The following is a 115,343-nucleotide window of genomic DNA, read 5'->3' on the forward strand; positions in this document are numbered from 1 at the left end:
ACCCGCACTTCCGGGCCGACGCCCAGTTCGATCAGCCTGTGCGCCAGGCGGTTGGCCCGGGCGTCCAGTTCGGCGTAGCTCAGTTGCCGTTCAGCGAAGGTCACGGCCAGCGCATCCGGGGTGGCGGCCACCTGACGGGCGATGGCCTGGTGGATGCACCGGTCGGTGACGAAGCGGTTGTCCACAGGCACAACGTCGCACAGCGTCAGTTCGCTCAACGAACGCTCGCCGGCATCGGTCATCTGGCTCAGCAGACGCTGCAAATGCGCGCCCAACTGCGCCACGCCGGCACTGGCGAAGCGGTCGTTCTGGTAGCTGAAGTGCACCGACAGCTCGCGGCCCAGGTGCACCAGCAGGGTCAACGGGTAGTTGGTCTGCTCATGGTTGACCACCGGGCCGAACCGCAGGCCCTGCGGCGCGCCCTGCTCCAGCGCCTCGGCGATCGGGTAGTTCTCGAACACCATCAGGCTGTCGAACAGGGCCTCGCCGCCCTGCCCGGCCCAGCGCTGGATCTGCGCCAGCGGCGTGTGCTCGAACTCGCGCAGCGCCAGGTTCTGCGCCTGCACGGCGGCCAGCCAATCGGTCAGGCTCTGCTGCGCACGCGCAGCGGCGATCACCGGCAGGCTGTTGATGAACAGGCCGATCTGCTGCTCGGCCCCCGGCAGATCCGCCGGACGCCCGGCGACCGTGGCGCCGAACGCCACGCAGTCCTTGCCGGTGTAGCGCTGCAACAGCAGCAGCCATGCCGCCTGCACCACGGTGTTGACGGTGACTTTCGAGGCGCGGGCGAACTCGCCCAGACGCTGGGTCAGCCCGGCGTCCAGCACCTGGTAGTGATCGCCGTAACCGGTGGCCGGCAACCCCGCCGCCGGACGCGCCATGGCATCGGCCAGGCGGGTCGGCTCTTGCAGGTTGTCCAGCGCGGCCCGCCACCAGGCCTCGGCCGCTGCGGCGTCCTGGCGTTGCAGCCAGGCGATGTAGTCGCGGTAGCGGCCCACCGGACGCGGCACCGCTTCGCCGCGGTAATGCTGCAGCACTTCGCCGAGCAACTGCGCGCTGCTCCAGCCGTCCATCAGGATGTGATGGTTGGTGTAGATCAGGTGATGACGCCCGGCCCCGGTGCGCACCAGCACCAGACGCAGCAGCGGTGCGCGGGTCAGGTCCAGGCCCTGCGCCCGTTCCTCATCGGCGAGCGATTGCAGGGCCGTGCCGAGGTCGTCCCGGCCGCTCCAGTCGAGCACGCGGAACGGCACCGCGACCTGGCGTTGCACCACCTGCACCGGCTGCGCCAGGTCGCCCTGCCAGACGAACCCGGTGCGCAGGATGTCGTGGGCGTCCATCGCCGCCTGCCAGGCGGCGCGGAAACGTTCGGGATCGACGCCGTCCACGTCCAGGCGCATCTGGTTGATGTAGTCGCCGTTGCCATGTTCAAGCAGGGTGTGGAACAGCATGCCCTGCTGCATCGGCGACAGCGGATAGAGGTCGTCGATGGCCTGCGGCTGCGGCGCCAGCCCGTCGAGCTGGGCCTGGGTCAGCGTGGCCAGCGGGAAGTCCGACGGCGTCACGCCGCGGTTGGCGCTGTCGCAGCAATGGGCGATGAGCGCGGTCAGCTCTTGCAGGTAGTCGTCGGCCAGGCGCTGGATGGTCGCCGGGGCGAACATCTCGCGGCTGAACGTCCAGCTCAGATCCAGCTCGCCGCCGAACACTTTGCCGTCCAGGGCCAGCGGGCTGCCCAGCGGGCCTTGCAGGTTCACTTCTTCGCCGCCGGATTCGGCGGTCGGCGCGAACAGCGCATCGCCTTCGGCCTCGAAGCCGCCGTCGAACTGGCCCAGGTAGTTGAAGGTCAGGCGCGGCGTCGGCAAGGCTTGCAGGGTCTGGCGCGCGTGGTCGTCGCCCAGGTGCGCGAGGGCGCCGAAGCCGATGCCCTTGTTCGGGATCGCCCGCAGTTGTTCCTTGATCTGCTTGAGCGAAGCCCCCAGATCCGCGGCCGGCGTCAGGCGCGCCGGGAACAGGCTGGTGAACCAGCCGACGGTGCGGGTCAGATCGACCGTGTCGAACAGGTCTTCGCGGCCATGCCCTTCCAGTTGCACCAGCACGCTGTCGTCGCCGGTCCAGCGCACCATCACCCGCGCCAACGCGGTCAGCAGCAGGTCGTTGACCTGGGTGCGGTAGGCCGCCGGGGCCTCCTGCAACAGTTGGCGGGTCAGCTCTTTGTCCAGCGGCGTACGGATCGCCTGCGCCTGGCAGTGCCGCTGGCCGCCCTCGGGGTTGTCGCACGGCAGCGCCACCGAAGCGCCTTGCAGTTGCTGCTGCCAGAAGCCCAGCTCAGCCTGCAACGGCTCGCTGGCGGCATAGCCCTGCAACGCTTCGGCCCAGGCCTTGACCGAACTGGTCCTGGCCGGCAACTGCACGGCGGCGCCGGCCAGGATCTGCCGGTAAGCGCTTTGCAGGTCTTCGAACAGGATCCGCCATGACACACCGTCGACCACCAAGTGATGGACGATCAGCAACAGGCGCTGGCTGCCGTCGGCCAGATCCGCCAGCACAGCGCGGATCAGCGAACCGCCGTTCAGCTTCAGGCTGCGCTGGGCCTGGTTGCCCAAGACCTCCAGCGCCGCCAGGTCGGCGACCTCGGCCTGGATGAGCACGGCTTCCCCCGCCAGCGCCTCCGCGCTGCGGTACTGCGCCGACCAGGCGTCGGCCTGCCCGGTGAATGCCAGGCGCAGGCTGTCGTGGTGCGCCACCAAGGCCTGCAACGCTTGCTCCAGCACCTGCCCGTCCAGCGGCTGGCGGGCCTTGAGCATCACCGACTGGTTCCAGTGGTGACGGTCCGGGACCGGCTGGGCGAAGAACCACTGATGGATCGGCAGCAGCGCGGTCTCACCGCTGGCCGGCCGCTGGTCGATCGCCTGCAGCGGCTCGCCGGTCTGCACCACGGTCGCCAGCGCCTGGACGGTCTGGTGCTGGAACAGGTCTTTGGGCGTGAAGCGCAGCCCGGCCTGGCGGGCGCGGCTGACCACCTGGATCGAGATGATCGAGTCGCCGCCCAGTTCGAAGAAGTTGTCGCTCAGGCCGACCCGCTCAAGCTTGAGCACGTCCTGCCAGATCGTCGCCAGTTGCTGCTCCAGCACGGTCTGCGGCGCCACGTAGGCCTGCTGCAATTGGCTGACGTCGGGCTTGGGCAGGTTCTTGCGGTCGAGCTTGCCGTTGGGCGTCAGCGGCATGCGTTCGAGCGTCAGCACGTAGGCCGGCACCATGTGCGCCGGCATCGTCGCCTTCAGTTGCTCGCGCAGGCCCTCGGCGAAGTCCGCCCGCTGCGCGTCGCCGACCACGTAGGCCACCAGGCGCTTGCTGCCGCCGCTTTCCTGGGCCACCACCACCGCTTCGCGCACGCCCTCCAGGGCTTGCAGGCGCGCCTCGATTTCCCCCAGTTCGATGCGGAAACCGCGGATCTTCACCTGGTTGTCGATGCGTTGCAGGTAGTCGAAGGTGCCGTCGGCGCGCTGGCGCACCAGGTCACCGGTGCGGTACAGCACGCCACCGGCCTGGCCGAACGGGTCGGCGACGAAACGCTCGGCGGTCATCGCCGCCCGGTTCAGGTAGCCGCGGGCCACGCCGCTGCCGCCCAGGTACAGCTCGCCGGCCATGCCTTGGGGCAACAGGTTCAGGTCGGCGTCGAGCACGTAGGCGCTGCGGTCGCCGATGCGGCTGCCGATCGGCGCATAGGCGGCGCCGCACGGTTCGTCGCGCCCGGCCTTCCAGATCAGCGGGGTGACCACGGTCTCGGTCGGGCCGTAGCCGTTGATGATGTACTCCGGGTCCAGCGCACGCTTGACCCGTTCGAAACTGGCGTTCGGCACCGCGTCGCCGCCGAAGCAGTAGATGCGCACCTTCGGCGGGTTGCCCACGCGCTCGGCGTGTTCGGCCAGCTGTTGCAGGTACACCGGCGGGAACGCGACCACGGTCACGCCGTGTTCGAGCATGGCGTTGTAGGTCTGCTCCGGCGTCCACAGGCTGTCGTCGCGGATCAGCAGCGAGCCGCCGTGGGTCAGGCTGGTCAGCCAGCGTTCGTGGGCGCCGTCGAAGGCGAACGACATGAAGTGGAATTCGCAGTCGGTGTCGCGCATCTCGTAGCGCTCGCCGATGGCCAGGCAATGCATCGCCAGCGGGCCGTGGGTGACGCTCACGCCTTTGGGATTGCCGGTGGAGCCAGAGGTGTAGATCACGTAGGCGAGGTTGTCCGGGGCCAGCGCCACGTCCGGCGCCCGGGCCGGACGGCCGCTGAGGTCGAGGCGATCCAGTTCCAGCACGCTCAGCGCCTCGCCGACCGGCAACTGCGCCGACACCCGCGAATCGGTCAGCAGCAGCGCCAGGCCGGCGTCCTGCATCAGGTACGCCAGGCGCTCGCGCGGGTAGCTGGTGTCCAGCGGCACATAGGCGCCGCCGGCCTTGAGCACCGCCAGCAGCGCGACGATCAGGCCTTCGCTGCGCGGCATGGCCACGCCGACCCGCACTTCGGCGCCCACGCCACGGGCCACCAGCTCATGGGCCAGGCGGTTGGCCCGGGCATCGAGTTCGCCATAGCTGTAGTGCTTGCCGTCGAAGATCACGGCGGTGCGCTCAGGCTGTTGCGCCGCCAGCCGGGCGTAGCGCTGATGCACGGCGATGTCCGTCGGGTAGGCCTGCGGCCGGTTTTCGGCCTGTTGCCGTGTGTGTTCCTCGGCGGTGGCCAGGGCGATCTCGCCGAGGCGGCGCTCGCCGGATTCGGCGAACCGCTCCAGCAGGTGCAGCAATTGCGCGCTGAGGCGCTCGACCGTGGCGGCGCTGAAATGCGCCCGGTCGACGCTCATGTGCAGCGCCAGGGTGTCGCCCAGGGTGACGCCCAAGGTCAGCGGGTAGTGGGTCTGATCCTGGTTGGCCACCGGGCCGAATACCACGCCTTCGGCGGTGCCGTGCTGCAGCGCTTCGGAGATCGGGAAGTTCTCGAACACCAGCAAGGTGTCGAACAGCGACTCGCCGCCCTGCCCGGCCCAGCGCTGGATGTTCGCCAGCGGCGTGTGCTCGAACTCGCGCAGCGCCAGGTTTTGCGCCTGCACGGCGGCCAGCCACGCGGCCACGGTCTGGTCCGGGCGGCTGGCGGCGATCACCGGCAAGGTGTTGATGAACAGGCCCACCTGCTGCTCGATGCCCGCCAGCTCCGCCGGACGCCCGGCCACGGTGGTGCCGAACGCCACGCAGGCGCTGCCGGTGTAGCGCTGCAACAGCAGCAGCCAGGCGGCCTGCACCAGCGTGTTGACGGTGACTTTCTGTTCGCGGGCAAACGCGTTCAGGCGCCGGGTGCGCGCCGCGTCGAGGTCGTGATGCGTGAGGGCATGACCGCTTTCCGTGCGCACCTCGCCGCCGGCCGCCGCAGCCTGCGCCAGTACGGTCGGCTCCTGGAAGTCCGCCAGTTGCGCCAGCCAGAACGCTTCGCTGACGGCGGCGTCCTGACGTTGCAGCCACTGGATGTAATCGGCGTAGCGGCTCACCGGACGCGGCGGCTCAAGCCCCGCGTAACGCTGCAGCACCTCACCGAGCATCTGCGCGCTGCTCCAGCCGTCCATCAGGATGTGGTGGTTGGTGAAGATCAGGTGATGGCGGTGCTCGGCGACGCGGATCAGGGTCACGCGCAGCAGTCCGGCCCCGGCCAGGTCGAAGCCCTGGGCCAGGTCGGCGGCGGTGAAGTCCTTGAGCGCCCGGGCGATGTCGTCGCGTTCGCGCCAGTCGAGCAGCGTGTACGGCAATTCGAGGCGGCGATGGATGATCTGCAGTTGCTCCTGCAGTTCGCCCTGCCAGATGAAGCCGCTGCGCAGGATGTCATGGGCGTCCATGGTCGCCTGCCACGCGGCGCGGAAGCGCTCGGGGTCGAGGCCGTCGACGTCCACGCACAGCTGGTTGATGTAGGTGCCGGTGCCTTGCTCGTACAGGGTGTGGAACAGCATGCCCTGCTGCATCGGCGACAGCGGATAGAGGTCTTCGATGGCGGCGGCCGGCACCGGGATCGCGTCCAGCTGCGCCTGGGCGATGTGCGCCAGCGGGAAGTCCGACGGCGTCACGCCCATCGACTCCGGCAGGCAGCAATGGCGGATCAGGGCCTGAAGCTCGGTTTCGTACTCGGCGGCCAGACGGGCGATGGTCGCCTCGTTGAACTGCTCGCGGCTGAAGGTCCAGCGCAGGTCGAGTTCGCCGTCGTAGACCTGGCCTTCGACGCCCAGCCAGTTGTCCAGCGGCGCGTCCGGGCTCTGCTCGCCGCCGGCGCCCTCGCCGGCCGGGCTGAACAGCGCGCCCTCTTCGGCATCGAAACTGCCGTCGAACTGGCCGAGGTAGTTGAAGGTGATGCGCGGCGTCGGCAGCGCTTTCAGGCTGGCCTGCACGGAGGCGTCGCCCAGGTGGCGCAGCACGCCGAAGCCGATGCCTTTGTTGGGGATCGCGCGCAGCTGTTCCTTGACCTGCTTGATCGCCGCCGCGACGGATTCCGCCGGGGTCAGGCGCACCGGGAACAGGCTGGTGAACCAGCCGACGGTGCGGGTCAGGTCGATGTCGTCGAACAGGTCTTCGCGGCCGTGGCCTTCCAGCTGGATCAGGGTGTCGGTGTGGCCGGTCCAGCGGCAGATCACCCGCGCCAGCGCAGTCAGCAGCAGGTCGTTGACCTGGGTGCGGTAGGCCGCCGGGGCCTGTTGCAGCAGCTGTTGGGTGAGGCTCTTGTCGAGACGGCTGTGGACAACCTTGGCGTGGCGGCTCTGGCGGCTGCCCTGCGGGTTGTCGCACGGCAGCGTCAGTTCGGCGCCGTCGAGCTGGCGTTGCCAGAAGCCCAGTTCGGCCTGCACCGCGTCGGTCGCGGCGTAGGCTTGCAGGCGTTCGCCCCAGGCCTTGTACGGGCTGGTCTTGGCCGGCAGTCGAATGCCCGTGCCTTGCGCCGCTTGCTGATAGGCCTGTTGCAGATCCTCCAGCAAAATCCGCCACGACACGCCGTCCACCGCCAGGTGATGCACCGCCAGCAACAGGCGCTGGCTGCCGTCGGCGACGGTGGCCAGCACCGCACGCAGCAGCGGGCCGCGCTGCAGGCTCAGGCTCTGCTGGGCCTTGCCGTACAGCGCTTGCAGGTCGGCATCGGCCAGACCGTCCGCCGCCCACAGCAGTTCAGGGTCGGCCGCCACCGGCGCCACGTCGGCGCGCCAGCCGTCGGCGCCCTCGACGAAGCGCGAGCGCAGGCCGTCGTGGTGCGCCGCCAGCCCGTTGAGCGCTTGCAGCAGCGCGTCGGCATTCAGGGCCTGATGGCTGCGCAGCAGCACCGCCTGGTTCCAGTGGTGACGCTGGGGAATGGCGTCTTCGAAGAAGGTCTGCTGGATCGGCAGCAACGGCAGTTCGCCGGTCACCGGCCCCTGATCGATGCTCACCCCGCTGCGGCCCTGCTGCGCCACGGCGGCCAGGGCCTGGACAGTCTGGTGCTGGAACAGGTCGCGGGGGCTGAAGTGGATGCCGGCCTGGCGCGAACGGCTGACCACCTGAATGGAAATGATCGAGTCGCCGCCCAGCTCGAAGAAGTTGTCGGTCAGGCCGACCTGGTCGAGCTTGAGCACGTCCTGCCAGATCGCCGCGATCTTCTGTTCCAGCTCGCTGCGCGGCGCGACGAACGCCTGCTGCATCTGGCTGGCGTCCGGCGCCGGCAGGGCCTTGCGGTCGAGCTTGCCGTTGGGGCTCAGGGGCAGCGCGGCCAGGAACACCATCTGGGTCGGCACCATGTAGTCCGGCAGGCTGTCCTTGAGCTGCGCCTTGATCGCCTCGCGGGCCGCGCCCTGGCCGTCCGCCGAGGCATCGACCACGGCAGCGTCCGTCGGCACCACATAGGCGACCAGTTGCAGGCTGCTGCCGCCCTGCACCGCGAGCACCACGGTCTCGCTGACCGCGTCCAGCGCCAGCAGGCGCGCTTCTACCTCGCCCAACTCGATCCGGAAACCGCGGATCTTCACTTGATGGTCGACCCGGCCGACGTACTCGATCTGGCCGAGGGCGTTGTAGCGCGCCAGGTCGCCGGTGCGGTACAGGCGCGCACCGTCGGCGCAGAACGGATCAGGGATGAAGCGCTCGGCGGTCAGGTCGGCGCGCTGGAAGTAACCTCGTGCCAGCAACTCGCCGCCGAGCATCAGCTCGCCGACCACGCCGACCGGGGTCGGCTGACCCTCGGCGTCCAGCAGGTAGGCATGGCGGCCCGGCAGCGGACGGCCGATGGGCATCGTCAGCGGCAGCGCCTGCTGCCCGCTGACGTAGTCGCTGCAATCGAGGGTGGTGGCGGTGACGGTGGCCTCGGTCGGGCCGTAGGTGTTGAGCAGCCTCACGTGCCCCAGCCCCGCCTCGCGCCAGGCCTGCACGCCTTCCGGCGGCATCGCCTCGCCGCCGCTGTGCACCTGGCGCAGCGCAGCATAGTCGCGCGGGCCTGCGGCGGCGAATTCCTTGGCGATCATGTTCCAATAGGCGGTGGTCAGGTCCATCACCGTGATGCCCTGCCCGACGATCTGGCGATACAGGGTCTCGCTGTCCCACACCTCGTTGCCGCGCAGCACCACGCGGGCGCCGCAGGTCAGCGGGCCGAACAGTTGCTCGCCGAACGCATCGAAGTTGAACGTGGCGAACTGCAGCGCGCAATCGGCGGCGCTCAGGCCGTAGTAGTGCTGCGAAGCGAAGGCGTGCTTGCTCAGGGCGCCATGGCTGATGCCGACGCCTTTCGGGCGGCCGGTGGAGCCGGAGGTGAACATCACGTAGGCCAGGTTGTCGGCCCACACGGTGCGCTGCGGGTTGCTGTCATCGTCGTGCGCCCAGACATCGGCCTGGTCCAGGCACAGGCTCTGAACGCTCCCGGGCACCGGCAGGCGTTCGAGCAGATGGCTTTGGGTCAGCAGCAGACGGCTGCCGCTGTCTTCGATCATGCACAGCAGGCGGTCGCGCGGGTATTGCGGATCCAGCGGCACATAGGCGCCGCCGGCCTTGAGCACGGCGAGGATCGCGACGATCAGCTCCAGCCCCCGGTCGACCGCGATGCCCACCAGCACCTCCGGCCCGACGCCTTCGGCCAGCAGCGTGCGGGCCAGACGGTTGGCCCGGGCGTTGAGCTGGGCATAGGTCAGTTGCTCGCCGTCAAAGATCAGGGCGAGCGCGTCCGGGGTCTTCGCTGCCTCGGCCTCGAACAGCTCATGCACGGGGCGCTCGCTCGGCCATGCGGCGTCATGGCGGCCCCACTGGCGGATCAACTGCTCGTGTTCCTGCGCCTGCATCAGACCGATGTCGCCGACCCGCTGCTGCGGATCGGCGGCGACGCTGCGCAGCAGTTCGTTCCAGTGCCGCGCCATGCGCTCGATGGTTTGCCCATCGAACAGGTCGCTGGCGTAGGTGAACGCCGCGTGCAGCTGGCCGCCCTTTTCGTAGGTGTCCAGGCTCAGGTCGAACTGGGTGCTGCGGCTTTCCCACTCGATGACGCCCAGCTCCAGGCCGCTGCCGACCTTGAGCGCGGTGACGTCGGCGACTTCCGGCTGGTGGTTGTACATCACCTGGAACAGCGGGTTGTAGCTCAGGCTGCGCTCCAGCTTCAGCGCCTCGACCAGGCGCTCGAACGGCAGGTCCTGGTGGGCCTGGGCGCCGAGGGCGGTTTCCTTGAGGTCGCGCAGCAGGTCGGCGAAACGGGTCTGGCCGTCCAGTTGCGCACGCAGCACCTGGGTATTGACGAAGAAGCCGATCAGCCCTTCGATCTCGCGGCGGTTGCGGTTGGCGATGGGCACGCCGACGCGCAGGTCGGTCTGCCCGGTGTAGCGGTGCAGCAGCACATTGAAGGTGCCCAGCAACAGCATGAACAGGGTGACGCCGTGCTGGCGGGCCACGCCGCGCAACTGCTCGACCAGCCCGGCCTCGACGACGTGCTCCAGGCGCCGGCCCAGGTTGCTCGGCAGCACCGGCCGCGGACGGTCCAGCGGCAGTTCCAGCACCGGATGTTCGTCGCCCATCTGCGCCAGCCAGTAGTCGAGCTGGCGCTGCTGTTCGCCGGCCTCCAGCCAGCGGCGCTGCCACAGCGCATAGTCGCTGTACTGCACCGGCAGCGGCGGCAGTTCGGCGGCGATGCCTTGGTCGTGGGCGTCGTAGAAGCGGCAGAACTCGTCGATCAGCACGTTCATCGACCAACCGTCGGACACGATGTGGTGCAGGGTCAGCAGCAGCACGTGTTCCTGCTCACCCAGTTGCAGCAGCACCACCCGCAGCAGCGGGCCGTTGGCCAGGTCGAACGGCTCCAGCGATTGTGCCTGGGCGGCGGTCGCCACCTGCGCCTCACGCTCGTGCGCCGGGAGGGCCGACAGGTCGATGCGGCGGATCTCCAACGGCTGTTGCAGCGGCACTTGCAGCAGGCTGTCGTCGGCCTGCTGGCGGAACACGGTGCGCAGGGTCTCGTGACGTTCGATGAGGCTGGCGAAGGCCTGCTCCAGCGCTGGCCGGTTCAGGCGCCCGGTCAGGCGCACCGCCGCCGGCAGGTTGTAGGCGCCGCTCTGCGGATCCAGGTGCCAGAGAAACCACATGCGCTGCTGGGCGTAGGACAGCGCCTGGCGATCCTCGGCCTCGACCCCGGCCGGAATCGGAAACCTTGAAAAGTCCACGCCTTCGCGTTGCAGGGCGGCGAGGAACATCTGGCGCTTTTCCAGCGGCAACCCGATAAACCGGCGAGCGAGTTTCAAGGAGTCATCAGCATTCATTTCTTGGGATCCGGATTCAGTAGGCAAGAAGCACAAAGGCACGTCGTCCCTATAAAACGAATCCAGACCTGAAAAATTAGCGATTGAGAACAACTATCAGAAGGGAGGCAAAGCGAGGATGGGCAAGTGAATTCCGCAAGGCGGGAGCCGCTGTCTTGATTGTGTCCTGCGGTGACCGGGCCGGCCTCTTCGCGGGCAAGCCCGCTCCCACAGGGTGCCGGGTGAATGCAGAAACTGCGGTCACCGCACAGCCAGATGAGAGCCAGCCTGCTGGCGAGGGTGCCGCCTGCAGGACAGGAGGGAAATGTCAGGCGCTCACGGCCAGCGCATGCCGCCGGTGATGGATCTCCAACTGGTCCTTGATCACCTTCAGCACCTTGGCCTCGTGCTCATGGATGAAGAAGTGCCCGCCGGCCAGCATGTCCACCGAGAAGCTGCCCCGGGTCTCCTTGCTCCAGCCGATCAGCTGTTCGGTGGTGGCGCGGTCGGCCTTGCCGCCGAGCACGTGCACCGGGCAGTTGAGCAAGGGGCGCTGCAACGGCTCGAAGGTGCCGCAGAGCAGGAAGTCCGCGCGCAGGATCGGCAGGGTCAGGCTCATCAGTTCCTGGTTGGCCAACACCTCTTCGCTGGTGCCGTTGAGCGTGCGCAGCTGCTCGATCAGCTCGGCATCGGTCTTGGGGTCGGCAAAGCCACGGTCGTAGTCGGCCCGCAGGGTCGGCGCCGCCGTGCCGGAGGCGAACAGCGCCACCGGCTCCGGGCAACCCAAGGCGCGCAAGGCATGGGCCAGCTCGCAGGCCAGCAACGCGCCCAGGCTGTGACCGAACAGCGCGTACGGGGTCTTGAGCGTCGGGCGCAATTCTTTGGCCAACTGCATCGCCAGCCCCCGCATGTCGGTGTGCAGCGGCTCGTCGAACCGGGCCCCGCGCCCCGGCAGTTCCACCGGCTGCAATTGCAGCCATTGCGGCAGCTTGGGCCGCCAGCGGCTGTAGACCATGGCACTGGCGCCGGAGTACGGCAGGCACAGCAGGGTCAACTTGGTCACCACGCTTCCCTCTCATGAACGTCTCTATAGAGGGGGGACGGATGGCCCGCCCGGCAAATTAGTCGGCGCCCGGTAAATTCCCCCGACAAGCGCTCGTTAACCGTTCAGACCAAAACAACAACGTCACAGCGGGGAATCACCGTGGATCTGCACAGCATTCTGGGCAAACTGTTCGCCAATGCCGGCGCCGTCGGCATCGAAGGCGTGTTCCAATTCGTGTTCGGCCCGCAGGCGGCGTACTGGGCCGAGGTCGGCGCCGCCAGCCGCACCGGGCCCGGGCGCCACGCCAGCCCCGATGTGACCATCGAAGTGGCGCAGCAGGATTTCCTCGGGATCATGGGCGGCACGGCCAACGTCGAGGAACTGTTCGCCAGCGGTCGCCTGAAGATCGGCGGCAACATGGGCCTGGCCACGCTGCTGCCGCAGATCATCGACCAGGCCATGCACGGCGGCGCCGTGACCGAAAAGGTCGACATGAACAAACGCTACCCGACGCCGGCGCGCTTCAGCGAGCGACTCACCGCAGGGCTGCCGGTGCAGACCCAGGTCGAACGGCGCCCGCGCAGCGAGTTGCCGGTGGACGAATTCAGGCGCCGCTACCTGCCCCAGGGCATTCCCGTGGTGATCAGCAACGCGCTGCACGACTGGCCGCTGTTCAACCTCAGCCGTGAAGAATCGCTGGCGCATTTCGCCGAGCTGCAAGGCATCACCCGCCACGGCGACTACGTGAAGAAGACCTTCTCCACCGAACGGGACTTCCGCTCCACGTCCATGGCCGAGTTCATCGCCTCCCTCGACAGCCCGGCGGTCAAGGGCGAAAACGGCGAGCCGCCGGCCTACATGGGCAACAACATCCTGCCGGCCAAGCTGATGGAGCAGATCCGCCTGCCGGCCTACTTCGACGCCGGGCTGTTCATCCCGCCCCGGATCTGGATCGGCCCCAAAGGCACGCTCACGCCGCTGCACCGCGACGACACCGACAACCTGTTCGCCCAGGTCTGGGGCCAGAAGCGGTTCACCCTCGCCGCCCCCCATCACCGCGAAGCGCTGGGCACCTGGTCCACCGCGCCGGAGGGCGGCCTCGATGGCTGCGACTTCAACCCGGACGCGCCGGACTACGGGCGTTTCCCCGCGGCCCGCGACGTGACGTTCCTGCGGGTGGTGCTGGAGGCCGGGGACCTGCTGTTCCTGCCTGAGGGCTGGTTCCATCAGGTGGAGTCGGTCTCGACGTCGCTGTCAGTGAACTTCTGGGTGAATTCCGGCCGGGGCTGGTGAAACAGCAGCCTTGACCCTGCCCGGCGGTGCCCTTGCTGACGCAATCGCCAGCAAGCTGGCTCCTACAGGTTCATGTGCACGGCGGATCCCCTGTAGGAGCGAGCCTGCTCGCGATGACGGCAGCCCATTCAGCCTCGATGTATCAGATACACCGCCATCGCCAGCAGGCTGGCTCCCACTGGGGCCTGTGCAAGGCACAGATCCCATGTAGGGGCGGGCTTCATTTGAGGTGACGGTAACTCTGGATCGCCGAGCCCAGCACCACCGCCCCCGCCGCGATCGCCAGCCAGAACCCGCTGCGGGCGCCGAAGGCATCCACCAGCGCGCCGGAACCGGCGGCGCCGACCGCCACGCCGATGCTCAGGCCGGTGACCAGCCAGGTCAGCCCTTCGGTGAGCTTGGCCGGCGGCACGATGCGCTCGACCAGCGCCATGGCGACGATCAGGGTCGGCGAGAAGAACAGCCCGGCGATGAACACCGCCACCGACAGCCCGAGAATATTGCCCGACAGCAACAGCGGCAGCGTGGTCACCGCTGTCGCCGTCCCGCCGTACATGAACAGTTGCGGCAGCGGCAGCCGCGAACGCATCGCCCCGAACGCGATGCCGGCCAGGCACGAACCGATGGCGTACACCGACAGCACGATGCTCGCCGCCGCCGGCTGGCCCTGCTGCTGGGCGAAGGCGACGCTGACCACGTCCACCACGCCGACGATGACGCCCATGGCGACCATCAGCAGCAACAGCAGGCGGATGTCCGGCGAGCGGATGATCGAGCCCTGGTGGTGTTCTTCGTGAGGATGCACCGGCGGTTCGGTGCTGCGCTGGGCCACGAACGCGGTGACGCCCACCGCCAGCATCAGCAGCGCCGCCAGCGGCCCGGCCTCGGGGAACACCGCCACGCACAACCCCACCGACAGCGGCGGGCCGACGATGAAGCAGACCTCGTCGAGCACCGACTCCAGCGCATAGGCGGTCTGCAATTGCGGCTGGCCGCGGTAGATCCGGGTCCAGCGCGCCCGCACCATCGCTGACATGCTCGGCATGCAGCCGGCCAACGCGGCGCAGACGAACAGCGTCCAGTACGGCGCCTGCAAGCGGGTGCACAGCAGCAACATCAGCAGCGCCCCGCCGCCGATCAGCGCCGACACCGGCAGCACCCGGCCCTGGCCGAACCGGTCCACCAGCCGCGATACCTGCGGCGCGCAGAACGCCGTGGCCAGCGCGAACGTCGCCGCCACCCCGCCGGCCAGGCTGTAGCCGCCCTTGAGCTGGGACAGCATGGTGATCACGCCGATGCCGGTCATGGAAATCGGCATGCGCGCGATCATCCCGGCGATCACAAAGTTGCGGGCGCCGGGGGCGTTGAACAGTTCGCGGTAAGGATTGGCCATCGGTTGCGGTCTCGTCAGGGGCCTGCAACTTGCCACAAAGGCCCGTGGACGCAAAAGCGCCGAATTGTTGGTGGAGTGTGAAGCCCGCGTCCGTCGGGCCGTTTGGCGAAACCCGCCGCGCCGGACTATTTTTCAACGGTACCGATCACCCACGCCTGTTGTTCACCAGCCAGTCGGGTCAGCCGTCACGCCCTGCCGCGAAGGCCTTCATACGAGCCAAAGCCATGGAAGAGATGCTGATCCTGGTCTCCCCCAGAGACCGCCCCACCGGCACCGCCCCCAAGATGCAGGTGCACCGCCAGGGCCTGCGCCACCGCGCCTTCTCGATCTTCATCTTCGACCCGCACGGGCGGTTGCTGCTGCAGCGGCGCGCCGCCGGCAAATACCACTCCGCCGGCCTGTGGACCAACACCTGCTGCGGGCATCCCCGGCCGGGCGAGCGCACCCCGGCGGCCGCCCGACGTCGCCTCCAGGAAGAGATGGGCCTCACCTGCGACCTGCTCGAAGTCACCGCGATGCTTTACCGCGAACAGGTGACCGACCAACTCATCGAACATGAATACGACCACCTCCTCATCGGGCTCAGTACGGCCGACCCGCAGGCCAATCCCGAAGAGGCCCAGGACTGGCAATGGCTGACGCTGGAGGCGCTGACGCAGCAACTGCTCATGAGCCCGGAGCGGTTCACCGTGTGGCTGCGGCGCATCTTCGAGACGTTCGGCAGCGACACCGTCGGGCGCTGGGCCGAAACCGCACGCCAGCACTTGGGCGATGCAGAGCCTGCTCCGGCCTCGGCCTGGCACGTGCCGCCCCTGCATTGCCCCGCCCCGTTTCGCATCGACGACGCGTTGGCGGACACCGTCGATGACCTGCTGTTGCCGTGGGTCGCCCGGATCGGCATCTTCGACGGCCAGCTCGACAAGATCCGCGCATCGGGCTTCGGCCGTTTCGCCACGCTGTGCCACACCGACACCGACGACCCCGACCGCCTGCTGCTCTCGGCGCAATGCATCGCCGCCCTGTTCGCCGTGGACGATCACTACTGCGACGACGAGCGCACCGGCTCGCAGCCCCGGCGGGTCGGCCCGCGCCTGTCGGTGGCCCTCGCCGCGCTGGAGCCGGTGCACCTGACCGCGCCGTTCCACGCCGACCTCGTCCGCGCGCTGGAGCGCGACCCGGTGCTGGTGGCGCTGCAGGCCTACATGAAGCGGGTCGAAGCCTTCGCCACGCCTTCCCAGGTGGCCCGCGTGCGTCATGAAGTCATCGCCATGTTCGTCACCATGACGGCCGAGGCCGCCTGGCGCACCGAAGGCATCGCCCCGGCGTTGTGGGAGTACCTGGCCCAGCGTCAGACCAACAGCTTCCTGCCGTGCATGTCGCTGATCGACGTGATCGGCGGCTATGAACTGCCGGCCAACGTCTACAGCCATCCGGCGGTGCGGCGGGTCACGACCCTGGCCGCCAGCGCCACGATCATCGCCAACGACCTGTTCTCGGCCCCCAAGGAAAGCCTCGCGGCCATCGGCGACTTCAATCTGCCGGGGTTGATGATCCGGGCCCTGAACGGCTCCCCGCAGGACGCCATGGCCCGCAGCGCGGCCATCCACGATCAGGTGATGCGCCAGTACGAAGACGCCGAACGGACATTGCTGGCCGACGCCGACCCGCTGCTCGCCCGCTACCTCAAAGGCGTGAAGAGCTGGGTGGCGGGCAGCCTGGAGTGGCATCGCCACAGCGGCCGCTACCGGGTCTGAGGCGGCGGGACTTTTCATGTCCGGGGATGAACTCTGGCCGTCACCCTCCGGTCAGCTAAATAAGTCCCCTGCCCCGGAGCCCCCAGGCCATGGCCGAGCATCACCCGGAACGCCAGAGCGCCATCGATGCCCACGGCATCATCGGCGACATGCGCAGCGCCGCGCTGGTCAACGATCAGGGCAGCGTGGATTTTTTCTGCTGGCCCGAGTTCGACAGCCCGTCGATCTTCTGCTCGCTGCTGGACACCCCCGACGCGGGCATCTTCCAGCTGGCGCCGGACCTGCCCGAGGCGCGCCGGGAACAGATCTACCTGCCGGACACCAACGTCCTGCAGACCCGCTGGCTCAGCGAGCGCGCCGTGGTCGAGATCACCGACCTGCTGCCGGTCGGCGACCGCAGCGACACCTTGCCGCTGCTGATGCGCCGGGTGCGGGTGGTCAGCGGCCAGGCGACGTTCCGGCTGCGCTGCGCGGTGCGCCACGACTACGGCCGCGCCGCCACCCGCGCCCGGGCGGACAAGCAGGACGTGACCTTCAGCGCCGACGGCCAGCCGACCCTGCGCCTGACCGCGGACCGGCCGATGCGCATCGAGGCGCAGGCCGCCGTCGCCGAGTTCACCCTCAAGCAGGATCAGCGCGCGGCCTTCATGCTCGGCGCCGGCGACGACCCGCGGCTAGGCGAAGACCACGGCGACCTGTACCTGGAGCGCACCCTGAAGTTCTGGCGCGACTGGCTCCGCCAGTCCACCTACCGCGGGCGTTGGCGGGAAATGGTCAACCGTTCCGCCCTGGCGATGAAGCTGCTGACCTCCCGCGAACACGGCGCGATCCTCGCCGCCGCCACGTTCGGCCTGCCGGAAACGCCCGCCGGCACACGCAACTGGGACTACCGCTACACCTGGATCCGCGACGCATCCTTCACCGTGTACGCCTTCATGCGCCTGGGCTTCGTCGACGAGGCCAACGACTACATGCGCTGGCTGCGCGGCCGGGTCAGCGATTGCCGGGGCCAGCCGATGAAGCTCAACATCCTGTACGCCATCGACGGGCGCCAGGAACTGCCGGAGACCGAACTCACCCATTTGTCCGGCCACGGCGGGGCCCGGCCGGTGCGCATCGGCAACCAGGCGTACGAACAGATCCAGCTCGATATCTACGGCGAACTGATGGACGCGGTGTACCTGGTCAACAAGTACGGCGACGCCATTTCCCACGAGGGCTGGAAGCACGTGCAGGAAGTGGTCGATCAGGTCTGTGAGACCTGGCAGAACGAAGACGTGGGCATCTGGGAAATGCGCGGTGAGCAGCATCACTTCCTGCACTCGCGGCTGATGGGCTGGGTGGCGCTGGACCGGGCCATCCGCCTGGCCTCCAAGCGTTCGCTGCCGGCGCCGTTCGCCCGCTGGGACCAAACGCGCCAGGCGATCCACAGCGACATCTGGGACAACTTCTGGAACGAGGAGCGCGGCCATTTCGTGCAGTACCTGGGCGGCACCGCCCTCGACGGTTCGATGCTGCTGATGCCGCTGGTGCGCTTCGTCAGCGCCAAAGATCCGCGCTGGCTCGCGACCCTGGACGCCATCGAAAAGCACTTGGTGCGCGACGGCATGGTCTACCGCTACCGCAACGACGACACCGGCATCGACGGCCTGCCCGGCACCGAAGGCGCGTTCGCCGCCTGCTCGTTCTGGTACGTCGAATGCCTGGCCCGCGCAGGCCGGGTAGACAAGGCCCACCTGGAGTTCGAACAACTGCTGCGCTACGCCAATCCGCTGGGCCTGTACGCCGAAGAGTTCGACAGCCGCGGCCGCCACCTGGGCAACACGCCCCAGGCCCTGACGCACCTGGCGCTGATCAGTGCGGCGTGCTTCCTCGACCGCAAACTGAGCGGGACGAAGAACTGTTGGCAGCCGTAGGGCGTCATCGTTTTTCGCCAGAGCCTGTCAGACATCTCCCGCACCAATCCCGGTTCGCGGAATGAATTCCTACAACAATTAAACGTTTCGCCCCCTCTATGGCGTGGGCAATGGCTCCCGCGGGTGGGCGAAGCGGCCCCCTTCTTTGTGCCACCGGATTTTTACTGACACAGCGCAGGGCCAGGAATTACGGCTATTTCGCGGTCGAGCGGGAGCCAGCGCCCTCGCCACAAGCGCACAAGTGAAGGCCTACAAATGTTCAACAAAAGCCGCGCAATGCCTCCCCCCGTAACTTGCACTTACACCCTGAAATACCTTGTTGCCAGCCGTGTCGCCCGCCCCTACCATCCACCGCAACGGGCACAGCGGAGCTGTCCAATAAAACCCGATTTCAAGGAACCAGAATGAGCCAGCGCATCCACCGTCAGATCGACGTTCCCCTTCGCACGGGCCTGACCCGCAGCCAGTTGTGGGAAGCCCACGACAAAGGCCTGATCAAATGCTGGGAGATCGGCCGCCAGCGCGCCGTGCGCTTTCCCGATCTGGCCAAGCGCTGCCTGGCCGACGAACTGCCGGTGCTGGGCTGGAAAGGCGGGGTCAGCCGCAGCCTGAAAAAGAACGAAAAGTACGGTTCCCTCAAATACCTGGCCGAATGGCAGGGCCTGCGCGGCGAGCATCTGGACATCGACCTGAGCGAAGAACGGGCGCTGACCTGCTCACGCACCGGCATGGTGGTGACGTTCACGCCGGACCGGAGCAAGTATTTCAATCAGGTGGCGGAAGAGGCCTGACAACGAGGAGTGCCGCATGAGCCATGACGCGATCCTGTTCAGCACAACACCCACCCTGACCATCGCCTATGAGCAGCACGGCCCGAGCGACGGTGCTGCGGTGATTCTCCTCCATGGCTTCCCCTACTCCCCCCGCGCCTACGACGAAGTCGCCCCGGCCCTCGCCGCCGAGGGCTGCCGGGTGATCGTGCCGTACCTGCGCGGCTACGGCCCGACCCGGTTCAACCGTGCGGACACGTTGCGCTCCGGCCAACAGGCGGCGCTGGCCCAGGATCTGCTGGACCTGATGGATGCGCTGGGCATCGCCCAGGCCACGCTGTGCGGCTACGACTGGGGCGGCCGGGCGGCGTGCATCGTGGCGGCGCTGTTTCCCGAGCGGGTGCACGGGCTGGTCACCGGCGACGGCTACAACCTGCAGAACATCCCGGCCTCCGTCCGGCCGCTGGATCCGGCCACCGAGCACCTGTACTGGTATCAGTACTATTTCCACACGCCCCGCGGCGTCGAGGGCCTGACGCAGAACCGGCGGGCGCTGTGCGAACTGCTCTGGCGCCTGTGGTCGCCCACCTGGACCGGCAATGCCGAGCGCTATCCCCTGACCGCCCCGGCCTTCGACAACCCGGACTTCGTCGAGGTAGTGATCCACTCTTACCGTCACCGCTTCATGTACGCCGCAGGCGATCCGGCGCTGGAGTGGATGGAGAAGGCCCTGGAGCAACAGCCTACGATCGGCGTGCCGACCGTTTCCCTGTGCGGCGCCGACGACGGCGTCGGCCCCGCGCCGGAAGAAGACGAAGACGCCGACCGCTTCACCGGCCCCTACGAGCGCCGGGTGCTGGCCGGTGTCGGGCACAACATTCCCGAAGAGGCGCCGCAGGAGACGCTCAGGGCGTTGCGGGAGCTGTTGCGCGCCTGAGGGTTAGCCCCTGATCATCACGCGTCCGCCAACCCCACCGAAAACCGCTCCCGATAAGCCTGCGGCGTCACCCCCATGGCCCGCAGGAAACTGCGGCGCAGGGTCTCTTCGCTGCCGAAGCCGCAATTCGCCGCGATCCGCTTGACCGCAAGCCCCGTGTCGCTCAGCAGCCGCCGGGCGGTCTCGACGCGCAGTTGCTCGATGGCCCGGGCCGGGGTCTGGCCGGTGTCGGCGCGGTAGTGGCGCACGAAGCTGCGCTCGCTCATGCCGGCCTGCTCGGCCAGGGCCGCGATGCCCAGGTCACGGGTGAGGTTTTCGGTGATCCAGGCATGCAGGTCGTCGAACCGGTTGCCTTGCCGGTGCAGCGACTGGTTCTGCAGCGACAGCATCACGCTGAACTGCGATTGCCCGCCCGGCCGCTTGAGGAACACCACCAGATGGCGGGCGACCTCCAGGGCGATGTCGCGGCCCAGATCCTCCTCCACCATGGCCAGCGCCAGGTCGATGCCGGCGGTGACGCCCGCCGAGGTCCAGACCGGGCCGTCATTGATGAAGATCGGATTGGCTTCGACCCGAAGTTTGGGGTGCTGGCGGGCCAGTTGCTCGCAGCGCGTCCAGTGGGTGACCACCCGGCGCCCGTCCAGCCAGCCGCTGGCCGCCAGCAGGAACGCACCGGTGCACACCGAGGCCACGCGCCGGCACGTGGCGGCATGCGTGCGTACCCAGTCCACCAGCGGCGCATGGTCGGCGGCGGCGTAGATGCCCCAGCCGCCGGCGATGATCAACGTGTCGCTGGGGGCCTGCGGCAACGGTTCGGCCAGCAGCGCCAGCCCGGCCGACGAGCGCACCGCCCCGCCGACGCTGGCGACCACCGACGGCGCATAAGGCACCGGCAGGCCGCGGTGGCGGGCGACGTCGTTGGCCGAGGCGAACACCTGCAAAGGACCGGTGACATCGAGCACCTGGACATCGGCGAACGCGAGGACATGGATGGATTTAGGCATTTGGCGAGATTCGTGGGTTGATTGGCGAATACGCCAAACGCTACGCGCCTACAGTGAAGCCGTCCACCCCCACTACAGGAGTAAAACGCCATGACCGTGCAGATCGGCTTTCTGTTGTTTCCCCAGGTGCAGCAACTGGACCTGACCGGCCCCTACGATGTGCTGGCTTCGCTGCCGGGCGTGCAAGTGCACCTGGTCTGGAAGGATCTGATTCCGGTCACCGCCAGCACAGGCCTGGTGCTCAAGCCGACCGTGACCTTCGACGACTGCCCGGCGCTCGATGTGCTGTGCGTGCCCGGCGGCGCAGGCGTCGGGCCGCTGATGGAGGACGACCAGACGCTGGACTTCCTCAGGCGGCAGGCCGCTCAGGCCCGGTACGTGACCTCGGTGTGCACCGGCTCCCTGGTGCTCGGGGCGGCCGGCCTGCTCAAGGGCAAACGGGCGACCACCCACTGGGCCTATCACGACCTGCTGGAAACGCTGGGGGCGATTGCCGTGAAGGATCGGGTGGTGCGCGACGGCCACCTGTTCACCGGTGGCGGCATCACCGCCGGGATCGACTTTGCGCTGGTGCTCGCGGCCGAACTGGTGGACGCCGACACGGCGCAGCGTGTGCAGCTGCAACTGGAATACGCGCCGGCGCCGCCGTTCGATTCGGGCAGCCCGGAGCGCGCGCCCGCCCACATCGTCGAAGAGGCCGTGCGGCTCGCGGCGCCGTCGCTGAGCAAGCGCCGGCAGATCACCGAACGCGCGGCGGCGAAGCTTGGATTGCGCTGAACCATCAGGCTCCATTGTCTGCCCCAGCCCTGCGGCGCCTTGGCGGACGCCATCGCCAGCAGGCTGGCTCCTACAGGGATCCGGGTTGACCGAAAAATCGGCGGTCACCACAAAACCCTGTGGGAGCAACTGTCTTGCTTCTGTCCTGCGGCGTCTGGACTGCCGCCATCGCTGGCAAGCCAGCTCCCACAAAGTTCTCGGTTGAATGCAAAGTGAGGAGGCACCGCAAGACCCTGTGGGAGCGGGCTTGCCCGCGATGGCAGTCTGTCAGCCTCCAACGCAGGTGGCTGATATGCCGCCATCGCGGGCAATCCCTCTCCCACAGGTACTGCGTGTGTCCCGGACTTTCGCTGCATCTTCACTTGTCCCCCCGTGCCTTGCCGTGTAGAAAGCAACCCCACATTCTGCGCACAAGGACCTCCCATGCCTGCCTTGCCATGGCTCTATCTCGGCCTTCTCGGCCTCGGTTACGGATGGGCGCTGAGCGTCGGCAGCCTCGGTTGGCTGGCGCTGGTTTCCGTGGGCCTGTTGCTGGTCGCCGGTTTCGCCGTCCGCCAGCAGAGCCTGCCGGTGGCCCGCTATCTCGGCCACGGCCTGTTTGTCGTGCTGGCGCTGGCGTTGGCCCTGCACTGGTTGCCGGGCTTTCACAACGGCCGGGCCATCGAGCCGCAACGCTTCACCGACGACGCCGTGCCGTTCTCGATGTACCTGAACCTGGACAAGCCCCTGATCGGCTTCTGGCTGCTGCTGGCCTGCCCGTGGATCGTCGCCCGCCGGCCGTTGCGCCTTCAGGTCTACGCCGCCGCGCTGGCCCTGGTGCTGACCGTAGTGCTGGCCCTGGGCGGCGCGCTGGCGCTCGGCATCATCGCCTGGGCGCCGAAGTGGCCGGATCAGGCCTGGCTGTGGGTGCTGAACAACCTGCTGCTGGTGACGCTGGTGGAGGAATCGCTGTTTCGCGGCTATATACAGGGCGGCCTGAGCCAGCGCTTCAAGTCCCTGCCCTACGGCGACAACCTGGCGCTGCTGCTGGCGTCGCTGCTGTTCGGCCTGGTGCACATCGGCGCCGGCTGGACGTGGGTGCTGCTGGCGAGCCTGGCGGGGGTCGGCTATGGTCTGGCCTACCGTTTCGGCGGCCTGGGCGCGGCGATCTCCACGCACTTTGCGCTGAACCTGCTGCACTTCGGGCTGTTCACCTACCCGATGCTCGCCGGCTGAGGCAAGCCCCGTTTTGCGACGCCGTACTTATTAATGAAAAAAAACTTCAATAAACGGCCAAGCCCGCCGACAACCTTTCAAAGCCTTGCGGATTGAAAAACCATGCGTAATAACCAGCCCATTACACAGCGCGAACGGACTTTCCCGGCTCAGCAACGGTTGATCTCCACAACCGACGCCAAGGGCGTGATCACCTACTGCAACGACGCTTTCGTCGAAATCAGCGGGTTCTCGCGCGAGGAACTGATCCGTGCGCCGCACAACCTGGTCCGTCACCCCGACGTCCCGGCTGCGGTGTTTTCGCACATGTGGGGCACACTGAAACAAGGCTTGCCATGGATGGGCATTGTCAAGAACCGCTGCAAGACCGGTGACCACTATTGGGTCAACGCCTATGTGACACCGGTGTTCGAAGGCAGTCAGGTGGTCGGCTACGAGTCGGTGCGGGTCAAACCCACCGCCGAGCAGGTCCGCCGTGCCGAAGCGCTCTACCAACGCATCAACCAGGGCAAGTCGGCGATTCCCAAAGCGGACAAATGGCTGCCGGTGCTCCAGGACTGGCTGCCGTTCATCCTGGTCAGCCAGCTGAGCTTCATGATCGGCGCCACGCTCAACTCCCAGTGGGGCTTCGCCCTCGCCGCCGGCCTCTCGGTGCCGCTGGGCCTGATGGGCCTGCAATGGCAGCAGCGCGGCCTCAAGCGCCTGCTGCGCCTGGCCGAGCAGACCACCTCTGACCCGTTGATCGCGCAGATGTACACCGACAGCCGCGGCGCCCAGGCGCGCCTGGAGATGTCGATCCTCAGTCAGGAAGCGCGCCTGAAGACCTGCCTGACCCGCCTGCAGGACACCGCCGAGCACCTGACCGATCAGGCCAAGCAGTCCGACGCCCTGGCGCACAACAGCTCCAGCGGCCTGGAACGCCAGCGCGTGGAGACCGAACAGGTCGCCACCGCCGTCAACCAGATGGCCGCCACCACCCAGGAAGTGGCCAGCCACGTGCAGCGCACCGCCGACGCCACCCAGGAAGCCAACCGCCTGACCGGCCGCGGCCGCGACATCGCAGGCGAAACCCGCGAAGCCATCCAGCGCCTGTCGGTGGTGGTGGGCGAAACCGGCCTGACCGTGACGCAACTGGCCCGGGACAGCGACGAGATCGGCGGCGTGGTGGACGTGATCAAAGGCATCGCCGACCAGACCAACCTGCTGGCGCTCAACGCCGCCATCGAAGCGGCCCGCGCCGGCGAGATGGGCCGCGGCTTCGCCGTGGTGGCCGACGAGGTCCGCCAACTGGCGCAGCGCACCAGCGAATCCACCGGGCAGATCCACGCCCTGATCGCCAAGCTGCAACAGACCGCCACCAGCGCCGTACAGACCATGGAAGCCGGGCACCGCCAGGCCGAAGAAGGCGTGGCGCGGGTGCTCGAAGCGGACCAGGCCCTGGTGGGCATCAGCGAAGCGGTGGCCAACATCACCGACATGACCACCCAGATCGCCGCCGCCACCGAAGAGCAAAGCGCGGTGGCCGAAGAGATCAGCCGCAACATCAGCAACATCTCGGAACTGGCGGACCAGACCTCGGAACAGGCGCACAACTCGGCGCTGCTGAGCGAAGAGCTGACCAAAACGGCCAACACGCAGTATTCGTTGGTGGAGCGGTTTAACCGCTGATTGGACTGGCAACAAAGAAAACCCGGATAGCGAACGCTTCCGGGTTTTTTATTGCCAATCTGGAATCAAGGCTGACGGGTGAATCGCCATCGCGAGCAGGCTCGCTCCTACAGTGGATGTGTACACGACGAATATCCCCTGTAGGAGCGAGCCTGCTCGCGATAAGGCCAAAACAGCCGGCGAAATTATCGTGGCAACTTCAGCTTATCCAGCAGTCGATTGACCAACAGTTCGTTGAGCATGATCAGCTGTTGCAGCGCCAGCAGCGGCTTACGCTCCGGACCTCTCGCCGAGTTAGCGATATTGCCGGCCATGGCGTTGGCCGTCGACAGCGATTCGCAGGCTTCGACCAGCAGCGTTTCGTCATCCAGCGTGGGGTCGACGAGGTAGATCGGACGGGCCTTCGGAGGGAAGTACTCCGGGATTTCGGGGCCCAGGTAATAGTCGAGTGCGCGGTCGACGGCTTCTTTTGTCTTTCGAGACTCAAGTTCGGGGTCGTGGGAGGTTGGATCGGTTTCTGGCGGGTTGGGTGTGGCTTTGAACATAGATAAGACTCCAATTCGAAAAACGGGAGCCATCACCCTCGCTACCAAACGGCGGGCGGTGGCCATGCGCGGGTTGGTAGACCGGTCGAATTGGAAAACCCGGCGCTCACGAATGAGCCCCACGCACGCCCACCATAGAATGCTGAACCCAGATAAGAGGCAGCATTGACGGTGTCGCTGTCATCACAACTCGAAGCGGGCTACCAAACCCGATCACTGTTTCTCAGTGACAGGGACACGATAGAGCCCTCTCCAAGCCGCGTAAGCCGGCGGATTCTGGCGTAGGCGTAGGCAACGACGCAAGGCATTGTGGCCCTTATGACGTAACGCCTCGTGTACTTTAAACACGCTCACGAAATCATGTTTAGGCGCATAAAGCTCCGGACACTCTTATCTTGTGACGTCGCCTGGCTTTCCGCTTTCGTGAACAAGTCCGGCTCCGCAGTTTGGCCATATTCACCCAGGCAAGACTGGTCGGTTGTCAGGCCAGCTTCGTGATCCGTAAATCTCCAGCCCCCTCGTAATGTACAAATGATGTTTAGGGCCAATCCAATCCAGTTTAAAAAATCATTAAATACCCATCCTATGCCTACAGACCTTCTCTCCATTGCCTACAACAACCAAAGACTCCCCCGACTTGTTAGTTCGGTACGCGAAAACTAACATGGCACGGCCACTGAGAACTGCAAAAGATGAATCGGGCGCCCCAGATACATCGAACGGTGCCAGAGGTCTTTATCAATTCGACTGAACATTGGCCTCATAGAAAGGCTTTTGGACAGTCCTGTACTACCTCACCCACAACCTATTCAGACACAAAACAAAGGACTGGATCATGCATAAAAGGAAAACGGATTTAGCTCTTGTCAAAACAAGCCACCTGCTAACGCTCAAAGCGAGTTCGACAATCAATGGCTATGGTGGCGGCTGCATTATGGAGGGAAAATACTTCATCGAGCGACCAGATTGCGGGCTTAGAATCCGAAAACCCAGGTAAGTATTAAGTGTAATTATTGGGCGCCCCTTACCGGGCGCCCAATAACAAATAGAGATCACACAAAGCCAAGGAATGGTTGTGAACAAAGAAGACAAGTCTTACCTGGCATACAACAAACAATCAGAACACCCGGCCACCGTTAAAAACAAGATAGTTCATATAAATCCGTTATCATCCTACAAGATGATGGTGATCAATAGTAACGATGGCAGCGTAGCAGGCGATGATTTTGAACAGAGCATCTCCAGCAAAGAGCCAGACACATATCAAATACTTCGACAAATCATCCAAAACGAACCCATTTCGACCTCCACCTATTGGCAAGGATACCTATTACTCCCCCCTGCCCACACTTACACCTACGACACTCAGTTAAAAACCAGTATCATCAAGACAGACTTGACCAGCCTTAAGGCTCAACGACCTCATGCAAATGAAGACCCGTTCGAACTGATAACCGCACACATTTCCGAAGTACATAAAAACAATAACAACGGTAAGATTGTAGTGCGTTTTTCTGGCGGCGTCGACTCTACCTGCTTATTACTCGCGGCGATTGAGGTCGCGGGGAAAGACCATGTAATCGCAATCACTTGGCTTGACGACAAATGCAGCGCAAATGAAGACAAAAACACCTCCATTGCTTTATGCAACTCAATGAATGTAAAGCACTTATTATTCAAGCTTGAGCCACAAGACTTTTTCCAAAATATAAACCCTACTGATCATTTTTGCATCAACCCCAGCATGGCTTCTGATCAGGTTTTCAAGAATGAACGCGACTTCATTTCCTCTCGACTAGGTGACGAATACATTATATTGGATGGCCACGGTGGTGATCACCTGTTTCTAGACCCCATCCCCACTATTGCGTTTCAACATCCAATCAGAGAAAAAAGATTACTCAAGGGAATTGAAGTTGCCACAACGATCTCCAGGCTAACCGGATCAAGCATCTACGAAACCCTTACTCACAACAGAAACCAACGAGCCAATGAAACCGACAGGCTAAACTATTTTTTCAATATACAGATTTCTTCGCAACCGAAACAAGAACCCCCCAAGACTTTAGTCGATGAACATGTACAAGCTATCGCACAGGCTATTTCCCAGAACTCAACGGACTCAACCCTGAAAAAGCCTGGTAACATTTTTTATCCATTCACAAGCAAAATAATGATTGAGTATGCATTAACGCAGGATCCCTACACCATGTTCAATGAGCGTGACACACGAGCCCCACTAAAGCTGGCCATCCGTAAAAAATACCCTTGGATACAGCTTCGAAGCGATAAAGGCCATATAACAGGTGCCTATCAAAAAGCATTAAAACTCCATCAAACAGCCATCTTAAACAAGATTCGCAACAGCTGGCTAGCTCAACAAAACATAATCAACATGCCCAACATTGAACGTTCCATCACCCATTCAACAATGGGACTGGGAGGCATCGAAAAAAACCTGCTGAAAATAATATGCGCCTGCCTAATTAAAGCCAATTAAAAAATGGAAAGAAAATGGATTTTACTTTTCAGCCTCATGCCCACCCTATCTTGATGCACAGCCAACTTATCATACTTGACGAGAAACTTGACACCTACATAATCCTTAACGAACCACAAACCACTTCACTCACCACAGGTAGAAAAGGGTGCATTCAACACAATACAATCAGACAAGAACTAATTTCTCTAAACATCATAACCGATTCGGCCGACCACTCTAGACCTCTAACGAATGCGAGTAATGACTATGAGGGAATCGACAACTATGTATGGAGAATGAATAACCGACATCCCCGTCAACGCTTCAAATTGCTGCCGACGTTAAGAGCCTGCTTTGACCTTATTTCGTTGAAGGTAGTACTCACACTCGGCGGGTTGGAATACTGCCTGAATAGAATGAGAGCTTCGAAAAAATCCTTTACTGTCCCTCCCGCACCAGCGTGGCACAAAAGCATTGAAGACTACGCACACGGAATTCGCATCGCCTCACTTATCCTGCCATTTAAAGTCAAGTGCCTGGAATCCTCCATATGCATCTTTAAGCATGCCATCAGAAACGACAAAAACTGTGATTTTTTTATTGGCGTCCAGCTATTCGACTTTCTTTCGCATGCATGGGTAGAAGTAGATGGAAAAGTCGTGGCCGATGATCCGCACCTATCACGAAAGCTTCCAAAAATACTAACGATATAAGGTCGCACTTCAAATGAAATGGACTCACCAGTACTTAACAATATTCAAGATAATCTCCAGGCACTATCGAAACTTTACCCTCAGCTTTGCAGGCGTCTCGATTATTTTCCTTTTTTGCAGTGTGTTGAACTCGCTTCTTCCCGTACTGTTGAGGAATACCGCAAACTCCATTCAAGACGCGAACAACCTACAAACACAGTTCCTTTTCTTTGCAGTTTCTTACTCGACCATATGGACACTTTCGCAAGTTCTGTCGAACATACGCGGCATTTTCTCAGCCTGGATACTCGCAAAATGTGACACCACCATCTACGAGACAATCATTAACAAAGTTTTTCGATACCCGTACAGAAAACAACAAAATCTTGATCCTGGCTATGTTGTATCCGACATAAACAGATCCGCAAGCAGCTTCAGCATGGTGACGGTAGGCGTATTCTGGACGATTATTCCCATCGCAGCAGAAATCATTATTGCCATCAGCGTACTTTATTCGCTCATGGGGTTCACCTATGCACTTTTCTTCCTCCTCTCTTCCTTGATATTGATTGGCATATCGACGTACGTGGCCAAATCCAGCTCAAACATTCACCGTGAATTGTTCGAGGCTGATGACAACTTATCCAGCTACACAGTTGAACGGCTTGGTCGAACTTACGATATAAAGCTCAACAACACACAACACAAGGAATGTCACGCAGGAAAGGTTTTTTTCGACAGCTACGTCAAGACAATCAGAAAAGCCAATCTTCATATGGGCATACGAGTCGGTGCCCAAGGGTTAGCGATTGGGGTCGTGCTGGGTTTTTTTGTTATTTTTTCAGGCACCCATTATGGTTCGACACTGACAACAGGTGATTTCGTCATGATCATTGGCTACATCACAATGTTCACGATGCAATTACATTTACTGGCAGGGACGCTTATAAACCTTCAGGCGAATATCGTCTCCCTGAATGACGGCGTCAAATACATTGAGGAAAAGATAAACCCTCCGCACAAACCAAAGACCTCTCAGACCGCACAGGGCTTTGTCCTGAACAACCTGTCACTCAGCAAAGACAACAACATCATACTTTCCAACATCACCCATCAGTTCAACCCAGGTGTAAATATCATCTCAGGTACCTCCGGCGCAGGAAAAACAACACTTATCAATACACTTTTGGGTTTCGAAGAAAGCTATACCGGAACCGCACACTATAAAGGACATCCGATAAACGAGAGCATGAGCGAATTCATACTCTCTGAAGTTTCCGTGGCGCCACAAAAGCCCATCCTGATCGGTGGAACCTTTAAGGACAACCTCCTTTATGGCGCTGATAAAGTCTGCTCGCAGAAGCTGAGAGAGGTCGTTGAGCTTCTGAGGTTTTCGCGGAAGGACTCCGATACTGATGCTTTGCTAGACACCGTAATAGGCGCAGCAAATAGCGAACTCAGCGGAGGAGAAAAGCAACGAGTTGCTATTGGCCGAGCCATTTTAAGAGACAAGCCTACCGTGATATTAGATGAACCGACCTCGGCACTCGACGAGAAAACGGCGCACACCATCATAGAGTGGCTCGCCGCCAACATACCTTGCTTAATAATTGTCACTCATGATGAGAACTTAAAGAAAAGATACGGAGTGGCTATAGAGCTGAGCGAAAAACAACTTCAGACCACCTAGTCGCTCAGCCCCCTCGAACACCGGTGTGCGTGACCACACATAGAGGCCTGTTCCCGAAAGGTTTCCGACAAGAAAGAAAGCTGAGGCATGATGGACGACTTTACTTTGCCGCTATCCGGAACGCCTTGATCCGACACGGCGGCGCCTGGGCTGACACCATCGCCAGCAGGCTGGCCCCCACAGGGATAGGCGCACGACGCAGATCCAATGTGGGAGGCCCTCACGCTCACCGAAGAAACGCAGCGACCTTCCCCGCCGCAGCCGCCAAATGCTGCTCATGCGTAAACCCGGAAACCTTCAGCGGCTTCAGGTCATGATCCCCCGCCGCCAGCCAGCACACCTCGACACTCGGCGATAACGCATACCCCTCAACCGCCTCGCGGTTGCCCAGGGCATCCCGCTCGCCCTGCACGATCAACGTCCGCACCTTCAACGCCGCCAGATGCTCGACCCGCGGCTTCTCCGGCTTGCCCGCCGCATAGAACGGATACCCCAGGCACACCAGCGCATCCGCGCCCAGCTCATCGGCCAGCAGGCTGGCCATGCGCCCGCCCATGGACTTGCCGCCGATGGCCAACCCCCCAGCGACATGAAGTCGCACAAGGCCATACACCTCGCGCCAGCATTCCAGCAACTTCGGCGCAGGATTCGGCGGGCGTTTACTGCCGTCGATTCGGCGCTGGGCCATGTAGGGGAATTCGAAACGCAGCACGTTGACGCCTAGCGCGGCAAGGCGCCGGGCCATGTCGGTCATCCAGTCGCTGTCCATCGGCGCGCCGGCGCCGTGCGCGAGGATCAACGTCGCGTGAGCCTCGCCCGCAGCCGCGTCCCACCGCCATCCATGATCCCGCACGCACTGCGCCCATTGATCCCCGTCAATACTGGCCTTGTGCTGTTTGTCCATGCTTGCCTCGCTTTTAGTCTGCCTATAACTCCAGGCGAAGGGCGCGCGGCTTTTCTGCACGCGCGCGCTCTTCGGCTGAACCGTGGATGGGGAACCATGAACACTTCTATCAGTACCGCCTACAACTACAAGGTGGTCCGCCAATTCGCCATTATGACGGTGGTGTGGGGCATCGTCGGCATGGGCCTCGGGGTTTTTCTCGCGGCCCAATTGGTCTGGCCCGAACTCAACTTCAACCTGCCGTGGACCAGCTTCGGCCGCCTGCGCCCGCTGCACACCAACGCGGTGATCTTCGCGTTCGGCGGCTGTGCCTTGTTCGCCAGTTCGTTCTACTCGGTCCAGCGCACCTGCCAGACGCAACTGTTCGCGCCGAAGATCGCCGCGTTCTGCTTCTGGGGCTGGCAACTGGTGATCCTGCTGGCGGCCATCAGCCTGCCGCTGGGCTACACCAGCTCCAAGGAATACGCCGAGCTGGAATGGCCGATCGACATCCTGATCACCATCGTCTGGGTCGCCTACGCCATCGTGTTCTTCGGCACGGTGATGAAGCGCAACACCAAGCACATCTATGTGGGCAACTGGTTCTTCGGCGGCTTCATCATCACCGTGGCGATCCTGCACATCGTCAACAACCTTGAGTTGCCGGTGAGCCTGACCAAGTCCTATTCGGTGTACGCCGGCGCCACCGACGCCATGGTGCAGTGGTGGTACGGCCACAACGCCGTGGGCTTCTTCCTCACCGCAGGCTTCCTGGGGATGATGTACTACTTCGTGCCCAAGCAGGCCGAACGTCCGGTGTACTCGTATCGCCTGTCGATCGTGCACTTCTGGGCGCTGATCACCCTGTACATCTGGGCAGGTCCCCACCACCTGCACTACACCGCGCTGCCGGACTGGGCGCAGTCGCTGGGCATGGTGATGTCGCTGGTGCTGCTGGCCCCGAGCTGGGGCGGCATGATCAACGGCATGATGACCCTCTCGGGCGCCTGGCATAAGCTGCGCAGCGACCCGATCCTACGCTTCCTCGTGGTCTCCCTGGCGTTCTACGGCATGTCGACCTTCGAAGGCCCGATGATGGCCATCAAGACCGTCAACGCCCTCTCCCACTACACCGACTGGACCATCGGCCACGTGCACGCCGGCGCCCTCGGTTGGGTGGCGATGATCTCCATCGGCGCGCTGTACCACATGATCCCGAAAGTCTTCGGCAAAGAGCAGATGCACAGCATCGGCCTGATCAACGCGCACTTCTGGCTCGCCACCATCGGCACCGTGCTCTACATCGCCTCGATGTGGGTCAACGGCATCGCCCAGGGCCTGATGTGGCGTGCGGTGAACGAGGACGGCACCCTGACCTACTCCTTCGTCGAGACCCTGGTGGCCAGCCACCCAGGCTTCGTCGTGCGGCTGATCGGCGGCGCGATCTTCCTCAGCGGCATGCTGCTGATGGCTTACAACACCTGGCGCACCGTGCGGGCCTCGCAGCCTGCAGACGTCGTTGCCGCCGCGCAGATGGCCTGAGGAGTCCGCCATGAAACACGAAACGATTGAAAAGAACGTCGGCCTCCTGATGCTGCTCATGGTGTTCGCCGTGAGCATCGGCGGCCTGACCCAGATCGTCCCGCTGTTCTTCCAGGACGTGACCAACAAGCCGGTGGAAGGCATGAAGCCCTACACCGCGCTGCAACTGGAAGGCCGCGACATCTATATCCGCGAAGGCTGCGTCGGCTGCCATTCGCAGATGGTGCGGCCGTTCCGCGCCGAGACCGAACGCTACGGCCACTACTCCGTCGCCGGCGAAAGCGTGTGGGACCACCCGTTCCTGTGGGGCTCCAAGCGCACCGGCCCGGACCTGGCCCGCGTCGGCGGCCGCTACTCGGACGACTGGCACCGCGCGCACCTGTACAACCCGCGCAACGTGGTGCCGGAGTCGAAGATGCCGGCCTACCCGTGGCTGGTGACCCAGGCGGTCGACAGCAGCCACACCGAAACCAAGCTCAAGGCCATGCGCACCCTCGGCGTGCCGTACACCGACGACGACATCGGCGGCGCGGTGGCCAGCCTCAAGGGCAAGACCGAAATGGACGCCCTCGTCTCCTACCTGCAAGTGCTCGGCACTGCGATCAAGAGCAAGAGGTGAGCCATGGTCATTGAAATGAGCACAGGGCTGATCCGCGGCCTGGGCACCGTTGTCGTGTTCGTGGCCTTCGTCGGCCTGACCCTGTGGGTGTTCAACGGCAAGCGCCAACCGGAATTCGCCGAAGCGCGCCTGCTGCCGTTCGCCGACGAACCGCAACCCGACACCCCCCAAGAATCTGCACCAACAAGGAGTACCCGGCCATGACCACCTTCTGGAGTACGTGGATCTGCGTACTGACCATCGGCAGCCTGATCGGCCTGACCTGGCTGCTGGTCGGCACCCGCCGGGGCGAGACCAAGGGCAGCGTCGACCAGACCATGGGCCACAGCTTCGACGGCATCGAGGAGTACGACAACCCGCTGCCGCAGTGGTGGTTCATGCTGTTCGCCGGCACGCTGGTGTTTTCCGTCGGCTACCTGATCCTTTATCCGGGCCTGGGCAACTGGAAAGGCATCCTGCCCGGCTACGAGAACGGCTGGACCGGCGAGCACGAGTGGGAAAAGGAAATGGCCAAGGCCGACGCCAAGTTCGGGCCGATCTTCGCCAAGTTCGCGGCGATGCCGGTGGAAGAAGTGGCGAAAGATCCCCAGGCGCTGAAGATGGGCGGCCGCCTGTTCGCCTCCAACTGCTCGGTGTGCCACGGCTCCGACGCCAAGGGCGCCTTCGGCTTCCCCAACCTGACCGACAGCGACTGGCGCTGGGGCGGCAGCGCCGACACCATCAAGGCCACCATCATGGGCGGGCGGATGGCGGCGATGCCGGCCTGGGGCGAAGTGCTGGGCGAGGCCGGCGTGAAGAACGTCGCCGCGTATGTGCGCCACGGCCTGGCCGGCCTGCCGCTGCCGGCGGACAGCAAGGCCGACCTGCAGGCCGGTCAGCAAGCGTTCAGCACCACCTGCGTCGCCTGCCACGGGGCCAACGGCCAGGGCACCGAAGCCATGGGCGCGCCGAACCTGACGCACCCGGCCGGCTTCATCTACGGCACCGGCCTGACCCAACTGGAGCAGACCATCCGCCATGGCCGCCAGGGCCACATGCCGGCGCAGAGCGAATTGCTCGGCAACGATAAAGTGCAATTGGTGGCTGCTTATGTGTACAGCCTGTCGCACAAACTGAATACAGAGAACCTGCAAGCCGAAGGCAAAAAAGAGTAGTCCCTGCCCCTCCACTGCCGCATCCGTCCGGATGCGGCAGTTCCCTTCCCCTTTGCGACCCATTGTCGCACCCTGTCTGGCGCCTGCCTTTCGAATCCCCGGATTCACGACTACGCTTGCTCGATGCGGACCGGTCCGTGCCGGTTCCAGGTCGACCCCAACGGATGTGTTCGACGAATCGGCTGACGGGATGGCCGCAAGCGCCGGTGAATACCGGCTGTCGTGCCGAATGCCATCCGTCGCCCGAACCGGGCTTTTGAACACACCCCGTTACAGGTGATCTGGACCGATCACTTTTCCGCTCCGCCGGGACATTTTTCCCGAGGGTGATTTTGTCCCTACGCGGAACATGGAAAGGCCGCAGAATCAGCGTTGGAAAGCATTGACCCAGGTCATGGCGCGTTGCATTGACCCCCTGCTTTCTCCATACTTGCGGCCGATTTCAATCCTAATAAAACACCCAAACCGTGGAACCTTAGAATGAGCACAGCAATCAGTCCGACTGCTTATAACTATAAGGTAGTCCGCCAGTTCGCCATCATGACGGTGGTCTGGGGGATCCTTGGCATGGGGCTCGGTGTCTTCATCGCCTCGCAACTGGTCTGGCCGGAACTGAACTTCGGTCTGCCGTGGACGAGCTTTGGACGCCTTCGCCCGTTGCACACAAACCTGGTGATTTTTGCCTTCGGCGGATGTGCACTGTTTGCCACTTCCTACTATGTCGTGCAGCGAACCTGCCAGACGCGACTGATTTCCGACAGCCTCGCGGCCTTCACCTTCTGGGGCTGGCAAGCGGTGATCGTCGGCGCGATCATTACCTTGCCGATGGGTTTCACCACCACCAAGGAATACGCTGAACTGGAGTGGCCGCTGGCCATTCTGCTGGCCATTGTCTGGGTCACCTACGGTCTGGTGTTCTTCGGCACCATCACCAAGCGCAAGACCAAGCACATCTACGTGGGCAACTGGTTCTACGGCGCCTTCATCGTCGTGACCGCGATGCTGCACATCGTCAACCACATGTCGCTGCCGGTCAGCCTGTTCAAGTCCTACTCCGCCTACTCCGGCGCGACCGACGCGATGATCCAGTGGTGGTACGGCCACAACGCCGTGGGCTTCTTCCTGACCACCGGCTTCCTGGGGATGATGTACTACTTCGTGCCGAAGCAGGCCGAGCGTCCGATCTACTCCTATCGCCTGTCCATCGTGCACTTCTGGGCCCTGATCACTCTGTACATCTGGGCAGGTCCCCACCACCTGCACTACACCGCGCTGCCGGATTGGGCACAATCGCTGGGCATGGCGATGTCGATCATCCTGCTGGCCCCGAGCTGGGGCGGCATGATCAACGGCATGATGACCCTGTCGGGCGCCTGGCATAAGTTGCGCACCGACCCGATCCTGCGCTTCCTCGTGGTCTCCCTGGCGTTCTACGGCATGTCGACCTTCGAAGGCCCGATGATGGCCATCAAGACCGTCAACTCGCTCTCCCACTACACCGACTGGACCATCGGCCACGTGCACGCCGGCGCCCTCGGCTGGGTGGCGATGATCTCCATCGGCGCGATCTACCACATGATCCCGAAACTGTTCGGCCGTGCGCAGATGCACAGCACCGGCCTGATCAACGCGCACTTCTGGCTCGCCACCATCGGCACCGTGCTGTACATCGCCTCGATGTGGGTCAACGGCATCACCCAGGGCCTGATGTGGCGTGCGATCAACGACGACGGCACCCTCACCTACTCGTTCGTCGAAGCGCTGCAGGCCAGCCATCCGGGCTTCATCGTCCGCGCCCTGGGCGGTGCGTTCTTCGCCAGCGGCATGCTGCTGATGGCGTACAACGTATGGCGCACCGTGCGCGCCTCGAACCCGGCCGAAGCCGAAGCCGCCGCCAAGATCGCTGTCGTTGGAGCTCACTGATGAAGCATGAAGCCGTTGAGAAGAACATTGGCCTGCTGGCCTTCTTCATGGTCATCGCCGTCAGCGTCGGCGGCCTGACCCAGATCGTCCCGCTGTTTTTCCAGGATGTCACCAACAAGCCGGTCGAAGGCATGAAGCCGCGCACCGCCCTTGAACTGGAAGGCCGCGACGTCTACATCGCCAACGGATGCGTCGGCTGCCACTCGCAGATGATCCGTCCGTTCCGCGCCGAAACCGAACGTTACGGCCACTACTCCGTCGCCGGCGAAAGCGTCTGGGACCACCCGTTCCTGTGGGGCTCCAAGCGCACCGGCCCGGACCTGGCCCGCGTCGGCGGCCGCTACTCCGACGACTGGCAGCGTGCGCACCTGTACAACCCGCGCAACGTCGTCCCCGAGTCGAAAATGCCGGCTTACCCGTTCCTCGTGGAAAACAAGCTCGACGGCAAAGACACTGCCAAGAAAATGGAGGTCCTGCGCTCGCTCGGCGTCCCTTACACCGACGAAGACATCGCCGGTGCGAAGGATGCCGTCAAAGGCAAGACCGAAATGGACGCGCTGGTGGCCTATCTGCAAGGCCTGGGCACCATCATCAAAAGCAAACGGTGATTCTTCATGGATATCGGGATGATTCGCGGCCTGGGCACCGTTGTCGTGATGGTGGCTTTCATCGGTCTGGCACTGTGGGTGTTCAGCCCCAAGCGCAAGTCAGAGTTCGAAGACGCGACCTTGCTGCCTTTTGCGGATGATCCCGAAGCCATCAAGCACGTCGAGCAAGCTTCTAGGAGTAACAAAGAATGACTACATTCTGGAGTCTGTACGTCACAGTCCTCAGTCTCGGTACGATCTTTTCCCTGACCTGGCTGTTGCTGTCGACCCGCAAGGGCCAGCGCGCCGAGCAGACCGACGAGACCGTCGGCCACTCTTTCGACGGGATCGAAGAGTACGACAACCCCCTGCCCAAATGGTGGTTCATGCTGTTCGTGGGCACCATCGTCTTCGCCCTGGGCTACCTGGTGCTGTACCCGGGCCTGGGCAACTGGAAAGGCCTGCTGCCCGGCTACAACTACCTCGACAACGAGAAGCAGACCGCGTTCGCCAACGGCCAGACCGGCTGGACCGGCGTGCACGAGTGGGAAAAGGAAATGGCCCGTTCGGACGCCAAGTTCGGTCCGATCTTCGCCAAGTTCGCCGCCATGCCGATCGAAGACGTGGCCAAGGATCCCCAGGCCCTGAAGATGGGCGGCCGTTTGTTCGCCTCCAACTGCTCGGTCTGCCACGGCTCCGACGCCAAAGGCGCCTACGGCTTCCCGAACCTGACCGACGCCGACTGGCGCTGGGGCGGCGAGCCGGAAACCATCAAGACCACCATCATGGGCGGTCGCCACGCGGTGATGCCGGCCTGGGCCGACGTGATCGGTGAGCAAGGCGTGGCCGACGTGGCCGCGTTCGTGCTGACCAACCTCGACGGGCGCAAGCTGCCTGAAGGCACCAAGGCCGATCCGGCCAACGGCCAGAAGCTGTTCGCCGCCAACTGCGTGGCCTGCCACGGTCCGGAAGGCAAAGGCACCCCTGCCATGGGCGCACCCAACCTGACCCACCCGGCGGCGTTCATCTACGGCTCGAGCTTCGCCCAGCTGCAGCAGACCATCCGTTACGGCCGCCAGGGCCAGATGCCTGCCCAGGAGCAGCTGCAAGGCAACGACAAGGTGCACCTGCTGGCCGCCTACGTCTACAGCCTGTCCCACGGTGAAAAAGCGCCGGAAACCCAAGCCGAGTAATCCGGACGCATGCTGCAACCAAAAGCCCCGCCAGATCCCTGGCGGGGCTTTTTCGTTTTCGGCGACCGACACCGCTGGACAAGACCTTCACCCGCCTGCCCTGCCCTTACATTTCGCAACCCAAATTGATTGGGCCAAAACCGGCGAAGACGATAGCGTTCGTGCTCGGATGGCGGGCCGGCGCCCACTTTCCACTCCCGATAATCAAGCTGCAAGGAAGCATCTGGATGAACCACTGCGAATCACCCGCAACAGAAGACACCGAGACCCCGAACGCCGAGCAGGAAAATGAACATGAACATGAACATGAGACCGAAGCGACGGCAGGGCTCGACGTCCTTTCCTTCCGGGCACACGACGGCGAAACCAGGAAGGAACCCCTGAAGAAGCCCCACAACAGCGGGCTCGACAGCCTGGGAGGCGGTCGCCTTCCGTGACCCCTCCAGGGCATAACGGAGCGCGGCGCCTGCGCTGCGCTCCACCGTCAACCGCCAGGTCGGCAGACGTAATCGTCTATAGTCAATTGACCTGCATCATGCTTTGCTGCATTCGCTACACCATTCAAGATTTTTCCCCAACGCGACCAAAGGTCGCACCCTTGAGCCAGAGCGACAGGCGTATCATTGCGCCACTGCAACACCCCTTTCTGACCCCGGTCGGCACGCATCGACCGAGGCATTTTTCCACTGCCGTGGGATGCAATGATGAGCAACCAGATTCCGGTACACGACGTCACGCCCCCCAACAAGAACGCAAGCACCAGCGTCGACCTTTACGCCTCACGAGAAAAGATCTACACCCGCGCCTTCACCGGCCTGTTCCGCAACCTGCGGATGATGGGCGGCACCGTGCTGTTCCTGCTGTACTTCGGCACGGTCTGGCTCGACTGGGGCGGCCACCAGGCCGTGTGGTGGAACCTGCCGGAGCGCAAGTTCTTCATCTTCGGCGCGACCTTCTGGCCCCAGGACTTCATCCTGCTGTCGGGCATGCTGATCATCGCCGCGTTCGGCCTGTTCTTCATCACCGTGTACGCCGGCCGCGTCTGGTGCGGCTACACCTGCCCGCAAAGCGTGTGGACATGGATCTTCATGTGGTGCGAGAAGGTCACCGAAGGCGACCGCAACCAGCGCATCAAACTGGACAAGGCGCCCATGAGCGCCAACAAGTTCCTGCGCAAGTTCGCCAAGCATTCGCTGTGGCTGCTGATCGGCTTCGTCACCGGCATGACCTTCGTCGGCTACTTCTCGCCGATCCGCGAACTGGTGTTCGAGTTCTTCACCGGCCAGGCCGACGGCTGGTCGTACTTCTGGGTCGGGTTCTTCACCCTCGCCACCTACGGCAACGCCGGCTGGCTGCGCGAGCAGGTGTGCATCTACATGTGCCCGTACGCCCGCTTCCAGAGCGTGATGTTCGACAAGGACACCCTGATCGTCTCCTACGACCCGCGCCGGGGCGAAGGCCGCGGCCCGCGCAAGAAAGGCGCGGACTACAAGGCCCAGGGCCTGGGCGACTGCATCGACTGCACCATGTGCGTCCAGGTCTGCCCGACCGGCATCGACATCCGCGACGGCCTGCAGATCGAATGCATCGGCTGCGCCGCGTGCATCGACGCCTGCGACAGCATCATGGACAAGATGGACTATCCGCGCGGCCTCATCAGCTACACCACCGAACACAACCTGTCCGGGCAGAAGACCCACAAGCTGCGGCCGCGCCTGATCGGCTACGCCGTGGTGCTGCTGGCCATGATCAGCCTGCTGGTGACCGCGTTCTTCATGCGCTCGCTGGTCGGCTTCGACGTCAGCAAGGACCGCGTGCTGTACCGCGAGAACGCCGAAGGCCGGATCGAGAACGTCTACAGCCTGAAGATCATGAACAAGGACCAGCGCGACCACACCTACGTGCTGGAGGCCGCCGGCCTGCCGGACCTGCGCCTGCAAGGCAAGCGCGAGATCAAGGTGCCGGCCGGGGAAATCTTCAGCATGCCGGTCGAGCTGTCGAGCGCCCCCGAGCAACTGCCGTCGAGCACCAACGAGGTGAAATTCATCCTCAAGGACGCCGATGACGACAGCGTCCACGTTGAAGCCAAGAGCCGATTCATCGGCCCACAAAACCGTTGAGAGAAGTGAACATGCCCGCAGCCACTGCCGCAAGCCCATGGTACAAGCACCTCTGGCCCTGGATCATCATCGGGATCCTGGCCTGCTCGGTGACCCTGACCCTGTCCATGGTGACCATTGCGGTGAACCACCCGGACAACCTGGTCAACGACAACTACTACGAGGCCGGCAAAGGCATCAACCGCTCGCTGGACCGCGAGCTGCTGGCCCAGACCCTGAACCTGCGCGCCAGCGTGCACCTGGACGGCGTCACCGGCGAAGTCGACCTGCGCCTGAGCGGCAACAGCCAACCCAAGACCCTGGAGCTGAACCTGATTTCGCCGACCCAGCCGGAGAAAGACCGCAAGATCGTCCTGACCCGCAGCGAGGCCGAGAACGGCCGCTACATCGGCCAACTGGCGGACAAGATCGAAGGACGCCGGTTCGTCGAGCTGCTCGGCAGCCAGGACGACCACGTCTGGCGCATGTTCGAAGAGGAGCTGGTCAGCCACGACAAGGATCTGCTGCTGGGCGACGAGCCGCTGCAAGGCGCGGAAGACCTGGACAAGTAAAAGGCTGCGCGAAGTACATTCGCGGGCGGCCCCGCTCCCACACCGTATCTGCGGCGTTCACAGAACCTGTGGGAGCGGGCCTGCTCGCGATGAGGCCCTCCCGGACATAAAAGACTCCACCTGATGACCACCCCACTCCCCTGCTACCACTGCGCCCTGCCCGTCCCGCCCGGCAGCCGCTTCACCGCCGTCGTGCTCGGGGAGCCCCGCGAGTTCTGCTGCCCCGGCTGCCAGGCCGTGGCCGAAGCCATCGTCGCCGGCGGGCTGGACAGCTACTACCGGCACCGCAGCGAAGCCTCGGCCAACCCCGAAGCGCTGCCGGTGCAACTGGTGGACGAGCTGGCGCTGTACGACCGCGCCGACGTGCAGCAACCGTTCGTGCGCCACGAAGGCGAGCTGGCCGAAACCACGCTGCTGATGGAAGGCATCAGTTGCGCCGCCTGCGGCTGGCTGATCGAGAAACACCTGCGCACGCTGCCGGCCGTGGCCGAAGCGCGCCTGAATCTGTCCAACCATCGCTTGCACGTGCGCTGGGCCGACGCGCAACTGCCGCTGAGCCGGATCCTCGCCGAACTGCGCCAGATCGGCTACGCCGCGCACCCGTACCAACCCGACCGCGCCAGCGAGCAACTGGCCGGCGAAAACCGCCGGGCCCTGCGCCAGCTCGGCGTCGCCGGCCTGCTGTGGTTCCAGGCGATGATGGCGACGATGGCCACCTGGCCGGAGTTCAACATCGACCTGAGCCCCGAACTGCACACCATCCTGCGCTGGGTCGCGCTGTTCCTCACCACGCCCATCGTGTTCTACAGCTGCGCGCCGTTCTTCAAGGGCGCCATGCGCGACCTGCGCACCCGCCACCTGACCATGGACGTCTCGGTGTCGCTGGCCATCGGCGCGGCCTACGTCGCCGGGATCTGGACCTCGATCACCGGGGTCGGCGAGCTGTACTTCGATGCGGTGGGCATGTTCGCCCTGTTCCTGCTCGCCGGACGCTACCTGGAGCGCCGCGCCCGGGAACGCACCGCCGCCGCCACCGCGCAACTGGTGAACCTGCTGCCGGCCTCGTGCCTGCGGCTCGACGCCGTCGGGCAGAGCGAGCGCATCCTGCTCAGCGAACTGTGCCTGGGCGACCATGTGCTGGTGCCGCCCGGCGCGGTCCTGCCGGCGGACGGCAGGATCCTGGACGGGCGCTCCAGCGTCGACGAGTCGCTGCTGACCGGCGAGTACCTGCCGCAGGCGCGCGGCGTGGGCGATGCGGTCACCGCCGGCACCCTCAATGTCGAGGGCGCGCTGACCGTGCAGGTGCAGGCCCTGGGCCAGGACACCCGACTGTCGGCCATCGTCCGCCTGCTCGACCGCGCCCAGGCCGAAAAGCCCCGGCTGGCGGAAATCGCCGACCGCGCCGCCCAATGGTTCCTGCTGCTGTCGCTGATCGCCGCAGCGGCCATCGGCTTGCTGTGGTGGGAGCTGGACGCGTCGCGGGCCTTCTGGATCGTGCTGGCGATGCTCGTCGCGACCTGCCCCTGCGCGCTGTCCCTGGCCACACCGACCGCGCTCACCGCCGCCACCGGCACCCTGCACAAGCTCGGCCTGCTGTTGACCCGCGGCCATGTGCTCGAAGGCCTCAACCAGATCGACACGGTGATCTTCGACAAGACCGGCACCCTCACCGAGGGACGCCTGATGCTGCGCGCGGTGCGCCCTCTCGGCACGCTGGACGCCGACCGCTGCCTGAGCCTCGCCGCCGCCCTGGAGAACCGCTCGGAGCACCCGATCGCCCGGGCCTTCGGCCGCGCCCCGCAGGCCGCCGAGGAAGTCCACAGCCTGCCGGGGCTGGGCCTTGAAGGCCGGGTCGGCGAACAGCGGCTGCGGATCGGCCAGGCCGGTTTCGTCTGCGGCCTGAGCGGCGCCGGCGTGCCGCCGATGCCGGACGAGCCCGGCCAATGGTTGCTGCTGGGCGACACCCAGGGGCCGCTGGCCTGGTTTGTCCTCGACGACCGCCTGCGCGCCGATGCGCCGGCCTTGCTGGCCGCGTGCAAGGCGCGGGGCTGGCGCACGCTGCTGCTGTCCGGCGACAGTTCGCCGATGGTCGCCGGCGTGGCCGCCGAACTGGGCATCGACGAGGCCCGCGGCGGCCTGCGCCCGGACGACAAGCTGCAGGTGCTGCAGCAGTTGCACAAGGAAGGCCGCAAGGTGCTGATGCTCGGCGACGGGGTCAACGACGTGCCGGTGCTGGCCGCCGCCGACATCAGCGTGGCCATGGGCTCGGCCACGGACCTGGCCAAGACCAGCGCCGACGCGGTGCTGCTGTCCAACCGTCTGGACGCCTTGGTGCAGGCCTTCACCCTGGCCCGCCGCACGCGCCGGGTGATCATCGAGAACCTGCTGTGGGCCGCCCTGTACAATGGCCTCATGTTGCCGTTCGCCGCCCTCGGCTGGATCACCCCGGTGTGGGCGGCGGTCGGCATGTCGATCAGTTCGCTGACCGTGGTGCTCAACGCCCTGCGCCTGACTCGCCTGCCCGGCGCGCCGGCCGTGCACGCCACGCCAGAAACCCGCCCGCTGCCGGCCTGAGCCGCGCGGGCATGGAGTACAGATGCCAGCTCTTTACGTAATGATCCCGGCCGCGCTGCTGATCGTGGCCATCGCCGTGTACATCTTCTTCTGGGCGGTGGACAGCGGCCAGTACGACGACCTCGACGGCCCGGCCCACAGCATCCTGTTCGACGACCAGGACCCGAACCACACCGCCGCGGTGGATGAAGCCAAGGCGACCCCGCCGGACGACAAGGCGCCGCCCCATGCTTGAGCTTGCGCCGCTGCTGGTGTCTGCGCTGATCCTCGGCCTGTTGGGCGGCGGGCATTGCCTGGGGATGTGCGGCGGACTGATGGGCGCCCTGACCCTGGCGATCCCCAAGGAACAGCGCAGCCGGCGCTTTCGCCTGCTGCTGGCCTACAACCTGGGGCGCATCCTGAGCTACGCCGCCGCCGGCCTGCTGATCGGCCTCGCCGGCTGGGCCGTGGCCAACAGCCCTGCCGCGCTGTTCATGCGGGTGCTGGCCGGGCTGCTGCTGATCGCCATGGGGCTGTACCTGGCCGGGTGGTGGAGCGGCCTGACCCGCATCGAAAGCCTCGGCCGCGGGCTGTGGCGCCATATCCAGCCTGTGGCCAACCGGTTGCTGCCGGTATCGAGCCTGCCCCGCGCCCTGCTGCTCGGGGCGCTGTGGGGCTGGCTGCCCTGCGGGCTGGTCTACAGCACCCTGCTGTGGTCGGCCAGCCAAGGCAACGCGCTGGACAGCGCACTGCTGATGCTCGCGTTCGGGCTCGGCACCTGGCCGGTGCTGCTGGCCACCGGGCTGGCCGCCGAACGGATCACGGCGCTGCTGCGCCGACGCAGCGTGCGCATGGCGGGCGGCGTGCTGGTGCTGCTGTTCGGCCTCTGGACCCTGCCCGGACCGCACCAGCACTGGCTGATGGGCCACTAGGGTCTGTGTGAAAAGTCTTGAGACGAAGGTCAGGCGAGGCTGTTTTCAACGCAGCATCACCGAGTATCAAGGCTTTTCGCACAGAGTCTAAGTTCCCTCGCCACAGGTTCCGACCGGCTTTGATGCAAATCAAGATGCCCCCTCGCCGTCTCCCCTAGACTCGCCGACACTGCCAGCCTATCCGGGGGAATGCCCGCATGCTCGACGCCATTCGTTGGGACACCGATTTGATCCGCCGCTACGACCTGGCGGGGCCGCGCTACACCTCGTACCCGACGGCCGTGCAATTCAACAGTCAGGTCGGCACCTTCGACCTGTTCCACGCCCTGCGCGACAGCCGCAAGGCCCTGCGCCCGTTGTCGCTGTATGTGCACGTGCCGTTCTGCGCGAACATCTGCTACTACTGCGCCTGCAACAAAGTCATCACCAAGGACCGCGGCCGCGCGCTGCCCTACCTGCAACGCCTGGAGCAGGAAATCCAGCTGATCGCCTGCCACCTCGACCCTGCGCAGAAGGTCGAGCAGTTGCACTTCGGCGGCGGCACCCCGACTTTCCTCAGCCATGACGAGCTGCGCCAACTGATGGCGCACCTGCGCAAGCACTTCAACCTGCTGGACGACGATTCCGGCGACTACGGCATCGAGATCGACCCCCGCGAAGCCGACTGGTCGACCATGGGCCTTTTGCGCGAACTGGGCTTCAACCGGGTCAGCATCGGCCTGCAGGACCTCGACCCGGCCGTGCAGCGGGCGGTCAACCGCCTGCAGAGCCTGGAGGAAACCCGTGCGGTGATCGATGCGGCGCGCACCCTGCAATTCCGCTCGATCAACATCGACCTGATCTACGGCCTGCCGAAGCAGACGCCGGACAACTTCGCCCGCACCGTCGAGGAAGTCATCCACCTGCAACCGGATCGGCTCTCGGTGTTCAACTACGCGCACCTGCCGGAACGCTTCATGCCCCAGCGACGAATCAACGGCAACGAACTGCCGAGCCCGGCGCAGAAACTGGAGATGCTGCAACGCAGCATCGAGCAACTGACCGCCGCCGGTTACCGCTACATCGGCATGGACCACTTCGCCCTGCCCGACGACGAACTGGCGGTGGCCCAGGAAGAATCGACCCTGCAGCGCAACTTTCAGGGCTACACCACCCACGGCCATTGCGACCTGATCGGCCTGGGCGTCTCGGCGATCAGCCAGGTGGGCGATCTGTACTGCCAGAACAGCAGCGACCTGAACCAGTACCAGAACACCCTGGCCGGCGCCCAGCTGGCCACCAGCCGCGGCCTGGTCTGCAACGCCGACGACCGCCTGCGCCGGGCGGTGATCCAGCAGTTGATCTGCAATTTCAGCCTGGACTTCGCCGACATCGAACGTGCCTTCAACATCGACTTCCAAGGCTACTTCGGCGCGCTCTGGCCGCAATTGCAGGACATGGCCCGGGACGGCCTGATCGAGCTGGACAGCGAGCGGATCAACGTGCTGCCCGCTGGCCGCCTGCTGGTGCGTTCGGTGTGCATGGTGTTCGACGCGTACCTGGAGCAGCAGAACCGCCAGCGCTTTTCCCGGGTGATCTAGTCCTTCGTCAGCAGCGAGGCGGTCTTCATGTTCTGCTCCGGGGTCAGGCCCGACTGGTTCACGACCTTGGCCAGGGACAGATTGGCAGTGATCAGGCCATTGTTGAGGGCGGCGATGGCGCCCTTGAGCGCGGCGATCCTGGCGGTCCGCTCTTCGTTGGAGAGGGTCCTGTCGGCCATCACGGCGTTGATGCGTGCATTCTTTTCGGCGATCTGCTGCCGAAACTTGCGGATCATCTTCAGCAACTGCTGGACGTCCTCCGGCAAGCCGCTGCTTTCGATGTCACGGTTGTCGCCGCCGGCGCCGGCGGATTTCTCGATCGCCGCGCCGGACAGCGACACTTTGACGCTCTCGACCAAAGTCGGGGTTGCCGACTGCGCCGATCCGGTTTCCGGCTCGGCGCCGGCGGAGTCTCTGACACCTTCCGGCAACGGCGCCACGCCGCTGCTGCCGGGGTTCAACGTGCCAATGGCGGCCATCGGAACGGTTCCTTGCATGCCTTCTGATGGCAGGTTATCGGCCACCGTCCCAAGGGCTTTACATCCTTGGGGCAGTCTCGCCACAGGCTGGCCTGAAGGTCCTGTGCTGAGTTACCCTTACGCCTTATGTGTGTTTTCCCACAAGGATCAAAGAAATGTCCGAGCCAGTTAAACTGCGCGCTCACAACCAGGCCCATTGCAAGGACTGCAGCCTGGCCCCTCTCTGCCTGCCACTTTCTCTGAATCTGGAAGACATGGATGCGCTGGACGAAATCGTCAAACGCGGCCGTCCGCTGAAAAAGGGCGAGTTCCTGTTCCGCCAGGGCGACGTGTTCGATTCCGTCTTTGCAGTACGCTCCGGCGCCCTGAAGACCTTCAGCCTGAGCGACACCGGCGAAGAGCAACTGACCGGCTTCCACCTGCCCAGCGAACTGGTCGGCCTGTCCGGCATGGACACCGAGAAGCACCCGGTGTCCGCCCAGGCCCTGGAAACCACGTCGGTCTGTGAGATCCCGTTCGAGCGCCTCGACGAACTGGCCCTGCAACTGCCGCAACTGCGCCGCCAACTGATGCGGGTGATGAGCCGCGAGATCCGCGACGACCAGCAGATGATGCTGCTCCTGTCGAAGAAGACCGCCGACGAGCGCATCGCCACGTTCCTGGTCAACCTGTCGGCCCGTTTCCGCGCCCGCGGCTTCTCGGCCAACCAGTTCCGCCTGAGCATGTCGCGCAACGAGATCGGCAACTACCTGGGCCTGGCGGTGGAAACCGTGTCCCGGGTCTTCACCCGCTTCCAGCAGAACGAACTGATCGCCGCCGAAGGCAAGGAAATCCACATCCTCGACCCGATCCAGCTGTGTGCGCTGGCCGGCGGTTCCATCGAAGGCTGATCTCGACCCGCGGCCGAGCGAACCGTTTCAGCCGCGGGTATACTGCGCCGTTTGCAACCCTGCCAGGACACCTCGACGATGCCCTTCGATTCCTTCGACATCAAATCCCTGATCCGCCCCGTGATCGACTTTCCGAAACCGGGCGTGATCTTTCGCGACATCACCCCGCTGTTCCAGTCCCCTACCGCCCTGCGCCAGGTGATGGACAGCTTCGCCCACCGCTATGTGGAAGCCGACTTCACCCACATCGGGGCGATGGACGCGCGCGGGTTCCTGATCGGTTCGGTGCTGGCCTACCAGCTGAACAAGCCGCTGGTGCTGTTCCGCAAGCAAGGCAAGCTGCCGGCCGACGTGCTGGCCGAAGGCTACGCGACCGAGTACGGCGAGGCGTTCCTGGAAGTGCACGCCGACAGCCTGTGCGAAGGCGATTCGGTGGTGATGTTCGATGACCTGATCGCCACCGGCGGCACCCTGATCGCGGCGGCCAACCTGATCCGCCGCATGGGCGCCCGGGTGCACGAGGCGGCGGCGATCATCGACCTGCCGGAGCTGGGCGGCTCCCAGCGCTTGCAGGACATGGGGATTCCTACGTTCTGCCTGACCCGGTTTGCCCTGACCGACAAGTAAGCGGCGCCCGTTCGGCCGCCATCGCCGGCAGGCTGGCTCCTGCAGGGGGGATTGTGTTCCCCCTTGTTGCAGCACCGCGGCCTCAAAGCCCCATCTGCTTGCCGATGATCTCGTTCATCACTTCCCGCGTCCCGCCGCCGATGGACAGGATCCGGTTGTCCCGGTACAGCCGCTCCACCCGGCTCTCGCGCATGTAGCCCAGGCCGCCGAGGATCTGCACGGCTTCGGTGGTGATGCGGTCCGAGGTGTCCGTGGCGAAGTTCTTGGCCATGGAGATCTCCTTGATCACGCTTTGCCCCGCCGCCATCTTCGCCGCCTGCCGGTAAGTGAACTCCCGCGACACCTCCAGCGCCGTGGCCATTTCGGCCAGTTTGTGCCGGATCACCTGGAACTTGCCGATGGGCTTGCCGAACGCCTCACGCTCCCGGGCCCAGGCCAGGCTGTCCTCCAGGGCCATTTGCGAGGTCATGTTGGCCATCAGCGCCAAGGCCAGGCGTTCGCTCTGGAAGTTGCCCATGATGCAGGCGAAACCCATGTTCTCGGCCCCGATCAGGTTGCCCACCGGCACGGGGCAATCGTCAAAGAACAGTTCAGCGGTGTCCGACGCCCACCAGCCCATCTTCTTCAGTTGCCGGCCCACGGTGAAACCCGGTGTGCCCTTCTCGATCATCAGCAGGCTGATGCCGCCGAAGCCCGGCGCGCCGGTGCGCACCGCGACGGTGTAGACATCGGCGCGCACGCCGCTGGTGATGAAGGTCTTGCTGCCGCTGACCCGGTAGACGTCCCCGTCGCGCACGGCGCGGGTCTGCAGGTTGGCGACGTCGGATCCGCCGCCGGGTTCGGTGACGGCCAGCGCGCTGATCCTCTCGCCGCTGAGCACCGCCGGCACCACGCGGTCACGCACTTGGGGCCTAGCCCACTTGAGGATCGGCGGCAAACCGATGTCCAGCGAGCCGAGGCCCGCCACCAGGCCGCCGGAACCGCAGCGCATCAACTCTTCGCTGGCGGCGATCTTGGCGAACAGATCGCCTTCGTGGCTGCCGCCCAGCGCCTGCGGGTAGCCGATGCCGAGGATGCCGGCGGCGCCGGCCTTCAGGTAAAGCTCACGGGGGAAGGTTTCGGCTTCTTCCCACGCATCGATGTCGGGCAGGATCTCGCGCTCGACGAAACGTCTGACGCTGTCGCGGATCATCTGGTGGCTGGGGTCGAAGTATTCCTGGAAGGCGGGCATCGGCGAACTCCATGGAAAGGTTCGCCGACGTTAACCGAGCGCTTGCTTGGTTTTCAACAGGATTGTGTATGGGTCAGGTCGATCGAGGGGGGGCCGAAACCGACAGCGGCCCCTCAGAGGGAAATCGGCTTGCGTCCGGCGAACGAGTGGGCCAGCGTCCCGCCGTCCACCAGCTCCAGTTCGCCGCCCAGCGGCACGCCATGGGCGATGCGCGAGGCGACCAGGCCCTTGTTGTGCAGCAGCTGGGCGATGTAGTGCGCCGTGGCCTCGCCTTCCACCGTCGGGTTGGTGGCGAGAATGACTTCGGTGAAGGTGCCGGCCTCTTCGATGCGTGCCATCAGTTGGGGGATGCCGATGGCCTCAGGGCCCAGGCCGTCCAGCGGCGACAGGTGCCCCTTGAGCACGAAGTAGCGTCCGCGGAACCCGGTCTGCTCGACCGCGTAGACATCCATCGGCCCCTCCACCACGCACAGCAGCGTGTCGTCGCGGCGCGGATCGGCGCATTGCGGGCACAGATCGTCCTCGGTCAGCGTGCGGCACTGGCGGCAATGTCCGACCCCTTCCATGGCCTGGCTCAGCGCCTGGGCCAGACGCGTACCGCCGCTGCGGTCGCGTTCGAGCAACTGCAGCGCCATGCGCTGGGCAGTTTTCTGACCCACTCCCGGCAAGGTTCGCAGGGCGTCGATCAGTTGGCGAATCAAAGGGCTGAAGCTCATGGGGAAAAAGTCCGACAAAACAACGAGACGCGGTTTATACCCGCGCCTCCGGACAGCGTCAATTGTCCGGCCCTGCCGGCCCGGGACGCCTCTTGAAGGCGGCACCTGCAAAAATGCCAGGCAAGCGCCTGGCATTTTCGTGTTCCGTCCGATGCGCGAAGCCGATCAGAACGGCAGTTTCATGCCCGGCGGCAGTTGCATGCCGGCCGTCATGCTGCCCATCTTTTCCTGGCTGTTGGCTTCGATCTTGCGCACGGCGTCGTTGACGGCGGCGGCCACCAGGTCTTCGATCACTTCGCGGTCGTCATCGTCCAGGCCCGGCAGCAGGCTCGGGTCGATGCTGACGCGCTTGAGGTCGTGACGGCCGGTCATGACCACGCTCACCATGTCGCCGCCCGCCTTGCCGGTGACTTCGGCGTTGGCCAGCTCTTCCTGCATCTTGGCCATTTTTTCCTGCATCTGCTGCGCCTGCTTCATCAGGCCGGCCATGCCACCTTTCATCATGGGAATCACCTCAAAAAGTACTTGGATCAAAACGGCGCCCGGCGTTCGCGGCCCGGCGCCTTCAGTGGTTAGCCCTGGGCGACCAGGGCATCGACAGGTTCAATAGTATCGTGCCGCACGACCGCGCCGAACTGCTGCACCATCTGCTGGATGAACGGATCGCCGTGAATCGACTCCTCCGCCTCGCGCTGGCGGTCGGCGCGGCGCCGGGACGCGGCCTGGGCCGGCGTTTCCTGCTCAGGCTTGATCAGCTCGATGGACAGGCTCAGCGTGCGCCCGTGGTACTGGTTCAGCGCATCGTTGAGCCGGCGCTGCTGGGTGGCGTTGAACAGTGCGCTGTGGGCCGGGTCCAGGTGCAGCAGCCAATGGTCGCCGTCGACCGCGATCAGCGTGCAGTTGGCGGCGATGCTGCCGGTCATGCCGGAGACCGGCAATTTCGGGAACAGCTCCAGCCATTGCAGGGCCAGGCCGGTGGCCGGCGCCGCAGCGGGTTCAGGCTCGGGCTCCGGCGCAGGTTCAGCGGCGTGTTCGCTGGCCAGGTCGTCGAGGTAACTGTAGGCCGAATCCATGTCCGGCTCGATGTAGTCCTCGTCCAGCGGCGGTTCGTCGTCGGCGTCCATGCCGGGGGTCGCGGCATCGACATCGGCCATGGACGGCTCGGGAATCGCCGCCGAGGCCCACTCCGGCGCGTCCGGCACCACGCTATCCGGGGGCGGCGACAGCACCGGCGGCAGGTCCGGCTGCTCGGCGACGGTGTCCAGCATCGGCTCGACGGCCGGCTGCTGCACCGGGATCGCGTCCACCGGGTCGTTCCACGGCAGGTCGACGACCGGCTCGGGTTCGGCGACGGGTTCCGGTGCGGGTTCCGCTGCTGGAGCGGCCTGGACAGGCTCCGGTTCCGGCACAGGCGCAGGTGCGGGCTCAGGCGCAACGGCCGCAGGCTCCGGGGCCGGCTCCGGGGCTGGCTCAGGAGCGGGGGCAACCGCCGCCACCGGAGCGATCTTCGGCGCGGCAGCCACTGCGTTCGCGGAATCAACTGTGGCCTGGCTGATCCCCACCGGCTTTAGCGTTTGCCTCGGGGCGTCCGTCGCGTCGGCGGGCCGGAAGGCCAGCATCCGCAACAGCACCATCTCGAAACCGCCGCGCGGATCCGGCGCCAGCGGCAGGTCGCGGCGGCCGATCAGGCCCATCTGGTAATAGAACTGCACGTCTTCGGCAGGCAGCGCCCGGGCCAGCGCCAGCACCCGGTCACGGTCGCCATGGCCGTTGTCGACGCCCTCCGGCAGCGCCTGGGCGATGGCCACGCGGTGCAGCACGTTGAGCATCTCCGAGAGCACGCCGTTCCAGTCAGGCCCTTGCTCGGCCAGATGGCGCACGGCTTCGAGCAAGGCCTTGGCATCGCCCTCGATCAACGCATGCAGCACGTCGTAGACCTGGCCGTGATCCAGCGTGCCGAGCATTGCCCGCACATCGGCGGCCAGCACCTTGCCTTCACCGAAGGCGATGGCCTGGTCGGTCAGGCTCATGGCGTCGCGCATCGAGCCGTCCGCCGCGCGGCCCAGCAGCCACAGGGCGTCGTCCTCGAACGGCACGTTTTCGGCGCCGAGCACGTGGGTCAGGTGCTCGACAACCCGCTCCGGGGTCATGTTCTTCAGGGAGAACTGCAGGCAGCGCGACAGAATCGTTGCCGGAAGTTTCTGCGGATCGGTGGTCGCCAGGATGAACTTGACGTAGGGCGGCGGCTCTTCGAGCGTCTTCAGCAACGCGTTGAACGAGTGGCTGGAGAGCATGTGCACTTCGTCGATCAGGTAGACCTTGAAGCGCCCGCGGCTCGGGGCGTACTGCACGTTGTCGAGCAGCTCGCGGGTGTCTTCGACCTTGGTGCGGCTTGCGGCGTCGATCTCGATCAGGTCGACGAAACGGCCTTCGTCGATCTCGCGGCACACCGAACACTCGCCGCAGGGGCTGGATGTGATGCCTGTCTCACAGTTCAGGCATTTGGCGATGATCCGCGCAATGGTGGTCTTGCCCACCCCGCGGGTGCCGGTGAACAGGTAGGCGTGGTGCAGCCGCTGGCTGTCCAAGGCATTGATCAGAGCCTTGAGCACATGGGTCTGGCCGACCATTTCGCGGAACGAGCGCGGACGCCATTTACGTGCAAGAACCTGATAACTCATCGAAAACCGTCGCGGCAAAGGAAGCAGAAGCGGCTAATGCTAGCGGAGCAAGGGCAAAATTGCATCCGGTGTCCTCGCCTAATCTGGCTAAGCTGCATGGTCAGAGGCGTTTATCGGTTCGGGATCGGGAATGACCGGAGCGTTTATGCGGTGGGCCGTGGGGGCAATGCTGGGGATCAGCCTTAACGCGATGGCGTCGGATGCGCCGCTGCGCTTCGTCGTCGCCGACAGCTGGGCGATGCCGATGGTGCAGCTCGAACGCGGCCGGCCGACCCAGGGCATCCTGTACGACATGATGCTCAGCCTGGCGACCCAGGTCGGCGTGCCGGCGCAATTTCACGTGCTGCCCCGCACCCGGGTGCAGAACGCCATGGAGCACGGTGAGGTCGACGTGCGTTGCTATGCCGCGCAGTCCTGGCTGCCCAACCAGTCCGGCGACTACCTCTGGAGCGTACCGCTGCTGTTCCAGCGCGACCTGCTGATCAGCCTCCAGGGCCTGCCCGCCAGCATCGACCCCGCTGGCCTTGCGCACCAACCCGTCGGCACGGTGCTGGGCTACACCTACCCCACCCTGCAACCGCTGTTCGACAGCGGCCGCCTGCAACGCGAAGACGCACGCAACCAGGAGCAGGTGCTGGAGAAGCTCATCGCCGGGCGCTACCGCTACGCCGTGAGCAACCAATGGACCCTGGACTGGTTCAACCAGCGCCTGCTGCCGGGTCAGCAACTGCAAGGGGTGGCGGTGCTGCAGGAGCAGAATGTCGGCTGCTACGTGAGGAACGATCCGCAGGTGCCGGCGCAACGGATCCTGCGCACGCTGTTGAAGATGAAAATGTCGGGGGAGATCGATGACATCATCCGGCTCTACACCGGCACGCCTGAAAGCCCCAAATGATCCCGTAGAAGCACCGGCAGGAGCTTGCCTGCAAGCGATCAGGCCGGCACTGCCAACATCTGTGGTGACTGAACTGCCGCCATCGCCGGCAAGCCGGCTCCCACAGGTGTCCCTAGTGTCCGCAGGCCCCCTGCGCAAGGCAAAAAACCGAGGGAGCTGGATGGCCTGCGATGAGGCCGGCACAACCGGCATCACGGCGCCTGCGCCATCGCCATCGCCATCGCCATCGCCATCGCCAGCAAGCTCCCCCACAGGGGCCCTTTGGCGATCCCGGTCAGTAACCCTGCCGCTCCCGGAACGGCCGGCCCTTGTGGTATTCGACCCATTCGACGGCATCGAACGGCAGGTAGAGCTGCTGCCTGGCGCGGGACACGGCGATGTACACGGCGCAGATCCGGTGGTCGAATTCGTCGGCGTCCCTGAACGTCTCGGTGGTGAGCAGTTCGGGCGTCAACAGAACCCGGTCGAACTCCATGCCACCCGCCTCCTCCGCCCGCATCAGCAGGCAACGCTTGCCCGCAATGCCGGCCATCAGGTGGATGCGGTTCAGGTCGGCCACCGTCAGGCCCTTTTCCAGTCTGGCCTCGACCCACAGGAACGCCCCGTCGAACCGGTTGGCCTCACGCACCTGCCGCCAGTCGGACAGGTCGCTGAACTCCGGATGCAGCGCGCCTTCGCGCAATCCGCCGCCGTAGCGTTCGGACCTGAACAGTTCGATGGCCGACGTCATGAACCCCGTCTGCGCCGCCGCGTCCGCAAAACTGAACGGGCAGTTGGTGTCGAGCAGTTCCAGGGCCCACTTCATGGTGTCCCAGCGGGACGCCGTCAGCACCACGCAGCCTTCAGGCGGCACAAAGCCTTGCGGGTAATGTTCGATGCCGACATCGGCGTCGCGGGCGCCTTCAAAGGGCACCTTGCTCTTTTGCGAGTGCAGCGAGATCAACGGGTTGACCAGGCGCTCGACGTTACGGCCCGAACGCACGGAGCAGTTGATGTCGCTGTGGCGCACTTCACGTTTTCTTTTGACCCTGTCGCGGCTGGCGTGCTGGTACTCATCCCCCAGCGTGATCAGCACCTGCCGGCCCCGCTCGAGCATCTGCAGCAGCGAGGCGGGCAGATCCTGGCTTTCGTCGATCAGCACATGCGTATAACGGTCGGGCACCCGGCAGCCCGCGAGGCTCGCCCGCTTGATCAGCAGCAGCGCCTCGAAGCCGGTCTGGCCGGCCCACGCCGGATCGGCCTGCAGATAGCCCCACAGCCGACTCGAATACTCGAGCAGCACGTTGGCCTCCAGGCCGGTCAACGGCGTCCTGAACACGGGGAAATGCCTGCTCGACAGGCTGCGATCCTGTGAGCCGCAGTAGGTTTCAACCACCTTGAGGCAAAGGTCCAGGGTCGCCTGAGCATCACGGGCCCTGAAACCGAGGATGTTCAACGCCTCGCACAGCGCTTGCCGGCCCGGCGCTGCCGAACGCTTGCCCGCCGGCCGGGAAACCGGCTCATGCAACAGGTTGCGCGCAAACCCCTCAAAGGTGGCGCAGGCGCTGCCCATCCGCCCCTGGCCTGCCCGCTCGCGCAGGGTCGCCAGCTTCTCGGCGGTACGCGCCAGCACCAGCGTGCCGCCCGGCCGCAGGCACTCCATCAGGGCGCCCAGCACGTGGCTCTTGCCGATGCCGGCGTAGCCCTGCACGTGCAGGTCTTCATCCAGGTTGGCGCGGAAGGTCCGGACCAGCTTGTCTTGCGCGGGGCTCAGCCAGCGCTCGCGGTGCCGGGGCGTCACTATCTGCTGGCTGAACGGGTTGTTGGCGGTGAAATGGCGGATCCTGAACCCGGTATCCCATTGCCCGTCGGGCAGCAGGTAACGCTTCGCCGCCACGTCGTCGGCCGGCAGGAGGCGCAGCCCCAAGCCTTTTATGACGTTCAGGCCGAAGTACAGCTTGCGCGGGTCGAACAGCCGTTGCGCCTCCGCCAGCAAGCCCGCACCGCCGCCGGACCGCGCCTCGACGGACCAGGCGATCAGCCTGGCCAGCACCGCTTGCGCCGCACCGGCGGTCAGCTCCTGCTGCGCCGCTTGCGCCAGGTTCTGGATGACCAGCACCGCCGCCAGCTCCGGATCCGTCAGGTTGCCGAGCAGCGTGGCGCCGTCCGCCTGCAGCAGCCCTGTGCAGGTGTCATCGGTGACCGGCAAGTACACGGGGCTGGACAGATCAACGTGTTCCGGGTGCATACGCTCTCGTCGCCGGCAGAAGACAGGTCACGGGATCACTCATCGGCGACCCCGTCGTTGAGGTGAAGCTCGAAACGATAGTCGCCGAGGGTGCCCGACATGCTGCCGGGGCGCACTCCCGGTGCCTGCACGGGTGCCACGGCGTTGGCCTGAATCTGCTTCTGCAGCTCGTGGACGGCCAGGTCGAGCAGGCGGCTCAAGTCCTCGCCGCTGTGCGCAGCGACATGGAGTTGCAGGCTGAACCCACCGTCTGCCGGCTGCGGCGAACCGGCCCGGGACGCCTCGTCGGCAGCAGCGCCGGCCTCCGGTTCATGGCCGGCCGCGCCGCTGAGGATCGCGGCATGCTCTTCATCCATCAAATCCAGCACCTGCGCCAGCTCCAGCGTCTCCTCGGGGTGCGACTGCATCCGCTCCTTGATCTCCAGGCGACGGAACTGCCAGTCGCGGATCCGTTCTCGGATCAAGTCATCCATTTCGTCCGCTCCACTTTCTCGATGACAGGTGCTGGAGTATGCCACCCCCGTCCTCGACGCAGGCACGGGAACCTGATTGGAAATGTTTACGCCAGGATGACGCCTTTGCGGGCAGGCCCGTTGCCGCACAGGATCGGGGCCAGGCAGGCAAATCGCAGACACAAAAAAACCGCAGTGGGCGAAACCCATGCAGTTCGGTGTTGACTCGTTCGATGTTCGTTAAGGTGGCAACCCTACCAGCCACACCCCGGCACACAATGTTCCCGCTGTGGCTGCTGCCTTCCGGCTCTGACCAGGTTCACGGGTAATCGTTGCGGGGGGACCGATAGGGTCACCATAACGACGCTCACCTGTCGGCGAGCCGCGCCATTGTACCTATCTGAGGCGAAGTTACAACCGCTGGTTGCAGATTAAAAACATGAAGGGGTTCAAGCACTTGCTATTGCGCCTGAAGCACTTCGTCCGCCCTGCCGCCCGCCTGCTGGATCACCAGGTGGATGAAATGCAGCTTGGCGATGACCGCCGCCGGCAGCGCGAAGGGATAGAAGTCCGGTTGGCCCATGCTGCGCGACAGTTCGTTGAGCATCCCCGCCAGCTCGATCCAGGCGTTGACGAACGAGAGGAACGCCGGCCCTTCGGGATGCTCCGGGTCATACAGCACGCTGGCCGGGAACGGCGGATAGTCCAGTTCCACCTCCCGCGCACTCATGCCGAAGCCCAGCGCGGTGTCGACGGCGTCCATCATGTGCAGGTAGTGCGCCCAGGTTTCCGCCCAGTCTTCCCACGGGTGCATGGTGGCGTAGGCGCTGACGTGGCTCTGCTGCCAGTCCGCCGGGGCGCCTTCCCGATAGTGCCGCTCCAGCGCTTCGGCGTAAGGGGCCCGCTCGTCGCCGAACAGGCTGCGGAACGCCCCGAGCCAGGGCCCGTTGAAGACCAGGCGATCCCAGTAGTAGTGCCCGACTTCGTGGCGCAAGTGCCCGAGCAGCGTGCGGTAGGGCTCGTGCATCGCCGCCCGCACCTGTTCGCGGTGGGCGTCGTCGGCTTCCTTGATGTCGAGAGTGATCAGACCGTTGGCGTGGCCGGTGACGGGCGCGTTGCCCTCGCGGTCGACGCCGATGAAGTCGAAGGCCAGGCCGGCGTCTTCATCCACGGTCTTGGGGATCACCGGCAGGCCGAGGCTGATCAATTGCGCCACCAGCCGCCGTTTGGCGATCTCCACCTTGCGCCAGCGTTCGGGGTTCTGCGCATCGGACAAGTCCGGAACGGTGCGGTTGAGCCGGCACGCCGCGCACAGGGCGTCGTCGCCGATGGCCGGCAGCAGCCAGTTGCAGGCGGCGGGCGTGTCGAGGTTGGCGCAGCGGCGGAACAGGCCGGCGTCAGGGGCCGCGTCCAGCGTCCAGGTGCCCTGCTCCGGCCCCGGCTGCAGCGAGGTCAGCAGCGCCCGGTCCGGCTGGTAGCCGAGCACCGCGCCGCACGTCAGGCACTGGCTGTTGCGGAAAAACAGCGACTGGCCGCAACGGCACGGCCAGACTTTGCTGCTGCGCGAAGGTTCGCCCGCAAACGGCGCAATGAGACGGGAACCGAGCTGCTCGAAGAAGCGGTACATGGCGATCTCTCCCTGGGGTTAGCCAAGACTAGATCATTGCGGCGCCTTGACCGTTCCCGCAGGACACTCGATCAAACAGCGATGCCGTGCCCCTTCAGGAACCCCACGAACGCCTCTTCGTCCAGCACCTTGAGCCCCAGTTCGTTGGCCTTGGCCAGCTTCGAGCCAGCGCCGGGGCCGGCGACCACGCAGTGGGTCTTGGCCGACACGGAGCCGGCGACCTTGGCGCCGAGGCTTTCGAGCTTTTCCTTGGCGATGTCGCGGCTCATCAGCTCCAGCGTGCCGGTCAGCACCCAGGTCTGGCCGGCCAGCGGCAGGCCTTCGACGACTTTCTTTTCGCTCTGCCAGTGCATGCCGAAATCGCGCAATTGCCGCTCGGCGGACTCGGCCAACTGACGGTGCTCCGACAGCGCGAAGAACTCGCGGACCGAATTGGCCTGCTTTTCCGGCAAGGCCTGGCGCATGTCCAGCCAGTCGGCGTTCATCACCCCTTCGAGCGAACCGAACTTGTCCGCCAGCTTCTGCGCCCCGCCAGGGCCGACCGACGGAATGTGCAGTTTGTCGAGCAAGCCGCCCAGCGTGGTGCTGGCGGCGAGTTCCGCCCCCAACTCGCCCTGATCCTGAATCTGCAGGCCATGGCCCAGCAGTTCGCCGATCACCTGACGGTTGTGGTCGTCCTCGAAGAAACTGTGGATTTCGTGCGCCACTTCCAGGCCGATGTCCGGCAGGTAGGTCAGCACCTGCGGCAAGGCCTGCTGCACGCGCTCAAGGGAACCCAGCGAACGCGCCAGCACCTTGGCCGTTTCCTCGCCGACGTCCGGGATGCCGAGCGCATAGATGAAGCGCGCCAGCCCCGGTTTCTTGCTGTCCTCGATGGCGGCCAGCAGCTTGTTGCTCGACACCTCGGCGAAGCCTTCCAGATCGACGATGTCGTCGAACTTGAGCGCGTAGAGATCGGCCGGCGAACTCACCAGCCCTTCGTCCACCAACTGTTCGACGCTCTTGTCGCCCAGCCCTTCGATGTCCATGGCGCGACGGGACACGAAGTGGATGATCGCCTGCTTGAGCTGCGCCCCGCAGGCCAGCCGCCCGACGCAACGGTACACCGCGCCTTCGCTGACGGTTTCGCGGCCCTTGCTGCGCTTGACCAGTTGCGTACGCTCGACATGGGAACCGCAGACCGGGCAGCTTTCGGGGATCTGCACCGGCCGCGCATCGTCGGGACGGCGCTCGGCGACGACCTGCACCACCTGCGGGATCACGTCGCCGGCGCGGCGGATGATCACGGTGTCGCCGATCATCAGGCCCAGGCGGGCCACTTCGTCCATGTTGTGCAGCGTGGCGTTGGCCACGGTGACGCCAGCCACCTTGACCGGCTTGAGGCGCGCCACCGGCGTGACGGCGCCGGTGCGGCCGACCTGGAATTCCACGTCGAGCAGTTCGGTGAGCTCTTCCATGGCCGGAAACTTGTGGGCGATCGCCCAGCGCGGCTCCCGTGCGCGGAAACCCAGCTCGCGCTGGTCGGCGATGCTGTTGACCTTGAACACCACGCCGTCGATCTCGTAGGCCAGCCCGTTGCGCCGCTCGCCGATGTCACGGTAGTAGTCCAGGCACTGATCGATGCCCTTGGCCAGTTTCAACTCGTGGCTGATCGGCATGCCCCAGGCCTGGAGCTGCTTGAGGTTGCCGATGTGGGTGTCGGCGATATCGTGGGACACCTGGCCGATGCCATAGCAGCAGAACTCCAGCGGACGGTTGGCGGTGATCTTCGAATCGAGCTGGCGCAGGCTGCCGGCGGCGGCGTTGCGCGGGTTGGCGAAAGTCTTGCCGCCGCTCTCCAGCTGAGATTCGTTGAGGCGCTCGAAACCGGCCTTGGACATGAACACTTCGCCGCGCACTTCCAGGGTCGCCGGCCAGCCGCTGCCGTGCAGCTTCAGCGGGATGTTGCGCACGGTGCGCACATTGACGCTGATGTCTTCGCCGGTGGTGCCGTCGCCACGGGTCGCGCCGCGCACCAGCAAACCGTCCTGGTACAGCAGGCTGACGGCCAGACCGTCGAGCTTCGGCTCGCAGCTGTATTCCACCGCCGCCCCGCCGCCGAACAGGTCGCCGGCCGGCAAGTCCAGGCCTTCGGTCACCCGCCGGTCGAACTCGCGCATGTCGGTCTCTTCGAAGGCGTTGCCGAGGCTGAGCATCGGCACTTCATGGCGCACCTGGGTGAATGCCGTCAGCGCCACGCTGCCGACGCGCTGGGTCGGCGAGTCGCTGGTGACCAGTTCCGGATGGGCCGCTTCCAGGGCCTTGAGCTCGTGGAACAGCCGGTCGTATTCGGCGTCCGGAATGCTCGGCTCGTCGAGGACGTGGTAACGGTAGTTGTGCTGATCTAGCTCGGCGCGCAGCTCTAGAATGCGGGTTTCGACGGCAGTCATGGGTGTTCTCTCATAAAGCAAAAGAGCAGCCGAAGCTGCTCAATCTGTTTTGCCGATTGCCCGGCGCATCGCAGGGCAACCTTTTGGATCAACGTTTCTGGGTCAGGGCGCGGCGTTCGAACTCGACGATGCGCTGACGGTAGTGCTCGATGGTCTGCGCGGTCAGGACGCTGCGCTGGTCGTCTTTGAGCTCGCCGTTCAGTTCCTGGGACAGCTTGCGGGCGGCGGCCACCATCACGTCGAAGGCCTGCTTCGGATGACGCGGGCCCGGCAGGCCGAGGAAGAAGCTCACGGCCGGGGTGCTGAAATGGTCGATGTCGTCCAGATCGAAGATGCCCGGCTTGACCGCGTTGGCCATGGAGAACAGCACCTCACCGTTGCCGGCCATGCTTTCGTGGCGGTGGAAGATGTCCATCTCGCCGAAACGCAGGCCGCTTTCCAGGATGTTCTGCAACAGCGCCGGGCCCTTGAAGCCGGCCGGGTCGCGGCAGATCACGCTGATCACCAGCACTTCCTCGGCCTGCGGCTGATCCTTGTCGCCCATCGCCGGCGACGGCTTGGTGTCGGCGATGAAGTCGTCGTCACGGCTGCTGAAGCTCGGGCCGGCGTCCACGTCCAGGTCGAGGTCACCCTGGGCCGGGCTGTTGCTGCCGCGCTTGCTGCGCTTGGAGCCGGACTCACGCGGTTCGCGCGGTTCACGGGCCGGCATGCTCACCGACGGCAGGTCGTGTTCGTCCAGCTGCGGTTCCTTGTGGGTTTCCAGCACGCGGGCCGGGCCCAGCAACTCGGCGTTGCTGTCCTCGTCCGGCAGGTTGGACAGATTGCGGTCAAGACGGAATTTCAGTTTTCCCTTGCCGCCGCGCATGCGGCGCCAGCCATCGAAAAGAATACCGGCTATCACAATGATGCCGATGACGATCAGCCACTCGCGCAGACCGATTTCCATGTAATCCCGTGCCTCTATGAAAAATGCTGAAAAATAAGGGGTTTACATTGTGCAAACCGCTTTAAAACGTGGCGCCAACTCTATGTTCTGACAGGCGTTTTGCCCACGTATACGAAAAATTGACATTAAACTAGCACGACCAAAGGCAACTTTACACCGTCTGTCACATTGGCTTGCGCGTTTATGTCGATTGGCCAGCAAGTCGGAACCGGTTATGAAGTCCTACAGACCGAAAACACCCCTCCGACAACCCGCCGGCTCAGGCATCCACCATCGCCATCGCCTCCTCGACATCCACCGCCACCAACCGCGAGCAACCGGGCTCGTGCATCGTCACCCCCATCAACTGATCGGCCATTTCCATGGCGATCTTGTTGTGGGTGATATAGATGAACTGCACCGTCTGCGACATCTCTTTGACCAATCGTGCGTAGCGTCCAACGTTAGCGTCATCCAGTGGCGCGTCAACTTCATCGAGCATGCAGAACGGCGCCGGATTCAACTTGAAGATCGCAAAGACCAGTGCCAACGCGGTCAGGGCCTTTTCCCCGCCGGAGAGCAAATGGATGGTGCTGTTCTTCTTTCCTGGCGGCCGCGCCATGATCGTCACCCCTGTATCGAGTAGATCTTCGCCCGTCAGTTCCAAATACGCGCTGCCGCCACCGAAAACTTTCGGGAAAAGGGCCTGCAAACCGCCGTTGATCTGATCAAAGGTATCCTTGAAGCGGTTGCGGGTCTCCTTGTCGATCTTGCGGATGACGTTCTCCAGGGTCTCCAGCGCTTCCACCAGATCGGCGTCCTGGGCATCCAGATAACGTTTACGCTCGGATTGTTGCTGATATTCGTCGATCGCCGCGAGGTTGATCGCGCCCAGGCGCTGAATGCGCGCGGCGATGCGCTCCAGCTCCTCTTCGGCCTCCTTCTCGTTGGCTTCGGCGCCCAGGGTGTCGAGCACGCCGTGCAGGTCGTAGCCGTCGGCCAGCAGTTGGTCCTGCAGGGCCGTGCGGCGCACGGTCAGGGCTTGCCATTCCATGCGCTGCTGTTCGAGCTGGCCGCGGATCAGGTGCGATTGCTGCTCGGCCTGGGTGCGGCGCTTTTCCGCGTCGCGCAGTTCGCGGTCGGCGTCTTCCAGGGCGATCTGGGCGGTCTTGAGCTCTTCGTCGACGCTCATGCGCTTTTCGAGCAGCTCTTCCAGCTTCAGGCGCAGTTCCTCCAGCGGCGCCTCGCCCTCCTCCAGGTTCAGGTTCAGTTGCTCACGCTTTTCCGTGAGGCGCTCGGCCTGCATCTCCAGACGCTCCAGCGCCTGCCGGGTGGAATCATGCTGGGCGCGCAACGACCCCAGGCGCACCGCCAGTTGATGGGCGTGATCCTTGTGCTGGCGAGCCTCCTGGCGCACCCGGTCGAGCCGCTCGCGCAGGCTGTCGCGCTGGGCCAGCAGCAGCTCGCGCTGCTCGGTGTCCAGGGCCATGGCGTCGAGGGCGTCCTGCAACTGCATCCGCGATTCGCCGATGTGTTCGTGCTCCAGCGCCCGCTGCTCGTCGAGCTCGATCAGCTCTTCGTCCAGACGGGTGCGGCGCAGGGTCAACTGCTCGATCTTGGCCTTGCCGGCGGACAGCTGGGCCTTGAGCTCGCCTTGCTGGCGGGCCTCGTCCTGCAGCAGCCTGCGCAGGTGTTCGCGGCCGTTCTCCTGCTGGCGCTGTTGCGCACGCAGGTTCTGCAGGCGGGTTTCCATGGCCTCGACCGTGGCTTCGCGCTCTTCGCGTTCGAGCTGCAGGTTGTCGATTTCCTGCCCCCGCGCCAGCACGCCGCTTTCTGCCTCGCTGGCACGGCGCACCCGCAGGAAGTGCCGGCCGACCCAATAGCCATCGCGGCTGATCACGCTCTGCCCGGCGCCCAACTGGGCGCGCAGGGCCAGGGCCTGTTCCAGGCTGTCCACCGGTTTGACCTGGCCCAGCCACGGCGACAAATCGATCTGCGCCTCGACCTTGTCCAGCAGGCTGCCGGCCACCCGCACGCCATCGCCGGCGGGGCTGAGCAAGCGCAGGTCGCCCTGCTCGAACCCGGACAGGTCCAAACCGGCGAAATCATCCACCAGCACCGCTTGCAGGTCGGCGCCGAGCACGGTTTCCACCGCCAGCTCCCAACCGGCTTCGACCTTCAGGCCCTCGGCCAGGCGCGGGCGCTCGGCCAGATGGTGTTCGCGCAGCCATTCGGCGGTGCCGGTGCCTGGATCCAGAGCGGCCTGCTGCAAGGCTTCCAGTGACGCCAGACGCCCATTGAGCCGCTGCAGATCGCCCTGGGCCTGCTGCTGCGCCGTCAAAGCCTGCTGCAACTCCTGACGCAGTTGTTCGAGCTTTTCGACCTGGGCTTCTTCGCTGGTCTGCAAATCTTCCAGCGTGGCTTCGGATTCGGCGAGCTGCTCGCTCAGTTCCATGATCGCCGCGTCTTCCGGATCGGCCGACAGCAGCGCCCGCTCCTCGCCCAGGCGCTTCTGGCGGTCGGCCAGGCGCTCCAGGCTGGTTTCGAGCTGCTGGATCCGCGCCTGCTGCACTTCGGCCTGACGCCGGGGCTCGGCGGAAGCCAGGTTGAAGGTGTCCCACTGCTCCTGCCAGCCGTGCATGGTCAGCTCGGCCTCTTCCAGGGCCGCGGCGGATTCCTCGGCGGCGGCACTGGTGACTTCCTGCTCGGGGGTGAGCATGTCCAGCTCTTCGCCCAGGGTCAGCAGCAGCGTGCGGTCGTGGCCCAGGTGCGATTCGGTTTCCAGCCGGGCGCGCTCGGCCTCTTTCAGGTCGTCCTGCAACTGGCGCAGGCGCTGCTGGCCGTGCTGGATGCTCTGCTCGACCCGGGCGATGTCGCCGCCCACCGAATAGAAGCGGCCCTGCACCAGATTGAAGCGCTCGGACAGGTCATGGTGACCGTCGCGCAGGCGTTCGATGGCCGCATCGGCGTTGCGCTGCTCGGCGACCAGCGCCTCGAAGCTGACCTCCTGGCTGCCGATCACCGACTCGCGCTGGCCGACCTGATCGTTCAGGTCCTGCCAGCGCAGGGCCGACAGTTGCGCCTTGAGCTGACGCTCTTCGGCCTTGTATTCCTGATACTTCTCGGCGGACTGGGCCTGACGGTGCAGGCGTTCGAGCTGGCGCTCGAGCTCTTCGCGCAGGTCGGTCAGGCGGGCGAGGTTCTCGTGGGTGCGGCGGATGCGGTTTTCCGTCTCGCGCCGGCGCTCCTTGTATTTGGAGATCCCTGCCGCCTCTTCGATGAAGTTGCGCAGGTCTTCCGGCTTGGCCTCGATCAGCTTGGAGATCATCCCCTGCTCGATGATCGAGTAGCTGCGCGGGCCGAGGCCGGTGCCGAGGAAAATGTCGGTGATGTCCTTGCGGCGGCACTTGGCGCCGTTGAGGTAGTAGCTGTTCTGGCTGTCGCGGGTGACTTTGCGGCGAATGGAGATTTCGGCGTAGGCCGCATACTCGCCGACCAGCGTGCCGTCGGCGTTGTCGAACACCAGTTCGATGCTGGCCTGGCTCACCGGCTTGCGGCTGGTCGAGCCGTTGAAGATGACGTCGGTCATCGACTCGCCGCGCAGGTTCTTGGCCGAGCTCTCGCCCATGACCCAGCGCACGGCGTCGATGATGTTGGATTTGCCGCAGCCGTTGGGCCCGACCACCGCCGCCATGTTGCTGGGGAAGTTGACCGTGGTCGGATCGACGAAGGACTTGAACCCCGCCAGTTTGATGCACTTGAGCCGCAAGGTCAGGCCGCCGTCAGGGCAGACACCACCAGATCGCAACTGCGCTGGGCGTACGCCGTCAGCACGATGCGGATCTGCGGCAGGTCACGGGCGAGCACCGCGGCCAGCAGGCGTTCGAACAGTTCGAGGAACTCGCTCATTTCGGCCTTGCGCTGCTCCAGCGCCAGGAAGTAGGCGCGGCTCATGGCCGGCTGCAGGTTCTCGACGGTTTCCTGCAGGTACGGGTTGTCGGCGAACGGGTAGGCGGCGCGCATCACGCTGAAGCTGTCGTCGACGAAGGCGCGGATGTCCTGACGCGCGTAGCTGGCGGCCAGTCGCTGCTGGATCTGCACGAACGGCGCCATGTCGGCCTGCACCTGCCAGCCGTTGGCCACCGAGTTGCCGAGCAGGATGTACAGCTCGCTCATCAGCGTGCACAGGCTGCGCACCTTGTGCGCGGTCAGTTCCGTCACGTGGGCGCCGCGGCGCGGCAGGATCGCGATCAGGTGGCGGCGTTCGAGGATCAGCAAGGCTTCGCGGACCGAGCCGCGGCTGACGTTGAGCGCCTGCGTGACCTTCTGTTCCTGGATGCGCTCTCCCGGCTTCATTTCGCCGCGGATGATCCGTTCGGCGAGGTGGTGAGCGATTTGCTCGGCGAGGCTGTCCGGCGCCTTGAACGTCATGGTTGTCCTTCAAACTCTTCGATCTGCACAAGCGGCGCAGTGTAGCGCAATTGAGGGGGTGTGGCGGAGTGCCCAGCGGGCGGTTTTTGGCACGGATCCCGCAAAAAAGCGGGTATCCCGGCGAGGGTCAATACTGAAGAGACACGTTGTCGATCGACAAAAGCGGTTTTCCTGACCTTTAAGTCAGAAAACCATTGACCGAAAAGTCAGACCTGCTAAATTCGGTTCCCATCGGTCAACAACAATAATGAGTCTGCGAGGCCATCCGTGATCCAGTTTTTACTCAACCAGGAACTCCGAAGCGAGCACGCCCTGGACCCGAACCTGACGGTGCTCAATTACCTGCGCGAACACGTGGGCAAGACCGGCACCAAAGAAGGCTGCGCCAGCGGCGACTGCGGCGCGTGCACCGTGGTGGTCGGCGAACTGCAGACGGATGACGATGGCCGCGAACGCATCCGCTACCGCAGCCTCAACTCGTGCCTGACGTTTGTTTCGTCCCTGCACGGCAAGCAGTTGATCAGCGTCGAGGACCTCAAGCACAAGGGCGAACTGCACAGCGTGCAGAAAGCCATGGTCGAGTGCCACGGTTCGCAATGCGGCTTCTGCACCCCCGGTTTCGTGATGTCGCTGTTCGCCCTGCAAAAGAACAGCGACGCGCCGGACACCCACAAGGCCCACGAAGCGCTGGCCGGCAACCTCTGCCGCTGCACCGGCTACCGGCCGATCCTGGCCGCCGCCGAGCAATCGTGCTGCGCCAGGCAGGCGGATCAGTTCGACGCCCGCGAAGCCGAGACCATCGCCCGCCTCAAGGCCATAGCCCCCACCGACATCGGCGAACTCAACAGCGGCGACAAGCGTTGCCTGGTGCCGCTGACCGTGGCCGACCTGGCCGACCTCTACGACGCTTATCCACAGGCCCGCCTGCTGGCCGGCGGCACTGACCTGGCGCTGGAGGTCACCCAGTTCCACCGGCCGCTGCCGGTGATGATCTACGTCGGCAACGTCGCCGAAATGAAGCGCATCGAGCGCTTCGACGACCGCCTGGAGATCGGCGCGGCCGCCGCCCTCTCCGACTGTTACGACGCCCTGAACGCCGAATACCCGGACTTCGGCGAACTGCTGCACCGCTTCGCCTCCCTGCAGATCCGCAATCAGGGCACCCTGGGCGGCAACATCGGCAACGCCTCGCCGATCGGCGACTCCCCGCCCCTGCTCATCGCCCTCGGCGCGCAGATCGTGCTCTGCAAGGGCGACACCCGGCGCACCCTGGCCCTGGAGGATTACTTCATCGATTACCGGGTGACCGCACGCCAGGAAAGCGAATTCATCGAGAAGATCATCGTGCCCCGCGCCAGCGCCGGGCAGCTGTTCCGTGCGTACAAGGTGTCCAAGCGCCTGGACGATGACATCTCCGCGGTCTGCGCCGCCTTCAACCTGCGCATCGACAACGGCGTGATCACCGACGCCCGCATCGCCTTCGGCGGCATGGCCGCGATCCCCAAACGCGCCGCCCACTGCGAAGCCGTCCTTTTGGGCCAGCCGTTGGGCAACGCCGTGGTCGAACGCGCCTGCGCCGCCCTGGCCGATGACTTCACGCCGCTCTCGGACTTCCGCGCCAGCAAGGAATACCGCCTGCTCAGCGCGCAGAACCTGCTGCGCAAGTACTTCATCGAACTGCAAACACCGCACATCGAGACCCGGGTGACCGCTTATGTCTAACCATCACGCCGCAGAGAAGTCCCAGGCCGAGCTGGCGCAACTGTTCGCCCAGGACCTGACCACCGGTGTCGGCCGCAGCGTCAAGCACGACAGCGCCGCCAAGCATGTGTCCGGTGAAGCGCAGTACATCGACGACCGCCTGGAATTCCCCAACCAGCTGCACGTCTACGCACGGCTGTCGGACCGCGCCCACGCGAAGATCCTGCGCATCGACACCAGCCCCTGCTACGCCTTCGAAGGCGTGCGCATCGCCATCACCCACGCCGACGTGCCGGGCCTGAAGGACATCGGCCCGCTGCTGCCCGGCGACCCGCTGCTGGCCATCGATGACGTGCAGTTCGTCGGTCAGCCGGTGCTGGCCGTGGCCGCCCGGGACCTTGAGACCGCACGCAAGGCCGCCATGGCCGCGATCGTCGAATACGAAGACCTGGAACCGGTGCTGGACGTGGTCGAAGCCCTGCGCAAACGCCATTTCGTCCTGGACAGCCACACCCACCAGCGCGGCGACTCGGCCAATGCGCTGGCCACCGCCGAGCACCGCATCCAGGGCACCCTGCACATCGGCGGCCAGGAGCACTTCTACCTGGAGACGCAAATTTCCTCGGTGATGCCCACCGAGGACGGCGGCATGATCGTCTACTGCTCCACGCAGAACCCCACTGAAGTGCAGAAGCTGGTGGCCGAAGTGCTGGACGTGTCGATGAACAAGGTGGTGGTCGACATGCGCCGCATGGGCGGCGGCTTCGGCGGCAAGGAAACCCAGGCGGCCAGCCCCGCGTGCCTGTGCGCGGTGGTCGCGCACCTCACCGGCCAGCCGACCAAGATGCGCCTGCCGCGGGTCGAGGACATGATGATGACCGGCAAGCGTCACCCCTTCTACGTCGAGTACGACGTCGGTTTCGACAGCACCGGGCGCCTGTACGGCATCGCCATGGAACTGGCCGGCAACTGCGGCTGCTCGCCGGACCTGTCGGCGTCCATCGTCGACCGGGCGATGTTCCATTCCGACAACTCGTACTACCTGGGCGACGCGACCATCAACGGTCACCGCTGCAAGACCAACACCGCCTCCAACACCGCCTACCGCGGCTTCGGCGGCCCGCAGGGGATGGTCGCCATCGAAGAGGTGATGGACGCCATCGCCCGCCACCTGAACCTCGACCCGCTGGCGGTGCGCAAGGCCAACTACTACGGCAAGACCGAGCGCAACGTCACCCACTACTACCAGACCGTCGAGCACAACATGCTCGAGGAAATGACCGCCGAGCTGGAAGAAAGCAGCCAGTACGCCGAGCGCCGCGAAGCGATCCGCCGCTACAACGCCAACAGCCCGATCCTGAAGAAAGGCCTGGCGCTGACCCCGGTGAAGTTCGGCATTTCCTTCACCGCCAGCTTCCTCAACCAGGCCGGGGCCTTGGTGCACGTCTACACCGACGGCAGCATCCACCTGAACCACGGCGGCACAGAAATGGGCCAGGGCCTGAACACCAAGGTCGCCCAGGTGGTGGCCGAAGTGTTCCAGGTCGAGATCGATCGGGTGCAGATCACCGCGACCAACACCGACAAGGTGCCGAACACCTCGCCGACCGCCGCCTCCAGCGGCGCCGACCTCAACGGCAAGGCTGCGCAGAACGCCGCCGAGACCATCAAGAATCGCCTGGTCGAATTCGCCGCCCGCCAGTACAAGGTCAGCGAAGAGGACGTGGTGTTCCACAACGGCCACGTGCGTATCCGCGATCACATCCTGACCTTCGAGGCGCTGATCCAGCAGGCGTATTTCAATCAGGTGTCGCTGTCGAGCACCGGGTTCTACAAGACGCCGAAGATCTACTACGACCGCAGCCAGGCCCGCGGCCGGCCGTTCTACTACTTCGCCTTCGGCGCGGCGTGCTGCGAGGTGATCGTCGACACCCTGACCGGCGAATACAAGATGCTGCGCACCGACATCCTCCACGACGTCGGCGCCTCGCTGAACCCGGCCATCGACATCGGCCAGGTCGAGGGCGGCTTCGTCCAGGGCATGGGCTGGCTGACCACCGAGGAGCTGGTGTGGAACAACAAGGGCAAGCTGATGACCAACGGCCCGGCCAGCTACAAGATCCCGGCCGTGGCGGACATGCCGGTGGACCTGCGGGTGAAGCTGGTGGAGAACCGCAAGAACCCGGAAGACACCGTGTTCCACTCCAAGGCCGTGGGCGAGCCGCCGTTCATGCTCGGCATCGCCGCGTGGTGCGCGATCAAGGATGCCGTGGCGAGCCTCGGCGACTACAGGCACCAGCCCAAGATCGACGCCCCGGCGACGCCGGAGCGGGTGCTGTGGGGCTGCGAGCAGATGCGTCAGCTCAAAGCGGTGAAGGCCGTCGAAGCTGAAGCCGAGTTGGCTCCGCTCTAGACCGAGGCGCGGCCTTCGCCGGCAAGCCAGCTCCCACAGGAGACGGATGGACTCCGGATTCTGTGGGCACCGCAAAACACGGTGGGAGCTGGCTTGCCAGCGATAAGGCCCGAACAGACAACGACGATGTCGAGGTGAACATGTACAACTGGATCGACGCCCTCGCCGACCTGCAGAACCAGGGCGAGCCCTGCGTGCTGGTGACCATCATCGAAGAGCTCGGCTCGACGCCGCGCAACGCCGGCTCGAAAATGGTCGTCAGCGCCCGTCAGGCGTTCGACACCATCGGCGGCGGACACCTGGAATACAAAGCCATGCAGATCGCCCGCGACATGCTCGCCAGCGGCCGGCAAGACACCCACCTGGAACGCTTCAGCCTCGGCGCCAGCCTCGGCCAGTGCTGCGGCGGCGCCACCGTGCTGCTGTTCGAGCCGATGGGCCAGGTGCAGGCGCAGGTCGCCGTGTTCGGCGCCGGCCACGTCGGCCGGGCGCTGGTGCCGCTGCTCGCCGGCCTGCCGTGCCGGGTGCGCTGGATCGATTCCCGGGAAGAGGAATTCCCCGGACAGATCCCCCACGGCGTGCGCAAGATCGTCGCCGAGGAGCCTGTGGATGAAATCGACGACCTGCCCGCCGGCAGCTACTGCATCGTCATGACCCACAACCACCAGTTGGACCTGGAGCTCACCGCCGCGATCCTCAGGCGCAACGACTTCGCCTACTTCGGCTTGATCGGCTCCAGGACCAAGCGCACCAAGTTCGAACACCGCCTGCGTGACCGCGGCTTCGACGCCGGCGTCGTGCAACGCATGCGCTGCCCGATGGGCATCGGCGAAGTCAAAGGCAAGCTGCCTGCGGAAATCGCCATCTCCATCGCCGGCGAGATCATCGCCACCTACAACGCCAACTTCGGCCAGCACACCGCCGGCGCCGAACCGATCGCCAAGCTGCTGCCGGTCTCGCGCCGCAGCCAGGCCGCCCACCTTAAAGCCTCAAACTGAGAACCGTCATGCCTTTGACCCGCAAAGCCTACCGCGCCGCCATCCTGCACAGCATCGCCGACCCCGCCGAGGTCGGCATCGAAGCCTCCTACGAATACTTCGAGGACGGCCTGCTGGTGGTCGACGACGGCAAGATCAGCGCCCTGGGCCACGCCAGCGAACTGCTGCCGACCCTGGCGGCGGACATCGAGATCACCCATCACCAGGACGCGCTGATCACCCCAGGCTTCATCGACACCCACATCCACCTGCCGCAGACCGGCATGGTCGGCGCCTACGGCGAGCAGTTGCTGGACTGGCTGAACACCTACACCTTCCCGTGCGAAAGCCAGTTCGGCGACAAGGCCCACGCCGACGAGGTGGCCGACATCTTCATCAAGGAACTGCTGCGCAACGGCACCACCACCGCGCTGGTATTCGGCAGCGTGCACCCGCAGTCGGTGAACGCCTTCTTCGAGGCCGCCGAGAAGCTCGACCTGCGCATGATCGCCGGCAAGGTGATGATGGACCGCAACGCGCCGGACTACCTGACCGACACCGCCGAATCCAGCTACCTGGACAGCAAGGCGCTGATCGAGCGCTGGCACGGCAAGGGCCGCCTGCACTACGCGGTCACCCCGCGCTTCGCCCCCACCAGCACCCCGGAGCAGCTCACCCTCGCCGGCCAGTTGCTCACCGAATACCCGGATCTGTACATGCAGACCCACATCAGCGAGAACCTCAAGGAAATCGAGTGGGTCAAGGCACTGTTCCCGGAGCGCAAGGGCTACCTGGACGTCTACGACCACTACCGGCTGCTCGGCGAGCGCTCGGTGTTCGCCCACGGCGTGCACCTGTGCGACGAGGAATGCGCGCGGCTGGCCGAGACCGGTTCGGCGATCTCGTTCTGCCCGACCTCGAACTTCTTCCTCGGCAGCGGCCTGTTCAACCTGCCGATGGCCGAGAAGCACAAGCTCAACGTCGGCCTCGGCACTGACGTGGGCGGCGGCACCAGCTTCTCGCTGCTGCAGACCCTGAACGAAGCCTACAAGGTGATGCAGCTGCAAGGCGCCCGCCTGAGCCCGTTCAAGTCGCTGTACCTGGCCACCCTCGGCGGCGCCCGGGCGCTGCGCCTGGAAGACAAGATCGGCAACCTGCAGCCGGGCACCGACGCCGACTTCCTGGTGCTGGACTACAACGCCACGCCGCTGCTGGGCTATCGCCTGAAGCAGGCCAACAACATCGCCGAGACGCTGTTCGTGCTGATGACCCTGGGGGATGACCGCACCGTGGCGCAGACCTACGCCGCCGGTGCGCTGGTGCATCAGCGCTGATTCTTCGAGGCATAAAAAATCCCCCGGATCTTTCGGTCCGGGGGATTTTTGTCGTCTGTCAGAGCCTCATCGCTGGCAAGCCAGCTCCCACAGGGTTTTATGGTGTTCACCAGAATTGCGCCACGCCGCGAATCCTGTGGGAGCTGGCTTGCCAGCGATTGGGGCCAACTCGGTCTGACTTAGAGCTTGGCCGCCGGACGCCCCGGCTTCTTGGTCTGCAACAGATGCGAGAACACTGCATGCAGATCGTCCGACGCGCTTTCCTCATCGAGGTTGAGCTTGCTGTCGATGTGATCCATGTGGTGCATCATCAGGTTCACCGCCAGCTCGCCGTCGCGCTTTTCGATGGCGTCGATCAGCTGGGTGTGTTCGTCGTAGGAGCAGTGGGAACGGTTGCCGCTTTCGTACTGGGCGATGATCAGCGAGGTCTGCGAGACCAGGCTGCGCTGGAAGCTGATCAACGGCGCGTTCTTCGCCGCTTCGGCCAGTTTCAGGTGGAACTCGCCCGACAGCCGGATGCCGGCGCCGCGGTCGCCGCGGGAGAAGCTGTCGCGTTCGTCGTTGACCATCTGGCGCAGTTCGGCGATCTGCTCGGCGGTCGCGTGCTGCACCGCCAGTTCAGTGATCGCGCGCTCGACCAGGCGACGGGCCAGGAACACCTGCCGCGCTTCCTCGACGCTCGGGCTCGCCACCACCGCGCCACGGTTGGGCCGCAACAGCACCACGCCTTCATGGGCCAGGCGCGACAGCGCGCGGCGGATGATGGTGCGGCTGACCCCGAAGATTTCCCCCAGCGCTTCTTCGCTCAACTTGGTGCCGGGCGCCAGGCGCTGTTCGAGGATGGCCTCGAAGATATGCGCATAGACGATGTCGTCCTGGGTTCCGCTGCGGCCGGCTTTGCCTGCTCGCGGTTGTTTCTTGAGGGGTTGCAACTGATCGTTCATGGGCACTCGGGTCGGGAGAACGGCGGCGGATTAGCGGAAACTGTAATACGGCGCAGTGGGTCGCTGGCAAGTATCGCGTAAAAAACAGCGCGATTGTACACAATGGAAGGTGGCAACACGACTGTACGGCTGTTTGCGGCTTCGGCTGTATAGCAACGCTTCGTTACGTTTGAGTTTAGGCTTGTTCGCAGAATCCGCGATCCCTCTGGGTTTCGCGTAGCTGCGCATATCTCATTGGTACAAGGAACACGCCGTCATGAACGACGTCACCCACGCCCGGCTGCGCCCGCTGGCCGACACCTCCCCTTCGGCCATCGTCGCCGGGTTCATCGCGATGATGACCGGCTACACCAGTTCGCTGGTGCTGATGTTCCAGGCCGGGCAAGCGGCGGGCCTGACCAGCGGGCAGATTTCCTCATGGATCTGGGCGATTTCCATCGGCATGGCGGTGTGCTCCATCGGCTTGTCCCTGCGCTACCGCACACCGATCACCATCGCCTGGTCCACGCCGGGCGCGGCGCTGCTGATCACCAGCCTGGGCGGCGTCAGCTACGGCGAGGCCATCGGTGCCTACATCACCTGCGCCGTGCTGGTGACGGTCTGCGGCCTGACCGGCAGTTTCGAACGGCTGGTGAAAAAGATCCCGGCGTCGCTGGCGGCGGCGCTGCTGGCGGGGATCCTGTTCAAGATCGGCAGCGAAATCTTCGTCGCCGCGCAGCACCGCACCGGGCTGGTGCTGGGGATGTTCTTCACCTATCTGGCGGTCAAGCGCCTGTCGCCGCGCTATGCGGTGCTGGCCGCGCTGCTGGTGGGCACCGCGCTGTCGGGAGTCCTGGGCCTGCTCGATTTCAGCGGTTTCCGCCTGGAAGTGGCGACGCCGGTCTGGACCACGCCGCACTTCTCCCTCGCCGCCACCATCAGCATCGGCATCCCGCTGTTCGTGGTGGCCATGACCTCGCAGAACATGCCCGGCGTCGCCGTGCTGCGCGCCGACGGCTACAACGTGCCGGCCTCGCCGCTGATCACCGCCACCGGGGTGGCGTCGCTGCTGCTGGCGCCGTTCGGCTCCCACGGCATCAACCTGGCGGCCATCAGCGCGGCGATCTGCACCGGCCCCCACGCCCATGAAGACCGCAGCAAGCGCTACACCGCCGCCGTGTGGTGCGGGGTGTTCTACGGCATCGCCGGGGTGTTCGGCGCCACGCTCGCAGCGCTGTTCGCCGCGCTGCCCAAGGAACTGGTGCTGTCGATCGCCGCGCTGGCGCTGTTCGGCTCGATCATCAATGGCCTGAGCATCGCCATGAGCGAGGTCAAAGAACGGGAAGCGGCGCTGATCACCTTCATGGTCACCGCCTCGGGGCTGACACTGTTCTCCATCGGCTCGGCCTTCTGGGGCATCGTCGCCGGGGTGCTGACCCTGCTGATCCTCAACGGGCGCAAGGCGTGAGCGCAAAAGACCGGGCATAAAAAAACGGCGACCCTCAGGTCGCCGTTTTTCATGGAATCAAGCCTGATTGATCGGCTTTTCCGGGTACCACACGTCCAGCAGCGGGCTGACTTCGACGCTGGTCAGTTCCGAGCGGGCCTTCAGCCAGGCTTCAACCTTGGCGCGCTGCTCTTCGCTGACCGAACCGCGCTTGATCGAGCAGATCAGACCGTAGTCGTCGCCGCCGACATAGCCCAGACCGTTGGCTTCCATGCCTTCCTTGAGGAAAGCGTCGAGGAACGCGTCAATGGCCTCTTCGGACAGGTCTTCTTTGAACTCCAGGTTCAGCTCGCATCCCAGCTCTTGAAATTCATCGACGCACAGTTTTTTGCGCAGACGCCGGGAACGGTTAGTCGCCATTGGAACAATCCTCTTGAGTAAATACGGGCGGCACTTTAGCAGTTTAAGGCGCCGATTGCCCGACTCTCTGGCGCGAGCAGGCCGCCACCTGTAAAAAAAATCATGAAATGGCCCGCCTGCGAAAGGCACAAGCTGTTACACCTTGGGGCATAATGCCGACACTTTCATGACCATCGGGGGCCTTTTCATCCATGCCTCCTACTTTTTCCCCTCGGCTGTAGGGTTTTATTTCACATGATCAAATCGTTGCGTCCCCTGCTGTTGGCCAGCCTTCTCTTGCCCCTGGCCCTGCCCGTTTCCGCCGCCGCCATCAACACCACCCTGACCCCCAACGTCGAAAAGGCCCTGAAGGCCAGCAAGCTGCAGCCCAGCGCGCTGTCGCTGGTGATGGTGCCGCTGGAAGGCCCCGGCACCCCGACCGTGTACAACGCCGACGTGTCGGTCAACCCGGCCTCGACCATGAAACTGGTCACCACCTACGCGGCCCTGGAAATGCTCGGCCCCAACCACCAGTGGAAAACCGAGTTCTACACCGACGGCGACCTGAGCGGCGGCATCCTCAACGGCAACCTCTACCTCAAGGGCGGCGGCGACCCGAAGCTGAACATGGAGAAGCTCTGGCTGCTGATGCGCGACCTGCGCGCCAACGGCGTGACCCAGGTCACCGGCGACCTGGTGCTGGACCGCAACTTCTTCGTCCAGCCGCAGCTGCCGGAATTCAACGACGACGGCAACGACGAGAACAAACCGTTCCTGGTCAAGCCGGACGCCCTGCTGGTCAACCTCAAGGCCCTGCGCTTCGTGGCCCGCAATGACGACGGCCGGGTGCTGGTGTCCGTGGAGCCGCCGATCGCCAGCATCCGCATCGACAACCAGGTCAAGGCGCTCAATTCCAAGCAATGCACCGGCGGCGTGCGCTACAACCCGGTGCCCCAGGCCGACGGCAGCGTGACCGTGACCGTCGGCGGCCAGTTGGGCGAAGGCTGCAGCTCGCAGACCTACCTGTCGCTGCTCGACCACGCCACCTACACCGCCGGCGCCGTGCGGGCGATCTGGAAGGAACTGGGCGGCAGCATCCAGGGCAAGGACCGCCAGGGCGCGACCCCGGGCAATGCCAAGGTGCTGGCCCGCGCCTTCTCGCCGGATCTGGCGGAAGTCATCCGCGACATCAACAAGTACAGCAACAACACCATGGCCCAGCAGCTGTTCCTGAGCCTGGGTCAGCGCTTTCGCAACGAGGCCGACGGCGACGACGCCAAGGCGGCCCAGCGCGTGGTGCGCCAGTGGCTGGCGAAGAAAGGCATCACCGCGCCGCACCTGGTGATGGAGAACGGCTCCGGCCTGTCCCGCGCAGAGCGCGTCAGCGCCCGTGAGATGGCCAGCATGCTGCAGGCCGCGTGGCACAGCCCGTACGCCGCCGAGTACATCAGCTCGATGCCGATCGTCGGCACCGACGGCACCATGCGCAAGCGCCTGAAGAACACCGCGATGCGCGGCGAAGCCCACATCAAGACCGGTACCCTGAACACCGTTCGGGCGATCGCCGGCTTCAGCCGCGACAACAACGGCAACACCTGGGCGGTGGTGGCGATCCTCAACGACAAGGCTCCGTTCGGCGCCTCGTCGGTGCTGGACCAGGTGCTGCTGGACCTGTACCGCCAGCCGAAGGCGCCGCAGACCGCGTCGGTTCTTTAAGCGTTTTCTCTGTGGGGCGCCTGTCCGGCGGCGACTGGGCTGACGCCATCGCCAGCAGGCTGGCCCCCGCAGGGGATCTGGGCGACTCGCTGCAAAGCCATGTGACATCAGTGGATGGCAGGACTGACGCCATCGCGAGCAGGCTCGCTCCTACAAAGGATCGGTGCTCAGTTCATCTGCCGCTCGACCCGATCCCGCCCGCCCTGCTTCGCCGCATACACCCCGGAGTCCGCCCGCAGCAGCAAGGCATCGGCGCCCTCTCCCGGGTGCCAGCTGGCGATGCCGAAACTGGCGGTCACCGTGCCCACCACGTCCACCGGCGCGCTGCGCAGGCCCTGCCACAGCTCCACCGCCAGCATGTAGGCGTGGTCGCCGTCGATGTCCGGGCACAGCACCATGAACTCCTCGCCGCCCAGACGGCAGAACACGTCGGTGCGCCGCAGGCGATGGCCGATGCGGTCGCACACGGCCTGCAGGACCCTGTCGCCCACCGCATGCCCGTATTGGTCGTTGATCCGCTTGAAATGGTCGATGTCGAGCATGATCACCGACAGCTCCCCGCCGCCGCGCTCGACCCGCGCCATTTCGGTGGTCAGCCGCTCCTGGAAATAGCGCCGGTTGTGGATGCCGGTCAGGGCGTCGGTCACCGACAGGGCGCGCAGTTCCTCTTCCACCCGCTTGAGGTCGGAAATGTCGGAAATGTAGCCATGCCACAGCACCCCACCGCCCGGCAGTTCCTCCGGCGTCGCTTCGCCGCGCACCCAGCGCAGGCCGCGCTCGGGCAACAGCACGCGGTATTCCTCACGCCACGGGCTGAGGTGGTCGGCCGAAGCGCGGATCGATGAGCGCACCCGCGTGGTGTCCTGGGGGTGGATGCGGGTGAAGATCGCCTCGGCGTTGAGCAGCAGCACATCCGGCTCCAGCTCGTAGATCTCGCGGATCCCGTCGCTGGCGTAGATCACGCTGAAGCGGCCGTCGAACTCCATCTTGAACTGATAGATGCCGCCGGGAACGTGGGCGCTGAGCTTTTTGAGCAGCACATCCCGCGCCGCCAAGGCTTCGTGCACGCGCTTGCGTTCGGTGATGTCGATGCAGATCGCCAGATGCCCCACCCACAGCCCCTGCTCGTCGAGCACCGGCGTGGCCAGCATGTTCACCGGGATATGGCTGCCGTCCTTGCGCACCAGCGTCCACTCCCGGGCCTCGTGGCCGCCGACTTCGCCGCCCTCCACCAGCATCGCCTGGCAAGCCGGGATGGTCTTGCCGTAGCGGGCGCTCAGCTCCGCCGCCCGCGCACTCAGCTCCCGGGGAAAGTGCAGGTTTTCCAGGGTCATGTGGCCGACGACTTCGCTGCTGCGGTAGCCGAGCATCTGTTCGGCGCCGGGGTTGAAGGTGTTGATCACCCCGCGCAGGTCGGTGGCGATGATCGCCACTTGGGTCGCCGCGTTGAGCACGCCGCGCAACTGGCCGTGGGTGCCGCGCAGCTCCCGCTCGCTGGCGTGCAGCTCCTGGGTGCGCTGCTCGACCATGCGCAGGGCGCGCTGGCGCTGGCTGACCAGCACGTACAGCAAGGCGCTCAACAGCACGCTGAGCAAGATCCCCAGGACGATCTGGCTGCTCACCGAGGAATGGTTGGCCTGCATGAAGGCTGCGCTGGGCTGGATGTCCACCTGGTAGTCGTGGTCGGCCAGGCGCAGCAACTGGGTGGACGACAGATCGCTGTCCCCCGGCTTGTTGGAGGATTCGTACAGCACCTCATGCTGATCGTCGGTGGACAGGTCGAGGATGCGCACCGTGAGGAAGTCATGGTCTTCGGCCGGCAAGCCGTCCGCCAGCAACTGACGCATGCTGATCACCGCCATCACGTAACCCTGCGGCTGGCGATCCGCCGCCCCCGTGCGGATGACCGGCGCCAGCAGCAACACGCCCCGGGCATAGGCCGGCTCGATGCCCACCAGGTGCAGCGGCTGCGACACCGCCATGCGCCCGCTGCGGTCGGCGCGCTCCAGGGTGGACCTGCGCAGCGGCTGGGCCAGCAGGTCGTAGCCCAGCGGCGTGGGCAGGCGGCTTTGGGTCTGGGTGTAGAGCACCGGCACGTAGACGTCGCGGTCCCCGGCCACCTGCAACTGGCCGTCGGCGTTCAGCTCACGGAACATGAACGTGGACAGGCCCTCGTCGCGCACCGCCTGCTCAAGCGCCGGACGTTGCGCACGGCTCACCCGGGGCGCGTAGGAATAGGCTTGGGTGCGCAGCAGAAGCGGCTTGGCGTAGCCGTCGAACTCGGCGCGGGACACGGAATCGGAATTGGTGAAGAACCGGCGCAGGCCGTCCAGGCGCTGCTCCTGGTCCTGAAAGCGTTCTTCGATGCGGCTGTAGCGTTCGCTGGCCAGCAACTGAAAGCGCTGGCGCAACTGGTTGTGGAACTGATTGACGGTGGCCCAGGCCAGCAACCCCGTGAGAATCGCACCGGCGAGCAGAACCAGCAGCGCGACCAGCCAGGCCGAGACTTCTTCGCTGATGAAACCCAGGATCTTTGGGCGCACGGGGTGCAACGACATAGAGGCCACTCACTACGCCAGTGTTTCCTTGGAAACCCTCATTGGCCGTGAGTTGAGTTATAGCTATTAGCCACTAATTTGGCTAGCACTGATCGGATCCAGGAGCCTTTAAAAATCAAGGCTCTGTGGATCCAATCAGGTCAGGCGTCAACGGGCCGTGATTTTCCAGGCGCGGTGGATTTTGCCGTTGCGGGCGAAATCCGGATCGATGGTGCTGGCGGTGATCTCCTCGACCGCATAACGCTCGGCCAGGTTGTCCTCCAGCTGGAACTTGCGGAAGTTGTTGGAGAAGTACAGCACCCCGCCGGCGGCCAGACGGGCCATGGCCAGGTCGATCAGTTGCACCTGGTCGCGCTGCACGTCGAACACCCCTTCCATGCGCTTGGAGTTGGAGAAGGTCGGCGGGTCGATGAAGATCAGGTCGTATTCGTCGCGGCTGTTCTCCAGCCACGCCATCACGTCACCCTGCTCCAGGCGGTTCTTGTCGGAGAAGCCGTTGAGCGACAGGTTGCGCCGGGCCCAGTCGAGGTAGGTCTTGGACAGGTCGACGCTGGTGGTGCTGCGCGCCCCGCCCTTGGCCGCGTGCACGCTGGCGGTCGCGGTGTAGCAGAACAGGTTGAGGAAACGCTTGCCGGCGGCCTCTTTCTGAATGCGCATGCGGATCGGACGGTGGTCGAGGAACAGCCCGGTGTCGAGGTAGTCGGTGAGGTTGACCAGCAGCTTCACGCCGCCCTCGGTCACTTCATTGAACTTGCCCTGGGCGCTCTGGCGCTCGTACTGCTTGGTGCCGCTCTGACGCTCGCGGCGCTTGACCACCACACGGCTCTTGTCGATGTTCAGCGCCTGTGGAATGGCCGCCAGGGCGTCGAACATGCGCACCGAGGCCTTCTCCGGATCGACCGACTTCGGCGCGGCGTATTCCTGGACGTGCACCCAGTCCTGGTACAGGTCGATGGCCATGGCGTATTCCGGCATGTCCGCATCGTAGACCCGGTAGCAATCGATGCCCTCGCGCTTGACCCACTTGCCCAGCGCCTTGAGGTTCTTCTGCAGGCGGTTGGCGAACATCTGCCCGCCTTCGCTCAGGCGTGGCTGTTCGACCGCCGGGGCCGGCGCCGGCTTGATCGGGTTGCCGTTCTTGTTGAACTTGCGTTCCTGCGGCGCGTCCGGCAGTTGGTCGTAGGCCGCCTGCTCGCGCTCGGCCTGGCGCTGCTCCGGGGTACGGCGCTCGCCGGTGACGAACTGGTCCGGCCGCACCTTGATCAGCAGCAGCTTGCACGGCAACGCGCCGTTCCAGAAGGAATACTGCTTGTGGCTGCGGATGCCCATGCGCTTGCCCAGGTCCGGCGCGCCGGTGAACACCGCCGCCTCCCAGTTCAGGCAGGCCTGGCGCAGGCGCTCGCCGAGGTTCTGGTAGAGGTACAGCAGGCTGGCTTCGTCGCCCAGACGCTCGCCGTACGGCGGGTTGCAGATCACCAGGCCTTTCTGGTTCTGGTCCGGGCGCGGCTCGAAGGTCGCCACTTCGCCCTGGTAGATCTTGATCCACTCGCTCAGGCCGGCGCGCTCGACGTTGTTGCGGCCCGGCTGGATCAGCCGCGGGTCGGCCTCATAGCCGCGGATCCACAGCGGCGGCTTGGCCAGGCCGGCGGCGGCGCGTTCCTGGGCTTCGTCATGGAGCTTGCGCCACAGCGCCGGCACATGGCCCAGCCAGTGGGTGAAGCCCCAGTGTTCGCGGCGCAGGTTGGGCGCCATGTCGGCGGCGATCATCCCCGCCTCGACCAGGAACGTGCCGACGCCGCACATCGGGTCGGCCAGCGCGCCGCCCTCGGCGGCGATGCGCGGCCAGCCGGCGCGGATCAGCACCGCGGCCGCCAGGTTTTCCTTGAGCGGCGCCGCGCCCTGCTGCAGACGGTAGCCGCGCTGGTGCAGGCTGTGGCCGGAAAGGTCGAGGGACAGGATCGCTTCGCCGCGGTCCAGGCGCAGGTGGATGCGCAGGTCCGGGTTCAGCTTGTCGATGGAAGGACGGTCGCCCTGCGGCGTGCGCAGCTTGTCGACGATGGCGTCCTTGACCTTAAGGGCGCCGAAATGGGTGTTGTCGATGCCCGAGCCGTGGCCGCTGAACTCGACGGCCAGGGTGCCGTCGCTGAGCATGTGGTCCTGCCAGTCGATGTCGTGCACGCCGTCGTACAGGTCGTCGGCGTTCTTCATCGAAAAGCGTTTGAGCACCAGCAGCACCCGGTTGGCCAGGCGCGACCAGAGGCACAGGCGGTAGGCGGTTTCCATGGTGGCCATGCCACGCACGGCGGAGGTGTGTTCGCGGGCCTCTTCAAGGCCAAGCCCGACGGCTTCCTCGATGAGCAGGCCTTCAAGGCCTTTTGGGCAGGTGAGGAAGAGTTCGAAACGATCGGACATGGTATTTCCAGAGCCTTTGGCTGTGTGGGCCGGCAACGCATCGCCGACCCGGTTTTCAATCAGGCGCTTTTCTGCAAGAGCGCCCGCGTGGCACGAAGGTGTGCCGTTCCATCCCCCGCTGCTCGGGTCAAAAGAGCTTAGATGCCGGGACAGATAAAAAAGTTGATGCAACAAAATGACTCAAAGCAACCCTTCGTCGAATAGTACCTGACTGCAAGCGTGGGTCATTCTCACTAAAGGATTAACCCCATCATTCGACGCAGCGCCGATCATACCGGGGTTTGACCAATAAACATTGGAAAAATACGCTGTTACTTATCGCCATAGCACGCTTTTCGTTACGTCCTTATGACAAAACGGTCATTCCCTCGATGTGACTCATTGGTTAGAACTGACTCCAGGTTGACGTCGCAACGGCGTCAACACCTTGGCTCGCCACGCCGGCAGCGAGCCGCCAACGGCAGAGTTTTTCTGCCTGACCCCGTTGGGGGTCGACGCGACACAAACAGTCAACAAGTGAGGGAAACACCCTATGAGAAGACTTAAGCGTGATCCGTTGGAAAGAGCATTTTTGCGCGGATATCAATATGGCGTTGGTGGCAAATCCCGTGAGCTTTGCCCATTTACTCTACCGTCGGTGCGCCAAGCCTGGATCAACGGCTGGCGGGAAGGACGCGGCGACAACTGGGACGGTATGACCGGCACTGCGGGAATCCACAGACTCAACGAACTTCACGCCGTCGGCTGACACAGGGCACTTATTCCGACACGACAATCTGAATTCGCAACGATTTAACCACGCACGTCCTTCCCGGACGGCGGGCTACGGCCCAGGGGCTCCTTCGAGGAGCCCTTTTTTATGCCTGACCGTATCCCGGCAGCGCTCCCGCCGACGTTATCGCCAGCAGGCTGGCTCCTACAGAGCCCGGCGGTCGCCACAAATCCCTGTGGGAGCCAGCCTGCTGGCGATGGCGTCATAGGCTTCAGCGCAGGGCGGCGATCGCGTCCACGGATTCGCGGATCAGCGCCGGGCCCTTGTAGATGAAGCCGGAATAGATCTGCACCAGACTCGCACCTGCGGTGATCTTCTCGGCCGCGTGCTTGCCTTCGGTGATGCCGCCGGCCGCGATGATCGGCAGACGCCCGCCCAGTTCGGCGGCCAGCACTTTCACGGTGTGGGTGCTCTTGTCGCGGACCGGCGCGCCGGACAGGCCGCCCGCCTCGTCGCCGTGCTCCATGCCTTCAACGCCTGCGCGGCCCAGGGTGGTGTTGGTGGCGATCACCGCGTCCATCCCGGTCTCGATCAGCGCCTGCGCCACCTGGGCGGTTTCCTCATCGGTCATGTCCGGCGCGATCTTGATCGCCAGCGGCACGTGCTTGCCATGCTGCAGGGCCAGTTCGGCGCGGCGCGCCGCCAGATCCGCCAGCAGTTGCTTGAGCGAATCGCCGAACTGCAGGCTGCGCAGGCCCGGGGTGTTCGGCGAGCTGACGTTGACCGTGACGTAACTGGCGTGGGCGTAGACCTTGTCCAGGCAGATCAGGTAGTCGTCCACCGCGCGCTCGACCGGGGTGTCGAAGTTCTTGCCGATGTTGATCCCCAGCACGCCCTTGTACTTGGCCGCCGCGACCCGCGCCAGCAGGTTGTCCACGCCGAGGTTGTTGAAGCCCATGCGGTTGATGATCGCCTCGGCCTCCGGCAGGCGGAACAGCCGCGGCTTGGGGTTGCCCGGCTGCGCGCGCGGGGTGACGGTGCCGATCTCGACGAAGCCGAAGCCCAACTGCGAGAAGCCGTCGATGGCCGCGCCGTTCTTGTCCAGGCCGGCCGCCAGGCCCACCGGGTTCGGGAAATCGAGGCCCATTACGGTCACCGGCACCTGCGCCGGCGCCTTGCACAGCAAGCCGTTGAGGCCCAAACGCCCGCCCGCGCCGATCAGGTCCAACGACAGATCGTGGGAGGTTTCCGGGGAAAGTTTGAACAACAGCTGACGGGCCAGGGTGTACATGGTCGGCGATGACTCGGGCGGCGAAAAGAGGCGGCGATTATAGCCGGGCATCACCCTGGCGCGCGAGGCGCACGCGCAAATCGGCCCGCGCTGGCATATGCCTTGCACCCGCCGTTCCATCAGCCCGCGAGCCAACGGCGGCCGGCGGGCACAGACAAGGGCGTCGTCACCCGGCATTGCGCGGACAAGGCCGGGTGACGGCGTTTTTTTGAGGCCGCTTTGGCAGGTGCTTGCGATGAATGAACCCTCCGCCGGGCCCTTGGCCTGGGTCAACGGCAGCGACGCTCCGGAAAAGAATACGATCGACCTCGGCTTCATGGCCCTGAGCGACTGTGCCTCGGTGGTGGTCGCCGCCACCCAGGGCTTCGCCCAGCCCTATGGCCTGACCCTGAACCTCAAGCGCCAGAGCTCCTGGGCCAACCTGCGCGACAGGCTGGTCAGCGGCGAACTGGACGCCGCCCACAGCCTGTACGGCCTGGTCTACGCCGTGCACCTGGGCATCGGCGGCGTGGCGCCCACCGACATGGCGGTGCTGATGGGCCTGAACCAGAACGGCCAGAGCCTGAACCTGTCCCATGGCCTGCAACGGCTGGGGGTGACCGCTCCTGAAGCGCTGACGGCCCATGTGCACCAATCCCGGGCAAAACTCACCTTCGCCCAGACCTTCCCCACCGGTACCCACGCCCTGTGGCTCTATTACTGGCTGGCGAGCCAGGGCATCCACCCGCTGCGGGACGTCGACAGCGTGGTGGTGCCGCCGCCGCAGATGGTCGCTCACCTGCAGGCCGGGCGCATCGACGGCTTCTGTGCCGGCGAGCCCTGGGCCGCCGCAGCCGTGCAGCAGGACCTCGGCTTCACGATGGCGACCACCCAGGCCTTGTGGCCCGATCACCCGGAAAAGGTGCTGAGCTGCACCCGCGCGTTCGTCGAGCAATACCCCAACACCGCCCGGGCCCTGGTGATGGCGGTGCTGGAAGCCAGCCGCTTCATCGAGGCCAGCACGGAAAACCGGCGCAGCACCGCGCAACTGCTGAGCGCGCCGCCCTACCTGGACGCGCCGGCCTCGTGCATCGAGCCGCGCTTTCTCGGCGACTACGCCGACGGCCTCGGCCACCGCTGGCAGGATCGGCATGCCTTGAGCTTCCACCGCGACGGCGCCGTCAACCTGCCCTACCTTTCCGACGGTATGTGGTTCATGACCCAGTTCCGCCGCTGGGGCCTGCTGCGCGACGACCCGGACTACCTCGGCGTCGCCCGCCAGGTGCAGCAACTGGCGCTGTACCGCGACGCCGCCGCGGCCGTGGGCGTGCCGGCAGCCTTCGCCGACATGCGCAGCAGCCAGCTGATCGACGGCAAGGTCTGGGACGGCAGCGACCCCGCCGCCTACGCCCGCGGCTTCCGGCTACACGCCATGAACGACAGCGCGCCGCCGCTGGCCCGCCGCTGACAGGAGACCGCGAACATGCTGCGCATTCTGCTGATCGACGACACCGCCAAGAAAGTCGGGCGCCTGAAGGCTGCGCTGACCGAGGCCGGCTTCGATGTCATCGACGAGTCCGGCCTGACCATCGACCTGCCCGGGCGCGTCGAAACGGTGCACCCCGACGTGATCCTGATCGATACCGAGTCACCGGGCCGCGATGTGATGGAACAAGTGGTGCTGGTCACCCGCGACCGGCCCCGGCCGATCGTGCTGTTCACCGACGAGCACGACCCCGGGGTGATGCGCCAGGCGATCAAGTCCGGGGTCAGTGCCTACATCGTCGAAGGCATTCACGCACAGCGCCTGCAGCCGATTCTCGACGTGGCCATGGCCCGCTTCGAAAGCGACCAGGCCCTGCGCGCCCAACTGCTGGCCCGCGACCAGCAGTTGGCCGAACGCAAGCGCATCGAGCTGGCCAAGGGGCTGCTGATGAAGATGAAGGACTGCAACGAGGAAGACGCCTACACCCTGATGCGCCGCCAGGCCATGAGCCGCCAGCAGAAACTGATCCAGGTGGCGGAGCAGATCATTGCCATGAGCGAGCTGCTGGGCTGAAACCACCCTTGTTGTCACCTGTGGCGAGGGAGCTTGCTCCCGCCGGGTTGCGCGGCGACCCCGGTTTTCATGGGCGATCCGCACCCAAGCGGGCGCAAGCGCCCTCACCGCAACAGCGGTTGGCACAGATCTGGCTAAGCACTCCACACAGGTAACCAACGGCGGTTGCCCCACCCTACGACAAAGACGTCGCTCATCCGCCTCGCCCCTGCGGCGATCCGGATAGCGGCGTCTTTGCGTTTTGGCCCCACAGACCGGGGCCGGTGGTGCGGCCGTGGCGGCGCGCCACCGGCTGGCATGACCCCTTCTCGGGACAACGGCTCCCGAGCCACTCACAGCTGAGGTGCGCGATGAATTCAAGCTTCTGGAAATCCGGCCATACCCCGACCCTGTTCGCGGCCTTCCTGTATTTCGACCTGAGCTTCATGGTCTGGTACCTGCTCGGCCCGCTGGCGGTGCAGATCGCCGCCGACCTGCACCTGACCACCCAGCAGCGCGGCCTCATGGTGGCGACGCCGATCCTGGCCGGCGCCGTGCTGCGCTTTCTGATGGGCATGCTCGCCGACCGGTTGTCGCCCAAGACTGCCGGGCTGATCGGTCAGGCGATCGTGATCGGCGCGCTGTTCGGCGCCTGGAAACTGGGCATCCACAGCTATGAACAAGCGCTGCTGCTGGGCCTGTTCCTCGGCATGGCCGGCGCCTCCTTCGCCGTGGCCCTGCCGCTGGCCTCGCAGTGGTATCCGCCGCAGCACCAAGGCAAGGCGATGGGCATCGCCGGGGCCGGCAACTCCGGCACGGTGTTCGCCGCGCTGATCGCCCCGGTGCTGGCCGCCTCGTTCGGCTGGAACAACGTGTTCGGCTTCGCCCTGATCCCGCTGCTGCTGACGCTCGCGGTGTTCGCCTGGCTGGCGAAGAACGCGCCGGAACGCCCGAAAGCCAAGGCCATGGCCGACTACTTCAAGGCGCTGGGCGACCGCGACAGCTGGTGGTTCATGTTTTTCTACAGCGTCACCTTCGGCGGCTTCATCGGCCTGGCCAGCGCCCTGCCCGGCTACTTCAACGATCAGTACGGCCTGAACCCGGTGACCGCCGGCTACTACACCGCCGCCTGCGTGTTCGGCGGCAGCCTGATGCGGCCCTTGGGCGGTGCGTTGGCCGACCGCTTCGGCGGCATCCGCACCTTGCTGGCGATGTACACCGTGGCGGCGATCTGCATCGCGGTGGTCGGCTTCAATCTGCCGAATTCCTACGCGGCGCTGGCGCTGTTCGTCTGCACCATGCTGGGTCTGGGCGCGGGCAACGGCGCGGTGTTCCAACTGGTGCCGCAGCGCTTTCGCCGGGAGATCGGCGTGATGACCGGCCTGATCGGCATGGCGGGCGGCATCGGCGGCTTCGCCCTGGCGGCGGGCATGGGCGCCATCAAGCAGAGCACCGGCAGCTATCAGCTGGCGCTGTGGCTGTTCGCGAGCCTCGGCGTGCTGGCCTGGTTCGGCCTGCACGGCGTCAAACGCCGCTGGAGAACCACCTGGGGCTCGGCAGCCGTGACCGCCGCGCGGGTCTGAGCCGGCCATGGCGCTGCAACTGAGTTTCGCCGAAGCCTCCGCCACCGGCCCGCGCCCGGAGAACCAGGACGCCTTGCGCCTGGTCACCCCGGCCCCGGCGCTGGCCGCGAGCAAAGGCTTTCTGTTCGCCATCGCCGACGGCGTCAGCCAGTGCGCCGACGGCGGCCTGGCCGCCCGTTCGACCTTGCAGGCGCTGGCGCTGGACTACTACGCCACCCCGGAGACCTGGAGCGTGGCCCAGGCCCTGGACCGCCTGCTGCTGGCGCAGAACCGCTGGCTGCAAGCCAACGGCGGCGGCCAGCCGCTGCTCACCACCGTCAGTGCGCTGGTCATGCGCGGCCAGCGCTTCACCCTGGCCCACGTCGGCGATTGCCGGGTGTACCGCTGGTACGCCGACACCTTGCAACGGATCACCGAGGACCACGTCTGGGAGCAACCGGGCATGCAGCATGTGCTCAAGCGCGCCCTGGGCCTGGATCAGCATCTGGTGCTGGACTTTCTCGACGGCGAACTGCGCGCCGGCGAGTGCTTCGTGCTGCTCAGCGACGGCGTGTGGTCCACGCTGGGCGACACGGCGATAGCGGCGACATTGCGCGACCAGCCGGACCTGGCCGCGGCCGCCCGCACGCTGGTCGCCACCGCCCACCTGGCCGGCAGCCAGGACAACGCCAGCGCCTTGCTGGTGCGGGTGGAGGCGCCGGGCGAAGCGAACCTCGGCGATGCGCTGATCCATCTGCAGCAGTGGCCGCTGCCGCCCCCGCTGAAACCCGAACAGTCGTTCGAAGGCTGGCAGGTGCAAGGCATCGTCGGCCATAGCCGACAATCCTTGCTGTACAGGGTGCTCGACGGACAAGGCCTGGCCTGGCTGCTCAAGACCCTGCCGGCACACTTGACGGACGATTCCCACGCCGGCCAGGCCCTGCTGTCCGAGGAATGGTTCCTGAAACGGGTCGCCGGGCGGCACTTTCCCGAAGTCCATGCGGCAACCCAGCGTCAGCATCTGTACTACGTGATGCGCGAATACGCCGGGACGACCCTTGCCCGGCTGTTCGAACAAAGCGGCCCGTTGCCGCTGGCGCAATGGCGCGAGCTGGCCGAACGCCTGCTGCGTGCGGTAGGCCTGCTGCACCGGCGGCAGATCCTGCACCGCGACATCAAGCCGGAGAACCTGCTGCTGGGTGACGACGGCGAACTGCGCCTGCTGGATTTCGGCCTGGCCTACTGCCCGGGTCTGTCACGGGACAACACCGACACGCTGCCGGGCACGCCCAGTTACATCGCCCCCGAGGCCTTCCGCGGGGAAGCGCCCGCACCACGGCAGGATCTCTACGCGGTGGGCGTGACCCTGTACTTCTTGCTCACCGGGCATTACCCCTTCGGCGAGGTCGAGGCGTTCCAGCGCCCGCGCTTCGGGGTGCCGGTCAGCGCCGCCCGCTACCGGCCGGACGTGCCGGAATGGCTGGCGCAGTGCCTTGCGCGCGGGGTGGAGGCCGATCCCGCGCAACGCTACGAGACCGCCGAAGAATGGTTGCTGGTGCTGGAGCACGGCGAACGCCGCAGCCTGAGCGTCCGGCCCCGGCCCTTGCTGGAGCGGGAGCCGCTGAAGGTCTGGCGGACGCTGGCGCTGATGGGGTTGCTGGGCAACCTGGCGCTGCTGTTCCTGTTGTTCCATGGTTGACCCCCGGGCGCTTGTTTCGCGGGCGCGCGCCCCATTTGCGGGCAATCCGCTTCGATTCAGTGCGAAACCACGGCCGTCCCGCCACCCCGATCACGGCCCACCCCTTGAAAACCGCCGGATGCAGCCACTTGGCACAACCGCTGCATGACCGTTTGCAACACACATAAAGCGCAGCCTTCAACGACGAAGGCCGCGCTTCCCGAGCGAACGGGATCAGGACAAAGGCGTCCTCGTCAGGCCACTGACGGGACGCCTTTTTTGTTTGCGCCACATTTGTCGAGCACGGCCCGACTGCCCACAAGAGGCAAGCCCCACGCTCCCGGAGAACCTGATGAAAAAACTCAAACTGGTGATGATCGGCAATGGCATGGCCGGGGTCCGTACCCTGGAGGAACTGCTCAAGCTGAGCGACGAGCTCTACGACATCACGGTCTTCGGCGCCGAACCGCACACCAACTACAACCGCATCCTGCTGTCGCCGGTGCTGGCCGGCGAACAGACCTTCGAAGAGATCGTGCTCAACGACCTGGACTGGTACCTGGAAAACGGCATCCAGCTGCTCCTCAACCGCAAGGTCGTGGAGATCGACCGGGTCAAGCGCCGGGTGATCGCCGAAGACGGCACCGAAGCCGAATACGACCGCCTGCTGATCGCCACCGGCTCCACGCCGTTCATCCTGCCGATCCCCGGCAACACCTTGCAGGGCGTGATCGGCTACCGCGACATCGCCGATACCCAGGCGATGATCGACACCGCCAAGACCCACAAGCACGCCGTGGTCATCGGCGGCGGCCTGCTGGGGCTGGAGGCCGCCAACGGCCTGATGCTGCGCGGCATGCACGTCACCGTGGTGCACCTGGGCGAGTGGCTGCTGGAACGGCAACTGGACAAGACCAGCGGCCAGCTCCTGCAAACCGCCCTCGAGGCTCGCGGCCTGCACTTTCGCCTGTGCGAGCAGACCCAGGCCCTGCACGACGCCGGCAACGGCCGGGTCGGCTCGGTGCAGTTCAAGAACGGCGACATCATCCCCGCCGACCTGGTGGTGATGGCCGCCGGCATCCGCCCCAACACCGAACTGGCGGAAAAGGCCGGCATCCCCTGCAACCGCGGCATCCTGGTCAACGACACCCTGCAGACCTACGACCCGCGCATCTACGCCATCGGCGAATGCGCCAGCCACCGCGGCATCGCCTACGGCCTGGTCGCGCCGCTGTTCGAACAGGCCAAGGTGTGCGCCAACCACCTGGCGCAACTGGGTTTTGCCCGCTATCAAGGCTCGGTCACGTCCACCAAACTGAAAGTCACCGGCATCGACCTGTTTTCCGCCGGCGACTTCATGGGCGGCGAAGGTACCGAGACCATCACCCTCTCCGACCCGATCGGCGGGGTGTACAAGAAACTGGTGATCAAGGATGACGTGTTGGTCGGGGCCTGTCTGTACGGCGATACGGCAGATGGCGGTTGGTATTTCCGGCAGATTCGTGAGAATCACGACATTCGGCAGATCCGCGATCACCTGATGTTCGGCGGCTCTTCTTCTATGGAGCATGCCCTCGGCGACGTAGGACATCAGGGCCAGGACAAGGCCATGAGCATGGCCGACAACGCCGAAGTCTGCGGCTGCAACGGCGTGTGCAAAGGCACCATCGTCAAGGCGATCCAGGAACACGGGCTGTTCAGCGTCGACGAGGTGAAGAAGCACACCAAGGCCGCCAGCTCCTGCGGCTCGTGCGCCGGGCTGGTCGAGCAGATCCTGATCAACACCGTCGGCGGCGCGGCGGACGTCAAACCGAAAAGCGAAAAGGCCATCTGCGGCTGCAGCGACCTCAACCACGGCCAGATCCGCCAGGCCATCCGCCAAGAGCACCTGCTGACCATCGCCGGCACCATGAGCTACCTCAACTGGCGCACCCCCAACGGCTGCGCCACCTGCCGCCCGGCCCTCAACTACTACCTGATCTCCACCTGGCCCGGCGAAGCCAAGGACGATCCGCAATCGCGCCTGATCAACGAGCGGGCCCATGCCAACATCCAGAAGGACGGCACCTACTCGGTGGTGCCGCGGATGTGGGGCGGCGTGACCAACCCGTCCGAGCTGCGCCGGATCGCCGACGTGGCCGACAAGTACAACGTGCCGATGGTCAAGGTCACCGGCGGCCAGCGCATCGACCTGCTGGGGATCAGGAAACAGGATCTGCCGGGGGTGTGGAAAGACCTCGACATGCCGTCCGGCCACGCCTACGGCAAGTCCATCCGCACCGTGAAGACCTGCGTCGGCAGCGAGTTCTGCCGCTTCGGCACCCAGAACTCGACGCAACTGGGCATCGACCTCGAACACGACCTGTTCAACATGTGGTCGCCGCACAAGGTGAAGCTGGCGGTCTCCGGCTGCCCGCGCAACTGTTCGGAAGCGGGGATCAAGGACGTAGGCATTATCGGCGTCGACTCCGGCTGGGAGATGTACATCGGCGGCAACGGCGGGATCAAGACCGAAGTCGCCGAGTTCTTCGTCAAGCTCAAGACCGCCGAAGAAGTGCGCGAATACAACGGCGCGTTCCTGCAGCTGTACCGCGAAGAGGCCTTCTACCTCGAACGCACCGTGCACTACCTGCAACGGGTCGGCATGGAGCACATCAAGAAAGCCGTGCTGCAGGATCCGGAACGCCGCAAGGCGTTGAACGAGCGCCTGCAATTCTCCCTGTCGTTCGAACAGGATCCGTGGAAGGAACGCCTGGCGCAGCCGCAACTGAAGAAAGAATTTGATGTGATCCCCGTGAAAAACCTGGAGGTGCCGGCATGAACTGGCTCGATATCTGTGCCCTGGAAGAGATCAACGCCCTCGGTTCGCGGATCATCGCCGGGCCCAAAGGCGACATCGCGATCTTCCGCACCAGCGACGATGACGTGTTCGCCCTCGACGACCGCTGCCCGCACAAGGGCGGGCCGCTGTCCCAGGGGCTGATCTACGGCAAGCGCGTGGCCTGCCCGCTGCACAACTGGCAGATCGACCTGCAGTCCGGCGAGGCCCTGGCCCCCGACGTCGGCTGCGCCCACCACCATCGGGCCCGGGTGGAGAACGGCCGGGTGCTGCTGGCCCTGCGGGACGCCGTCTGATGGACCGCCAGACGACCGCCTCGACCTGCTGCTACTGCGGGGTCGGCTGCGGCGTGCTGATCGAGCACGACGGCGAGCGGATCCTCGGCGTCAGCGGCGATCCGGCGCATCCGGCCAACTTCGGCAAGCTGTGCAGCAAGGGCTCGACCCTGCACCTGACCGGCGACCTCGCGGCACGGGCGCTGCACCCGGAACTGCGTCTGGGCAAACACCTGGCGCGCAGCCGCTGCGACTGGGACACCGCGCTGGAACACGCCGCCAGCGTGTTCGCCGACACCGTCGCCGAACACGGCCCGGACAGCGTGGCGTTCTACATTTCCGGGCAATTGCTCACCGAGGACTACTACGCCTTCAACAAACTGGCGCGGGCGCTGGTCGGCACCAACAACATCGACAGCAACTCGCGGCTGTGCATGTCGTCGGCGGTGGTGGGCTACAAGCGCAGCCTGGGCGCCGATGCGCCGCCGTGCAGCTATGAGGATCTGGAGCTGAGCGATTGCGTGATGATCGTCGGCAGCAACATGGCCTACGCCCACCCGGTGCTGTTTCGTCGCCTGGAGAACGCCAAATCCCGCCGTCCGCAGATGAAAGTCATCGTCATCGACCCCCGCCGCACCGACACCTGCGACCTGGCGGACCTGCACCTGGCGATCCTGCCGGGCACCGACGTCGCCTTGTTCCATGGGATTTTGCACCTGCTGGTGTGGGAAGACTGGATCGACCGGGATTTCATCCAGGCCCACACCGACGGCCTCGCCGAACTGAAAAGCCTGGTGCGCGACTACACCCCGGCGATGGTGTCGCAACTGTGCGGCATCAGTGTCGAACAATTGCAGCAATGCGCCGAATGGGTCGGCACGTCGCCCAGCTTCCTGTCGTTGTGGTGCATGGGCCTGAACCAGTCCACCGCCGGCAGCGCCAAGAACAGCGCGCTGATCAACCTGCACCTGGCCACCGGGCAGATCGGCCGTCGCGGTGCAGGCCCCTTCTCCCTGACCGGTCAGCCGAATGCCATGGGCGGGCGGGAAACCGGCAGCCTGTCCAACCTGCTGCCCGGCCACCGGGACGCGGCCAATGCGGAACACCGCGCCCAAGTCGCCGAATACTGGGGTGTGGAGCGCCTGCCGGACGTCCCCGGCCTGAGCGCCGTCGAACTGTTCGAGCAGGTGCGCAGCGGCAAGATCAAGGCGTTGTGGATCGCCTGCACCAACCCCGCACAGTCGATGCCTGACCAGAACGCCGTGAGGGCGGCGCTGGAGGCCTGTCCGTTTGTGGTGTTGCAGGAGGCGTTCCGCACCACGGAAACCGCCGCCTTCGCCGATCTGCTGCTGCCGGCGGCCAGTTGGGGCGAAAAGGAAGGTTCGGTGACCAACTCCGAGCGGCGGATTTCCCACGTGCGCAAAGCCATTTCCGCACCCGGCGACGCGCGCCCGGACTGGGCGATCACCGTAGATTTCGCACAGCGCCTGGAGAAACGTCTGCGCCCCGGGCAACCGAGCCTGTTCGCCTTCGAGCAACCGGCCCAGCTGTTCGACGAGTACAAGCAACTGACCCGTGGCCGCGACCTGGATCTGTCCGGCATCAGCCACGCGCTGATCGACCGGATCGGCCCGCAACAATGGCCCTTCCCCGCCGACGCCCGCCAGGGCACACCCCGACTGTACGAAGACGGCATTTTTCCCACCGACAGCGGCCGGGCGCAGTTCGTGGCCGACCCGTACCGCGCCGCCAAGGAACAACGCGACGCGCGCTTCCCCCTGACCTTGCTCACCGGGCGCCTGCGTGACCAATGGCACGGCATGAGCCGCACCGGCACCGCTGCGCAGCTGTTCGGGCATGTCGGCGAGGCCGTTCTGAGCCTGCACCCGGATGAACTGCGTCGGCACCGCCTGCGGCCGGGAGATCTGGTCAACCTGAAGAGCCGCCGGGGCGCGGTGATCGTCGCGGTGGAGAGCGATGACAGCGTGCGGCCCGGCCAGGCCTTTCTGCCGATGCACTGGGGCGACCGTTTCCTCAAGGGCGGCGTGAACAGCCTGACCCTGCCCGCCTTCGACCCTCTGTCCAAACAACCGGAACTCAAGCACAGCGGCGTGAGACTGGAGCCGGTGGAGCTGCCGTGGCAGTTGTTCGCCCTCATCGAAGGCGATGTGCAACGGCATTTCGAGGCGTTGCGCCCCCTTTGCGAGGCATTTTCCTACGCAAGTTTCAGCTTGATCGGACGTGAACGTCCGGCATTGCTGATCCGCGCCGCCAGCTCCGGCGCCCCGGATCCGCTGTTGCTGCGTGAAATCGACCAGTGCCTGGCCCTGATCGAGGGCCCGGTGCTGGCCTATGACGACCCGCGCCGCGCCATCGGCAAACGGGTGCGCATCGAACACGGACGGATCACCGCGATCCGCCTGGCCGGCGAAACGCTCGCGCAGCATTGGCTGCAGGGGCTGTGGCTGGACGGCCGCACGGACGAACAACTGCGCCGCTGGCTGCTGGCGCCGATGAGCGCGCCGCCGGGCAGCGCCGCAGCGCACGGCGCGCCAGACAAAACCCTGTGCAACTGCAAGAACGTCAGCCACAGCGCAGTCTGCGCCGGCATCGAGCAAGGGCTGGATCTGCCGGGGTTGAAAGACAAACTAGGCTGCGGCACCCAATGCGGTTCCTGCGTCCCTGAAATCAAGCGCCTGCTGGCCTCCCGCAGCCAGCCGGTCGCGGTCACCTGATGAGGAAAACACCATGAACGCAAAAGTCTGGCTGGTGGGCGCCGGCCCCGGCGACCCGGAACTGCTGACCCTCAAGGCCGTCCGCGCCCTGCGCGAAGCGGCCGTTGTGCTGATCGACGACCTGGTCAATCCGGCGGTGCTGGAGCACTGCCCCGCTGCGCGGGTCATCGCCGTGGGCAAGCGCGGCGGTTGCCGTTCCACGCCCCAGGCCTTCATCCACCGGCTGATGCTGCGCTATGCCCGCCAAGGCAAATGCACGGTGCGCCTCAAGGGCGGCGATCCGTGCATATTCGGGCGCGGCGGCGAGGAGGCGCAGTGGCTGCGTGAGCGTGGCGTCGAGGTGGAGCTGGTCAATGGCATCACCGCCGGCCTGGCCGGTGCGACCCGCTGCGACATACCGCTGACGCTGCGCGGCGTGGCGCGGGGCGTGACGCTGGTGACGGCGCACACCCAGGACGACAGCCGACTGAACTGGCAGGCCCTGGCGCAGGGCGGGACGACCCTGGTGATCTACATGGGGGTGGCCAAGCTCGGCGAGATTCGGGAACAGTTGCTGGCAGGCGGCATGGCGGCGGATACGCCGGTGGCCATGATCGAGAACGCCTCTTTGCCGCAGCAACGGGAGTGTCGCTGCGATCTGGCGGCCATGGAGGAAGAGGCCTGCGCGTTCGGGCTGAAAAGCCCTGCGATCCTGGTGATCGGCGCAGTGGCCGGCCATTCGGCCCAACTCGCGTTGGCATGCGGTTCGCCGGCGACGACGGCGCAGCAATCCGCCTGAGGCGCACAGCCTCAGCAAATCGCAGGCAAAGAAAAGCCCGGCCTGAGCCGGGCTTTTCTCAAAGCGGCGAGCTAATTACTTAGCTTGGGCTTCAACCTGAGCTTCTACGCGACGGTTAACGGCGCGGCCAGCTTCGGTTTTGTTGTCAGCCACTGGGCGGGATTCGCCGTAGCCAACGGACTGAACGCGGTTAGCGCCAACGCCGTACTGGTTAACCAGAACTTGCTTAACGGCGTTTGCACGACGCTCGGACAGTTTCTGGTTGTAAGCGTCTGGACCTACGGAGTCAGTGTGACCTTCAACGGTGGTGGTGGTCGAAGGGTACTGCTTCATGAAGTCAGCCAGGTTCTTGATGTCGCCGTAGCTGTTTGGCTTGACGACCGACTTGTCGAAGTCGAACTTCACGTCCAGCTCAACACGTACGACTTCAGCAACTGCTGGGCAGCCATCAGCGTCAACGGTTACGTTGGCTGGGGTGTCCGGGCACTTGTCGACGTTGTCGCAAACGCCGTCGTTGTCGCTGTCGGAGCAGACTTCAGCAGGCGCTGGAACCGGAGCGGCTGCTGGCTTGGAGCCGCCACCGAAGTTCACGCCGATACCGATGCTTGGAGCCCACTCGGTGTCGCCTTTGTCGATGTTGTACTGAGCTTCAACGCCGGCACGGGCGTAGAAGTTGTCAGTGAAGTACAGCTTGGCGCCGCCGCCAACGTTGGCGAAGGTGGAGCGGTCACGACCGCCGGTGCCGTTCTGACCGATGCTCTGGTCGGAGAAGCCAGCCGATACGTACGGACGCAGCATGTCGCCCGGGTTGTTGAAGTGGTACAGAGCGTCCAGGGCAGTGTTCGCGCCCTTGATGTTACGACCGTCGTCGGAACGCACGTTGTGCACTTCGTCGTAGGCCAAACGCAGTTCAACGTCGTCGGTCAGGAAGTAGCCAACGGAACCGCCGAACAGGTTGCCGTTGTTCTTGTAGTCACGAGCGCTGTCGAATTGTTCTTTCTTTGCGAAGCCTTCGATTTCAACTGCGCCTTGGCCTTGTGCCAGAGCGCCGAACGAAGTGGCGGCAATCAAAGAACCAATGGCCAAGCCCAAGGTGTTTTTCAGTTTCATCCGTTAAATCCCCATCTGGTGATTGTGAAGCAGTCCCGCAAACCGGGGGACAACTCGGCGGCAAGTCTATCAGAACTTGCCTACACGTAAGAGATATTTGCGCCGAACTAAGTTTCAGCAATGCCTGCAAATTTCTCACGCAATTTATCAAGAGCGCGCTTGTACCGCATTTTGGTCGCGCTCAGGCCCATGTGCATGATGTCTGCGATCTCCTGAAACTCCAGCTCTGCGACAAAACGTAGCACCAGGATTTCACGGTCGATCGGGTTCACATACACCAGCCAGCGATCCAGTCCACCCTTCTCCTCGGGTTTCGGCGCCTTCTCTTCCGACGCTTCTTCGAGGGGGTCAAGACTCAGTGCGTCCATCAAGCGACGCTTGCGCCGTTCCTTGCGATACTGCGTGATGCATTCGTTGTAGGTGATGCTATATAGCCATGTCTTGAACTTCGATTTGCCCTCGAAGTTCTTCAGGCCGTACAGCACCTTGAGCATCACTTCCTGACAGACATCGTCTGCGTCGCGATCGTTCCCGAGATACCGCGCACAAACGTTAAATAATGTCCGCTGGTAACGCCGCATCAGTTCTTCATACGCGCGCGTCACGTGAAACAGCTCGGTGTGCGAGCGCGCGACCAACTCCTCGTCAGAGAGCTCGCGGGGGTCGTAGCGCGTGGATAGCGTTTGGGCTTTATTCAAAACAGGTCGGGCCGACAGTCAGGTCAATGTCCACCGCCGCCAGCGACGGCTGGCGTTTTGCGGCGGCATACATTAGCAGGGTTTGCCGGGTTAGCGGCTACTCACATGCTGCTCCAGCAGGATCCGATTGGAGAGAGAGACTAGCTCACCCTCATCGGTCAGCAATGTGGTTTTAACCGTGCCGATCTCCTCGATCTGCCCTTCGACCTCGCCAACACGCACTTGTTGCCCTACCTGATACAACTCACGCACATAGATGCCCGCCAGGATCTGACCGGCGATTTCCCGGCTTCCCAGGCCCATGGCCAGCGCAACCGCCAGACCAACGGTAATCAATACGATGACGATCACATGGTTCAGCAGGTCGGTCTTGACCTCAAGCTGGCTGATCGCGACCGAGATGCTGATGATGATCACCAGCCCTTGGGCAATTCGCCCAAGGCCTGAAGCGTAGTCCAGACCGACGCCTTCCGCCGCCCCGCGCACCAATCCGTTGGCCAGTTGGGCCAGGAGGACGCCGACGAGCAGCACCAGCGCCGCGCCGAACACCTTCGGCACATACAGCGCCAGCATGTCCAGCGTAGCCGAAACCCGCTCAAGGCCAAGGGATTCTGCCGCAGAAACCAGGAAAATCAGCAGGACGAACCAGTACACGATTTTACCGATCAGGGTCGAGATCGGCACTTGCAGCCCCGCGCGGGACATCAGCTTGGTCAGGCCGGTGCCGGCCATCAGGCGGTCCAGGCCCAGTTTGGCCAGCAGCTTGGACAGCAAGGTGTCCAGCAGCTTGGCCACGACGAAACCGAGCAGCAGCACGACGAGCGCGCCGAACAGGTTCGGGATGAAGTTGGCGACTTTTGTCCACAACGCAGTCATTGCAGTGACGAGGCTCTGGGTCCAGAGGTCAAGTTCCATATTCAATCAGCCTTATCAGCGGTGCGGGCGGTGGGTTTACGAAGACGGGAGACCGGCGCGACATGGGCCGAGCCGTTGTTCAGGGCGATCATCAGCGCGGGCAGCCATCGGCCCAGCAGGCTGAACAGGTCGCCGGCGCCGACCTGGCGGTTGGCGGTTTTGAGCACGCGGCCAAGGCAGGCGTCGTCGTCACGGCTGGACGGCGAGGCGTTGAGCATGTCGCGCAAAGACTGTTCAAACGGATCGTGCATACGCACCTCTCGTGATGTCTGTGAAAGACGCGGGCAAATTTGGTCGGGTCACATGCGCCATGTTCACACCCAGCGCAAACGGCGGAACAGCCACCACTGCCCGAGCGCCACGGCGACCACCGTCAGACAGGCGATCAGGAAGCCGTAGGGGCTGGTGGAGAACGGAATCCCGCCGACGTTGATCCCCAACAGGCCGGTGAGAAAACTCATCGGCAGGAAGATCCCGGTGATGATGCCGAAGCGGTACATGGTGCGGTTCATCCGCACGCTCAGGCGCCGGTCTTCGGCCTCCAGCACAAGCCCCACGCGCTCTCGGGTCAGTTCGAGCTCTTCGAGGTAGCGGGTCAGGCTGTTGTTCAGTTCGTTCCAGTAATCGCCGTCGTCATCGACGAACCATGGCAGCCTTATCCGGGACAACTGTCCGAAAATATCCCGCTGCGGGGCCAGAAAACGCTTCAGCCCTGCCGCGCGGCGACGGATGTGCAGATTGGCGCCGTGCTCGGGGGTATACCGTTCGTCGGCATCCAGCTTTTCTTCCTCGTCATCGACCATTTCGGAGAGGCAGGTGACCAGATCCTGCACCTTGTTGGTGAGGAACTGCGCCAGATAGAGGATGAGTTCGGAAGACGTTTTCGGGCCCTTGCCCTCCGCCAGCAGCGCCAACAGTTCATCGGTGGCGCGCAACGGGCGCAGGCGCAGGGAGATCACCCGCTGGGCCGACGCGAAGATGCGCACCGAGACCATGTCCTCGGGCTCGGCCCCCGGATTGAGGTTGACCCCGCGCAGGAACAGCAGCAGTTCGCAATCCGCCAGCGGCAGCAGCCGTGGCCGGGTGTTCTCTTCCAGCAGCAGGTCGCAGGCGAATTCGTTGAGTCCGCTGGACTTGCGCAGCCAGGTCTGGGTCTGCGGATGGCTGCGGTCCCAGTGCAGCCACAGGCTTTCATGGGCCTGCAACTGCAGGTCGTCCAGGTCCGTCCGGGCTATCGAACGCGCACCGCCCTTGCCGTCCAGCACCAGGGCATGCACCAGCCCCCACTGCGCGTTGTCTTCCTCGAACATCCTCACCCCTGTGCGTACAACGGCTTATTCCGGCATCTTCAGCGGGCTCGGCGAGATGATCACGCCGTTGTTGTCCGCATAGATGTACTGGCCCGGATGGAACGTCACGCCGGCGAAAGTCACCGGAACGTTGAGGTCGCCGATGCCGCGCTTGTCGGTCTTCATCGGGTGGCTGGCGAGCGCCTGGACACCCAGGTCGGTCTGGGCGATGACGTCGACGTCACGGATGCAGCCGTAGATCACCAGCCCTTCCCAACCGTTCTTCGACGCCTTCTCGGCCAGCATGTCGCCCAGCAGCGCGCGGCGCAGGGAACCGCCGCCATCGACCACCAGCACCTTGCCGTTGCCCTTGAGCTCGACCTGCTCCTTGACCAGCGAGTTGTCTTCGAAGCACTTGATGGTCACGATTTCGCCGCCGAACGAATCGCGGCCGCCGAAGTTGCTGAACATCGGCTCCAGCACCTGCACCAGCTCCGGATAGGCGTCGCACAGGTCAGGGGTGAGGTAATGGATCATCGAAAAACTCCTGTAGAGAGGAAAACGATCAGGGATGCCGCATGCTGTTGAAACGAGTTCCGGTGGCCGCCGTTTACCTTGGCTTGCGCCATGGTCGCCGACCGAACCTGAACAAACGCTGAAACGTAATAGCTAAACAGTCACCATTTGTGACCAGAACCACGCAATGCGTCATATCTTAGCCGCAAGCGGCCCTGAACGAAATGCCCTTGTCAGAGCCTTGCGCTCATACCGCCGCAGCCAGATCCGGTTTCTCGCCCACCAAAGGCGTCTGCTGATCCGCCAGCCAACGCGCCACCAACGGCCATACGTCGGCCTGCGCCGCTTTGCTCACCAGCATCTCGACATGGCCGAAGTTCTCGCTGAAGCCCTGCTCGCGCCCCAGGTTGATGAATTGCTTGGTTTCTGAACCGATCTGCTCGTACAGCTTGCGGCAGGCCCACGCCGGATCCTGATGATCGCCCGCCGCGCTCACCGCCAGCACCGGCACCTTCACGTCGGCAAGGCCGGCCCACCAGTCCTTGTCCTTGTCGCCGAAACGCCCGAACAGGCCGTACCAGCGCATGCTTTCCAGGGCCAGGCCGATCGGCTCGTCCTCCGGGCCGCGCTTGAGCCGCGAACCGGACAACTGGGCAAAGCGCTTGAGGATAAAGCGCCCGCTCCACTCCACCGGCGGAATCTTCAGCGGCCAGTAGGTGCGGCTGACCTGGGTGCCGAAAAACGCCGCGGACGCCACCGCCGGCTCACCGAGGTACTCGCCGCCCAGTGCCGCCGCCAGAGTGATGCCGCCCAGGGAATGGCCGATCCAGTGCGGAACCTGCCCGCTCTGCTCGCGCACGAACGCGGCGATGGCCGGCAGGTCGTAGCGGGCGTAGTCGGCGACGCGGTTGCGGCGGTAGTCCTCATTGCGCCGGGACAGGCCATGGCCGCGCATCTCCGGGATCCATACGTCAAAGCCCAGCCGCGTCAGGTGGGCGCCCAGCCCCAGGCCCTTGGGGGAGAACCAGAAGCGCCGGTTGGAAAAGCTGCCGTGCAGCAGGATCACCGGCACGCCGCGCGCGGCCGGCTCGTCGGCCATGCCCAGGCGGGTGACGGCCAGTTCGACGGTCGAGTCCGGGCTGTTGCCCGGCTTCAGCCGGTAGATGTCTTCGCTCAGATCGCCGCGCCGCTCGGCGCTGATCAGGGCGACGGGAAACAGGTTGCTGCTGCTTTGCATAATGCTCTTGCACAAAAAAGGGCGGCATCCGAAGGCGCTCGCCCTGTTTCAATCACTGAAAGACCGCCCCCCGGAGGGAGCGATCCGTTCACATCGTTATCAAGCCTGGCCTTCGGCGAGGAAGAACCAGGTTTCCAGCACGGTGTCCGGGTTCAGCGACACGCTTTCGATGCCCTGCTCCATCAGCCACTTGGCCAGGTCCGGGTGGTCCGACGGGCCCTGACCGCAGATGCCGATGTACTTGCCGGCCTTGTTGCACGCGGCGATGGCGTTGGCCAGCAGCTTCTTGACCGCCGGGTTACGCTCGTCGAACAGGTGGGCGATGATGCCGGAGTCCCGGTCCAGGCCCAGGGTGAGCTGGGTCAGGTCGTTGGAACCGATCGAGAAGCCGTCGAAGAATTCGAGGAACTCTTCGGCCAGGATGGCGTTGGACGGCAGCTCGCACATCATGATCACGCGCAGGCCGTTGTCGCCGCGGGCCAGACCGTTTTCGGCCAGCAGTTCGACGACTTGAGAGGCTTCGCCCAGGGTGCGCACGAACGGCACCATGATCTCGACGTTGGTCAGGCCCATCTCGTTGCGCACGCGCTTGAGCGCACGGCACTCGAGCTCGAAGCAGTCGCGGAACGATTCGCTGATGTAGCGCGAAGCGCCGCGGAAGCCCAGCATCGGGTTCTCTTCTTCCGGCTCGTAGAGCTTGCCGCCGATCAGGTTGGCGTATTCGTTGGACTTGAAGTCCGACAGGCGCACGATGACCTTCTTCGGATAGAACGCCGCCGCCAGGGTGCTGATGCCCTCGACCAGTTTTTCGACATAGAAGCCGACCGGATCGTTGTAACCGGCGATACGCTTGTCGACGCTTTCCTTGATGTCCGGCGGCAGGCCGTCGTAGTTCAGCAGCGCTTTAGGGTGCACGCCGATCATGCGGTTGATGATGAACTCCAGACGGGCCAGGCCCACACCGGCGTTCGGCAGCTGTGCGAAGTCGAAGGCGCGGTCCGGGTTGCCGACGTTCATCATGATCTTGAACGGCAGCTCCGGCATGGCGTCCACGGAGTTCTTCTTGACGTCGAAGCCCAGCTCGCCTTCGAAGATGTAGCCGGTGTCGCCTTCGGCGCAGGACACGGTCACGCCCTGGCCGTCCTTGAGCAGTTGGGTGGCGTTGCCGCAGCCCACCACCGCCGGGATGCCCAGCTCACGGGCGATGATCGCCGCGTGGCAGGTGCGGCCGCCGCGGTTGGTGACGATGGCGCTGGCGCGCTTCATGACCGGTTCCCAGTCCGGGTCGGTCATGTCGGAGACCAGCACGTCACCGACCTGGACCTTGTCCATCTCGGACACGTCCTTGATGATCCGCACCTTGCCGGCGCCGATGCGCTGGCCGATGGCGCGGCCTTCCACCAACACGGTGCCGGTTTCCTTGAGCAGGTAACGTTCCATGACGTTGGCCTGGGTGCGGCTCTTCACGGTTTCCGGACGGGCCTGCACGATGTACAGCTTGCCGTCGTCACCGTCCTTGGCCCACTCGATGTCCATCGGGCAGCCGTAGTGCTTCTCGATGATCATCGCCTGCTTGGCCAGCTCGCTGACTTCGGCGTCGCTCAGGCAGAAACGCGCGCGGTCGGCCTTGTCGACATCGACGGTCTTGACCGAACGGCCGGCCTTGGCCTCGTCGCCGTAGATCATCTTGATCGCCTTGCTGCCCAGGTTGCGGCGCAGGATCGCCGGACGGCCGGCCGAGAGCGTGCCCTTGTGGACGTAGAACTCGTCCGGGTTCACCGCGCCCTGCACGACGGTTTCGCCCAGGCCGTAGGCGCCGGTGATGAACACCACGTCACGGAAACCGGACTCGGTGTCGAGGGTGAACATCACGCCGGCGGTGCCGGTCTCCGAACGCACCATGCGCTGCACGCCGGCCGACAGGGCGACCAGCTTGTGGTCGAAGCCCTGGTGCACGCGGTAGGAGATCGCACGGTCGTTGAACAGCGAAGCGAACACCTCTTTGGCGGCGCGGATCACGTTGTCCACGCCACGGATGTTCAGGAAGGTTTCCTGCTGGCCGGCGAAGGAAGCGTCCGGCAGGTCTTCGGCGGTGGCGGAGGAACGCACGGCCACGGCCACGTCAGGATTGCCGGCCGACAGCGCGGCGAACGCGGTGCGGATCTCGGCATTCAGCTTTTCGGGGAATTCGGCTTCCATGATCCATTGGCGGATCTGGGCGCCGGTCTTGGCCAGCGCATTGACGTCGTCGACGTCGAGCGCGTCGAGGGCTTCGTGGATCCGGTCGTTCAGACCGCTCAGTTCCAGGAAATCGCGATAGGCCTGGGCGGTGGTGGCGAAGCCGCCGGGAACGGAAACGCCGGCGCCTGCCAGGTTGCTGATCATCTCGCCCAGGGATGCGTTCTTGCCCCCCACATGCTCAACATCGTGTTTGCCGAGCTTATCGAGGGAAACTACGTACTCTACCAAGGTGATCTCTCCACTAACTGTGTTGGAAAAGCTCAGAAACCGGCGGCTCGGGGGAGCGTCGGCCGGCTGTATGGCCTGGACCTGGAAAATAAGTGAGAATGCGGGCCGATGGCGGCCGGCAAACCGCGCCTATCATATCCAAGAATCAAGCGTCCTGTGTGGCGAATGACGCAGGACACTCACTTAAGGTCCAGGGTGCACATGAAACGATCCGCTTTCTTCATCTCCGATGGCACCGGCATCACCGCCGAAACCCTGGGTCAAAGCCTTCTGGCGCAGTTCGAAAACATTACCTTCAGCAAACTCACGCGGCCCTACATCGACACCGTCGAAAAGGCGCGGGCCATGGTACAGCAAATCAACAAGGCCGCCGAAGCGGACGGCCTGCGGCCGATCATCTTCGACACCATCGTCAACCAGGACATCCGTGAGATCCTGGCCACGTCCAATGGTTTCATGATCGACATCTTCTCGACCTTCCTGGCGCCGCTCGAACAGGAACTGACCGAGCATTCTTCCTACACCGTCGGCAAGTCCCACTCCATCGGCCACAACTCCAACTACATGGAGCGCATCGAGGCGGTGAACTTCGCCCTGGACAACGACGACGGCGCCCGCACGCATTATTACGACAAGGCGGACCTGATCCTAGTGGGCGTGTCGCGCTGCGGCAAGACGCCGACGTGTCTGTACATGGCCATGCAGTTCGGCATCCGCGCCGCCAACTATCCGCTGACCGAGGACGACATGGAGCGCCTGCAACTGCCGGCCGCCCTGCGCGCCCACCAGCACAAGCTGTTCGGCCTGACCATCGACCCGGACCGCCTCACCGCGATCCGCAACGAGCGCAAGCCCAACAGCCGCTATTCGAGCTACGCCCAGTGCGAGTTCGAAGTGCGCGAGGTGGAAAACCTGTTCCGCCGCGAGAACATCCCGCACATCAACTCCACGCATTTCTCGGTGGAAGAGATCTCGGCCAAGATCCTGGTGGAGAAAGGCGTCGAGCGGCGCTTCAAGTAAGGTTAGCTGCAAGCTGCAAGCTGCAAGCGGTAAGCGGTAAGCGGTAAGCGGCAAGATTTGAGCGGCAAGTGAGATGGGTGACGTGTTGCTTGCAGCTCAAGGCTTGCCGCTTGCAGCTGCCCTCACACCACCCACAGGTCGACAAACCGGTTCACCGCCGTCGCCTCCAGCCGCGCCTGATCCCGGCACAACGCAACGATCTCCCCGCACCGCTGCCCACTGAACCGCGTCGCCAGGCTGGCCTTGAACTTGTCCTCCAGCAGGGGAATCCCTTCGGCCCGGCGCCGGCGGTGGCCGATCGGGTATTCCACCCGCACATTGTCGGTGTGGGTGCCGTCCTTGAAGAACACCTGCACCGCATTGGCGATGGAGCGCTTGTCCGCCTCCAGGTACTCGCGGGTGAAGCGCGGATCCTCGACGATGACCATCTTGTCCCGCAGCTCATCGATGATCGGGTGCGCCGCGTGGAAGCCGTCCTCGTAGTGCTCGGCCACCAGGTCGCCGAACGCCAGCGGCACGGCGGTCATGTATTGCAGGCAATGGTCGCGGTCGGCGGCGTTGGCCAAAGGGCCGACCTTGGAAATGATGCGGATCGCCGATTCGTGGGTGGTGATGACGATCCGGTCGATCTCGCGCAGACGGTCGCGCACCTGCGGATGCAGGGTCACGGCGGCTTCGCAGGCGGTCTGCGCATGGAACTCGGCAGGGAAACTGACCTTGAACAGCACGTTCTCCATCACATAACTGCCGAACGGCCGCGAGAGGCTGAAGGCGCGCCGGTCTTCAGGCTTGAGCGCCAGATCGTTGTTGGTGTGGCTGAACGACACGTCGTAGAAGCCCCACTGCCGGGCGCTCAGCACGCCGGGGATGCCCATCTCGCCGCGCATCGCGATGTCGGCCAGCCGGACGCCCCGGCTCGACGCGTCCCCCGCCGCCCAGGACTTGCGCGAGCCGGCGTTCGGCGCATGGCGGTAGGTGCGCAATGCCTGGCCGTCGGCGAAGGCATGGGACAGCGCCGACAGCATCTGCTCGCGGTTGGCGCCCATCAGTTTTGCGCTGACGGCGGTGGAGGCGACTTTCACCAGGATGACGTGATCGAGCCCTACGCGGTTGAACGAGTTTTCCAGGGCGATCACGCCCTGGATCTCATGGGCCATGATCATCGCTTCGAGCACCGCACGCATGTCCAGCGGCGCCTCGCCCCGGGCCAGGCACCGCTGCGACAGGTGATCGGCCACCGCCAGGATGGCGCCGAGGTTGTCCGACGGATGCCCCCATTCGGCGGCCAGCCAGGTGTCGTTGTAATCCAGCCAACGCACGGCGCAGCCTATGTCCCACGCGGCCTTCACCGGATCGAGCCGATACGGCGTGCCCGGCACCCGCGCGCCGAACGGCACGACCGTGCCCTCCACGAGCGGGCCCAGATGCTTGGTGCACTCGGGAAAGCGCAAGGCCAGCAGGCCGCAGCCCAGGGTGTCCATCAGGCAGTGGCGGGCGGTGTCGAGGGCTTCGGCGGATTCGGCCTTGAAGGTGAGGACGTAGTCGGCGATGTCCTGCAGGACACGGTCGTAGTCGGGGCGGTTGTTCTGGTCGACGTTGGCGCTCATGGTCGATTCACTCCGTGAAGTGGTTCGTTGAGGGGCAGACAACTGTCTTGATCCTGCCTGGCGGTGCCTTGGCTGACGCCTTCGCGGGCAAGCCCGCGAAGGCGGATGTTCAGTCAAAAACCTGATTGAATGACGCACCGCTTTGTCGAGCAACCACCTCCACAGGCACTCCGGTCAGGTCAGAAAGCGTCGCCGGGCACCCGGACGAAACCTTCCATCAAGACCCGCGCGCTGCGGCTCATGATGGCTTTCTTCACGACCCACTCGCCGTTCTCCAGGCTCGCCTCGGCGCCGACCCGCAGCGTCCCGGACGGATGGCCGAAGCGCACGGAATTGCGCTCGGTGCCGCCGGCCGCCAGGTTCACCAGCGTCCCGGAGATCGCCGCCGCCGTGCCGATGGCCACGGCCGCCGTGCCCATCATCGCGTGGTGCAGCTTGCCCATGGACAAGGCGCGCACCAGCAGATCGACATCCTCGGCCGCCACTGCCTTGCCGCTGGACGCCAGGTAATCCGCAGGCCGTGCGACGAACGCCACCTTCGGCGTGTGCTGGCGCTGGGCCGCTTCTTCGAGGCGGGAAATCAGGCCCATGCGCAGCGCACCGTGGGCGCGGATGGTCTCGAACATCGCCAACGCCTTCGGGTCGCCGTTGATCGCGCCCTGCAGTTCGGTGCCCTTGTAACCGATGTCCTCGGCGTTGACGAAAATCGTCGGAATGCCGGCGTTGATCATCGTCGCCTTGAAGGTGCCGACGCCAGGCACTTCCAGGTCGTCGACCAGGTTGCCGGTGGGGAACATCGAACCGCCGCCGCCCTCTTCTTCCGCCGCCGGATCCATGAACTCCAGCTGCACTTCGGCCGCCGCAAAGGTCACGCCGTCGAGCTCGAAGTCACCGGTTTCCTGGACTTCGCCGTTGGTGATCGGCACGTGGGCGATGATGGTCTTGCCGATGTTGGCCTGCCACACCCGCACCACCGCCACGCCATTGCGGGGAATGCGGTCGGGGTCGACCAGGCCGTTGCTGACGGCGAACGAACCGACCGCCGCCGACAGGTTGCCGCAGTTGCCGCTCCAGTCCACGAACGGCTTGTCGATGGCGACCTGGCCGAACAGGTAATCGACGTCGTGGTCGGCCTTGATGCTCTTGGACAGGATCACGGTCTTGCTGGTGCTCGACGTCGCGCCGCCCATGCCGTCGATCTGTTTCTCGTAGGGGTCGGGGCTGCCGATCACCCGCAGCAGCAAGGCATCGCGGGCCGGGCCCGGCACCTGGGCCGCTTCGGGCAGGTCCTGCAGGCTGAAGAACACGCCCTTGCTGGTGCCGCCGCGCATGTAGGTGGCGGGGATCTTGATCTGTGGTGCGTGAGCCATGGTGCTCCTTAATCGCCGGCGCGGACCGTTTGGCCCGCGCCGGCACAGCGTGGATTAGACGGCGACCGCCGATTCTTCGAGGAAGTCCTGGGCAAAGCGCTGCAGCACGCCGCCGGCCTCGTAGATCGACACTTCTTCGGCGGTGTCGAGGCGGCAGGTCACCGGCACCTCGACGCGTTCGCCGTTCTTGCGGTGGATCACCAGCGTCAGGTCGGCGCGCGGCGTGCGGTCGCCGATCACGTCGTAGGTCTCGCTGCCGTCGATGCCCAGGGTCTTGCGGTCGGTGCCCGGCTTGAACTCCAGCGGCAGCACGCCCATGCCCACCAGGTTGGTGCGGTGGATGCGCTCGAAGCCTTCGGCGACGATCGCCTCGACCCCGGCCAGCCGCACGCCCTTGGCCGCCCAGTCACGGGACGAGCCCTGGCCGTAGTCGGCGCCGGCGATGATGATCAGCGGCTGCTTGCGGTCCATGTAGGTCTCGATGGCTTCCCACATGCGCATCACCTTGCCTTCCGGCTCCACCCGGGCCAGCGAGCCCTGCTTGACCTTGCCGTTCTCCTGCACCATTTCGTTGAACAGTTTCGGGTTGGCGAAGGTCGCGCGCTGGGCGGTGAGGTGGTCGCCGCGGTGGGTCGCGTAGGAGTTGAAGTCCTCCTCCGGCAGGCCCATTTTCGCCAGGTATTCGCCGGCGGCGCTGTCGAGCATGATCGCGTTGGACGGCGACAGGTGGTCGGTGGTGATGTTGTCCGGCAGCACCGCCAGCGGGCGCATGCCCTTGAGCGGCCGGGCCCCGGCCAGCGCGCCTTCCCAGTACGGCGGACGGCGGATGTAGGTGCTCATCTCGCGCCAGTCGTACAGCGGCGCGACCTTGGGGCCGGTGTCTTCGTGGATCGCGAACATCGGGATGTAGACCTGGCGGAACTGCTCAGGCTTCACCGCCGCCTTGACCACCGCTTCGATCTCTTCGTCGCTCGGCCAGATGTCCTTCAGACGGATTTCCTTGCCGTCGGCCACGCCCAGCACGTCTTTCTCGATGTCGAAACGGATGGTGCCGGCGATGGCATACGCGACCACCAGCGGCGGCGAGGCGAGGAATGCCTGCTTGGCGTACGGGTGGATCCGCCCGTCGAAGTTGCGGTTGCCCGAGAGCACGGCGGTGGCGTACAGGTCACGGTCGATGATTTCCTGCTGGATCACCGGATCCAGCGCACCGGACATGCCGTTGCAGGTGGTGCAGGCGAACGCCACGACGCCGAAGCCGAGCTGCTCCAGCTCCTTGCCCAGCCCCGCTTCCTCCAGGTACAGCGCCACGGTCTTGGAGCCCGGCGCCAGCGACGACTTGACCCACGGCTTGCGGGTCAGCCCCAGCCGGTTGGCGTTGCGCGCCAGCAGGCCGGCGGCGATCACGTTGCGCGGGTTGCTGGTGTTGGTGCAACTAGTGATGGCGGCGATGATCACCGCGCCGTCGGGCATTTGCCCCGGCACGTCGTCCCACTGCCCGGAGATGCCCTTGGCCGCCAGGTCCGCCACCGCCACGCGGGCGTGGGGGTTGCTCGGGCCGGCCATGTTGCGCACCACCGAAGACAGGTCGAAGCTCAGGCTGCGCTCGTATTGCGCGCCCTTGAGGCTGTCGGCCCACAGGCCGGTGGTGCGGGCGTAGTTCTCGACCAGTTGCACCTGCTCGTCGTCGCGGCCGGTGAGCTTGAGGTAGTCGATGGTCTGCCGGTCGATGTAGAACATCGCCGCCGTGGCGCCGTATTCCGGGGCCATGTTGGAAATGGTTGCGCGGTCGCCCAGGGTCAGGGCCGAAGCGCCCTCGCCGAAGAACTCCAGCCACGCGCCGACGACCTTCTGCTTGCGCAGGTATTCGGTCAGCGCCAGCACCATGTCGGTGGCGGTGATGCCCGGCTGCAGCTTGCCGGTCAGTTCGACGCCGACGCTTTCCGGCAGGCGCATCCACGAGGCGCGGCCGAGCATCACGCTTTCGGCCTCAAGGCCGCCCACGCCGATGGCGATCACGCCCAGCGCATCGACGTGCGGGGTGTGGCTGTCGGTGCCGACGCAGGTGTCGGGAAACGCCACGCGCTTTCCGTTTTCATCGGGGCGCACCTGAATCACCGGGGACATTTTCTCCAGGTTGATCTGGTGCATGATGCCGTTGCCCGGCGGGATCACGTCGACGTTCTTGAACGCCTTCTTGGTCCAGTTGATGAAGTGGAAACGGTCTTCGTTGCGGCGGTCTTCGATGGCGCGGTTCTTCTCGAACGCCTGGGCGTCGAACCCGCCCGCCTCCACCGCCAGCGAGTGGTCGACGATCAGTTGGGTCGGCACCACCGGGTTGACCTGCGCCGGGTCGCCGCCCTGCCGGGCGATCGCGTCGCGCAGGCCGGCCAGGTCCACCAGCGCGGTCTGGCCGAGGATGTCGTGGCACACCACGCGGGCCGGGAACCACGGGAAGTCGAGATCGCGCTTGCGCTCGATCAGTTGCTTGAGCGAATCGGTGAGCGTGGCCGGGTCGCAGCGGCGCACCAGGTTTTCCGCCAGCACCCGGGAGGTGTACGGCAGGGTGTCGAAGCTGCCGGGCTGGATCGCCTCGACCGCGGCGCGGACATCGAAGTAGTCCAGGGCGGTGCCGGGGAGCGGTTTACGAAATTGTGTGTTCATCGGTCAGGACTCGGGGCACGGTAGTTTCAAAGGGTGAGCTGGACACTGATCTTGAAATTCAAACCAAACCCTGTGGGAGCTGGCTTGCCAGCGATAGCGGTGGGTCAGTCGACATCGATGTTGGATGTGGCTCAGTCATCGCTGGCAAGCCAGCTCCCACAGGGGCCTCGGTGAACCTCTGGATCAGTGTTCAGCCATCACCATTCAGCGACGTTCGATTGGCACGAACTTGCGCTGTTCGACGCCGGTGTACTCGGCGCTCGGTCGGATGATGCGGTTGTTGGCGCGCTGCTCGAACACGTGCGCCGCCCAGCCGGTCAGGCGCGAGCAGACGAAGATCGGGGTGAACAGCTTGGTCGGGATGCCCATGAAGTGGTACGCCGAGGCATGGTAGAAGTCGGCGTTGGGGAACAGCTTCTTCTGCTCCCACATGGTCTTGTCGATGGCCTCGGAGACCGGGAACAGCACCTTGTCGCCCACTTCGTCGGCGAGCTTCTTCGACCAGCCCTTGATCACCTCGTTGCGCGGGTCGCTGTCCTTATAGATCGCGTGGCCGAAGCCCATGATCTTGTCCTTGCGCTCGAGCATGCCGAGGGTGCCTTTGATCGCCTCTTCGGGCGACGAAAAACGCTCGATCATGTCCATCGCCGCTTCGTTCGCGCCGCCGTGCAGCGGGCCGCGCAGGGAGCCGATGGCCGCCGTCACGCAGGAATACAGGTCCGACAGGGTCGAGGCGCACACGCGGGCGGTGAAGGTCGAGGCGTTGAATTCGTGCTCGGCGTAGAGGATCAGCGAGACGTTCATCACCTTGACGTGCAGCTCGCTCGGCTTCTTGCCGTGCAGCAGGTGCAGGAAGTGGCCGCCGATGGACGGCTCGTCGCTCACGCAGTCGATGCGCTTGCCGTCGTGGCTGTAGCGGTACCAGTAGCACATGATCGCCGGGAACGCGGCCAGCAGGCGGTCGGTCTTGTCGCGCTGCTCGGAGAAGTCCTTCTCCGGCTCGATGTTGCCCAGGAACGAGCAACCGGTGCGCATCACATCCATCGGGTGGGCGTCGGCGGGAATGCGTTCGAGCACTTCCTTGAGCGCCTGCGGCAGGTCGCGCAGCTTGCTCAGCTTGCCTTGGTAGTCGGCGAGCTGGGCCTGGGTCGGCAGTTCTCCATAGAGCAGCAGGTACGCCACTTCTTCGAATTGCGCATCCGCCGCCAGTTCACGCACGTCATAGCCGCGGTAGGTCAGGCCGGCACCGGCCTGGCCCACGGTGGACAGTGCGGTCTGCCCGGCGACCTGGCCCCGGAGCCCGGCGCCGCTGAGTACTTTTGCTTCGGCCATTGCTGTCTCCAATCTTCTTGAATTTGTCTGGGAAACTTGCGGGAGCGGGCCTGCCCGCCCCCGCAGGATCTGGTTCAGCCTTTCTTCTGCGCGAACAGCGCGTCGAGCTTCTGCTCGAAGGTGTGGTAATCGATGCGGTCGTAGAGCTCCATGCGCGTCTGCATGGTGTCGATGACGTTCTGCTGGGTGCCGTCGCGGCGGATCGCGGTGTAGACGTTTTCGGCCGCCTTGTTCATGGCGCGGAACGCCGACAGCGGGTACAGCACCAGCGACACGTCGGCGCCGGCCAGTTGCTCGGTGGTGTAGAGCGGCGTCGAGCCGAATTCGGTGATGTTGGCCAGGATCGGCGCTTTCACGCGGCTGGCGAACAGCTTGTACATCTCGAGTTCGGTGATGGCTTCCGGGAAGATCATGTCGGCGCCGGCCTCGATGCACGCCGCAGCGCGGTCCAGTGCGGACTCCAGGCCTTCGACGGCCAGGGCGTCGGTGCGGGCCATGATCACGAAGCTGTCGTCGGTGCGGGCGTCGACGGCGGCCTTGATGCGGTCGACCATTTCCTGCTGGGTGACGATCTCTTTGTTCGGACGGTGGCCGCAGCGTTTGGCGCCGACCTGGTCTTCGATGTGGAGGGCGGCGGCGCCGAACTTGATCATCGACTTGACGGTGCGCGCGACGTTGAACGCCGAGGCGCCGAAGCCGGTGTCCACGTCCACCAGCAGCGGCAGGTCGCAGACGTCGGTGATGCGGCGCACGTCGGTCAGCACGTCATCCAGGCCGGTGATGCCCAGGTCCGGCACGCCGAGGGAGCCGGCGGCCACCCCGCCGCCGGACAGGTAGATCGCCTTGAAGCCGGCGCGCTTGGCCAGCAGCGCATGGTTGGCGTTGATCGCGCCGACCACTTGCAGCGGATGCTCGCTGGCGACCGCGTCGCGAAAACGCTGGCCTGGAGTGTTCTGGTTGGAACTCATGACTCACCTCGTTCAGTGGCTGTCGGGTTGGCGCCGTCCTGGTAGTGACGGGCGATGTTGCGTTTGGAGGCGCCGATGTGGCGGCGCATCAACAGTTCGGCCAGTTCGCCGTCACGGTCGGCGATGGCGTCGAGAATCCGGTGGTGTTCGGCAAAGGCCTGGCGCGGACGGTTGGGCGTGGTGGAGAACTGGATGCGGTACATGCGCACCAGTTGGTAGAGCTCGCCGCAGAGCATCTGGGTCAGGGTGCGGTTGCCGCTGCCCTGGATGATCCGGTAGTGGAAGTCGAAATCGCCTTCCTGCTGGTAGTAGCCGAGCCCGGCCTGGAACGCCGCGTCGCGCTCGTGGGTCTCCAGCACCTGGCGCAGTTCGTCGATCTCTTCGCTGCTCATGCGTTCGGCCGCCAGGCGGCACGCCATGCCTTCGAGGGATTCGCGGATCTCGTAGAGCTCCAGCAGTTCGGCGTGGCTCAGCGACACCACCCGCGCCCCGACGTGCGGCACCCGCACCAGCAGGCGCTGGCCTTCCAGGCGATGGATGGCCTCGCGCAGCGGGCCGCGGCTGATGCCGTAGGTGCGCGCCAGCTCAGGCTCGGAGATCTTGCTGCCGGGGGCGATCTCCCCCTTGACGATGGCGGCCTGGATGCGCCGGAAGACGTTTTCCGAGAGCGTTTCCGAATCGTCGCCGCTGGCGACCGGAGGATCGAGTTGATCCAGCATATTGTCGACACCTTGTTTTCCAATGCGGCAAAAACTAGCCAATTAGCCCGCATCAGTCAAAGGATAAATAGACATTGTCGACAATCGTCTAATAACTCCCGATTCCAGCCCCATGGGTTATAGACCGCCCCCGGCGCTGGCGCCATAAATGCGTCGTGCTAGAATGCCGCCCGCATTTGCGGGTCATTCGCACGGCTTGTCATAAAAAGCTGATAGGCACACGAAGGCGCACGGGCAGACAGGATCTCCTGATGCCGTGGCCCTGAACCGAGAACGGAACGCTGCTCGCCAGGATTTATGAGACTCAAGCCCTTCCCCACATTCTTCGCGCTGTTCTGCTTGCCCGGCCTTGCCGCCGCCGGGGAGAAGACCGTGTACGGCCTCAACGAGTACGCGGCGCTGGACGGCATCAACCTGGAAGTCGCGGCCAAGCTCGACACCGGCGCCAAGACCGCCTCGCTGAGCGCCCGCGACATCAAGCGCTTCAAGCGCAACGGCGAGTCGTGGGTGCGTTTCTACCTGGCCATCGACAAGGCGCATTCGCACCCCATCGAACGGCCGCTGGCCCGGGTCAGCAAGATCAAGCGCCGCGCCGGCGACTACGACCCCGAAGAGGGCAAGCAGTACACCGCCCGCCCGGTGATCGAGCTGGACATCTGCATGGGCGCGGCGATGCGCAGCATCGAAGTGAACCTGACCGACCGCAGTGCGTTCCAATACCCGCTTCTGATCGGCTCCGAAGCGCTCAAGCGCTTCGACGCGCTGGTCGATCCCAGTCTTAAATACGCTGCCGGCAAACCCGCCTGCGCCATCGCCGCTCATACCGCCGAGTAATTTCAATGCGTTCTCTTACCTTCCACCTGAAAGTCCTGATCGCCGTCCTCGTGCTGCTGGGCGTCTCGGTCACGGCCTATCAGATTTTCGTGCTCGGCATCCCGGTCACCGAAGACGCCACCGACGACCTGTGGAACATCGACGCCAAGGTCGAGTTCGTCGCCAGCACCAAGGATCCGGTCAAGATCCAGATGTTCGTGCCGCCCTTGAGCCGCGACTACGTCAGCCTCAATGAGAGCTTCATCTCCAACAACTACGGGGTGGCGGTCAACCGCATCGACGGCAACCGCAAGGTCACCTGGTCGGCGCGCCGGGCCAAGGGCAACCAGACCCTCTACTACCGCCTGGTGCTGACCAAGCGCTACACCGCCGAAAAATCCAAGGTCAAGGGCCCGACCTTCCGCGACAGCATGGCCATCGAAGGCCCGGAGAAGATCGCCGCCGAAGCCCTGCTCGCGCCGATCCGCCAGCACTCGGCCGACGTCGAGACCTTCATCGGCGAGGCGATCAAGCGGGTCAACAACGTCAACGACGACAACGTGAAACTGCTGCTGGCGGGCGATCCGTCCACCGCGCACAAGGCCAAAATCGTCGAGCTGCTGCTGTCCATCGCCCACGTGCCGGTGGAAAAGGTGCACACCATCCGCCTGGTGGCCGACCAGCCGCAAATGCCTGAACTGTGGCTGCGCAGCTTCAACGGCACCGACTGGCTGTACTTCAACCCGGAAACCGGCGAACAGGGCCTGCCCACCGACCGCCTGCTGTGGTGGATCGGCGACGAGAACCTGATCACCGTCGACGGCGGCAAGAAGGCCAACGTGACCTTCAGCCTGAACAACAGCGAGATGAACGCCATCCGCCTGGCCAAGCTGACCGACGAGAACACCGACGCCAACTTCCTCGAATACTCGCTGTACGGCCTGCCGCTGCAGACCCAGCAAACCTTCATGATCATGGTGATGATCCCGATCGGCGTGCTGGTGATCCTGATCCTGCGCAACCTGATCGGCCTGCAGACCCTGGGCACGTTCACCCCGGTGCTGATCGCCCTGGCCTTTCGCGAGACGCAGTTGGGCTTCGGCATCCTGCTGTTCACCGTGATCACGGCGCTGGGCCTGTCGCTGCGCTCGTACCTGGAGCACCTCAAACTGCAGATGCTGCCGCGCCTGTCGGTGGTGCTGACCTTCGTGGTGGTGCTGATCGCCGCCATCAGCCTGTTCAGCCACAAGCTGGGGCTTGAGCGCGGGCTGTCGGTGGCGCTGTTCCCGATGGTGATCCTGACCATGACCATCGAACGCCTGTCGATCACCTGGGAAGAGCGCGGCGCCAGCCACGCCATGAAAGTGGCCATCGGCACACTGTTCGCCGCGTCCCTGGCGCACCTGATCATGACCGTGCCGGAGCTGGTGTACTTCGTGTTCACCTTCCCGGCGGTGCTGCTGATCCTGGTGGGCTTCATGCTGGCCATGGGTCGCTACCGCGGCTACCGCCTGACCGAACTGGTGCGCTTCAAGGCTTTCCTGAAGAAGGCTGACGCCTGATGTTCGGTTTCTGGAAGACCTGGAAGGCCCTGGAAGCCCGCGGCATCATGGGCATCAACCGGCGCAACGCGGACTACGTGCTCAAGTACAACAAGCGCAGCCTGTACCCGA

At 64.9% G+C, this 115,343-nt stretch carries 85 protein-coding genes and 1 other RNA gene (2 of these 86 only partly in view); 48 read left to right on the plus strand and 38 right to left on the minus strand.

Annotation, left to right across the window (positions count from 1 at the left end; genetic code table 11):
• Positions 1-10,769: the 5' portion of a non-ribosomal peptide synthetase gene (locus KVG96_RS15235; RefSeq protein WP_217892883.1), read on the minus strand. 1,642 nt of this gene lie to the left of the window's left edge; the window shows 10,769 of its 12,411 coding nt (coding positions 1-10,769); it begins with the start codon at positions 10,767-10,769; the stop codon falls past the left edge of the window.
• 307 nt (positions 10,770-11,076) lie between these two features.
• The gene (locus KVG96_RS15240; protein WP_217892884.1) at positions 11,077-11,814 is read right to left on the minus strand and encodes a thioesterase II family protein; all 738 of its coding nucleotides are present in this window, start codon (positions 11,812-11,814) and stop codon (positions 11,077-11,079) included.
• Positions 11,815-11,952: 138 nt separating this feature from the next.
• Here KVG96_RS15240 and KVG96_RS15245 point away from each other — a divergent pair, with 138 nt between their 5' ends.
• On the plus strand, positions 11,953-13,086 hold the full coding sequence (locus tag KVG96_RS15245; protein ID WP_217892885.1) for a cupin-like domain-containing protein: 1,134 nt from the start codon (positions 11,953-11,955) through the stop codon (positions 13,084-13,086).
• A gap of 220 nt (positions 13,087-13,306) precedes the next feature.
• On the opposite strand, the gene KVG96_RS15250 is transcribed toward KVG96_RS15245, so the two are convergent.
• Positions 13,307-14,479, minus strand: a complete 1,173-nt coding sequence (locus KVG96_RS15250) for an MFS transporter (protein ID WP_217892886.1) — start codon at positions 14,477-14,479, stop codon at positions 13,307-13,309.
• 224 nt (positions 14,480-14,703) lie between these two features.
• On the opposite strand from KVG96_RS15250, the gene idi reads away from it, so the two are divergent.
• The 4 genes from idi to KVG96_RS15270 all read left to right on the plus strand — a co-directional run bounded on the left by idi (position 14,704) and on the right by KVG96_RS15270 (position 19,856).
• Complete coding sequence (gene idi / locus KVG96_RS27565) at positions 14,704-16,233, plus strand: isopentenyl-diphosphate Delta-isomerase (protein WP_264082381.1); 1,530 nt, start codon at positions 14,704-14,706, stop codon at positions 16,231-16,233.
• Positions 16,234-16,322: 89 nt separating this feature from the next.
• Positions 16,323-18,149 (plus strand): glycoside hydrolase family 15 protein, encoded by a 1,827-nt coding sequence (locus tag KVG96_RS15260; protein ID WP_217892887.1) that lies wholly within the window; start codon positions 16,323-16,325, stop codon positions 18,147-18,149.
• Between the two features lie 404 nt (positions 18,150-18,553).
• Complete coding sequence (locus KVG96_RS15265) at positions 18,554-18,940, plus strand: hypothetical protein (RefSeq protein ID WP_217892888.1); 387 nt, start codon at positions 18,554-18,556, stop codon at positions 18,938-18,940.
• Positions 18,941-18,956: 16 nt separating this feature from the next.
• Positions 18,957-19,856 (plus strand): alpha/beta fold hydrolase, encoded by a 900-nt coding sequence (locus KVG96_RS15270; RefSeq protein ID WP_217892889.1) that lies wholly within the window; start codon positions 18,957-18,959, stop codon positions 19,854-19,856.
• A 17-nt stretch (positions 19,857-19,873) separates the two neighbouring features.
• On the opposite strand, the gene KVG96_RS15275 is transcribed toward KVG96_RS15270, so the two are convergent.
• A complete protein-coding gene (locus KVG96_RS15275; RefSeq protein WP_217892890.1) occupies positions 19,874-20,860 on the minus strand; it encodes a GlxA family transcriptional regulator in 987 nt (328 codons plus the stop codon).
• Positions 20,861-20,950: 90 nt separating this feature from the next.
• Between KVG96_RS15275 and inhA the strand changes: the two genes are divergently transcribed.
• The 3 genes from inhA to KVG96_RS15290 all read left to right on the plus strand — a co-directional run bounded on the left by inhA (position 20,951) and on the right by KVG96_RS15290 (position 24,520).
• A complete protein-coding gene (inhA, locus tag KVG96_RS15280; RefSeq protein WP_217892891.1) occupies positions 20,951-21,637 on the plus strand; it encodes an isonitrile hydratase in 687 nt (228 codons plus the stop codon).
• A gap of 423 nt (positions 21,638-22,060) precedes the next feature.
• On the plus strand, positions 22,061-22,852 hold the full coding sequence (locus tag KVG96_RS15285) for a CPBP family intramembrane glutamic endopeptidase (protein ID WP_217892892.1): 792 nt from the start codon (positions 22,061-22,063) through the stop codon (positions 22,850-22,852).
• Between the two features lie 102 nt (positions 22,853-22,954).
• Positions 22,955-24,520: a methyl-accepting chemotaxis protein gene (locus KVG96_RS15290; protein ID WP_217892893.1), complete on the plus strand. Its 1,566-nt coding sequence runs from the start codon at positions 22,955-22,957 to the stop codon at positions 24,518-24,520.
• A 185-nt stretch (positions 24,521-24,705) separates the two neighbouring features.
• On the opposite strand, the gene KVG96_RS15295 is transcribed toward KVG96_RS15290, so the two are convergent.
• On the minus strand, positions 24,706-25,065 hold the full coding sequence (locus KVG96_RS15295) for a DUF6124 family protein (RefSeq protein WP_217892894.1): 360 nt from the start codon (positions 25,063-25,065) through the stop codon (positions 24,706-24,708).
• A gap of 1,075 nt (positions 25,066-26,140) precedes the next feature.
• On the opposite strand from KVG96_RS15295, the gene KVG96_RS15300 reads away from it, so the two are divergent.
• The 3 genes from KVG96_RS15300 to KVG96_RS15310 all read left to right on the plus strand — a co-directional run bounded on the left by KVG96_RS15300 (position 26,141) and on the right by KVG96_RS15310 (position 29,929).
• Positions 26,141-27,565 carry an asparagine synthase-related protein gene (locus KVG96_RS15300; protein ID WP_217892895.1) on the plus strand — a complete coding sequence of 475 codons (1,425 nt, stop codon included), beginning with the start codon at positions 26,141-26,143 and terminating at the stop codon, positions 27,563-27,565.
• A 278-nt stretch (positions 27,566-27,843) separates the two neighbouring features.
• Complete coding sequence (locus KVG96_RS27700) at positions 27,844-28,260, plus strand: lasso peptide biosynthesis B2 protein (protein ID WP_225927476.1); 417 nt, start codon at positions 27,844-27,846, stop codon at positions 28,258-28,260.
• A gap of 13 nt (positions 28,261-28,273) precedes the next feature.
• On the plus strand, positions 28,274-29,929 hold the full coding sequence (locus KVG96_RS15310) for an ATP-binding cassette domain-containing protein (protein ID WP_217892897.1): 1,656 nt from the start codon (positions 28,274-28,276) through the stop codon (positions 29,927-29,929).
• Between the two features lie 226 nt (positions 29,930-30,155).
• Here the strand turns inward: KVG96_RS15310 and KVG96_RS15315 are convergent, their stop codons facing one another.
• On the minus strand, positions 30,156-30,833 hold the full coding sequence (locus KVG96_RS15315) for an alpha/beta family hydrolase (RefSeq protein ID WP_217892898.1): 678 nt from the start codon (positions 30,831-30,833) through the stop codon (positions 30,156-30,158).
• Positions 30,834-30,929: 96 nt separating this feature from the next.
• Between KVG96_RS15315 and ccoN (KVG96_RS15320) the strand changes: the two genes are divergently transcribed.
• The 15 genes from ccoN (KVG96_RS15320) to hemN all read left to right on the plus strand — a co-directional run bounded on the left by ccoN (KVG96_RS15320) (position 30,930) and on the right by hemN (position 45,566).
• The gene (gene ccoN / locus KVG96_RS15320) at positions 30,930-32,354 is read left to right on the plus strand and encodes a cytochrome-c oxidase, cbb3-type subunit I (protein WP_217892899.1); all 1,425 of its coding nucleotides are present in this window, start codon (positions 30,930-30,932) and stop codon (positions 32,352-32,354) included.
• A 10-nt stretch (positions 32,355-32,364) separates the two neighbouring features.
• A complete protein-coding gene (ccoO, locus tag KVG96_RS15325; protein WP_085577556.1) occupies positions 32,365-32,973 on the plus strand; it encodes a cytochrome-c oxidase, cbb3-type subunit II in 609 nt (202 codons plus the stop codon).
• A gap of 3 nt (positions 32,974-32,976) precedes the next feature.
• Complete coding sequence (locus tag KVG96_RS15330) at positions 32,977-33,177, plus strand: cbb3-type cytochrome oxidase subunit 3 (RefSeq protein WP_085577557.1); 201 nt, start codon at positions 32,977-32,979, stop codon at positions 33,175-33,177.
• On the plus strand, positions 33,174-34,127 hold the full coding sequence (ccoP, locus tag KVG96_RS15335; RefSeq protein WP_217892900.1) for a cytochrome-c oxidase, cbb3-type subunit III: 954 nt from the start codon (positions 33,174-33,176) through the stop codon (positions 34,125-34,127). The genes KVG96_RS15330 and ccoP (KVG96_RS15335) overlap by 4 nt, the downstream gene beginning before the upstream one ends.
• Before the next feature lie 480 nt (positions 34,128-34,607).
• Positions 34,608-36,050 carry a cytochrome-c oxidase, cbb3-type subunit I gene (gene ccoN, locus KVG96_RS15340; RefSeq protein WP_085577559.1) on the plus strand — a complete coding sequence of 481 codons (1,443 nt, stop codon included), beginning with the start codon at positions 34,608-34,610 and terminating at the stop codon, positions 36,048-36,050.
• The gene (gene ccoO, locus KVG96_RS15345) at positions 36,050-36,658 is read left to right on the plus strand and encodes a cytochrome-c oxidase, cbb3-type subunit II (protein ID WP_085577560.1); all 609 of its coding nucleotides are present in this window, start codon (positions 36,050-36,052) and stop codon (positions 36,656-36,658) included. The genes ccoN (KVG96_RS15340) and ccoO (KVG96_RS15345) overlap by 1 nt, the downstream gene beginning before the upstream one ends.
• A 6-nt stretch (positions 36,659-36,664) precedes the next feature.
• A complete protein-coding gene (locus KVG96_RS15350) occupies positions 36,665-36,850 on the plus strand; it encodes a CcoQ/FixQ family Cbb3-type cytochrome c oxidase assembly chaperone (RefSeq protein WP_003175465.1) in 186 nt (61 codons plus the stop codon).
• Positions 36,847-37,830 (plus strand): cytochrome-c oxidase, cbb3-type subunit III, encoded by a 984-nt coding sequence (gene ccoP / locus KVG96_RS15355; protein ID WP_217892901.1) that lies wholly within the window; start codon positions 36,847-36,849, stop codon positions 37,828-37,830. The genes KVG96_RS15350 and ccoP (KVG96_RS15355) overlap by 4 nt, the downstream gene beginning before the upstream one ends.
• Before the next feature lie 227 nt (positions 37,831-38,057).
• Positions 38,058-38,267, plus strand: coding sequence for a hypothetical protein (locus KVG96_RS15360; RefSeq protein WP_217892902.1), 210 nt, complete (start codon positions 38,058-38,060; stop codon positions 38,265-38,267).
• A gap of 267 nt (positions 38,268-38,534) precedes the next feature.
• Positions 38,535-39,950 (plus strand): cytochrome c oxidase accessory protein CcoG, encoded by a 1,416-nt coding sequence (gene ccoG / locus KVG96_RS15365; protein ID WP_217892903.1) that lies wholly within the window; start codon positions 38,535-38,537, stop codon positions 39,948-39,950.
• Between the two features lie 11 nt (positions 39,951-39,961).
• Positions 39,962-40,501 carry a FixH family protein gene (locus KVG96_RS15370; RefSeq protein ID WP_217892904.1) on the plus strand — a complete coding sequence of 180 codons (540 nt, stop codon included), beginning with the start codon at positions 39,962-39,964 and terminating at the stop codon, positions 40,499-40,501.
• A gap of 123 nt (positions 40,502-40,624) precedes the next feature.
• Entirely contained in the window at positions 40,625-43,075 is a 2,451-nt protein-coding gene (locus KVG96_RS15375; RefSeq protein WP_217892905.1) for a heavy metal translocating P-type ATPase, read from the plus strand.
• Positions 43,076-43,097: 22 nt separating this feature from the next.
• Positions 43,098-43,310, plus strand: a complete 213-nt coding sequence (ccoS, locus tag KVG96_RS15380) for a cbb3-type cytochrome oxidase assembly protein CcoS (protein WP_085631377.1) — start codon at positions 43,098-43,100, stop codon at positions 43,308-43,310.
• Positions 43,303-43,986: a sulfite exporter TauE/SafE family protein gene (locus KVG96_RS15385; protein WP_217892906.1), complete on the plus strand. Its 684-nt coding sequence runs from the start codon at positions 43,303-43,305 to the stop codon at positions 43,984-43,986. Before ccoS ends, KVG96_RS15385 begins: the two co-directional genes overlap by 8 nt.
• Positions 43,987-44,183: 197 nt before the next feature.
• Positions 44,184-45,566 (plus strand): oxygen-independent coproporphyrinogen III oxidase, encoded by a 1,383-nt coding sequence (gene hemN / locus KVG96_RS15390; protein ID WP_085577565.1) that lies wholly within the window; start codon positions 44,184-44,186, stop codon positions 45,564-45,566.
• Here the strand turns inward: hemN and KVG96_RS15395 are convergent.
• Complete coding sequence (locus KVG96_RS15395) at positions 45,563-46,045, minus strand: hypothetical protein (protein WP_217892907.1); 483 nt, start codon at positions 46,043-46,045, stop codon at positions 45,563-45,565. The two genes, hemN and KVG96_RS15395, sit on opposite strands and share 4 nt — an antisense overlap.
• Before the next feature lie 155 nt (positions 46,046-46,200).
• On the opposite strand from KVG96_RS15395, the gene fnr reads away from it, so the two are divergent.
• Both fnr and KVG96_RS15405 read left to right on the plus strand, forming a co-directional pair.
• Positions 46,201-46,935, plus strand: a complete 735-nt coding sequence (fnr, locus tag KVG96_RS15400; protein ID WP_085577567.1) for a fumarate/nitrate reduction transcriptional regulator Fnr — start codon at positions 46,201-46,203, stop codon at positions 46,933-46,935.
• Between the two features lie 78 nt (positions 46,936-47,013).
• Positions 47,014-47,562 (plus strand): adenine phosphoribosyltransferase, encoded by a 549-nt coding sequence (locus KVG96_RS15405; protein WP_085577568.1) that lies wholly within the window; start codon positions 47,014-47,016, stop codon positions 47,560-47,562.
• An 82-nt stretch (positions 47,563-47,644) separates the two neighbouring features.
• Here the strand turns inward: KVG96_RS15405 and KVG96_RS15410 are convergent, their stop codons facing one another.
• The 4 genes from KVG96_RS15410 to dnaX form a co-directional block, all read right to left on the minus strand.
• Complete coding sequence (locus KVG96_RS15410; RefSeq protein WP_217892908.1) at positions 47,645-48,793, minus strand: acyl-CoA dehydrogenase family protein; 1,149 nt, start codon at positions 48,791-48,793, stop codon at positions 47,645-47,647.
• 113 nt (positions 48,794-48,906) lie between these two features.
• On the minus strand, positions 48,907-49,509 hold the full coding sequence (recR, locus tag KVG96_RS15415; protein WP_085577570.1) for a recombination mediator RecR: 603 nt from the start codon (positions 49,507-49,509) through the stop codon (positions 48,907-48,909).
• A 165-nt stretch (positions 49,510-49,674) separates the two neighbouring features.
• A complete protein-coding gene (locus tag KVG96_RS15420) occupies positions 49,675-50,013 on the minus strand; it encodes a YbaB/EbfC family nucleoid-associated protein (RefSeq protein WP_085577571.1) in 339 nt (112 codons plus the stop codon).
• Positions 50,014-50,081: 68 nt separating this feature from the next.
• A complete protein-coding gene (dnaX, locus tag KVG96_RS15425) occupies positions 50,082-52,190 on the minus strand; it encodes a DNA polymerase III subunit gamma/tau (protein WP_217892909.1) in 2,109 nt (702 codons plus the stop codon).
• A 145-nt stretch (positions 52,191-52,335) separates the two neighbouring features.
• Here dnaX and KVG96_RS15430 point away from each other — a divergent pair, with 145 nt between their 5' ends.
• Positions 52,336-53,085: a substrate-binding periplasmic protein gene (locus tag KVG96_RS15430; protein WP_217892910.1), complete on the plus strand. Its 750-nt coding sequence runs from the start codon at positions 52,336-52,338 to the stop codon at positions 53,083-53,085.
• 274 nt (positions 53,086-53,359) lie between these two features.
• On the opposite strand, the gene KVG96_RS15435 is transcribed toward KVG96_RS15430, so the two are convergent.
• The 8 genes from KVG96_RS15435 to KVG96_RS15470 all read right to left on the minus strand — a co-directional run bounded on the left by KVG96_RS15435 (position 53,360) and on the right by KVG96_RS15470 (position 65,176).
• Complete coding sequence (locus KVG96_RS15435) at positions 53,360-55,312, minus strand: hypothetical protein (protein ID WP_217892911.1); 1,953 nt, start codon at positions 55,310-55,312, stop codon at positions 53,360-53,362.
• A gap of 35 nt (positions 55,313-55,347) precedes the next feature.
• Positions 55,348-55,785: a hypothetical protein gene (locus tag KVG96_RS15440; protein WP_217892912.1), complete on the minus strand. Its 438-nt coding sequence runs from the start codon at positions 55,783-55,785 to the stop codon at positions 55,348-55,350.
• A gap of 231 nt (positions 55,786-56,016) precedes the next feature.
• An RNA gene (ffs, locus tag KVG96_RS15445) (signal recognition particle sRNA small type) lies at positions 56,017-56,113 on the minus strand.
• Between the two features lie 111 nt (positions 56,114-56,224).
• The gene (locus tag KVG96_RS15450; RefSeq protein ID WP_217892913.1) at positions 56,225-57,391 is read right to left on the minus strand and encodes a zinc-binding metallopeptidase family protein; all 1,167 of its coding nucleotides are present in this window, start codon (positions 57,389-57,391) and stop codon (positions 56,225-56,227) included.
• Positions 57,392-57,462: 71 nt separating this feature from the next.
• Positions 57,463-59,820 carry an NAD-dependent DNA ligase LigA gene (ligA, locus tag KVG96_RS15455; RefSeq protein WP_217892914.1) on the minus strand — a complete coding sequence of 786 codons (2,358 nt, stop codon included), beginning with the start codon at positions 59,818-59,820 and terminating at the stop codon, positions 57,463-57,465.
• An 88-nt stretch (positions 59,821-59,908) separates the two neighbouring features.
• Positions 59,909-60,766 carry a cell division protein ZipA gene (gene zipA / locus KVG96_RS15460; protein WP_217892915.1) on the minus strand — a complete coding sequence of 286 codons (858 nt, stop codon included), beginning with the start codon at positions 60,764-60,766 and terminating at the stop codon, positions 59,909-59,911.
• Positions 60,767-61,025: 259 nt separating this feature from the next.
• Positions 61,026-64,514, minus strand: a complete 3,489-nt coding sequence (gene smc / locus KVG96_RS15465; RefSeq protein ID WP_217892916.1) for a chromosome segregation protein SMC — start codon at positions 64,512-64,514, stop codon at positions 61,026-61,028.
• Positions 64,515-64,516: 2 nt separating this feature from the next.
• Positions 64,517-65,176, minus strand: coding sequence for a GntR family transcriptional regulator (locus KVG96_RS15470; RefSeq protein WP_217892917.1), 660 nt, complete (start codon positions 65,174-65,176; stop codon positions 64,517-64,519).
• A 267-nt stretch (positions 65,177-65,443) separates the two neighbouring features.
• Here KVG96_RS15470 and xdhA point away from each other — a divergent pair, with 267 nt between their 5' ends.
• The 4 genes from xdhA (at position 65,444) to guaD (ending at position 71,601) form a co-directional block, all read left to right on the plus strand.
• The gene (xdhA, locus tag KVG96_RS15475; RefSeq protein ID WP_217892918.1) at positions 65,444-66,898 is read left to right on the plus strand and encodes a xanthine dehydrogenase small subunit; all 1,455 of its coding nucleotides are present in this window, start codon (positions 65,444-65,446) and stop codon (positions 66,896-66,898) included.
• On the plus strand, positions 66,891-69,290 hold the full coding sequence (xdhB, locus tag KVG96_RS15480) for a xanthine dehydrogenase molybdopterin binding subunit (protein ID WP_217892919.1): 2,400 nt from the start codon (positions 66,891-66,893) through the stop codon (positions 69,288-69,290). The genes xdhA and xdhB overlap by 8 nt, the downstream gene beginning before the upstream one ends.
• Before the next feature lie 140 nt (positions 69,291-69,430).
• Positions 69,431-70,288: a xanthine dehydrogenase accessory protein XdhC gene (xdhC, locus tag KVG96_RS15485; protein WP_217892920.1), complete on the plus strand. Its 858-nt coding sequence runs from the start codon at positions 69,431-69,433 to the stop codon at positions 70,286-70,288.
• A gap of 8 nt (positions 70,289-70,296) precedes the next feature.
• Complete coding sequence (gene guaD, locus KVG96_RS15490; protein ID WP_217892921.1) at positions 70,297-71,601, plus strand: guanine deaminase; 1,305 nt, start codon at positions 70,297-70,299, stop codon at positions 71,599-71,601.
• Positions 71,602-71,780: 179 nt separating this feature from the next.
• On the opposite strand, the gene KVG96_RS15495 is transcribed toward guaD, so the two are convergent.
• Positions 71,781-72,545 (minus strand): GntR family transcriptional regulator, encoded by a 765-nt coding sequence (locus KVG96_RS15495; RefSeq protein ID WP_085577585.1) that lies wholly within the window; start codon positions 72,543-72,545, stop codon positions 71,781-71,783.
• Between the two features lie 256 nt (positions 72,546-72,801).
• Between KVG96_RS15495 and KVG96_RS15500 the strand changes: the two genes are divergently transcribed.
• A complete protein-coding gene (locus tag KVG96_RS15500; RefSeq protein ID WP_217892922.1) occupies positions 72,802-73,992 on the plus strand; it encodes a benzoate/H(+) symporter BenE family transporter in 1,191 nt (396 codons plus the stop codon).
• 57 nt (positions 73,993-74,049) lie between these two features.
• Here KVG96_RS15500 and KVG96_RS15505 read toward each other — a convergent pair whose 3' ends face one another.
• Positions 74,050-74,391, minus strand: a complete 342-nt coding sequence (locus KVG96_RS15505; RefSeq protein ID WP_085577587.1) for a YggL family protein — start codon at positions 74,389-74,391, stop codon at positions 74,050-74,052.
• 234 nt (positions 74,392-74,625) lie between these two features.
• Here KVG96_RS15505 and dacB point away from each other — a divergent pair, with 234 nt between their 5' ends.
• On the plus strand, positions 74,626-76,086 hold the full coding sequence (gene dacB, locus KVG96_RS15510) for a D-alanyl-D-alanine carboxypeptidase/D-alanyl-D-alanine endopeptidase (RefSeq protein ID WP_217892923.1): 1,461 nt from the start codon (positions 74,626-74,628) through the stop codon (positions 76,084-76,086).
• Between the two features lie 167 nt (positions 76,087-76,253).
• Here dacB and KVG96_RS15515 read toward each other — a convergent pair whose 3' ends face one another.
• Both KVG96_RS15515 and rlmKL read right to left on the minus strand, forming a co-directional pair.
• Positions 76,254-78,644: a sensor domain-containing diguanylate cyclase gene (locus tag KVG96_RS15515; protein WP_217892924.1), complete on the minus strand. Its 2,391-nt coding sequence runs from the start codon at positions 78,642-78,644 to the stop codon at positions 76,254-76,256.
• A 147-nt stretch (positions 78,645-78,791) separates the two neighbouring features.
• A complete protein-coding gene (gene rlmKL, locus KVG96_RS15520) occupies positions 78,792-81,056 on the minus strand; it encodes a bifunctional 23S rRNA (guanine(2069)-N(7))-methyltransferase RlmK/23S rRNA (guanine(2445)-N(2))-methyltransferase RlmL (RefSeq protein ID WP_217892925.1) in 2,265 nt (754 codons plus the stop codon).
• A gap of 532 nt (positions 81,057-81,588) precedes the next feature.
• Between rlmKL and rmf the strand changes: the two genes are divergently transcribed.
• Positions 81,589-81,804 carry a ribosome modulation factor gene (gene rmf / locus KVG96_RS15525; protein ID WP_003223300.1) on the plus strand — a complete coding sequence of 72 codons (216 nt, stop codon included), beginning with the start codon at positions 81,589-81,591 and terminating at the stop codon, positions 81,802-81,804.
• A 235-nt stretch (positions 81,805-82,039) separates the two neighbouring features.
• Here rmf and KVG96_RS15530 read toward each other — a convergent pair whose 3' ends face one another.
• Positions 82,040-83,059: a quinone-dependent dihydroorotate dehydrogenase gene (locus KVG96_RS15530; RefSeq protein ID WP_217892926.1), complete on the minus strand. Its 1,020-nt coding sequence runs from the start codon at positions 83,057-83,059 to the stop codon at positions 82,040-82,042.
• A gap of 235 nt (positions 83,060-83,294) precedes the next feature.
• Between KVG96_RS15530 and KVG96_RS15535 the strand changes: the two genes are divergently transcribed.
• From KVG96_RS15535 to cobA, 8 genes are all read left to right on the plus strand, one after another.
• Positions 83,295-84,506 (plus strand): CmpA/NrtA family ABC transporter substrate-binding protein, encoded by a 1,212-nt coding sequence (locus KVG96_RS15535; RefSeq protein WP_217892927.1) that lies wholly within the window; start codon positions 83,295-83,297, stop codon positions 84,504-84,506.
• A gap of 15 nt (positions 84,507-84,521) precedes the next feature.
• A complete protein-coding gene (locus KVG96_RS15540; RefSeq protein WP_217892928.1) occupies positions 84,522-85,097 on the plus strand; it encodes an ANTAR domain-containing response regulator in 576 nt (191 codons plus the stop codon).
• Between the two features lie 350 nt (positions 85,098-85,447).
• The gene (locus KVG96_RS15545) at positions 85,448-86,659 is read left to right on the plus strand and encodes a nitrate/nitrite transporter (RefSeq protein WP_217892929.1); all 1,212 of its coding nucleotides are present in this window, start codon (positions 85,448-85,450) and stop codon (positions 86,657-86,659) included.
• Between the two features lie 7 nt (positions 86,660-86,666).
• Positions 86,667-88,337 carry a bifunctional protein-serine/threonine kinase/phosphatase gene (locus KVG96_RS15550; RefSeq protein ID WP_217892930.1) on the plus strand — a complete coding sequence of 557 codons (1,671 nt, stop codon included), beginning with the start codon at positions 86,667-86,669 and terminating at the stop codon, positions 88,335-88,337.
• A gap of 331 nt (positions 88,338-88,668) precedes the next feature.
• Entirely contained in the window at positions 88,669-91,137 is a 2,469-nt protein-coding gene (gene nirB / locus KVG96_RS15555; RefSeq protein ID WP_217892931.1) for a nitrite reductase large subunit NirB, read from the plus strand.
• Entirely contained in the window at positions 91,134-91,451 is a 318-nt protein-coding gene (nirD, locus tag KVG96_RS15560; protein ID WP_217892932.1) for a nitrite reductase small subunit NirD, read from the plus strand. Before nirB ends, nirD begins: the two co-directional genes overlap by 4 nt.
• Positions 91,451-94,165 (plus strand): nitrate reductase, encoded by a 2,715-nt coding sequence (locus KVG96_RS15565; protein ID WP_217892933.1) that lies wholly within the window; start codon positions 91,451-91,453, stop codon positions 94,163-94,165. Before nirD ends, KVG96_RS15565 begins: the two co-directional genes overlap by 1 nt.
• 13 nt (positions 94,166-94,178) lie before the next feature.
• Positions 94,179-94,943 (plus strand): uroporphyrinogen-III C-methyltransferase, encoded by a 765-nt coding sequence (gene cobA / locus KVG96_RS15570; RefSeq protein WP_217892934.1) that lies wholly within the window; start codon positions 94,179-94,181, stop codon positions 94,941-94,943.
• Between the two features lie 75 nt (positions 94,944-95,018).
• On the opposite strand, the gene KVG96_RS15575 is transcribed toward cobA, so the two are convergent.
• From KVG96_RS15575 to ppsA, 8 genes are all read right to left on the minus strand, one after another.
• Positions 95,019-96,053, minus strand: coding sequence for an OmpA family protein (locus KVG96_RS15575; protein ID WP_085577600.1), 1,035 nt, complete (start codon positions 96,051-96,053; stop codon positions 95,019-95,021).
• Positions 96,054-96,160: 107 nt separating this feature from the next.
• Positions 96,161-96,751, minus strand: a complete 591-nt coding sequence (sigX, locus tag KVG96_RS15580) for an RNA polymerase sigma factor SigX (RefSeq protein ID WP_011333251.1) — start codon at positions 96,749-96,751, stop codon at positions 96,161-96,163.
• A gap of 90 nt (positions 96,752-96,841) precedes the next feature.
• A complete protein-coding gene (locus KVG96_RS15585) occupies positions 96,842-97,666 on the minus strand; it encodes a mechanosensitive ion channel family protein (protein WP_085577601.1) in 825 nt (274 codons plus the stop codon).
• A gap of 2 nt (positions 97,667-97,668) precedes the next feature.
• Positions 97,669-97,917 (minus strand): hypothetical protein, encoded by a 249-nt coding sequence (locus KVG96_RS15590; protein ID WP_007951986.1) that lies wholly within the window; start codon positions 97,915-97,917, stop codon positions 97,669-97,671.
• A 63-nt stretch (positions 97,918-97,980) separates the two neighbouring features.
• Positions 97,981-98,976, minus strand: a complete 996-nt coding sequence (gene cmaX / locus KVG96_RS15595) for a divalent cation transporter CmaX (protein WP_217892935.1) — start codon at positions 98,974-98,976, stop codon at positions 97,981-97,983.
• Positions 98,977-99,000: 24 nt separating this feature from the next.
• Positions 99,001-99,489 carry a ribonuclease E activity regulator RraA gene (rraA, locus tag KVG96_RS15600; RefSeq protein ID WP_217894233.1) on the minus strand — a complete coding sequence of 163 codons (489 nt, stop codon included), beginning with the start codon at positions 99,487-99,489 and terminating at the stop codon, positions 99,001-99,003.
• A gap of 229 nt (positions 99,490-99,718) precedes the next feature.
• The gene (locus tag KVG96_RS15605; RefSeq protein WP_217892936.1) at positions 99,719-100,708 is read right to left on the minus strand and encodes an alpha/beta fold hydrolase; all 990 of its coding nucleotides are present in this window, start codon (positions 100,706-100,708) and stop codon (positions 99,719-99,721) included.
• A 99-nt stretch (positions 100,709-100,807) separates the two neighbouring features.
• The gene (gene ppsA, locus KVG96_RS15610; protein WP_217892937.1) at positions 100,808-103,177 is read right to left on the minus strand and encodes a phosphoenolpyruvate synthase; all 2,370 of its coding nucleotides are present in this window, start codon (positions 103,175-103,177) and stop codon (positions 100,808-100,810) included.
• A 201-nt stretch (positions 103,178-103,378) separates the two neighbouring features.
• Between ppsA and ppsR the strand changes: the two genes are divergently transcribed.
• Positions 103,379-104,197, plus strand: coding sequence for a posphoenolpyruvate synthetase regulatory kinase/phosphorylase PpsR (gene ppsR / locus KVG96_RS15615; RefSeq protein ID WP_085577606.1), 819 nt, complete (start codon positions 103,379-103,381; stop codon positions 104,195-104,197).
• A gap of 122 nt (positions 104,198-104,319) precedes the next feature.
• Here ppsR and prpD read toward each other — a convergent pair whose 3' ends face one another.
• From prpD to KVG96_RS15645, 6 genes are all read right to left on the minus strand, one after another.
• Entirely contained in the window at positions 104,320-105,804 is a 1,485-nt protein-coding gene (prpD, locus tag KVG96_RS15620) for a 2-methylcitrate dehydratase (RefSeq protein WP_217892938.1), read from the minus strand.
• Between the two features lie 179 nt (positions 105,805-105,983).
• Complete coding sequence (gene prpF / locus KVG96_RS15625; protein ID WP_217892939.1) at positions 105,984-107,174, minus strand: 2-methylaconitate cis-trans isomerase PrpF; 1,191 nt, start codon at positions 107,172-107,174, stop codon at positions 105,984-105,986.
• 54 nt (positions 107,175-107,228) lie between these two features.
• A complete protein-coding gene (acnD, locus tag KVG96_RS15630) occupies positions 107,229-109,838 on the minus strand; it encodes a Fe/S-dependent 2-methylisocitrate dehydratase AcnD (protein ID WP_217892940.1) in 2,610 nt (869 codons plus the stop codon).
• Between the two features lie 204 nt (positions 109,839-110,042).
• Complete coding sequence (gene prpC, locus KVG96_RS15635) at positions 110,043-111,170, minus strand: bifunctional 2-methylcitrate synthase/citrate synthase (RefSeq protein ID WP_217892941.1); 1,128 nt, start codon at positions 111,168-111,170, stop codon at positions 110,043-110,045.
• A 74-nt stretch (positions 111,171-111,244) separates the two neighbouring features.
• The gene (gene prpB, locus KVG96_RS15640; protein ID WP_217892942.1) at positions 111,245-112,138 is read right to left on the minus strand and encodes a methylisocitrate lyase; all 894 of its coding nucleotides are present in this window, start codon (positions 112,136-112,138) and stop codon (positions 111,245-111,247) included.
• Complete coding sequence (locus KVG96_RS15645) at positions 112,135-112,857, minus strand: GntR family transcriptional regulator (RefSeq protein WP_085631342.1); 723 nt, start codon at positions 112,855-112,857, stop codon at positions 112,135-112,137. Before KVG96_RS15645 ends, prpB begins: the two co-directional genes overlap by 4 nt.
• Before the next feature lie 297 nt (positions 112,858-113,154).
• Here KVG96_RS15645 and rloA point away from each other — a divergent pair, with 297 nt between their 5' ends.
• The 3 genes in view from rloA to KVG96_RS15660 are tightly spaced (at most 5 nt apart) and all read left to right on the plus strand, a layout consistent with a single transcriptional unit that may run on beyond the window.
• Positions 113,155-113,691, plus strand: a complete 537-nt coding sequence (gene rloA, locus KVG96_RS15650) for a retropepsin-like aspartic peptidase RloA (RefSeq protein WP_217892943.1) — start codon at positions 113,155-113,157, stop codon at positions 113,689-113,691.
• Between the two features lie 5 nt (positions 113,692-113,696).
• Positions 113,697-115,232: an osmotic stress tolerance membrane protein RloB gene (gene rloB, locus KVG96_RS15655; protein WP_217892944.1), complete on the plus strand. Its 1,536-nt coding sequence runs from the start codon at positions 113,697-113,699 to the stop codon at positions 115,230-115,232.
• Positions 115,232-115,343, plus strand: partial view of an alpha-L-glutamate ligase-like protein gene (locus KVG96_RS15660; RefSeq protein WP_217892945.1) — the beginning only. 875 nt of this gene lie beyond the right edge of the window; 112 of the gene's 987 nt are visible here — the first part of the coding sequence; it begins with the start codon at positions 115,232-115,234; its stop codon lies beyond the right edge, outside the window. Before rloB ends, KVG96_RS15660 begins: the two co-directional genes overlap by 1 nt.

Source organism: Pseudomonas ekonensis (assembly GCF_019145435.1).
Classification (GTDB): Bacteria; Pseudomonadota; Gammaproteobacteria; order Pseudomonadales; family Pseudomonadaceae; genus Aquipseudomonas; species Aquipseudomonas ekonensis.

Excerpts from the sequence above, each read along its gene's own strand:
- KVG96_RS27700 (WP_225927476.1), top strand. The coding sequence starts at position 27,844 with ATGAATAACCGACATCCCCGTCAACGCTTCAAATTGCTGCCGACGTTA.
- KVG96_RS15535 (WP_217892927.1), top strand. The coding sequence starts at position 83,295 with ATGAATGAACCCTCCGCCGGGCCCTTGGCCTGGGTCAACGGCAGCGAC.
- prpD (WP_217892938.1), bottom strand. The coding sequence starts at position 105,804 with ATGAGCGCCAACGTCGACCAGAACAACCGCCCCGACTACGACCGTGTC.
- KVG96_RS15585 (WP_085577601.1), bottom strand. The coding sequence starts at position 97,666 with ATGGAACTTGACCTCTGGACCCAGAGCCTCGTCACTGCAATGACTGCG.
- KVG96_RS15590 (WP_007951986.1), bottom strand. The coding sequence starts at position 97,917 with ATGCACGATCCGTTTGAACAGTCTTTGCGCGACATGCTCAACGCCTCG.
- ccoG (WP_217892903.1), top strand. The coding sequence starts at position 38,535 with ATGAGCAACCAGATTCCGGTACACGACGTCACGCCCCCCAACAAGAAC.
- KVG96_RS15295 (WP_217892894.1), bottom strand. The coding sequence starts at position 25,065 with ATGTTCAAAGCCACACCCAACCCGCCAGAAACCGATCCAACCTCCCAC.
- recR (WP_085577570.1), bottom strand. The coding sequence starts at position 49,509 with ATGAGCTTCAGCCCTTTGATTCGCCAACTGATCGACGCCCTGCGAACC.
- KVG96_RS15290 (WP_217892893.1), top strand. The coding sequence starts at position 22,955 with ATGCGTAATAACCAGCCCATTACACAGCGCGAACGGACTTTCCCGGCT.
- KVG96_RS15250 (WP_217892886.1), bottom strand. The coding sequence starts at position 14,479 with ATGGCCAATCCTTACCGCGAACTGTTCAACGCCCCCGGCGCCCGCAAC.
- KVG96_RS15285 (WP_217892892.1), top strand. The coding sequence starts at position 22,061 with ATGCCTGCCTTGCCATGGCTCTATCTCGGCCTTCTCGGCCTCGGTTAC.
- KVG96_RS15505 (WP_085577587.1), bottom strand. The coding sequence starts at position 74,391 with ATGGCGACTAACCGTTCCCGGCGTCTGCGCAAAAAACTGTGCGTCGAT.
- fnr (WP_085577567.1), top strand. The coding sequence starts at position 46,201 with ATGTCCGAGCCAGTTAAACTGCGCGCTCACAACCAGGCCCATTGCAAG.
- zipA (WP_217892915.1), bottom strand. The coding sequence starts at position 60,766 with ATGGAAATCGGTCTGCGCGAGTGGCTGATCGTCATCGGCATCATTGTG.
- ccoP (WP_217892901.1), top strand. The coding sequence starts at position 36,847 with ATGACTACATTCTGGAGTCTGTACGTCACAGTCCTCAGTCTCGGTACG.
- ccoN (WP_085577559.1), top strand. The coding sequence starts at position 34,608 with ATGAGCACAGCAATCAGTCCGACTGCTTATAACTATAAGGTAGTCCGC.
- nirB (WP_217892931.1), top strand. The coding sequence starts at position 88,669 with ATGAAAAAACTCAAACTGGTGATGATCGGCAATGGCATGGCCGGGGTC.
- KVG96_RS15385 (WP_217892906.1), top strand. The coding sequence starts at position 43,303 with ATGCTTGAGCTTGCGCCGCTGCTGGTGTCTGCGCTGATCCTCGGCCTG.
- KVG96_RS15395 (WP_217892907.1), bottom strand. The coding sequence starts at position 46,045 with ATGGCCGCCATTGGCACGTTGAACCCCGGCAGCAGCGGCGTGGCGCCG.
- KVG96_RS15545 (WP_217892929.1), top strand. The coding sequence starts at position 85,448 with ATGAATTCAAGCTTCTGGAAATCCGGCCATACCCCGACCCTGTTCGCG.
- cmaX (WP_217892935.1), bottom strand. The coding sequence starts at position 98,976 with ATGTTCGAGGAAGACAACGCGCAGTGGGGGCTGGTGCATGCCCTGGTG.
- KVG96_RS15500 (WP_217892922.1), top strand. The coding sequence starts at position 72,802 with ATGAACGACGTCACCCACGCCCGGCTGCGCCCGCTGGCCGACACCTCC.
- rmf (WP_003223300.1), top strand. The coding sequence starts at position 81,589 with ATGAGAAGACTTAAGCGTGATCCGTTGGAAAGAGCATTTTTGCGCGGA.
- KVG96_RS15370 (WP_217892904.1), top strand. The coding sequence starts at position 39,962 with ATGCCCGCAGCCACTGCCGCAAGCCCATGGTACAAGCACCTCTGGCCC.
- nirD (WP_217892932.1), top strand. The coding sequence starts at position 91,134 with ATGAACTGGCTCGATATCTGTGCCCTGGAAGAGATCAACGCCCTCGGT.
- KVG96_RS15360 (WP_217892902.1), top strand. The coding sequence starts at position 38,058 with ATGAACCACTGCGAATCACCCGCAACAGAAGACACCGAGACCCCGAAC.
- KVG96_RS15645 (WP_085631342.1), bottom strand. The coding sequence starts at position 112,857 with ATGCTGGATCAACTCGATCCTCCGGTCGCCAGCGGCGACGATTCGGAA.
- KVG96_RS15470 (WP_217892917.1), bottom strand. The coding sequence starts at position 65,176 with ATGACGTTCAAGGCGCCGGACAGCCTCGCCGAGCAAATCGCTCACCAC.
- guaD (WP_217892921.1), top strand. The coding sequence starts at position 70,297 with ATGCCTTTGACCCGCAAAGCCTACCGCGCCGCCATCCTGCACAGCATC.
- KVG96_RS15550 (WP_217892930.1), top strand. The coding sequence starts at position 86,667 with ATGGCGCTGCAACTGAGTTTCGCCGAAGCCTCCGCCACCGGCCCGCGC.
- KVG96_RS15420 (WP_085577571.1), bottom strand. The coding sequence starts at position 50,013 with ATGATGAAAGGTGGCATGGCCGGCCTGATGAAGCAGGCGCAGCAGATG.
- KVG96_RS15575 (WP_085577600.1), bottom strand. The coding sequence starts at position 96,053 with ATGAAACTGAAAAACACCTTGGGCTTGGCCATTGGTTCTTTGATTGCC.
- cobA (WP_217892934.1), top strand. The coding sequence starts at position 94,179 with ATGAACGCAAAAGTCTGGCTGGTGGGCGCCGGCCCCGGCGACCCGGAA.
- KVG96_RS15330 (WP_085577557.1), top strand. The coding sequence starts at position 32,977 with ATGGTCATTGAAATGAGCACAGGGCTGATCCGCGGCCTGGGCACCGTT.
- xdhB (WP_217892919.1), top strand. The coding sequence starts at position 66,891 with ATGTCTAACCATCACGCCGCAGAGAAGTCCCAGGCCGAGCTGGCGCAA.
- KVG96_RS15430 (WP_217892910.1), top strand. The coding sequence starts at position 52,336 with ATGCGGTGGGCCGTGGGGGCAATGCTGGGGATCAGCCTTAACGCGATG.
- ppsR (WP_085577606.1), top strand. The coding sequence starts at position 103,379 with ATGAAACGATCCGCTTTCTTCATCTCCGATGGCACCGGCATCACCGCC.
- KVG96_RS15405 (WP_085577568.1), top strand. The coding sequence starts at position 47,014 with ATGCCCTTCGATTCCTTCGACATCAAATCCCTGATCCGCCCCGTGATC.
- idi (WP_264082381.1), top strand. The coding sequence starts at position 14,704 with ATGGAAGAGATGCTGATCCTGGTCTCCCCCAGAGACCGCCCCACCGGC.
- KVG96_RS15270 (WP_217892889.1), top strand. The coding sequence starts at position 18,957 with ATGAGCCATGACGCGATCCTGTTCAGCACAACACCCACCCTGACCATC.
- KVG96_RS15515 (WP_217892924.1), bottom strand. The coding sequence starts at position 78,644 with ATGTCGTTGCACCCCGTGCGCCCAAAGATCCTGGGTTTCATCAGCGAA.
- KVG96_RS15310 (WP_217892897.1), top strand. The coding sequence starts at position 28,274 with ATGAAATGGACTCACCAGTACTTAACAATATTCAAGATAATCTCCAGG.
- KVG96_RS15565 (WP_217892933.1), top strand. The coding sequence starts at position 91,451 with ATGGACCGCCAGACGACCGCCTCGACCTGCTGCTACTGCGGGGTCGGC.
- dnaX (WP_217892909.1), bottom strand. The coding sequence starts at position 52,190 with ATGAGTTATCAGGTTCTTGCACGTAAATGGCGTCCGCGCTCGTTCCGC.
- KVG96_RS15435 (WP_217892911.1), bottom strand. The coding sequence starts at position 55,312 with ATGCACCCGGAACACGTTGATCTGTCCAGCCCCGTGTACTTGCCGGTC.
- KVG96_RS15275 (WP_217892890.1), bottom strand. The coding sequence starts at position 20,860 with ATGCCTAAATCCATCCATGTCCTCGCGTTCGCCGATGTCCAGGTGCTC.
- KVG96_RS15605 (WP_217892936.1), bottom strand. The coding sequence starts at position 100,708 with ATGCAAAGCAGCAGCAACCTGTTTCCCGTCGCCCTGATCAGCGCCGAG.
- KVG96_RS15375 (WP_217892905.1), top strand. The coding sequence starts at position 40,625 with ATGACCACCCCACTCCCCTGCTACCACTGCGCCCTGCCCGTCCCGCCC.
- KVG96_RS15410 (WP_217892908.1), bottom strand. The coding sequence starts at position 48,793 with ATGCCCGCCTTCCAGGAATACTTCGACCCCAGCCACCAGATGATCCGC.
- KVG96_RS15450 (WP_217892913.1), bottom strand. The coding sequence starts at position 57,391 with ATGTACCGCTTCTTCGAGCAGCTCGGTTCCCGTCTCATTGCGCCGTTT.
- ccoO (WP_085577556.1), top strand. The coding sequence starts at position 32,365 with ATGAAACACGAAACGATTGAAAAGAACGTCGGCCTCCTGATGCTGCTC.
- rlmKL (WP_217892925.1), bottom strand. The coding sequence starts at position 81,056 with ATGTCCGATCGTTTCGAACTCTTCCTCACCTGCCCAAAAGGCCTTGAA.
- xdhC (WP_217892920.1), top strand. The coding sequence starts at position 69,431 with ATGTACAACTGGATCGACGCCCTCGCCGACCTGCAGAACCAGGGCGAG.
- rloB (WP_217892944.1), top strand. The coding sequence starts at position 113,697 with ATGCGTTCTCTTACCTTCCACCTGAAAGTCCTGATCGCCGTCCTCGTG.
- prpB (WP_217892942.1), bottom strand. The coding sequence starts at position 112,138 with ATGAGTTCCAACCAGAACACTCCAGGCCAGCGTTTTCGCGACGCGGTC.
- ccoS (WP_085631377.1), top strand. The coding sequence starts at position 43,098 with ATGCCAGCTCTTTACGTAATGATCCCGGCCGCGCTGCTGATCGTGGCC.
- ccoP (WP_217892900.1), top strand. The coding sequence starts at position 33,174 with ATGACCACCTTCTGGAGTACGTGGATCTGCGTACTGACCATCGGCAGC.
- KVG96_RS15350 (WP_003175465.1), top strand. The coding sequence starts at position 36,665 with ATGGATATCGGGATGATTCGCGGCCTGGGCACCGTTGTCGTGATGGTG.
- KVG96_RS15530 (WP_217892926.1), bottom strand. The coding sequence starts at position 83,059 with ATGTACACCCTGGCCCGTCAGCTGTTGTTCAAACTTTCCCCGGAAACC.
- prpC (WP_217892941.1), bottom strand. The coding sequence starts at position 111,170 with ATGGCCGAAGCAAAAGTACTCAGCGGCGCCGGGCTCCGGGGCCAGGTC.
- ccoO (WP_085577560.1), top strand. The coding sequence starts at position 36,050 with ATGAAGCATGAAGCCGTTGAGAAGAACATTGGCCTGCTGGCCTTCTTC.
- KVG96_RS15440 (WP_217892912.1), bottom strand. The coding sequence starts at position 55,785 with ATGGATGACTTGATCCGAGAACGGATCCGCGACTGGCAGTTCCGTCGC.
- ccoN (WP_217892899.1), top strand. The coding sequence starts at position 30,930 with ATGAACACTTCTATCAGTACCGCCTACAACTACAAGGTGGTCCGCCAA.
- rloA (WP_217892943.1), top strand. The coding sequence starts at position 113,155 with ATGAGACTCAAGCCCTTCCCCACATTCTTCGCGCTGTTCTGCTTGCCC.
- dacB (WP_217892923.1), top strand. The coding sequence starts at position 74,626 with ATGATCAAATCGTTGCGTCCCCTGCTGTTGGCCAGCCTTCTCTTGCCC.
- prpF (WP_217892939.1), bottom strand. The coding sequence starts at position 107,174 with ATGGCTCACGCACCACAGATCAAGATCCCCGCCACCTACATGCGCGGC.
- acnD (WP_217892940.1), bottom strand. The coding sequence starts at position 109,838 with ATGAACACACAATTTCGTAAACCGCTCCCCGGCACCGCCCTGGACTAC.
- ligA (WP_217892914.1), bottom strand. The coding sequence starts at position 59,820 with ATGACTGCCGTCGAAACCCGCATTCTAGAGCTGCGCGCCGAGCTAGAT.
- KVG96_RS15495 (WP_085577585.1), bottom strand. The coding sequence starts at position 72,545 with ATGAACGATCAGTTGCAACCCCTCAAGAAACAACCGCGAGCAGGCAAA.
- KVG96_RS15260 (WP_217892887.1), top strand. The coding sequence starts at position 16,323 with ATGGCCGAGCATCACCCGGAACGCCAGAGCGCCATCGATGCCCACGGC.
- hemN (WP_085577565.1), top strand. The coding sequence starts at position 44,184 with ATGCTCGACGCCATTCGTTGGGACACCGATTTGATCCGCCGCTACGAC.
- KVG96_RS15265 (WP_217892888.1), top strand. The coding sequence starts at position 18,554 with ATGAGCCAGCGCATCCACCGTCAGATCGACGTTCCCCTTCGCACGGGC.
- KVG96_RS15540 (WP_217892928.1), top strand. The coding sequence starts at position 84,522 with ATGCTGCGCATTCTGCTGATCGACGACACCGCCAAGAAAGTCGGGCGC.
- inhA (WP_217892891.1), top strand. The coding sequence starts at position 20,951 with ATGACCGTGCAGATCGGCTTTCTGTTGTTTCCCCAGGTGCAGCAACTG.
- KVG96_RS15315 (WP_217892898.1), bottom strand. The coding sequence starts at position 30,833 with ATGGACAAACAGCACAAGGCCAGTATTGACGGGGATCAATGGGCGCAG.